103 protein-coding genes, 1 other RNA gene, 1 pseudogene and 1 riboswitch (1 of these 106 running past the window's edge) are annotated in these 112,012 nt (G+C 69.1%); of the genes and pseudogenes, 45 read left to right on the top strand and 60 right to left on the bottom strand.

What is annotated here, in order from left to right:
* The 5 genes from J2X65_RS19180 to J2X65_RS19200 form a co-directional block, all read left to right on the top strand.
* Nucleotides 1–283: the 3' portion of a GCG_CRPN prefix-to-repeats domain-containing protein gene (locus J2X65_RS19180; protein ID WP_404977762.1), read on the top strand. The gene continues 53 nt to the left of window position 1, outside the view; 283 of the gene's 336 nt are visible here — the last part of the coding sequence; its start codon lies off the left edge, out of view; it ends in the stop codon at nt 281–283.
* 24 nt (nt 284–307) lie between these two features.
* On the top strand, nt 308–832 hold the full coding sequence (locus J2X65_RS19185) for a Spy/CpxP family protein refolding chaperone (RefSeq protein WP_310204271.1): 525 nt from the start codon (nt 308–310) through the stop codon (nt 830–832).
* A gap of 256 nt (nt 833–1,088) precedes the next feature.
* Entirely contained in the window at nt 1,089–2,291 is a 1,203-nt protein-coding gene (locus J2X65_RS19190; RefSeq protein ID WP_310204274.1) for an aspartate aminotransferase family protein, read from the top strand.
* Nucleotides 2,288–3,229, top strand: coding sequence for an ornithine carbamoyltransferase (gene argF / locus J2X65_RS19195; RefSeq protein WP_310204277.1), 942 nt, complete (start codon nt 2,288–2,290; stop codon nt 3,227–3,229). Before J2X65_RS19190 ends, argF begins: the two co-directional genes overlap by 4 nt.
* Before the next feature lie 111 nt (nt 3,230–3,340).
* On the top strand, nt 3,341–4,393 hold the full coding sequence (locus J2X65_RS19200; protein ID WP_310204279.1) for an Hsp33 family molecular chaperone: 1,053 nt from the start codon (nt 3,341–3,343) through the stop codon (nt 4,391–4,393).
* A gap of 439 nt (nt 4,394–4,832) precedes the next feature.
* Here J2X65_RS19200 and argE read toward each other — a convergent pair whose 3' ends face one another.
* The 4 genes from argE to J2X65_RS19220 all read right to left on the bottom strand — a co-directional run bounded on the left by argE (nt 4,833) and on the right by J2X65_RS19220 (nt 9,545).
* Nucleotides 4,833–5,996 (bottom strand): acetylornithine deacetylase, encoded by a 1,164-nt coding sequence (gene argE, locus J2X65_RS19205; protein WP_310204282.1) that lies wholly within the window; start codon nt 5,994–5,996, stop codon nt 4,833–4,835.
* 128 nt (nt 5,997–6,124) lie between these two features.
* A complete protein-coding gene (locus tag J2X65_RS19210; RefSeq protein WP_310204285.1) occupies nt 6,125–7,576 on the bottom strand; it encodes a TrkH family potassium uptake protein in 1,452 nt (483 codons plus the stop codon).
* A gap of 103 nt (nt 7,577–7,679) precedes the next feature.
* Nucleotides 7,680–8,072 carry a Co2+/Mg2+ efflux protein ApaG gene (gene apaG / locus J2X65_RS19215; RefSeq protein WP_310204289.1) on the bottom strand — a complete coding sequence of 131 codons (393 nt, stop codon included), beginning with the start codon at nt 8,070–8,072 and terminating at the stop codon, nt 7,680–7,682.
* Between the two features lie 255 nt (nt 8,073–8,327).
* Nucleotides 8,328–9,545, bottom strand: a complete 1,218-nt coding sequence (locus J2X65_RS19220) for an O-succinylhomoserine sulfhydrylase (protein WP_310204293.1) — start codon at nt 9,543–9,545, stop codon at nt 8,328–8,330.
* A 48-nt stretch (nt 9,546–9,593) separates the two neighbouring features.
* A riboswitch (SAM riboswitch) is annotated at nt 9,594–9,675 on the bottom strand.
* Between the two features lie 102 nt (nt 9,676–9,777).
* On the opposite strand from J2X65_RS19220, the gene J2X65_RS19225 reads away from it, so the two are divergent.
* Together J2X65_RS19225 and J2X65_RS19230 are read left to right on the top strand one after the other, a co-directional pair.
* Nucleotides 9,778–10,920 (top strand): 2'-deoxycytidine 5'-triphosphate deaminase, encoded by a 1,143-nt coding sequence (locus tag J2X65_RS19225; RefSeq protein ID WP_310204297.1) that lies wholly within the window; start codon nt 9,778–9,780, stop codon nt 10,918–10,920.
* 148 nt (nt 10,921–11,068) lie between these two features.
* Complete coding sequence (locus J2X65_RS19230) at nt 11,069–11,596, top strand: hypothetical protein (RefSeq protein WP_310204300.1); 528 nt, start codon at nt 11,069–11,071, stop codon at nt 11,594–11,596.
* A gap of 33 nt (nt 11,597–11,629) precedes the next feature.
* Here the strand turns inward: J2X65_RS19230 and nudC are convergent, their stop codons facing one another.
* Both nudC and J2X65_RS19240 read right to left on the bottom strand, forming a co-directional pair.
* The gene (gene nudC, locus J2X65_RS19235) at nt 11,630–12,592 is read right to left on the bottom strand and encodes an NAD(+) diphosphatase (RefSeq protein ID WP_310204303.1); all 963 of its coding nucleotides are present in this window, start codon (nt 12,590–12,592) and stop codon (nt 11,630–11,632) included.
* Nucleotides 12,589–13,041 carry an HIT family protein gene (locus tag J2X65_RS19240; RefSeq protein ID WP_310204307.1) on the bottom strand — a complete coding sequence of 151 codons (453 nt, stop codon included), beginning with the start codon at nt 13,039–13,041 and terminating at the stop codon, nt 12,589–12,591. Before J2X65_RS19240 ends, nudC begins: the two co-directional genes overlap by 4 nt.
* Nucleotides 13,042–13,361: 320 nt before the next feature.
* Here J2X65_RS19240 and pip point away from each other — a divergent pair, with 320 nt between their 5' ends.
* Entirely contained in the window at nt 13,362–14,318 is a 957-nt protein-coding gene (pip, locus tag J2X65_RS19245) for a prolyl aminopeptidase (RefSeq protein WP_310204599.1), read from the top strand.
* 147 nt (nt 14,319–14,465) lie between these two features.
* Here pip and J2X65_RS19250 read toward each other — a convergent pair whose 3' ends face one another.
* Complete coding sequence (locus J2X65_RS19250; protein ID WP_310204310.1) at nt 14,466–14,804, bottom strand: hypothetical protein; 339 nt, start codon at nt 14,802–14,804, stop codon at nt 14,466–14,468.
* Nucleotides 14,805–15,020: 216 nt separating this feature from the next.
* Between J2X65_RS19250 and ffs the strand changes: the two genes are divergently transcribed.
* From ffs to J2X65_RS19270, 4 genes are all read left to right on the top strand, one after another.
* Nucleotides 15,021–15,116, top strand: an RNA gene (ffs, locus tag J2X65_RS19255) — signal recognition particle sRNA small type.
* An 81-nt stretch (nt 15,117–15,197) separates the two neighbouring features.
* The gene (locus tag J2X65_RS19260) at nt 15,198–15,347 is read left to right on the top strand and encodes a hypothetical protein (RefSeq protein WP_310204312.1); all 150 of its coding nucleotides are present in this window, start codon (nt 15,198–15,200) and stop codon (nt 15,345–15,347) included.
* 156 nt (nt 15,348–15,503) lie between these two features.
* Entirely contained in the window at nt 15,504–17,459 is a 1,956-nt protein-coding gene (locus tag J2X65_RS19265; RefSeq protein ID WP_404977757.1) for a DNA polymerase III subunit gamma/tau, read from the top strand.
* Between the two features lie 15 nt (nt 17,460–17,474).
* On the top strand, nt 17,475–17,795 hold the full coding sequence (locus tag J2X65_RS19270) for a YbaB/EbfC family nucleoid-associated protein (protein WP_310204315.1): 321 nt from the start codon (nt 17,475–17,477) through the stop codon (nt 17,793–17,795).
* Here the strand turns inward: J2X65_RS19270 and J2X65_RS19275 are convergent.
* From J2X65_RS19275 to ccoN, 11 genes are all read right to left on the bottom strand, one after another.
* Nucleotides 17,792–18,445 (bottom strand): helix-turn-helix domain-containing protein, encoded by a 654-nt coding sequence (locus J2X65_RS19275; protein WP_310204318.1) that lies wholly within the window; start codon nt 18,443–18,445, stop codon nt 17,792–17,794. The genes J2X65_RS19270 and J2X65_RS19275 overlap by 4 nt on opposite strands.
* Nucleotides 18,445–21,858 (bottom strand): acyl-[ACP]--phospholipid O-acyltransferase, encoded by a 3,414-nt coding sequence (locus tag J2X65_RS19280; protein ID WP_310204321.1) that lies wholly within the window; start codon nt 21,856–21,858, stop codon nt 18,445–18,447. Before J2X65_RS19280 ends, J2X65_RS19275 begins: the two co-directional genes overlap by 1 nt.
* 81 nt (nt 21,859–21,939) lie before the next feature.
* Nucleotides 21,940–23,082, bottom strand: a complete 1,143-nt coding sequence (locus J2X65_RS19285; protein WP_310204606.1) for a hypothetical protein — start codon at nt 23,080–23,082, stop codon at nt 21,940–21,942.
* Nucleotides 23,083–23,092: 10 nt separating this feature from the next.
* Entirely contained in the window at nt 23,093–23,245 is a 153-nt protein-coding gene (ccoS, locus tag J2X65_RS19290; protein ID WP_310204323.1) for a cbb3-type cytochrome oxidase assembly protein CcoS, read from the bottom strand.
* Nucleotides 23,242–25,506 carry a heavy metal translocating P-type ATPase gene (locus tag J2X65_RS19295; RefSeq protein ID WP_404977758.1) on the bottom strand — a complete coding sequence of 755 codons (2,265 nt, stop codon included), beginning with the start codon at nt 25,504–25,506 and terminating at the stop codon, nt 23,242–23,244. Before J2X65_RS19295 ends, ccoS begins: the two co-directional genes overlap by 4 nt.
* A 4-nt stretch (nt 25,507–25,510) precedes the next feature.
* On the bottom strand, nt 25,511–26,014 hold the full coding sequence (locus J2X65_RS19300; protein ID WP_310204326.1) for a FixH family protein: 504 nt from the start codon (nt 26,012–26,014) through the stop codon (nt 25,511–25,513).
* Between the two features lie 3 nt (nt 26,015–26,017).
* Nucleotides 26,018–27,475 carry a cytochrome c oxidase accessory protein CcoG gene (gene ccoG / locus J2X65_RS19305; RefSeq protein ID WP_310204329.1) on the bottom strand — a complete coding sequence of 486 codons (1,458 nt, stop codon included), beginning with the start codon at nt 27,473–27,475 and terminating at the stop codon, nt 26,018–26,020.
* A gap of 147 nt (nt 27,476–27,622) precedes the next feature.
* Entirely contained in the window at nt 27,623–28,501 is an 879-nt protein-coding gene (gene ccoP, locus J2X65_RS19310; RefSeq protein WP_310204333.1) for a cytochrome-c oxidase, cbb3-type subunit III, read from the bottom strand.
* Between the two features lie 2 nt (nt 28,502–28,503).
* On the bottom strand, nt 28,504–28,659 hold the full coding sequence (locus J2X65_RS19315; RefSeq protein WP_213365058.1) for a cbb3-type cytochrome c oxidase subunit 3: 156 nt from the start codon (nt 28,657–28,659) through the stop codon (nt 28,504–28,506).
* A 10-nt stretch (nt 28,660–28,669) separates the two neighbouring features.
* Nucleotides 28,670–29,440, bottom strand: coding sequence for a cytochrome-c oxidase, cbb3-type subunit II (gene ccoO / locus J2X65_RS19320; protein WP_310204338.1), 771 nt, complete (start codon nt 29,438–29,440; stop codon nt 28,670–28,672).
* Nucleotides 29,441–29,453: 13 nt separating this feature from the next.
* Complete coding sequence (gene ccoN, locus J2X65_RS19325) at nt 29,454–31,166, bottom strand: cytochrome-c oxidase, cbb3-type subunit I (protein WP_310204341.1); 1,713 nt, start codon at nt 31,164–31,166, stop codon at nt 29,454–29,456.
* A 278-nt stretch (nt 31,167–31,444) separates the two neighbouring features.
* Here ccoN and J2X65_RS19330 point away from each other — a divergent pair, with 278 nt between their 5' ends.
* The 4 genes from J2X65_RS19330 (at nt 31,445) to cysG (ending at nt 34,851) form a co-directional block, all read left to right on the top strand.
* Complete coding sequence (locus tag J2X65_RS19330; RefSeq protein ID WP_310204344.1) at nt 31,445–31,735, top strand: hypothetical protein; 291 nt, start codon at nt 31,445–31,447, stop codon at nt 31,733–31,735.
* 63 nt (nt 31,736–31,798) lie between these two features.
* Nucleotides 31,799–32,452, top strand: coding sequence for a peptide-methionine (S)-S-oxide reductase MsrA (gene msrA / locus J2X65_RS19335; RefSeq protein WP_310204614.1), 654 nt, complete (start codon nt 31,799–31,801; stop codon nt 32,450–32,452).
* 264 nt (nt 32,453–32,716) lie between these two features.
* On the top strand, nt 32,717–33,214 hold the full coding sequence (locus tag J2X65_RS19340; RefSeq protein ID WP_310204347.1) for a TIGR00645 family protein: 498 nt from the start codon (nt 32,717–32,719) through the stop codon (nt 33,212–33,214).
* Nucleotides 33,215–33,333: 119 nt separating this feature from the next.
* Entirely contained in the window at nt 33,334–34,851 is a 1,518-nt protein-coding gene (cysG, locus tag J2X65_RS19345; RefSeq protein ID WP_310204351.1) for a siroheme synthase CysG, read from the top strand.
* 106 nt (nt 34,852–34,957) lie between these two features.
* Here the strand turns inward: cysG and hisG are convergent, their stop codons facing one another.
* From hisG to J2X65_RS19375, 6 genes are all read right to left on the bottom strand, one after another.
* Nucleotides 34,958–35,929: an ATP phosphoribosyltransferase gene (gene hisG, locus J2X65_RS19350; protein WP_310204355.1), complete on the bottom strand. Its 972-nt coding sequence runs from the start codon at nt 35,927–35,929 to the stop codon at nt 34,958–34,960.
* Nucleotides 35,926–37,044 (bottom strand): ATP phosphoribosyltransferase regulatory subunit, encoded by a 1,119-nt coding sequence (locus J2X65_RS19355; protein WP_310204358.1) that lies wholly within the window; start codon nt 37,042–37,044, stop codon nt 35,926–35,928. Before J2X65_RS19355 ends, hisG begins: the two co-directional genes overlap by 4 nt.
* Before the next feature lie 824 nt (nt 37,045–37,868).
* Complete coding sequence (hisS, locus tag J2X65_RS19360; RefSeq protein WP_310204362.1) at nt 37,869–39,464, bottom strand: histidine--tRNA ligase; 1,596 nt, start codon at nt 39,462–39,464, stop codon at nt 37,869–37,871.
* Between the two features lie 261 nt (nt 39,465–39,725).
* Nucleotides 39,726–40,526, bottom strand: coding sequence for a phosphonoacetaldehyde hydrolase (gene phnX / locus J2X65_RS19365; protein ID WP_310204367.1), 801 nt, complete (start codon nt 40,524–40,526; stop codon nt 39,726–39,728).
* A 37-nt stretch (nt 40,527–40,563) separates the two neighbouring features.
* The gene (locus J2X65_RS19370) at nt 40,564–41,685 is read right to left on the bottom strand and encodes a TIGR03364 family FAD-dependent oxidoreductase (RefSeq protein ID WP_310204370.1); all 1,122 of its coding nucleotides are present in this window, start codon (nt 41,683–41,685) and stop codon (nt 40,564–40,566) included.
* 93 nt (nt 41,686–41,778) lie between these two features.
* Nucleotides 41,779–43,773 (bottom strand): hypothetical protein, encoded by a 1,995-nt coding sequence (locus J2X65_RS19375; protein WP_310204373.1) that lies wholly within the window; start codon nt 43,771–43,773, stop codon nt 41,779–41,781.
* Nucleotides 43,774–44,021: 248 nt separating this feature from the next.
* Here J2X65_RS19375 and J2X65_RS19380 point away from each other — a divergent pair, with 248 nt between their 5' ends.
* From J2X65_RS19380 to J2X65_RS19390, 3 genes are all read left to right on the top strand, one after another.
* On the top strand, nt 44,022–45,371 hold the full coding sequence (locus J2X65_RS19380) for an aspartate aminotransferase family protein (protein ID WP_310204376.1): 1,350 nt from the start codon (nt 44,022–44,024) through the stop codon (nt 45,369–45,371).
* Between the two features lie 133 nt (nt 45,372–45,504).
* Nucleotides 45,505–48,045 (top strand): ATP-dependent helicase HrpB, encoded by a 2,541-nt coding sequence (gene hrpB / locus J2X65_RS19385; RefSeq protein WP_310204378.1) that lies wholly within the window; start codon nt 45,505–45,507, stop codon nt 48,043–48,045.
* 234 nt (nt 48,046–48,279) lie between these two features.
* On the top strand, nt 48,280–48,468 hold the full coding sequence (locus tag J2X65_RS19390) for a hypothetical protein (RefSeq protein ID WP_310204381.1): 189 nt from the start codon (nt 48,280–48,282) through the stop codon (nt 48,466–48,468).
* A gap of 92 nt (nt 48,469–48,560) precedes the next feature.
* Here J2X65_RS19390 and J2X65_RS19395 read toward each other — a convergent pair whose 3' ends face one another.
* The gene (locus tag J2X65_RS19395; protein WP_310204384.1) at nt 48,561–49,880 is read right to left on the bottom strand and encodes a hemolysin family protein; all 1,320 of its coding nucleotides are present in this window, start codon (nt 49,878–49,880) and stop codon (nt 48,561–48,563) included.
* A gap of 156 nt (nt 49,881–50,036) precedes the next feature.
* On the opposite strand from J2X65_RS19395, the gene aroC reads away from it, so the two are divergent.
* From aroC to J2X65_RS19410, 3 genes are all read left to right on the top strand, one after another.
* The gene (gene aroC / locus J2X65_RS19400; protein ID WP_310204388.1) at nt 50,037–51,161 is read left to right on the top strand and encodes a chorismate synthase; all 1,125 of its coding nucleotides are present in this window, start codon (nt 50,037–50,039) and stop codon (nt 51,159–51,161) included.
* A 98-nt stretch (nt 51,162–51,259) separates the two neighbouring features.
* Nucleotides 51,260–52,567, top strand: a complete 1,308-nt coding sequence (gene ribB, locus J2X65_RS19405) for a 3,4-dihydroxy-2-butanone-4-phosphate synthase (RefSeq protein ID WP_310204392.1) — start codon at nt 51,260–51,262, stop codon at nt 52,565–52,567.
* Between the two features lie 200 nt (nt 52,568–52,767).
* The gene (locus J2X65_RS19410) at nt 52,768–53,601 is read left to right on the top strand and encodes a DUF1194 domain-containing protein (protein WP_310204395.1); all 834 of its coding nucleotides are present in this window, start codon (nt 52,768–52,770) and stop codon (nt 53,599–53,601) included.
* Between the two features lie 112 nt (nt 53,602–53,713).
* Here J2X65_RS19410 and J2X65_RS19415 read toward each other — a convergent pair whose 3' ends face one another.
* From J2X65_RS19415 to dxs, 3 genes are read right to left on the bottom strand one after another with little or no spacing between them, the layout of a single operon-like run.
* Nucleotides 53,714–54,997, bottom strand: a complete 1,284-nt coding sequence (locus tag J2X65_RS19415; RefSeq protein WP_310204397.1) for a class I SAM-dependent RNA methyltransferase — start codon at nt 54,995–54,997, stop codon at nt 53,714–53,716.
* A 2-nt stretch (nt 54,998–54,999) separates the two neighbouring features.
* Complete coding sequence (locus tag J2X65_RS19420) at nt 55,000–55,785, bottom strand: TlyA family RNA methyltransferase (RefSeq protein WP_310204400.1); 786 nt, start codon at nt 55,783–55,785, stop codon at nt 55,000–55,002.
* Nucleotides 55,786–55,802: 17 nt separating this feature from the next.
* Nucleotides 55,803–57,743 carry a 1-deoxy-D-xylulose-5-phosphate synthase gene (gene dxs / locus J2X65_RS19425; RefSeq protein ID WP_310204403.1) on the bottom strand — a complete coding sequence of 647 codons (1,941 nt, stop codon included), beginning with the start codon at nt 57,741–57,743 and terminating at the stop codon, nt 55,803–55,805.
* Nucleotides 57,744–58,085: 342 nt separating this feature from the next.
* Here dxs and J2X65_RS19430 point away from each other — a divergent pair, with 342 nt between their 5' ends.
* From J2X65_RS19430 to J2X65_RS19440, 3 genes are read left to right on the top strand one after another with little or no spacing between them, the layout of a single operon-like run.
* Nucleotides 58,086–59,447: an alpha/beta hydrolase gene (locus J2X65_RS19430; RefSeq protein ID WP_310204406.1), complete on the top strand. Its 1,362-nt coding sequence runs from the start codon at nt 58,086–58,088 to the stop codon at nt 59,445–59,447.
* Nucleotides 59,444–60,031 (top strand): protein-S-isoprenylcysteine O-methyltransferase, encoded by a 588-nt coding sequence (locus J2X65_RS19435; RefSeq protein WP_310204409.1) that lies wholly within the window; start codon nt 59,444–59,446, stop codon nt 60,029–60,031. The genes J2X65_RS19430 and J2X65_RS19435 overlap by 4 nt, the downstream gene beginning before the upstream one ends.
* Nucleotides 60,032–60,043: 12 nt before the next feature.
* Entirely contained in the window at nt 60,044–60,295 is a 252-nt protein-coding gene (locus J2X65_RS19440) for a DUF1272 domain-containing protein (RefSeq protein WP_310204411.1), read from the top strand.
* On the opposite strand, the gene J2X65_RS19445 is transcribed toward J2X65_RS19440, so the two are convergent.
* The 3 genes from J2X65_RS19445 to J2X65_RS19455 are packed head-to-tail and all read right to left on the bottom strand — an operon-like array spanning nt 60,261 to nt 62,013.
* Nucleotides 60,261–60,743, bottom strand: coding sequence for a DUF1284 domain-containing protein (locus tag J2X65_RS19445; RefSeq protein ID WP_310204414.1), 483 nt, complete (start codon nt 60,741–60,743; stop codon nt 60,261–60,263). The two genes, J2X65_RS19440 and J2X65_RS19445, sit on opposite strands and share 35 nt — an antisense overlap.
* 36 nt (nt 60,744–60,779) lie before the next feature.
* Entirely contained in the window at nt 60,780–61,025 is a 246-nt protein-coding gene (locus J2X65_RS19450; RefSeq protein ID WP_310204418.1) for an exodeoxyribonuclease VII small subunit, read from the bottom strand.
* A 58-nt stretch (nt 61,026–61,083) separates the two neighbouring features.
* Nucleotides 61,084–62,013 (bottom strand): histone deacetylase family protein, encoded by a 930-nt coding sequence (locus tag J2X65_RS19455; protein WP_310204421.1) that lies wholly within the window; start codon nt 62,011–62,013, stop codon nt 61,084–61,086.
* 259 nt (nt 62,014–62,272) lie between these two features.
* On the opposite strand from J2X65_RS19455, the gene J2X65_RS19460 reads away from it, so the two are divergent.
* Together J2X65_RS19460 and J2X65_RS19465 are read left to right on the top strand one after the other, a co-directional pair.
* The gene (locus J2X65_RS19460; RefSeq protein WP_404977759.1) at nt 62,273–63,262 is read left to right on the top strand and encodes an L-threonylcarbamoyladenylate synthase; all 990 of its coding nucleotides are present in this window, start codon (nt 62,273–62,275) and stop codon (nt 63,260–63,262) included.
* A 125-nt stretch (nt 63,263–63,387) separates the two neighbouring features.
* Complete coding sequence (locus J2X65_RS19465; protein ID WP_310204425.1) at nt 63,388–64,761, top strand: cell wall hydrolase; 1,374 nt, start codon at nt 63,388–63,390, stop codon at nt 64,759–64,761.
* A 674-nt stretch (nt 64,762–65,435) separates the two neighbouring features.
* Here the strand turns inward: J2X65_RS19465 and J2X65_RS19470 are convergent.
* From J2X65_RS19470 to smc, 6 genes are all read right to left on the bottom strand, one after another.
* Nucleotides 65,436–65,918: an ATP F0F1 synthase subunit B gene (locus tag J2X65_RS19470; RefSeq protein WP_310204428.1), complete on the bottom strand. Its 483-nt coding sequence runs from the start codon at nt 65,916–65,918 to the stop codon at nt 65,436–65,438.
* 6 nt (nt 65,919–65,924) lie between these two features.
* The gene (locus J2X65_RS19475; RefSeq protein ID WP_310204619.1) at nt 65,925–66,512 is read right to left on the bottom strand and encodes a F0F1 ATP synthase subunit B; all 588 of its coding nucleotides are present in this window, start codon (nt 66,510–66,512) and stop codon (nt 65,925–65,927) included.
* 110 nt (nt 66,513–66,622) lie between these two features.
* Complete coding sequence (locus tag J2X65_RS19480) at nt 66,623–66,850, bottom strand: F0F1 ATP synthase subunit C (protein ID WP_213365088.1); 228 nt, start codon at nt 66,848–66,850, stop codon at nt 66,623–66,625.
* Nucleotides 66,851–66,916: 66 nt separating this feature from the next.
* Complete coding sequence (locus tag J2X65_RS19485; protein ID WP_310204431.1) at nt 66,917–67,675, bottom strand: F0F1 ATP synthase subunit A; 759 nt, start codon at nt 67,673–67,675, stop codon at nt 66,917–66,919.
* 290 nt (nt 67,676–67,965) lie between these two features.
* On the bottom strand, nt 67,966–68,346 hold the full coding sequence (locus J2X65_RS19490; protein WP_310204435.1) for an AtpZ/AtpI family protein: 381 nt from the start codon (nt 68,344–68,346) through the stop codon (nt 67,966–67,968).
* 272 nt (nt 68,347–68,618) lie between these two features.
* Entirely contained in the window at nt 68,619–72,119 is a 3,501-nt protein-coding gene (gene smc / locus J2X65_RS19495; protein WP_310204438.1) for a chromosome segregation protein SMC, read from the bottom strand.
* 299 nt (nt 72,120–72,418) lie between these two features.
* Between smc and J2X65_RS19500 the strand changes: the two genes are divergently transcribed.
* The 5 genes and pseudogenes from J2X65_RS19500 to J2X65_RS19520 all read left to right on the top strand — a co-directional run bounded on the left by J2X65_RS19500 (nt 72,419) and on the right by J2X65_RS19520 (nt 77,216).
* Entirely contained in the window at nt 72,419–72,970 is a 552-nt protein-coding gene (locus J2X65_RS19500) for an Lrp/AsnC family transcriptional regulator (RefSeq protein ID WP_310204441.1), read from the top strand.
* Nucleotides 72,971–73,128: 158 nt separating this feature from the next.
* Complete coding sequence (locus tag J2X65_RS19505) at nt 73,129–74,082, top strand: DMT family transporter (RefSeq protein WP_310204444.1); 954 nt, start codon at nt 73,129–73,131, stop codon at nt 74,080–74,082.
* 56 nt (nt 74,083–74,138) lie between these two features.
* Complete coding sequence (locus J2X65_RS19510; RefSeq protein ID WP_310204447.1) at nt 74,139–74,804, top strand: isoprenylcysteine carboxylmethyltransferase family protein; 666 nt, start codon at nt 74,139–74,141, stop codon at nt 74,802–74,804.
* Nucleotides 74,805–75,251: 447 nt separating this feature from the next.
* Nucleotides 75,252–76,445: a site-specific DNA-methyltransferase gene (locus J2X65_RS19515; RefSeq protein ID WP_310204450.1), complete on the top strand. Its 1,194-nt coding sequence runs from the start codon at nt 75,252–75,254 to the stop codon at nt 76,443–76,445.
* A 166-nt stretch (nt 76,446–76,611) separates the two neighbouring features.
* Nucleotides 76,612–77,216 (top strand): annotated as a pseudogene (locus tag J2X65_RS19520) (glutathione S-transferase family protein).
* Between the two features lie 173 nt (nt 77,217–77,389).
* Here the strand turns inward: J2X65_RS19520 and J2X65_RS19525 are convergent.
* Entirely contained in the window at nt 77,390–77,566 is a 177-nt protein-coding gene (locus J2X65_RS19525; RefSeq protein ID WP_404977760.1) for a CsbD family protein, read from the bottom strand.
* A gap of 99 nt (nt 77,567–77,665) precedes the next feature.
* Entirely contained in the window at nt 77,666–78,784 is a 1,119-nt protein-coding gene (gene mutY / locus J2X65_RS19530) for an A/G-specific adenine glycosylase (protein ID WP_310204458.1), read from the bottom strand.
* A gap of 153 nt (nt 78,785–78,937) precedes the next feature.
* Here mutY and J2X65_RS19535 point away from each other — a divergent pair, with 153 nt between their 5' ends.
* Nucleotides 78,938–79,429, top strand: a complete 492-nt coding sequence (locus J2X65_RS19535; RefSeq protein ID WP_310204462.1) for a DciA family protein — start codon at nt 78,938–78,940, stop codon at nt 79,427–79,429.
* A gap of 142 nt (nt 79,430–79,571) precedes the next feature.
* Nucleotides 79,572–80,258 carry a DsbA family protein gene (locus J2X65_RS19540; RefSeq protein WP_310204465.1) on the top strand — a complete coding sequence of 229 codons (687 nt, stop codon included), beginning with the start codon at nt 79,572–79,574 and terminating at the stop codon, nt 80,256–80,258.
* A 1,064-nt stretch (nt 80,259–81,322) separates the two neighbouring features.
* Here J2X65_RS19540 and J2X65_RS19545 read toward each other — a convergent pair.
* Together J2X65_RS19545 and J2X65_RS19550 are read right to left on the bottom strand one after the other, a co-directional pair.
* Nucleotides 81,323–81,847 carry a VOC family protein gene (locus J2X65_RS19545; RefSeq protein WP_310204468.1) on the bottom strand — a complete coding sequence of 175 codons (525 nt, stop codon included), beginning with the start codon at nt 81,845–81,847 and terminating at the stop codon, nt 81,323–81,325.
* Between the two features lie 372 nt (nt 81,848–82,219).
* Entirely contained in the window at nt 82,220–83,497 is a 1,278-nt protein-coding gene (locus tag J2X65_RS19550) for a PA0069 family radical SAM protein (protein WP_310204471.1), read from the bottom strand.
* A 187-nt stretch (nt 83,498–83,684) separates the two neighbouring features.
* Here J2X65_RS19550 and J2X65_RS19555 point away from each other — a divergent pair, with 187 nt between their 5' ends.
* Complete coding sequence (locus J2X65_RS19555; protein ID WP_310204473.1) at nt 83,685–84,275, top strand: glycosyl transferase; 591 nt, start codon at nt 83,685–83,687, stop codon at nt 84,273–84,275.
* A 27-nt stretch (nt 84,276–84,302) separates the two neighbouring features.
* Here J2X65_RS19555 and moaB read toward each other — a convergent pair whose 3' ends face one another.
* From moaB to J2X65_RS19575, 4 genes are all read right to left on the bottom strand, one after another.
* On the bottom strand, nt 84,303–84,866 hold the full coding sequence (gene moaB / locus J2X65_RS19560) for a molybdenum cofactor biosynthesis protein B (RefSeq protein ID WP_310204476.1): 564 nt from the start codon (nt 84,864–84,866) through the stop codon (nt 84,303–84,305).
* Nucleotides 84,867–84,971: 105 nt separating this feature from the next.
* The gene (locus J2X65_RS19565) at nt 84,972–85,868 is read right to left on the bottom strand and encodes a neutral zinc metallopeptidase (protein ID WP_310204479.1); all 897 of its coding nucleotides are present in this window, start codon (nt 85,866–85,868) and stop codon (nt 84,972–84,974) included.
* 190 nt (nt 85,869–86,058) lie between these two features.
* A complete protein-coding gene (locus J2X65_RS19570; protein ID WP_310204482.1) occupies nt 86,059–86,709 on the bottom strand; it encodes an alpha/beta hydrolase in 651 nt (216 codons plus the stop codon).
* Between the two features lie 70 nt (nt 86,710–86,779).
* Nucleotides 86,780–87,724: a ring-cleaving dioxygenase gene (locus J2X65_RS19575; protein WP_310204485.1), complete on the bottom strand. Its 945-nt coding sequence runs from the start codon at nt 87,722–87,724 to the stop codon at nt 86,780–86,782.
* A gap of 159 nt (nt 87,725–87,883) precedes the next feature.
* Between J2X65_RS19575 and J2X65_RS19580 the strand changes: the two genes are divergently transcribed.
* The gene (locus J2X65_RS19580) at nt 87,884–88,846 is read left to right on the top strand and encodes a LysR family transcriptional regulator (RefSeq protein ID WP_310204487.1); all 963 of its coding nucleotides are present in this window, start codon (nt 87,884–87,886) and stop codon (nt 88,844–88,846) included.
* A gap of 109 nt (nt 88,847–88,955) precedes the next feature.
* On the opposite strand, the gene J2X65_RS19585 is transcribed toward J2X65_RS19580, so the two are convergent.
* Entirely contained in the window at nt 88,956–89,405 is a 450-nt protein-coding gene (locus tag J2X65_RS19585) for a MarR family transcriptional regulator (RefSeq protein ID WP_310204490.1), read from the bottom strand.
* A gap of 210 nt (nt 89,406–89,615) precedes the next feature.
* Between J2X65_RS19585 and J2X65_RS19590 the strand changes: the two genes are divergently transcribed.
* Both J2X65_RS19590 and J2X65_RS19595 read left to right on the top strand, forming a co-directional pair.
* Nucleotides 89,616–90,635 (top strand): sugar-binding transcriptional regulator, encoded by a 1,020-nt coding sequence (locus J2X65_RS19590; protein ID WP_310204493.1) that lies wholly within the window; start codon nt 89,616–89,618, stop codon nt 90,633–90,635.
* A 96-nt stretch (nt 90,636–90,731) separates the two neighbouring features.
* A complete protein-coding gene (locus J2X65_RS19595; protein ID WP_310204495.1) occupies nt 90,732–92,066 on the top strand; it encodes a homoserine dehydrogenase in 1,335 nt (444 codons plus the stop codon).
* A gap of 383 nt (nt 92,067–92,449) precedes the next feature.
* On the opposite strand, the gene J2X65_RS19600 is transcribed toward J2X65_RS19595, so the two are convergent.
* The 3 genes from J2X65_RS19600 to J2X65_RS19610 all read right to left on the bottom strand — a co-directional run bounded on the left by J2X65_RS19600 (nt 92,450) and on the right by J2X65_RS19610 (nt 94,896).
* On the bottom strand, nt 92,450–93,037 hold the full coding sequence (locus J2X65_RS19600; protein ID WP_310204498.1) for a hypothetical protein: 588 nt from the start codon (nt 93,035–93,037) through the stop codon (nt 92,450–92,452).
* Nucleotides 93,038–93,137: 100 nt separating this feature from the next.
* Entirely contained in the window at nt 93,138–94,571 is a 1,434-nt protein-coding gene (gndA, locus tag J2X65_RS19605; protein WP_310204501.1) for an NADP-dependent phosphogluconate dehydrogenase, read from the bottom strand.
* A 37-nt stretch (nt 94,572–94,608) separates the two neighbouring features.
* Nucleotides 94,609–94,896 carry a hypothetical protein gene (locus J2X65_RS19610; protein ID WP_310204504.1) on the bottom strand — a complete coding sequence of 96 codons (288 nt, stop codon included), beginning with the start codon at nt 94,894–94,896 and terminating at the stop codon, nt 94,609–94,611.
* Between the two features lie 611 nt (nt 94,897–95,507).
* Between J2X65_RS19610 and J2X65_RS19615 the strand changes: the two genes are divergently transcribed.
* Nucleotides 95,508–95,717 (top strand): hypothetical protein, encoded by a 210-nt coding sequence (locus J2X65_RS19615; protein ID WP_310204507.1) that lies wholly within the window; start codon nt 95,508–95,510, stop codon nt 95,715–95,717.
* Nucleotides 95,718–95,765: 48 nt separating this feature from the next.
* Here the strand turns inward: J2X65_RS19615 and J2X65_RS19620 are convergent, their stop codons facing one another.
* Nucleotides 95,766–96,428 carry an exopolysaccharide biosynthesis protein gene (locus tag J2X65_RS19620; protein ID WP_310204510.1) on the bottom strand — a complete coding sequence of 221 codons (663 nt, stop codon included), beginning with the start codon at nt 96,426–96,428 and terminating at the stop codon, nt 95,766–95,768.
* A 430-nt stretch (nt 96,429–96,858) separates the two neighbouring features.
* Here J2X65_RS19620 and J2X65_RS19625 point away from each other — a divergent pair, with 430 nt between their 5' ends.
* Nucleotides 96,859–98,322, top strand: coding sequence for a sensor domain-containing diguanylate cyclase (locus tag J2X65_RS19625; protein ID WP_310204513.1), 1,464 nt, complete (start codon nt 96,859–96,861; stop codon nt 98,320–98,322).
* Between the two features lie 38 nt (nt 98,323–98,360).
* Here the strand turns inward: J2X65_RS19625 and J2X65_RS19630 are convergent, their stop codons facing one another.
* Nucleotides 98,361–98,777, bottom strand: coding sequence for a VOC family protein (locus J2X65_RS19630; RefSeq protein WP_310204516.1), 417 nt, complete (start codon nt 98,775–98,777; stop codon nt 98,361–98,363).
* 183 nt (nt 98,778–98,960) lie between these two features.
* On the opposite strand from J2X65_RS19630, the gene J2X65_RS19635 reads away from it, so the two are divergent.
* Nucleotides 98,961–99,734 carry a ferredoxin--NADP reductase gene (locus J2X65_RS19635; RefSeq protein ID WP_310204518.1) on the top strand — a complete coding sequence of 258 codons (774 nt, stop codon included), beginning with the start codon at nt 98,961–98,963 and terminating at the stop codon, nt 99,732–99,734.
* Between the two features lie 73 nt (nt 99,735–99,807).
* Here J2X65_RS19635 and J2X65_RS19640 read toward each other — a convergent pair whose 3' ends face one another.
* A complete protein-coding gene (locus tag J2X65_RS19640; RefSeq protein ID WP_213365118.1) occupies nt 99,808–100,113 on the bottom strand; it encodes a hypothetical protein in 306 nt (101 codons plus the stop codon).
* Nucleotides 100,114–100,304: 191 nt separating this feature from the next.
* Here J2X65_RS19640 and J2X65_RS19645 point away from each other — a divergent pair, with 191 nt between their 5' ends.
* Nucleotides 100,305–100,802, top strand: a complete 498-nt coding sequence (locus tag J2X65_RS19645) for an N-acetyltransferase family protein (RefSeq protein WP_310204523.1) — start codon at nt 100,305–100,307, stop codon at nt 100,800–100,802.
* Nucleotides 100,803–100,928: 126 nt separating this feature from the next.
* Here J2X65_RS19645 and ahcY read toward each other — a convergent pair whose 3' ends face one another.
* The 7 genes from ahcY to J2X65_RS19680 all read right to left on the bottom strand — a co-directional run bounded on the left by ahcY (nt 100,929) and on the right by J2X65_RS19680 (nt 107,205).
* Nucleotides 100,929–102,335: an adenosylhomocysteinase gene (gene ahcY, locus J2X65_RS19650; RefSeq protein ID WP_310204526.1), complete on the bottom strand. Its 1,407-nt coding sequence runs from the start codon at nt 102,333–102,335 to the stop codon at nt 100,929–100,931.
* A 497-nt stretch (nt 102,336–102,832) separates the two neighbouring features.
* Nucleotides 102,833–103,126 (bottom strand): HPr family phosphocarrier protein, encoded by a 294-nt coding sequence (locus tag J2X65_RS19655; protein ID WP_310204528.1) that lies wholly within the window; start codon nt 103,124–103,126, stop codon nt 102,833–102,835.
* Nucleotides 103,123–103,524: a PTS sugar transporter subunit IIA gene (locus tag J2X65_RS19660; RefSeq protein ID WP_310204531.1), complete on the bottom strand. Its 402-nt coding sequence runs from the start codon at nt 103,522–103,524 to the stop codon at nt 103,123–103,125. The genes J2X65_RS19655 and J2X65_RS19660 overlap by 4 nt, the downstream gene beginning before the upstream one ends.
* Before the next feature lie 278 nt (nt 103,525–103,802).
* Nucleotides 103,803–104,288 (bottom strand): HPr kinase/phosphatase C-terminal domain-containing protein, encoded by a 486-nt coding sequence (locus J2X65_RS19665; RefSeq protein WP_310204533.1) that lies wholly within the window; start codon nt 104,286–104,288, stop codon nt 103,803–103,805.
* Nucleotides 104,289–104,298: 10 nt separating this feature from the next.
* Nucleotides 104,299–106,212 carry a stimulus-sensing domain-containing protein gene (locus J2X65_RS19670; protein WP_404977761.1) on the bottom strand — a complete coding sequence of 638 codons (1,914 nt, stop codon included), beginning with the start codon at nt 106,210–106,212 and terminating at the stop codon, nt 104,299–104,301.
* Between the two features lie 7 nt (nt 106,213–106,219).
* On the bottom strand, nt 106,220–106,918 hold the full coding sequence (locus J2X65_RS19675) for a response regulator transcription factor (protein WP_310204536.1): 699 nt from the start codon (nt 106,916–106,918) through the stop codon (nt 106,220–106,222).
* A complete protein-coding gene (locus tag J2X65_RS19680) occupies nt 106,876–107,205 on the bottom strand; it encodes a hypothetical protein (RefSeq protein ID WP_310204539.1) in 330 nt (109 codons plus the stop codon). Before J2X65_RS19680 ends, J2X65_RS19675 begins: the two co-directional genes overlap by 43 nt.
* Here J2X65_RS19680 and J2X65_RS19685 point away from each other — a divergent pair.
* The 3 genes from J2X65_RS19685 to J2X65_RS19695 all read left to right on the top strand — a co-directional run bounded on the left by J2X65_RS19685 (nt 107,195) and on the right by J2X65_RS19695 (nt 110,299).
* On the top strand, nt 107,195–108,010 hold the full coding sequence (locus J2X65_RS19685; protein ID WP_310204542.1) for a DUF2470 domain-containing protein: 816 nt from the start codon (nt 107,195–107,197) through the stop codon (nt 108,008–108,010). The two genes, J2X65_RS19680 and J2X65_RS19685, sit on opposite strands and share 11 nt — an antisense overlap.
* Nucleotides 108,011–108,151: 141 nt before the next feature.
* Nucleotides 108,152–109,687, top strand: a complete 1,536-nt coding sequence (locus J2X65_RS19690) for a phosphoenolpyruvate carboxykinase (ATP) (protein ID WP_310204544.1) — start codon at nt 108,152–108,154, stop codon at nt 109,685–109,687.
* A 93-nt stretch (nt 109,688–109,780) separates the two neighbouring features.
* The gene (locus J2X65_RS19695) at nt 109,781–110,299 is read left to right on the top strand and encodes a DUF3016 domain-containing protein (RefSeq protein WP_310204546.1); all 519 of its coding nucleotides are present in this window, start codon (nt 109,781–109,783) and stop codon (nt 110,297–110,299) included.
* A 65-nt stretch (nt 110,300–110,364) separates the two neighbouring features.
* Here J2X65_RS19695 and J2X65_RS19700 read toward each other — a convergent pair whose 3' ends face one another.
* The gene (locus tag J2X65_RS19700) at nt 110,365–111,792 is read right to left on the bottom strand and encodes a sodium:proton antiporter (RefSeq protein ID WP_310204549.1); all 1,428 of its coding nucleotides are present in this window, start codon (nt 111,790–111,792) and stop codon (nt 110,365–110,367) included.
* Nucleotides 111,793–112,012 lie beyond the last annotated feature (220 nt).

Here is a 112,012-nt window from a genome sequence, read left to right on the forward strand (position 1 = left end):
CCTGCCGGCCTCGGCCGCTCCGATCGCCGCGACGCTGTCGACGCCGGACGCGCTGGTCACCAAGGTCGCCCAGGGCTGCGGCCCCGGCGCCTGGCGCGGGCCCTGGGGCGGCTGCCGCGACACGCCCTATACCGGCCCGCTGCCCGGCGGCGGCTATGCCGTGCCGCCCGGCGCCCCGGTCTATTACGGCAATGGCTGCCCGCCCGGCTGGTGGCGCGGGCCGTGGGGCCACTGCCGCGACACCCCCTATCACGGGCGCCTGCCCGATGGCGGCTGGCAGTGAACCCGGCCTGAGCGGAGACCTATCATGACACATATCCTTGCCCGCCTTTCCGCCCTCGCCCCGATGGCCGCGCTCGCCGTGATGCTCGCCGCACCGGCCATGGCCCAGACCACGCCGCCGGCCGCACCGCCCGCGGACGCGCCGCCGCCGGTGGTCGATCTCTACACACCGGAGGACGCCCAGGCGGTGCTCGACGCCCGCCTCATCGCGCTGAAGACGGTGATCGGCCTCACCCCCGACCAGACCAAGCTCTGGGACCCGGTGGAGGCCGCCATCCGCCAAGCGGCGAAGAACGCCGCCGGCCGTGCCGCCGATCGCGCCAAGGCCGAGCCGGCGACCGACTTCCTCATCGTGCTGGAGCGTCTCGCCGACGCCGAGGCGGCACGGGCGCAGGACCTCAAGACGGTGATCGCCGCCGCCAAGCCGCTGGTCGCCTCGCTGACCCCGGAGCAGAAGCGCCGCATCCCCGGCTTCCTTGGCATGACCGACCGCGCCGGCCAGCCGCAGCCGACTTTGGAGCTGTGGATCTTCGAGGACGAGCAGGAGTGAGCCTGCCCGCCTGATGGCTGCAGGCGGATTTGTCTGCAGGCGGATCGCACCGGCCGGCGGCGCGCCCTGCCGCCGGCCATTTGTTGTCGGCCATTTGTTGTCGGCCATTTGTTGTCGGTCTGTCATGTTGACTGGCCATGTTGACCCCCGGCGGCGTTCCTTTAAAATCCGCCGCATCGGGTGCCGCCCCCGCAAGGGCGGCACGTTTCGTTTTGGGCCCAGGCTTTCAGAGCCGTCATCAATAGAGGAGGGGCAGGTGATCGACCCCATCCTGCCGACCTATAATCGCGTCGACCTGGTTTTCGAGCGGGGCGAAGGCGCCTGGCTGTTCACCAAGGACGGGCAGCGATATCTCGACTTCACCGCCGGCATCGCGGTGAACGTCCTCGGCCACGCGCATCCGCATCTCGTCGCGGCGCTGACCGAGCAGGCCGGCAAAGTGTGGCACCTGTCCAACGTGTTCCGCATCGAGGGCGCGGAGACGCTCGCGCGCCGCCTCGTCGAGGCGACCTTCGCCGACACCATGTTCTTCACCAATTCCGGCGCGGAAGCGCTGGAATGCGCGATCAAGATGGCGCGCAAATACCACTACGCCAACGGCGCGCCGGAGCGCAGCCGCATCGTCACCTTCGAGGGCGCCTTCCACGGCCGCACGCTGGCGACCATCGCCGCCGGCGGCAACGCCAAATATCTGGAAGGCTTCGGCCCGGCGCTGGAAGGCTTCGACCAGGTGCCGTATGGCGACCTCGAGGCGGTGAAGGCGGCCATCGGGCCGGAGACCGGCGCCATCCTCATCGAGCCGGTGCAGGGCGAAGGCGGCGTGCGCTCGGCCTCGTGGCCGTTCCTGCGCGCCCTGCGCGCGCTGTGCGACGAGAAGGGCCTGCTGCTGGTGCTCGACGAGGTGCAGTGCGGTGTCGGCCGCACCGGCAAGTTCTTCGCCCATGAATGGGCCGGCATCACGCCGGACATCATGGCGGTGGCCAAGGGCATCGGCGGCGGCTTCCCGGTCGGCGCCTGCCTCGCCACCGAAGAAGCCGCCAAGGGCATGACGCTCGGCACCCACGGCTCGACCTATGGCGGCAACCCGCTCGCCATGAGCGTCGCCAATGCCGTGCTCGACGTGGTGCTCGCCGACGGCTTCCTCGACAAGGTGCAGGCCACCGCCGCCCGCCTGCGCCAGCGCCTCGCCGAATTGAAGGACCGCCACCCCGCGGTCATCGCCGAGGTGCGCGGCGAGGGCCTGCTTATCGGCCTGCGCACCCTGGTGCCCAATGGCGACCTCATCGCCGCCATGCGGGCCGAGCACATGCTGGCGCCGGCGGCGGCGGAGAACGTCGTGCGCCTGCTGCCGCCCCTGAACATCGGCGAAGCGGAGATCGACGCCGCCTTCGAGAAGCTCGATGCCGCCTGCACGCGCATCGAAGCCTCTCTCACCGCATCCGAGGGAGCCGCGGCATGACGGCCAATGACGCGAAGAACGGCGTGAAGCATTTTCTCGATCTGAACGCCCTGCCCGCCGGCGAACTGCGCGAACTCATGCGCTTCTCGCACGATCTGAAGAAGCGCCGGCAGAAGGTGGCGCTGGAGAAGCCCTTTGCCGGCAAGGTGCTGGCGATGGTGTTCGACCAGCCCTCCACCCGTACCCGCATCTCCTTCGATGTCGCCATGCGCCAGCTCGGCGGCGAGACCATCATGCTCACCGGCGCCGAGATGCAGCTCGGTCGCGGCGAGACCATCGCCGATACCGCCAAGGTGCTGTCGCGCTATGTCGACGCGATCATGATCCGCATCCTCGATCATGCCGCGCTGGAGGAACTCGCCGCCCACGCCACCGTGCCGGTGATCAACGGGCTGACCCGCGACAGCCATCCCTGCCAGATCATGGCGGATGTGATGACTTTCGAGGAGCACCGGGGTTCGATCCAGGGCCGCACGGTCGCCTGGACCGGCGACGCCAACAATGTGCTGACCTCCTGGGTGCACGCGGCGGAGCGCTTCGATTTCGCGCTCAACGTCGCCACCCCGCCGGAGCTCGCCCCGCGCCCGGCGCTGGTCGATTGGGTGAAGCAGACCGGCGCCCGCGTGCGCTTCGGCACCCGCGCCGAGGAAGCGGTCGAGGGCGTCGATTGCGTCGTCACCGACACCTGGGTGTCGATGGGCGATGTGGAGGCCGAACGCCGCCACAACCTGCTCAAGCCCTATCAGGTCAACGGCGCGCTGATGCGGCGCGCGGCCAAGGACGCGCTTTTCATGCACTGCCTGCCGGCCCATCGCGGCGAGGAAGTCACCGACGAGGTGATGGACGGTCCGCAATCGGTGGTGTTCGACGAGGCGGAGAACCGGCTGCACGCGCAGAAGGGCATCCTCGCCTGGTGCCTGGAGGGCGCCTCGGCCTGAGCTCGCCGGGCGCCCCGCGGGGGCGCCCATCGTCCCGGCTCCGGCGGCGCGGGAGGCCGGAACCACCGCCTCTCGCGCAACGCCACCTTCGCACCCATATGGGCGGGCGACATGACACACTCCATCCCCACCCCCGATCCTTCGCAGACCGCCCGCCTCCCGCTCGCCGAGGCGGTGGACGATCAGGTCACCCCTTTCCACGTCGACGGCCTCGACGTGCGCGGGCGCGTGGTGCGCCTCGGCAGCGCGCTCGATGCCGTCATGGCGCACCACACCTATCCGCCGCTGGTCAAGCGTCTGCTCGGCGAGGCGGTGGCGCTCACCGTGCTGCTCGGCTCGACGCTGAAGATCTCCGGCCGCTTCATCCTGCAGACCCGCACCGACGGGCCGGTGGACCTGCTGGTGGTCGATTTCACCGCGCCGCAGGATGTGCGCGCCTATGCGCGTTTCAACGCGGAGCGCCTGCAGGCGATGCAGGCGGCGCTGACGCCCGGCCAGCGGCTCGACAGCGGCGCGCTGCTCGGCGCCGGCCATCTCGCCATGACCATCGACCAGGGGCTGAGCGCCAACCGCTACCAGGGCATCGTGGCGCTGGAAGGCGGCAATCTCGAGGATGCCGCGCATCGTTACTTCGCCCAGTCGGAGCAGATCCCCACCCGTGTGCGGCTCGCGGTGGCCGAGGAGGTGCATCCCGGCGATGCCGCCTCGTCGTGGCGCGCCGGCGGGCTGATGGTGCAGTTCCTGCCGACCGAGGGCGGCCGTATCCGCCCGGTCGACCTGCATCCGGGCGATGCGCCGGAAGGCACCGAGCTTCCGGCGGCGGCGGAGGGCGACGATGCCTGGATGGAAGCGCAGTCGCTGGTCGGCACGCTGGAGGATGTCGAGCTGGTCGATGGCGATCTCTCCGCCGAACGGCTGCTGTTCCGGCTGTTCCACGAGCGCGGCGTGCGGGTGTTCCAGGCGGAAAACGTCGTCGCCAAATGCTCCTGCTCGCGCGAGCGCGTCACCAATGTGCTGGCGAATTTTTCGCGCGAGGAGCGCGAGAGCCTCGTCGAGGACGGCAAGGTGGTGGTGACCTGCGAATTCTGCGGCCGCGCCTATGACTTCAAGGCCGAGGAGATCGTCGGCCCGGAGGAGCCGGAAGCCGCCTCCGACGAGGCGTGAGCGGGCGCCCCCGCCCAAGCGTCATCCCGGACGGCTCACAGGACCGGGCCAGGATCGCGTAGAAGCGACCTGCCCCCTCTCCCCATTGGGGAGAGGGCTGGGGTGAGGGGTCTTCGAGGCTTCCCAATCGCGTCGCCCCTCACCGACCCGCCTCGCGGACCACCTCTCCCCAGCGGGGAGAGGAAAGGCAGGCCCCGAAGGGTCGGGATCACGCAAATCGCGTTTCGCCCTTGCCTTTATGAAGCGTCGTCATCCTGAGGTGCGAGCACAGCGAGTCTCGAAGGATGGGTCTCCGGTTGCGCCCGCATCTGGACGAGCATCCTTTCGAGGCCCGGCTACCGCCGGTGACCTCAGGATGAAATCGGTCGGAACGAGAACAATCACCGGCCAGCCTCTCGGCCAGCCGCGCGTCCCCTGAGGTCTCCCCCCAGCGCCTCGCCTACCCCGCACATTCCGCGATCAGCCCGTCGAGGAACCGCTCGCAGGCGCGCAGCTGCGCCACTTCGATGAATTCGTCCGGCTTGTGCGCCTGGTCGATCGAGCCCGGCCCGCAGATCACCGTCGGCACGCCCTGGGCCTGAAAATGGCCGCCCTCGGTGCCGTAGGAGACGGCGAAGGTGGCGTTCTGCCCGGCGAGCCGCAAGGCCAGCCGTTCCGCCTCCGAGCCCGGTTGCGGGGAGAGCGGCGGCACCCGGTAGGTGAAATGGGTGCTGATCTCCGCCTCCGGCGCGTCGGCCTGCAGCTTCGGCAGCACGATCTGCCGGGCGAAGCGCTCGAAACCGGCGACGAGGCTTTCCTCGTCGAAATCCGGCAGGCCGCGCAGATTCCATTTCACCACGCAGCGGCGCGGCACGATGTTGCCGGCGGTGCCGCCCTCGATGCCCACCACCTGCAAGGTCGAGTTCGGCGGATCGAAGCGTCCCGAGGCGTCGCCGGCCTCGATCAGTTCCACCCGCAGCCGGTCGAGTTCGGCAATAAGTTCGGCGCTGGCGAAGATGGCGTTGGCGCCGAGATGCGGCATGGAGGAATGCGCCTCGCGGCCGGTCACCGTCGTCACATAGCCGGTACCGGATTTGTGCGCGTCCACCACCTTCATCGAGGTCGGCTCGCCGACGATGCAGGCGCGCGGCAGCGGCAGCTCGACGCCCAGCTTGCGCACCGCCGGGATCACCCCGGTGCAGCCCAGTTCCTCGTCATAGGAGATCAGCAGGTGGATCGGCGTCGCCAGCCGCGAAGCCACCATGTCCGGCACCTTGGCGAGGCAGGCGGCGACGAAGCCCTTCATGTCGCAGGCGCCGCGGCCATAGAGCCGGTCGTCCTTCGGCGTCAGGGTGAAGGGATCGGTGCTCCAGGGCTGGCCGTCCACCGGCACCACGTCGGAATGACCGGAGAGGCAGACGCCGCCGACGCCCTCGGGGCCGATGGTGGCGAACAGGCTAGCCTTCTCGCCATCGGCGCTCGGCACCAGCACCGAGGCGACGCCGAAGGCCTCCAGATAGTCGCGCACGAAGCCGATCAGCCGGAGGTTGGAATTGCGGCTCGTGGTGTCGAAGCCCACGAGATAGGCCAGCAATTCCTCGGTGGTGGTACGGCCTGCCAGCATGAACGCTCCCGGATTCCGCGCTTCGTCGATCCACCGAGCATAGACGGTATCATGCGGTCCGCGGCAAGTCCGTTACAGTCCTCCGTTACAGTCCTCCGTTCCGGTCCTCGCCGCGCGCCCAGCCTGGGTCAGCGCCGCCAGAAGCTCGGCAGGAACAGCACCAGCACGGTGAACAATTCGAGGCGCCCGAGCAGCATGCCGAAGGACAGGATCCAGATCACATGGTCCGGCAGGCCGGCGAAATTGGTCGCCGGGCCGATATGCGGGCCGATGCCGGGGCCGACATTGCCGATGGCGGTGATGGCGCCGGAAAGCGCGGTGGCGAGGTCGAGGCCGAACCAGTTCAGCGCGATGGCGATCACCGCGAAACTGGCGAGGTAGAGAAAGCCGAAGGACAGCACCGAGGCGACGACGGCGTCGTCGATCGGCGCGCCGCCATAGCGCACCGGGAACACGCCGCTGGGATAGATGATGCGCTTCAGATGCTGCACCAGCGCCGAGCCGAGAATGGCGATGCGGAAGGTCTTCATGCCGCCGGAGGTCGAGCCGGTGCAGCCGCCGAGAAACAGCAGGATGAAATAGAGCGCGTCGGTGGGCGGCCCCCAATGGGTGAAGTCCACCGCGACGAAGCCGGTGGTCGAGATCAGCGACACCACATTGAACAGCGCCTGGCGCAGCGCGGTCTCGCCTTCGGCGATGCCGCCCCGCACCTGCTCGAACATCGAGATCAGGGTGAACACGGCGACCAGGGCGAGGAAGAGCCGCACCTCGGTATTGGCGAACAGCCGCGAGAAATCGCCGGCCAGCACCCGCACATAGAGCAGGAAGGGCAGCGAGCCGGCGATCATGAACACGATCGCCACATATTCGATGGCGGCGCTGTGGAAAAAGCCGATCGAGGCGTCGTGGGTGGAGAAGCCGCCGGTGGAGATCGTCGCCATGGCATGGGCCACCGCGTCGAAGGCGTCCATGCCGGCGAACGCATAGGCGAGCCCGCACAGCAGCGTCAGCGCGACATAGGTGCCGATAATGCCCTTGGCGAGCTGCGCGGCGCGCGGCAGCACCTTCTCGGATTTGTCGGAGGATTCCGCCCGGAACAGCTGCATGCCGCCGATCTGCAGCATCGGCAGGAACGCCATGGCGAAGACGATGATGCCGATGCCGCCGTACCAGTGCAGGAAGGCGCGCCAGATCAATATGCCCGGCGGGCGGTCGTCGAGATTGGCGATCACCGTCGCCCCGGTGGTGGTGAGCCCCGACATCGCCTCGAAATAGGCGTCGGCGAAGGACAGCCGCGTCTCCGACCACATGAAGGGAATGGCGGCGAACAGCGAGAGCAGCACCCAGCTCAGCGTCGTCAGGATGAAGGCCTGCCGCAGGCCGAGCAGTTCCACCTCGCCGGTACGGCCGGCGAGCCACAGCGACAGGCCGACGAAGACGGTGATCGCCGCGGTGGCGGCATAGATGATGAAGTCACCCTCCCCCGCCATCACGTCGACGAGGGCCGGAATCATCATGGTGGTGCCGAGGACGGCCAGCAGCACGCCGAGCACGGCGGCGATCGGACGGAAATCGATCACGGATGCGAGGACTCGGCTCGTCACGGCGGGTTGCACGCAGCCGAGCATAACCGCTTCCCCGATGCGCCGGAAGCGGCAAGCGTGCCCGGCGGGGCGCCGGCGTTCAGTTGAGCGTGCGGGCGGTGCCCGGCATGTCCAGCGAGAAGCCCGGCACCTCGACGTCGAACGTCTCGCCGCCCTCGTCTACCAGGCCGTAGCTGCCCTCCATCGAGCCGGTAGAGGTCGGCAGCGGCACGCCGCTGGTATATTCGAAATGCGCGCCGGGCGGCAGCACCGGCCGCTCGCCCACCACCCCGGCGCCGCGCACCTCCTGCACCCGCCCCAGCGCATCGGTGATGATCCAGTGGCGGGTCAGAAGTTGCACCGTGGAGGCGCCGAGATTGACGATCTCGATGGTGTAGGCCCAGAAATACTGGCTGCGCGCGAGGTCGGAGCGTTCCGGCGCGAAACGCGGCGTCACCGTCACCTGCACGCCGCGCGTGGTGGCCCTGTACATTCCGCTCTCCTCGAATCCGTCGCCGGGCAGTGAAGGCCGATTGCGCGACAAGGGCAAGGCGGAGAGGGGCCCCACCATACGCCCCCTTTCCTTCCCTCTCCCCGTTGGGGAGAGGTGGCCCGCGAAGCGGGTCGGTGAGGGGAGACGCGATCGGGAAGCTGCGAAGACCCCTCATCCCACCCCTCTCCCCGCCGGGGAGAGGGAGCCGCCCGGCAGCACACCGACGCGCAGGAAACGCGGAGGGACGCCCGCCGCTCACACCGCCTTCAGCGCGCGCTGGATGTCGTCGGCAAGGTCGTCGACATGCTCGAGCCCGACCGACAGCCGCACCATGCCGTCGGAGATGCCCATCTCCGCCCGCGCCTCGGCGTTGAAGCGCTGATGCGTGGTGGTCGCCGGGTGGGTCACCAGGCTCTTGGCATCGCCGAGATTGTTGGAGATGCGCACCACCTTCAGCTGGTTGAGGAAGCGGAAGGCGCCGGCCTTGCCGCCCGCCACCTCGAAGGTCACCAGCGTGCCGCCGCCGCGCATCTGCCGCTTGGCCAGCGCGTATTGCGGATGGTCGGCGCGGTAGGGGTAGATCACCTTGCCGATCTTGCCTTCGCCGGCGAGCCGGTCGGCCAGCGCCGCCGCGCTCGCCTGCGAACGCTCGATGCGCAGCGGCAGCGTCTCCAGTCCCTTCAGCATCACCCAGGCGTTGAACGGCGACACCGATGGGCCGGTCTGGCGCAGGAAGGTCTGCAGATGGTCGGTCAGGAATTGCTGCGAGCACAGGATGACGCCGGCGAGGCAGCGCCCCTGGCCATCAATGTGCTTGGTCGCCGAATAGACCACGATGTCCGCCCCGAGCGCGATCGGGCTCTGCAGCATCGGGGTGGCGAACACGTTGTCGACCACCAGGCTGGCGCTGGCATCATGGGCGATCTTGGCCACCGCGGCGATGTCGACCAGTTCGAGCGTCGGGTTGGTGGGGCTCTCGAGGAAGAACACCTTGGTCACCGGCGTCACCGCCGCCTGCCAGGCGGCAAGGTCGGTGCCGTCGACCAGCGTCGAGGTCACGCCGAAGCGCGGCAGCAATTCCTCGATCACATAGCGGCAGGAGCCGAACAGCGCGCGCGCCGCCACCACATGGTCGCCGGCCTTGAGCTGGCACAGCAGCGACGCCGTCACCGCCGCCATGCCGGAGGCGGTGGCGCGGGCCACTTCCGCGCCTTCCAGCAGGGCGAGGCGGGCCTCGAACATCGCCGTGGTCGGGTTGGAATAGCGGGTATAGATGAAGCCGGGATCGTCGCCCTTGAAGCGGGCTTCCGCCTGTTCGGCGGTGTCGTAGACATAGCCCTGCGTCAGGTAGAGCGCCTCGGAGGTCTCCGCGAAGGGCGAACGCAGGATGCCGCCATGCACCAGGCGGGTATCGGGGCGCAGTTCGGCGATCTCGGCGGGAGTAAGCTTGGGTTCGGAAGAGGAAGCGGTCATTCGGCGACTCCGGTGTCTTGCGTAAGACCGGGGACGCCCACGCGCACACGCCGCGCGGCCCCGACCTCTTTAGCAACCTTGTTTAGCGTGGCGGCAAGCCGGTCGGCTTCAAATGACCACGTGGTGGAGGCAATTAGCGCCGCCGCCCGCTTGGCGTCAAGGGGCGCGTCCGGTAAAGCGAACGCGGGACATTCACCCTTTTGGCGATCACTCAACCGAAGCGAGACGAAGCGTGTCCGAACTGGGTCTGCCCGCAACAGGTGACGGCATTCTGCCGGACAGCGCCATCGCCGCGCTCAGTGCCGCCGGTGCCATCCGCGCCGTGGCGCCCTTCGATGCCGACCAGATCCAGCCGGCGAGCCTCGATCTGCGCCTCGGCGACACCGCCTGGCGCATCCGGGCGAGCTTCCTGCCCGGCGCCGATGCCGATGTCGCCGACCGGCTGAAGCAGCTCGCCCTGCACAAGCTCGATCTCGCCACCGGCGAGGTGCTGGAGACCGGCTGCGTCTATCTGGTCGAGCTGCAGGAAGCCCTCGCCCTGCCGGCCGGCATCGCCGCCTCCACCAATCCGAAGAGCTCCACCGGCCGGCTCGACGTGTTCACCCGCGTCATCGCCGACCGTGCCCGCTCCTTCGACGTCATCCCCGCCGGCTATCAGGGCAAGCTCTATCTGGAGATCAGCCCCCGCACCTTTCCGATCCTCGCGCGCAAGGGTTCGCGGCTGTCGCAGATCCGCTTCCGCCGCGGCGACGCCCGCCTCGGCGAGGCGGAGACCTCGGCGCTCAATGCCGCCGAGCGCCTGGTCGATACCCCGCAGCCGGACGTCGCCGGCGGCGGCATCGCGGTCAGTGTCGACCTGTCGGGCGCCGGCTTCGGCGGGCTGCTCGGCTTCCGGGCCAAGCGCCACACCGGGCTGATCGACATCGACAAGCGCGCCGCCTGCGATGTCGACGATTATTGGGAGCCGCTGGTGACGCGCGGCCGGCGCGAACTGGTGCTCGACCCCGACGCCTTCTACATCCTCGCCTCCAAGGAAGCCGTGCATGTGCCGCCCGGCTTCGCCGCGGAGATGGTGCCGTTCGACCCGCTGGTCGGCGAGTTCCGCGTGCACTACGCCGGCTTCTTCGATCCCGGCTTCGGCCATGCGGCGGCCGGCGGGCAAAACAGTCCGCATCGTGGGGCCCGCGCGGTGCTGGAAGTGCGCTCGCGCGAGGTGCCGTTCATCCTGGAAGACGGCCAGATCGTCGGCCGCCTCGTCTATGAGCGCATGCTGGAGACGCCGCGCTCGCTCTATGGCGAGGGCCTCGGCTCCAACTACCAGGCGCAGGGCCTGAAGCTGTCCAAGCATTTCCGGCCGTGGGTACGGGAAGGCTGACGCGCGAGGGGCGAGCGCCGACCAGACGAAGATCACGGCCGGCAAACCTTTGGATGGCTTCGGCAAAACCGGCGTCTGATGGTGCATGCCGCACTGCAATGAGACGCTCCCGGCGGTCCGAAAGGCGGACCCAAGCAGGAGCAGGATCATGGCCGGAGCCATTCTTTCGCAGTCGTCCTTCACCGCGATCATCGACGCGCCGTTCGAGAAGATCGACATCCCCGCATGGCTCTATGCGCTGCCGACCGCCGAATACAAGCGCTGCTCGCCGGATCACATTGCCTGCGGCGCGACCTTCGCCGATGACGGCACCCGCATGTCGATCAATGTGGAGCGCATCGGCGGCGCGCTCTTGGTGCAGAACTATGTCGAGCACCACGCCGATCCGCACGATCTGAAGCTCGTCTCGATCACCGACGTCTTCGGCGCCCAGGGCCGCACCACCTCGGAAGTGACCTGGGAGCTGTCCGCCCGGCAGCTGGAAGACGGCCGCGTCGAATACCGCAACAGCGTCACCGCCCGCGCCACCGATGCCTTCGACGCGTTCATCAAGGAGCACGGCATCGCCTTCGAGGAGGCCGCCGCCGCTCGCCAGAAGGCGTCGTCGGTGCACAATCAGGGCGAGACGCCACTCTTCGCCAAGAGCATCGAAAAGGCGGCATTGGCCAAGCGTTGACTTGCTAAGGCCGGGCTCTACCGTGCGGCGGGTTCATCCCGCCGGCGGGTCGCGTCCCTCGACGAAGGCGCGAAGCAAATGATGCGCGATCGCCATCGGCGGCGGCGCCACCAGCCCGTCCGGGTGGGTGCGGGTCAGCAGCAGCCGGGCCTCGTCGCGGTGGAACCAGCGCGCGCCCTCCAGCTCGACATCGTCGATGCGGATCTCCCGGCTGGCCGCCTGAAGGTGGAAGCCGATCATCACCGACATCGGGAACGGCCAGGGCTGCGAGCACAGATAGCGCGCCGCCCCGGTGCGGATGCCGGCCTCCTCGAGGGTCTCGCGCCGCGCCGCCTCCTCGAAGGTCTCGCCCGGCTCAACGAAGCCGGCGAGGCACGACCACACGCCCGGCGCGAAGCGGGCGGAGCGGCCGAGCAGGCATTCCTCGCCGTCGATGGTCAGCATGATCACCACCGGGTCGGTACGCGGGAAATGCTGCGCGCCGCAATGCGGGCATTCCCGCCGCCACCCCGCCTCGCCGACGGTGAGCCGGGTGCCGCAATTGGAGCAGAAGCTGCGCCGGGCATGCCAGGCGAGCATCGCCTTGGCGCAGGCGAGCTCGGCGAGCTCCGGCGGCGACACCAGCCCCTGCACGGCGATCGAGCGCAGGTCGGTGAGCAGGAACTCCTCCCGCTCGGCCAGCACCGCTGCCGATGCGGCGTGCAGCGGCAGCACGATGTGCGGCACCTCGCCATCGAGGCCGAGCAGGCAGGCTTCGCCGGTGCGCCCGCCCAGCGCCACCGCCTCGGCGAACGGCATGAGGGCCCGCTGCTCCCCCTCGCCGGCCCTGGCCAGCACCACCGTCTCGCCGGCGATCAGGCAGGCCTGCGCCCGCGGGTCGGCGAGGAATTCCGGCATGCGCGCGCGCCGGTCGCTGGCCCGGTCGAGCCGGAAGGCGCTGTAGCCGAGAGCCGGCCACTCCCCGAGCCCGGCGGCATCGAAATCGCTCACGCTCACGCCAGATCCTCCAGCGCCGCCTTGAGCGGCTCGATCAGGTCCTGCGCCGCGGCCCAGGCATAGGGCACCGGCGCGCCGCGCCCCCAGACCGGGTTCGGCCAGGCGGTGTCGGTCTCGAAGCGGGCGATGACATGGATGTGCAGCTGCCGCACCATATTGCCCAGCGCCGCCACGTTCAGCTTGTCGCAGCCGGTCTGCGTCTTCAGCGCCCGCGCCACCGCGTCGAGCTCGTGCATCACCGAGGCGCGGGTCGCCGGGTCGAGGTCGATCAGCTCGGTGGCGCCGGCAATGCGCGGCACCAGGATCAGCCAGGGGTAGCGGGCGTCGTTCATCAGCAGCAGCGTGCTGCGCCGCAGTTCGGCAACGGGAAAGGTGTCGGCCGCCAGGCGCGCGTCGAGGGCGAAGGGCTCGCGGCCGGCATCGGTGCCGGCGGTTTCCGGTGTCGTCACGTCTCATCTCCCTGCGGGTCGGCTCGTCGGCCACCTATAGCCGAGCCGGGCGGCGGAAGGCAGCGGCAATCGCGCGGCGGCCCGGCGAGCCGGTCCGCCCGCCGACTTTCCGGCTTGATAAGACACGCGGCAGCGGTCTTCATGGCGCCCTCGACAGTGGAGATGCCGATGCCGCTTCGCCCCTTCCCGTTTCTCGCCGCCGCGCTTGCCCCGGCGCGGGCGACGGCACCGGTCTCCTCCTCGGCCGGCCGCCCAGCCCCTCGCCGTCCAGGCGCCTGAGTGACCACCGCGCGCCTGCCCCGTCCTCCATTGCAGATCGCATCATGACCGAGCTCCGCAGCCTCTACCCCGCCATCGAACCCTATGAGACCGGCCGGCTCGATGTCGGCGACGGCCATTCGCTCTATTACGAACGCGTCGGCACGCCGGGCGCCAAGCCGGCGGTGTTCCTGCATGGCGGGCCGGGCGCCGGCATCAGCGAGAGCCACCGCCGGCTGTTCGACCCCGCGCGCTACGACGTGATCCTGTTCGACCAGCGCGGCTGCGGCCGCTCCACCCCATATGCCGCGCTGGAGGCCAACACCACCTGGGACCTCGTCGCCGATATCGAGCGGCTGCGGGAGACATTCGGCCATGAGCAGTGGCTGGTGTTCGGCGGCTCCTGGGGCTCGACGCTGGCGCTCGCCTATGCCGAAACCCACCCGGAGCGGGTCTCGGCGCTGATCCTGCGCGGCATCTACACCATGACCCGCGCCGAGATCGACTGGTATTACCGCTTCGGCGTGTCGGAGATGTTCCCGGACAAATGGGAGCGATTCCTCACCCCCTTGAGGACCGAGGCCGAGCGGGCCGATCCGGTGCGCGCCTATCGCGCTTTGCTCACCGGCGACGACGAGACGAGGAAGCTGGAAGCCGCCAAGGCGTGGACGATCTGGGAGGGCGAAACCATTACCCTGCTGCCCAATCCGGAGCTCACCGCGCCCTATCATGACGGCCATTACGCGCTGGCCTTCGCGCGGGTTGAGAACCACTATTTCTTCCACGATTCCTGGCTGGAGGAAGGCCAGCTGCTGCGCGACGCTCCCAGGCTCGCCGGCATTCCCGGCGTCATCGTGCATGGCCGCTACGACATGCCCTGCCCGGCGAAATATGCCTGGCTGCTACACAAGGCATGGCCGGAAGCCGAGTTCCACCTCATCGAGGGCGCCGGGCACGCCTATATCGAGCCGGGGATACTCGACCGGCTGATCCGGGCGACGGACCGCTTCGCGGGCTGAGCGCAAGAAGTCGGGCTCGCCGCTCGATGGCAGGCGAACGACACGAGTGCCCGCGAGCGGTGCAGGTATCCCATCGATCGGCGAAAACCCGCCGCGGTCTCCCACGGCGGGCTTGTCATTGGAAATGCCAGGTATCGGCGGCCGAGGTCAGATGGTCGGGCAACCCGGCGCATTGGCGAAACGAATACGTTCCGGGCCGCGACGGCTCATGCCTTCGACCGTGATCGAACGATCCGTCACCCGCACCACCTCGGCACCACGCAGGCCCTCCTCGCGGGCTGCGGCCCGCGCCTCCCGCTGGCTACACCCCATGCGGCGCGGGCCGCGGTCGTCATAGCGATAGCGGGGCTCATTGGGCACGGTGCGCACACCGCCGGGGCCGACTTCGATATTGAAGCCTTGCGCCTGGGCGGCGATGGGAGCAACAAGCATCGGCGAACTCGCGAGCAGAACACCGGCAGCGGCAATGGAAAATATCTTGCGCATGATCGTCTCCTCGACAGTGAATTTCGAAGCCATTTCGTGACGATACAATTTCCCTTTTCACCAATGGTTCCGCATTCACCCCATTTTACCTTTGAGTAGGCATTGATTGTGTTTCGTTCCGCCGAACATATCCTGCTGCCGATCCCTCGCGCCTTGACGCATCGCTGGCTCGCTTCCCCCTTGCATCCCCGCTCCATCTGCCCGATATAGGCGGCGGGAGGTTGGCGGTGGACGAGCCACTCGCCAACCGGGTCAGGTCCGGAAGGAAGCAGCCCCAACGAGCCCGTCTCGGGTCGCATGTCAGCCTCCCACCCTTTCCTGTTGCCCGGAGCGCCGGCGATGGCCGAGAATCCGCCCGCCGGCCGGTAGCGTGCCGCACGCGGCGGCGTTGCCGTGGTGCTGCTGACGGCAATGGCGGCGATATCCCGCCTGCCGCATGAAACCTTTTTCGACGGCGTCGTGGTTTCCGGCATCGCGGCGGTCGCGCTTCTCGCCGCCTGGGCGCTGTGGCGGCTGCCACGCCGGCAGTCGATCGGCGGCTGAGCGCCGACGCATCCGCCTGGCCCCGGTGCCTGGCCGCGCTGCGCGACCCCGATGCCTCGCTCCGATGCCTTGCCGCGGCGATTTTTCCCCACCCTTTCGCCCGCCGGTTGCCTCGATGCCATCTCGCGATGCTATGTAGGGACCATGGAAGGGACCATGAGCGCCGACACGCCCGATACTTCCGACGACATGCCGAGCCTGATTGCCGGGACGCCGCCGGCTGCCGCCCGATCGGGAGCGGCGGCGACGCCCTATCGCGTGCTGGCGCGCAAATACCGGCCACAGACCTTTGCCGATCTGATCGGGCAGGAGCCGATGGTGCGCACCCTGCGCAACGCCTTCGCCTCCGGGCGCATCGCGCAGGCCTATATCCTCACTGGCGTGCGCGGGGTGGGCAAGACCACCACCGCCCGCATCCTCGCCCGCGCCCTGAATTACGAGCCGATGGACGCCCCGCCGGGCGGCGGCGTGCCGACGCTCGACATGCCCGCGCTCGGCCGCCATTGCCGCGACATCATCGAATCGCGCCATGTCGACGTGCAGGAGATGGACGCCGCCTCCAATACCGGCATCGGCGACGTGCGCGAGATCATCGAGGCGACCCGCTACCGGCCGGCGCTGGCGCGCTACCGCGTCTTCATCATCGACGAAGTGCACATGCTCTCCAACGCGGCCTTCAACGGCCTGCTGAAGACGCTGGAAGAGCCGCCGGAGCATGTGAAGTTCGTCTTTGCCACCACCGAGATCCGCAAGGTGCCGGTGACCGTGCTCTCGCGCTGCCAGCGCTTCGATCTGCGCCGCATCGACAGTGGCGTGCTGGCGAGCCATCTGCGCGGCATCTGCGCGACGGAGGGCGTCACCATCGATGCCGAGGCGCTCAGCCTTGTCGCCCGCGCGGCCGAGGGCTCGGTGCGCGATTCGCTCTCGCTGCTCGACCAGGCCATCGCGCATGGCAGCGGGACGGTGCATGCCGAGCAGGTGCGCTCGCTGCTGGGCCTCGCCGATCGCGGCCGGATCATCGATCTGTTCGAGGCGCTGATGAGGGGCGACATCGGCAGCGCCCTCGTCGAGCTGCGCGAGCAATACGACACCGGCGCCGACCCGGCGGTGGTGATCGCCGATCTCGCCGAGTTCACCCATCTGGTCACCCGGCTGAAGATCCTGCCGCAGGCCGCCGAGGACGCGGCGCTGGTGGAGGCCGAGCGGGTGCGCGGCCGCGCCCTCGCCGAGGCGCTGTCGATGCGGGTACTGGCCCGCGCCTGGCAGATGCTCACCAAGGGCCTTGCCGAGGTGCAGCAGGCAGCCAAGCCGATGCAGGCGGCGGAGATGGCGCTGGTGCGCCTCGCCTATGCCAGCGACCTGCCGACCCCTGACGAGGCGCTGCGCAAGCTGCGCGATACCGAGGGGGCTCCGGGCGGGGGCGGCGACGTTCCGGCTCCCCGCATGGGCGGTTCCACGCCCGGTCCGCTGGCCCGCACGTCCGGCCCGGCAACCGCCGCGGCGGTGCAATCGGCCGCAATTTCGAAGCAGTTGGCCTCACCGGTCGCCAGCGCCGCGCCATCGGCCGCACCGTACACCGCACCGGCCTCGCATCTGGCGCTCGCCAGCCGCACCGAAACCCCGCGCCCGGTCGAACGGCCGGCGGAAGCGGCGCCGGGCATCCGCATCGAGACCATGGCCGATCTGGTGGCGCTGGCCTCCGCCCGCCGTGACCTTAAGCTCAAGTTTTCATTGGAGAATCACGTCCGGCCCGTCGCCTTCGAGGATGGCAGGCTGGAGATCGCCCTCACCGCCGAGGCCGGCCCCGGCTTGCTCACCGAGCTGCAGAACAAGCTCAGCGACTGGACGGGCCGGCGCTGGCTAGTGGCGATCTCGCGCGAGGAAGGCGAGCAAACCGTTGCGGAGAAAGCGAAATCCGCCCGCGAGACCCTGCTCACCGACGTGCAGGCCAACCCGTTGGTGGAAGCGGTGCTGTCCCGCTTCCCCGGCGCAAAGATCGTGGATGTGCGCACCACGGTCGAGGTCCCGCAAGAGATTGATTATACGAGCGATTCAGACCTGATGGCCGCGCGAGACGACGGCCCGGGCCCGGATGATGAAATCGAATTCTGAGGTAAGGAACCCCGCATGAAAGACCTGCTCGGCATGATGTCCAAGGTGAAGGAAATGCAGGCCCGCATGGAGCAGATGCAGGCCGAGCTCGACGCCATCGAGGTCGAGGGCGCTTCCGGCGGCGGCATGGTGATGGTGCGCATGAGCGCCAAGGGCGCCCTGAAGGGAATCACCATCGATCCCAGCCTGCTCAAGGCGGAAGAGGCTGAAATCCTTGAGGATTTGATCGTCGCCGCTCATGGTGACGCGCGGGTCAAGGGCGAAAGGCTGATCCAGGAGCGCACCCAGGCACTCACCGCCGGACTGCCGATCCCGCCCGGACTGAAGCTGTTCTAGCCAATTGAATTATCGAGGTCTTTTGACCTCTCAGCTCCCCGCGGGGCCGGTGCCCGCAGAAGCCGGAGCACGCCATCGGTGATGGTCGGCGCATGGCGCGACAGCGGGCCGTCAAGCCGGCCATAGAGCGCGAACACCGCCGGCTGCACCAGCGCCCCGAGAGCCATGGCTGCCGCCATTGCCGGCGGCTGTGGCAGCTCGAAGCCGTCATCGACGCTCCCGGCCAGCAGTTCGGCCAGCGCTGCAACGGCGTTGTGCTCGCAATCGTCCGGCACATGGGCGAGATGATCGTGCTGGCTGATAAGGAGATAGGCGAACAGCGCCGGTTCCTCGTCGAACAGTCGGCAGCCGAAGTCGATCACCGCCCGCAGGCGTGACGACAGATCCGTATGTCGCTGAGCCATATCACGAATCGACTGCGCCAAGCTGGCGTAGCGATCAAGAAAGAGTGCGCGTGCCAGTTCTTCCTTGGAGGCGAAATGGCGGTACAGCGCGCCCTCCGACACCCCCACCGCCTCGGCGATTTCCCGCACCGAGGTGCCCGCCACTCCGCGCGCCGCGAACAGCCGAAGCGCGGCTTCCTCGATCCGCGCGCGGGTGCGCGTGCCGTCGCGACCGCGACGGTCGGAGGTGGCGATGGGCGGCACCATCAGGCCTCGCCGCTACGCGGGGCGACACTGCGCGCCGCCACGGCCTCGAGCGCCTTGTTCCGGGCCGCCATGAAATCGACCTTGCCGGAGCCGAGCAGCGGTAGGCTGTCCATCGGCAACACCTCGGCCGGGATCATCAACTCGGTGGTACCAAGCTCGCGTCCATGCGCCTGCAAGGCAGCGCGTGTGAGGTCGGTGGCGGTGGTAAGCAACAGAATACGCTCGCCTTTTCTCGCATCGGGGATGGCGACCGCGACATGTTCGGCATCCGGCCGCAGCGCCGCCACCATCGCATCGACGGCTGCCAGCGAGACCATCTCGCCGGCGACCTTGGCAAAGCGCTTGGCCCGGCCGCGAATGGCGACGAAGCCCTCATCGTCGACGGCGACGATGTCGCCGGTGTCGTACCAGCCGCCCTCCGGCGGCTGCATCTCGCCCGGCGCCTCGGCACGCAGATAGCCGAGCATGATGTTCGGGCCCTTTACGTGAAGCCGGCCGCCATCTTCGATGCCGGTCACGGCTTCGAGACGGTAACTTATGCCCGGCAGGATACGCCCGACGGTGCCCGCCTTATTGAACATCGGCGTATTCACCGCCACCACGGGCGAGCACTCCGTCACGCCGTAGCCCTCGAGGATGCGGTGGCCAAAGCGCTCCATCCAGACCCGCCGGGTCTCCGCCTTCACCGGCTCGGCGCCGGCAACCACGAAGCGCAGCGAACGGAAATCATAGGGATTGGCCGTGCGAGCATAGCCGGAAAGGAAGGTATCGGTGCCGAAGATGGCGGTGGCATTGGTGGCGTAGACCAGCTCGGGGATGATCCGGTAGTGCAGCGGCGAGGGATAGAGATAGGTCTTGGTGCCGGAAACGATGGGCAGTACCAGCCCGCCAAGCAGGCCGAAGGAATGGAACACCGGTAGCACGTTGAAGATGATGTCGGCCGGCGAGAAGTCGATGCGCGCCGCCACCTGCGCCACATTGGCCAGCATGTTGCGATGACTTAGCACCACACCCTTCGGCACACCCTCGGACCCTGATGTGAACAGGATGAAGGCAGGGCCATCCGGGTCCATCTTCACCGGCAGGCGCGCCGGCAGGAAGCCCTTCAGCTTGTCGAACGACGTGATGCCCGCGCGCACGTCCTCCGTCATCACGATCCGCACATGCTTGGCGAGTTCGGCGAGTTCCGGCTCCAGCCGCGCCTTCTCGATGAAGGTCCTGGAGGAGACGACGGTGGTCAGCTTCGCCGTCTTGCAGGCGGAAACGAGATTGGCGGCGCCGGCCGTGTAGTTGAGCATGGCCGGAACACGGCCATGGCGGTGCAGGCCGAGCAGCACCACGGCGATGCCGGCGGCATTCGGCAGCAGCACGCCCACGGTCTCGCCCGGCCCGGTCAGCGCCGCAAGCTTGGCGCCGAGTATCTTGGCGCCGAGGAACAGCTTGCGATAGGTGAGCTGAGTGCCCAGCGGATCCTCGACGATCAGCCGCCCGCGGCCGAGGCGATCTGCCGTCGCCTCCACCGCCTCGTAGAGCGTCGTGCCGGTATGGCTGGTCTCGAACACCAGGTCGCTCATCACGTCGTAGAGGCCGGCGCCGGCCGCGCGACGCCGCTTGCGGCCGAAAAGCTCGGGATCCACTTTCAGGCGGCGCGGCGGCAGGATGGTGACGCGCACTTTGGGAAACCAGCGCTTGCGGGTCTGGTCCGCGGTGAGGCGCGAGAAGGGGGTTTGCTCCAGCCCCTCGATGCGTACGGGGACGATCTGCGCGTCCGACTTGTCGGCGACCAACGCCGAGCCGTCATAGATCTTCATGATCGAGCCGGTCACGGTGATGCGGCCCTCGGGGAAGATCACCAGCGTTTCGCCCTGCTGCACCAGGCGGATGAGGTCGCGGGTGGCCAGCGGCCGGGTCGGGTCGAGCGGGAACGCACGCACCAGCTCGAGGAATGGCTTGACCCACCACTTCTGGGCGATGCCGGCATCGACTGCAAAGATCGGATCATTGTCGAGCAGCGCCATGATCAGCGGCGCGTCGAGGAAGCTCACATGGTTGATCGCCACCACGGTGCGCTGGCCATTGGCGCGTAGATGCTCGGCCCCGGAGACCTCGACGCGGAACAGCACCCGGAAGATGACGCGGATCAGGTCCCGCAGCACATGGCCCTGGAAGGCGCGCCCCACCCCGACCGCGACCAGCAGCGTGGAAATCCCGACCAACGCCATCAGCAGCGGCACGCCGGCGCCGGCGAATTGCAGCAGCGCGACCACGACCGCCGCTGCGGTCATGAAGGCGGCGTTGAGCACATTGTTGGCGGCAATCACCCGGGCCCGCTGGTCCTCCGGCGCCTCACTCTGCACATAGGCGAAGGTCGGCACCACGAAGGCACCTCCCGAGGCCGCGAGCCCGGTGAGCGCCAGGGCGATCCAAGGGCCGGAGGCGGTGGCGAGGAATTCCCGCCAGCCCATCAGCGCCGCCGGGGTCGGCTCCCCGGCGATGCCCCAGGCGATGAGCAGCGCGAAAATGCCGAGCGTGACGCCGGAGAGCGGCACCAGCGCCAGCAATATGTGCCCTTCCGACAGCTTGGCCGCCAGGATGGAGCCGATGGCGACGCCCACGGTGAACAGCATCAGGAACAGGGTGACGACGCTCTGGTCGCCACCGATATTCTCCTGCACCATCGTCGGCAGCAGGGACAGCACAACCGCGCCGATTAGCCAGAACCAGCTAACGATTAGCGCACCCACCCACACCGTGCGGCGGGTTCTGAGTTCCCCGAGCAATTGAACGGTGGCGCGCAGGATGTTGGTGTCGATCCGGAGATCCGGCGCCGCAGCGCCGGTCGGCGGAATGAGGCGGGCGGCGAGCCAAGTGAAAACCGTCACCACGAAAGTGAAGACGGCGACCGACCATTCCCCCGTATGAGTGATGGCTATGGCACCCCCCACGGTGCCGGCAAGGATGGCGATGAAGGTTGCCATCTCGATCAGCGCATTGCCGGAGACCAGTTCCTCCTTGGCGAGGTGATCCGGCAGGATGCCGTATTTCACCGGGCCGAACAGCGCGCTGAGCGCACCCATGAAGAACAGACCGACAAAGAGCAGCGGCAGGGACTGCAGCACGAAGCCGATCACCGCCACGAGGATGATCCAGATCTCGGCGAATTTCAGCCGGCGCGCCACCAGCGCCTTGTCATAGCGGTCGGCCAGCTGGCCGCCGAGCGCGGAAAGCAGGAAGAAGGGCAGGATGAACACGCCGCCGGCGGCGGTGACGAGGGCGCCGCCATGGGTTTCGCCAAGCCCGTAAAGGATTAGCAGAGCGAGGGCGTTCTTCACGAAATTGTCGTTGAAGGCGCTGAAAAACTGGGCCCAGAACAACGGCGCGAAACGCCGTGCCATCATCAGCCGCGTGAACATCAGCGCTCCCTCCATTTTGTTAGTGAACGATCACTTACAAAATGGAAGCCGTTGCGTCAATCGGCGATTGCGCCGCGATTTTCACATCGCGCCGAGGAGGACGCCGGCCAGGGCGCCGAGCAGGATCACGCCGTCATGCACGGCGAGTTGCGCACGCGTGGCTCGGCCACGGGCATGCAAGACCAGCGTCGCGCCGAGGCTGGTCAGCGACCAGCCGGCTCCGACGCCCATGAAGGCCAAGGCGAGGCCGCCGGCTCCCTCGGCAAGGCGGACGGCGGCGAGGCTGCCGAAGGCCAGCGCCAGCCCCGCTAGGGCGAGGCGGCCGGCGCCGATATGCTCGGCCAGCCTGCCGCCCACCAGGGCGGGTGCGTACATCGCAACCACATGCCAGGCGACAAAACCGGTCACTGCTGGGGCACCCACGCCGCAAGCTATGAGACCGAGCGGCGCGCTGGACATGCCGGCGCTCATGGCACCCCAGGCGAGCACGGCGATCAGCGTCGGCCCGGCAATCGCCTGCCAGCCAAGCGCCTTGTGCTGGCCCGCTCCCACGCCATCGTCGGCATGGGCGAAGCGCGCAGCAGGAAGCGATACGGCGAAGAGCAGCACGCCAAGCTGGGCGAGCGTAGCGGCGAGCAGCGTGCCGACAAAGATGAACGGTACGAACAGCGCCTCAACCGCGCCCGCCAGCACGGGACTGATCAATCCCGCCAGCGCTCCGGCGGCAAGCAATCTGCCGACCGCGGCGCCGCGCATGCCCGCTCCGGCACCGAAGGCGGCAGCGTGGCGGTAGAACATGCCGAAGCCTTGTGCCGCTCCAAGCCAGACGCAGCCGACAACCAGCTCGCGGAAGGACGCCGCATGGATGCCGTGGGCGCCGATCAGCCCGCCGGCGACGCCGAGGCTGGCGCCGAGCGCGAACCCGGCCCGGCGACCGAAGGAGCCCAGCAAGAAAGCAGCCGGCACGCTCGCCGCTGCCGCCCCGCAGATGAGTGCCGCCAGCGGCAACGCCGCAAGTCGCGGGTCATCCGCCAGCATCGCCCCGGCGAGCGGCAGCACGCCGATGGTCAGCGCTTGCGCCAGCACCACCAGCGCGAAGCCTGCGGCGAGCCTCGCTTCGCCCGGCACGCGGCGCAGCAGCCGGGCAGCGTCTTCCGGGCAAGCACAGCCGAGCCGTCCGGCACGAATTTCCGCCATGTCGGCGCCGAAGCTCTCCACGCCCATGGTCACGCTCTCATCGCCGCTTCAGGTCGTCATCGCTGAGCACGCGCACCGCGGCACCCTCCAGGTCGTCATATTGACCGGAGCGCAAGGTCCACATGAAGGCTCCCAAGGCGGTGAGCCCGAGGCCCAGCGCCAGGGGCAGGAGATAGATGAGCACGCTCATGCGTTTGCCTCCCTTTCAGCGCTATGCAGCCGGGCGCGTAGGGCGTTCAGCGTGACGATGACCGAGGAGCCGGACATCGCCACCGCCGCCACCAGCGGAGTGACGAAGCCGGCGATGGCCAGCGGCACGGCGAACAGATTGTAGATGACGGCGATGATCAGGTTCTCGCGCATCAATTGTCGCGCGCTGGCCGCCACCGCGATGGCCGCCACCACCGGTGCCAGCCTGTCGCCAAGAAACACCAGGTCCGCCTGAGCCCGCGTGACGTCGGCGGCGGCGATCGGCGACATCGAGACATGAGCGGCGGCAAGTGAGGGGGCGTCGTTGATGCCGTCGCCGACCATCAGCACCCGCCGGCCGCGCGCCGTCAGCCGCTCCAGCGTCGCGATCTTGTCGGCCGGCGTCGCCTCGCCCTGCCATTCCGCGATGCCGAGCACCTCGGCCACCGGCATCACCGCCGCCGGCCGGTCGCCGGAGACGATGACCAGGGATTTGCCCATGACGCGCAGCCGCCGCATGACCTCCACCGCATCCGTTCGCAGCGTCTGGCGGACCACCAACAGTGCCCGCTCCTCGCCCACGCGCAGGGCGACGAGGGAGGCGTCGGCAACCGCGTCCTCCACCGGCAAATCATGGCAGCCGCAGAACTCCGGGCTGCCGAGCCGGGCGAGCACGCCGTCCACTTCCACCTCGACGCCGGAACCGGCGACTTCGCGCGTCTCGGGATAGGGGGTGGCTCCAGGCACTGCGGCGGCCACCGCGCAGGCGAGCGGATGCGTGCTGCCGGCCGCCAGCCGACCGGCGATCTCCAGCTGCGCCGGTGAGAGCACGTCGGCATTGGCCAGGTGCGGCTCGGGGGTGGTGAGCGTGCCGGTCTTGTCGAACACCACCGTGTCGATCTCCGCCAGCCGCTCGAAGGCGTCGCCGGCATTGATCAGCACCCCGGCACGCATCAGCGTGCCGGAGGCGACGACCTGCACCGCCGGCACCGCGAGCGCCAGCGCGCAGGGGCAGGTGATGATCAGCACCGCCACCGCGATCAGCACCGCATGATGCAGCGAAGCTCCGGCAAGGAGCCAGCCGACCAGCGACAGCAGCGCCGTGGCATGCACCATCGGCGCATAGAGCCGGGCGGCACGATCGGCGAGGCGGACATAGCGATTGCGCTCGGTGGATGCCCGTTCCAGCAGTCGCTCCACCTCGACGAGAAAGGTGTCTTCGCCGACTGCCGTGGTGCGCAGATAGAGCACGCCATAATGAATGAGGGCGCCGGCATGCACCGTTGCTCCCGCCGCGGCATCGCGCGGCAGCGTCTCTCCGGTGACCAGGCTCTCATCCACCGCCGCGCGGCCGGAGACCACGAAGCCGTCCACCGGCACCCTCTCGCCGGCGCGTACCAGCAGGAGATCACCCGGCTTCACCGCCGCGGCCGGCACCAGCGTGATGCCGCCGGCGGCATCGAGCCGGTTGGCCGTCTCCGCCTTGAGCGCCGCGAGGTTGGAAGCCTCGATGCGGGTTTTGCGGCGCATGGCATGGTCGAGATAGCGCCCGGTCAACAAGAAGAACAGCAGCATCACAGCCGAGTCGAAATAGGCATGCTCAGCATGGTGCAGCGTCTCGTAGACCGACACACCCAGCGCCAACATGACGCCGAGTGTGATCGGGACATCCATATTGAGCGCACGGTTGCGCAGGGCGCGCAGGGCGCTGTGGAAGAACGGCTGGCCGGCATAGGCACAGGCCGGCAGCGCGATCAGCGCCGAGAGCCAGTGGAACAGATCGCGGGTCTCGGGGTCGATGTCGGAGACGTTGCCCGACCACACCGACACCGACAGCAGCATGATGTTCATCGCGGCGAAGCCGGCCACCGCGAGGCAGCGCAACAGATGACGGGCGATGTTGCGCTCGATCTGCTCCGCCGTGTCGGCCCCGAACGGATAGGCTTTGTAGCCGATGCCGGTGAGCGCGGCGAACACCGCCGCGGGATCGGCGGCGGCACGCCATGCCACTGCGAGACGATGGCTGGTGTAATTCAGCCGCGCCTCGGCAATACCGGGGAGCCCCTCCACCGCATCCTCGATCTCGTCAATGCAAGCGGCGCAATCGATGCCCTCGATAGCGAAGTCCATCGCCATCCGCCCATCCGCTTCCTGGCGCAGATAGAGCGACAGGTCGTGCGCCGGCGCCGTTGCCGAGGATGCGGCCGGCGCCCCGGCCGACAGGTCGAAGACGTCACCGATGCTGGCTTGGCCGGTGGTCATGTCGCTACCTCGTCCATACCCGGTTCTGCGAACGGAACTGCCGCTCACCGTGGCGCGACAGATCGATCATCAGTGCCCACTGGCCGGGAGGCACGGCAGGAGCAGCCCTCCATACGCCTGGGCCGGCCGGTTCCGCGTCGATGACGATATCCAGCCGGCGGTCGGTCGGATGATGCAACACCGCAGCAATGGCGAGATCGGGCAGCGGCTGGTCGGCAGCGTCGCGGGCGCTCGCCTCGAAAACGCCGTCCGCCACATGAGCCGCGACCTGCCAGTGCAGCGCCTCCTGCCGGGCGGCGGCGTCGGCCTCCCGGGCGAAGGCGAGGCCGGCCTTGTAGGAGCTCTCGGTCTCCACTCCACCGAAGCTGGAAAGCGCCGCGCGGACCAGAATGAAATTGGCGAGGAACACCACGCCGAAGAAGCCGACGAAGCAGGCGAGCACCATCCGGCCGGTGAGCGGGCGGCCGGCAGCCGATGCATTCGGCGCGGAGGCAAGCGGATGCATCATGGCTCAGGGTCCCTTGAAATGATCGGCAACCGACACCGTCTCGCCGCCCGCCACGTCGGTGAGATGGAAGACAAGCCCGAGCGATGCGTTCGCCGGCAGCCGGGCTGCGGTGGAAACGAGCACACGGATCTCGTGGGTCTGATCCGGACCGACGGAAACCACCGGATCGCTGCTGGCGGATGCTGCCTCGCCCACCACTTCCAGCCGCGCCTCGGGCACGCCCTCGACGGCGATGGCGAAACGGCGCGGCACCAGCTGCTTGTTGACGAGCCGCAGCGTGTAGCCATTGCGGATCGAGCCATCGGACAATTGCACGAACAGGGGGTTGCGGTCGTGGATCACCGCCAGCCCCTCCGAATCACGGGTCGCCAGCACCACGGCCATCAGACCGCCGATCAGCACGATCAGCGCGGTATAGAGCACCGTGCGAGGGCGCAGGATCCGGTAGATCGGCGCCTCGCCACGCTGGCGGCGTTGCACGTTCATCTCGGTGTCATAGGCGATCAGGCCGGTGGGACGGCCGATCTTGTTCATCACCGTATCGCAAGCGTCGATGCACAGGCCGCACTGCACGCAGGAAAGCTGCAAGCCGTCGCGGATGTCGACCCCGGTCGGACAGGCCGAGACGCATTGGCGGCAATCGACGCAATCGCCACCCGGCAAGCCCTGGAGCTTGAGCGCCTGGGTCTTCTTCAGGGAGCCGCGCGGCTCGCCGCGATCATAGCGGTAGGTGACGTTGAGCGCGTACTCGTCGGTAAGCGCCGCCTGGATGCGCGGCCAAGGGCACATATAGGTACAAACCTGCTCGCGCATGTGGCCGGCGAGCACATAGGTCGTGAAGGTGAGAATGCCGATCCACACATAGGCGACGGCCGGCGCCTCGCCCTTGAGGAGTTGCATCACCAGGGTGGGGGCATCGGCGAAATAGAGCACCCAGGCGCCGCCGGTCCACCAGGCGACCATCAGCCAGAGCACGTGCTTGGAAGCGGCCTCGAAGGCGCGACGGGTGGGCGAGGCGGTCTTCAGTTTCTCGCGGCGCTGGCGCGGATCGCCCTCGACCAGGCGCTCGATGGCCTGAAACAGGTCGGTCCACACCGTCTGCGGGCAGAGATAGCCGCACCAGACACGCCCGGCCACCGCGTTCATCAGGAACAGCACGAGCGCCGCGAGGATCAGCAGGCCGGTGAGATAGTAGATCTCCTGCGGCCAGATTTCGATGAAGAAGAAGTAGAAGCGGCTGTTGGGGAAATCGACCAGCACCGCCTGCGAGGGAGCGCCCGGCCCGCGGTCCCAACGCACGAAGGGCAGCAGGTAGTAGATGCCGAGGGTGACGACGAGCAGCGTCCACTTGATGCGCCGGAAGGTACCGCGCACCGCGATCGGGTAGATCTTGCGCCGCGCCTCGTAAAGCGGAACGTCGTCGAGGGATGATGCGGTGTCGGACGGCGTGGCGGCGTTCATCTCATTCCCCGGCATGCGGAACCATCTGCCGGCACCGCCGCTTCTGTGTACCGGCCACCGCCGCCGCTTTTGATCCGGGCGATGACGGGCGGGAAAATTGCTTATGCGGCGGGATATCGCCGGGACGTCCCGCCGCGTTCGCCGGCGCTACAGGCCGCCACCCAGGGTGTGGACATAGACGGTGAGGGCCTTGAGGGTGCCGTCGTCGAGGCGCCCCTTCCATGCCGGCATGAGCCCGGCCCGGCCATTGCTGATGGTCTGGATGATGGTCGCGCGGTCCGAACCGTAGAGCCAGATCGGGTCGGTGAGGTTCGGCGCGCCCAGTTCCTGGTTGCCCTTGCCCTCGGCGCCGTGGCAGGCGGCGCAATTGGCGGCGAACACTTCCCCACCCTTGGCGAGATCCGCTCCAGGCGCCGGGGCGAGGCCGGCGAGGTGCCGCACATAATCCGCGACGGCACCGATATCCGGGCGTGGCAGCATGCCGTCACGCCCGAAGGCCGGCATGTCGCCGACATGCGCGTCCGCATCGGCGGAGCGGGCGCCGTGCTGGATGGTGGCGTGGATCTGGTCGAGCGTGCCGCCCCACAACCAGTCATCGTCGTTGAGATTCGGGTAGCCCTTGGTGCCGGCCGCGCCCGCCCCGTGGCAGGGCGCGCAATTATCGCCGAAAGCGGCACGGCCCTGCGCGCGGGCAAAGGCGAGCAATTCGGGATTCTGCTCGATCTCCGGCAGGCTGGCCGCCGCCAGCTTGTCGGCAAACGCCGCGCGCTGCCCCCTGAGTTGGGCGAGGTCGCTCTGGATCGCCTCGCGCGACTTCCACCCGAGCAGGCCATAAGTGTAGCCGGTCACCAGCGGCCAGGCCGGGAACAGCACCCAGTAGACCACTGCCCAGGCGATGCAGGCATAGAAGGTCCACAGCCACCAGCGCGGCAGCGGGTTGTTGAGTTCGCGGATGCCATCCCAATCATGGCCGGTGGTGGGGACGCCGCTGACGGCGTCGATGTTTTGGCGATGCATGTCGGCCATGATCAATCCTCGCTCAGAGGCAGGCGCGCGGCTTCCTCGAACTCGTGCCGGCGCCGGGGCGACAGCGCGTAGGCGAGGACGCAGGCGAACAGCGCGACGAAGTAGAGAAGGCCCCAGGTCTGGGCGAATTCGGCGAGAGCGCGATAGGTCTCATTCATGTGCGGTGCCTCACCGGATGTTGGCCTTGTCGTCGTACAGCTTGAAGTCGACCATGGTGCCGAGCGCCTGCAGATAGGCGATCAGCGCATCGGCCTCGGAGACGAAGGCCGGGTTGCCGTCGAAATCGCGGATCTGTGCGCCGGGATAGCGCTGCTGCAGCGCCTCGGCGTCGGCGGCGTCGGTGGTCGCCTGGGTGCGCAGGTCGACCGCGGCGGCGGCGATCATCTCCTCGGTATAGGGAACGCCGTAGAGAGCGTTCACCTTCATGTCCTGCCCGATATCGGCCGCTTCCAACCGGCTCTCGGCGAGGAATGGATAGCCTGGCATGATCGAGCCCGGCACCACCGAGCGCGGATCGGCGAGATGCTGGCGCTGCCACTCGTCGGAATATTTGCCGCCGACGCGGGCGAGGTCCGGCCCGGTGCGCTTGGAGCCCCACTGGAACGGCCGGTCGTACATGCTCTCGGCCGCCAGCGAGTAGTGGCCGTAGCGTTCGACCTCGTCGCGCAGCGGGCGGATCATCTGCGAATGGCAGTTGTAGCAGCCCTCGCGGACATAGATGTTGCGCCCGGCAAGCTCCAGCGGCGTCCAGGGACGCACGCCGGAAACCTTCTCGATGGTGCTCTTCAGGTAGAACAGCGGCACGATCTCGACGAGACCGCCGACCGAGATCACCAGCAGGATGCCGATGATCAGCCAGATCGAGTTCTTCTCCAGGAAGGCATGTTTCTGCCAGAGCGTCGGCGTGTGGGCCGGCTTGGAATTGGTCGCGGTTGCCATGGACGGGCGCTCCTCACTCGGCCGGCACGAGAGCGGCATCGGGGGCAGGGCTGGTGGCGTGGCTGGCGATCGGCTCGACGTCGGGCGAACGCACGGTCATCCACAGGTTGAAGGCCATGATCAGGGCGCCGATCAGGAACAGCACGCCGCCTATGGCGCGGATCACATAGAAGGGGTGCATCGCCTCGACGGTCTCGATGAACGAGTATTCGAGGAAGCCGAGCGAGGTGTAGGCGCGCCACATCAGGCCTTGCAGGATGCCCGCCACCCACATTGCCGAGATGTAGAAGACGATACCCAGCGTCGAGATCCAGAAGTGCCAGTTGACCAGCTTCAGCGAATAGAGCTCGCGCTTGTTCCACAGCCACGGCACCAGGCAGTAGAGCGCACCGAAGGAGATGTAGGCGACCCAGCCCAGCGCGCCGGAATGCACATGGCCGATGGTCCAGTCAGTGTAGTGGCTGAGCGAGTTCACCGCCTTCACCGACATGAGCGGACCCTCGAAGGTCGACATGCCGTAAAAGGCGACCGACACAACCAGCATGCGCAGTACCGGGTCGGTACGCAGCTTGTCCCAGGCACCCGACAGGGTCATGAGGCCGTTGATCATGCCGCCCCAGCTCGGCATCCACAGGATGACCGAGAAGGTCATGCCGAGTGTCTGCGCCCAGTCCGGCAGCGCGGTGTAGTGCAGGTGGTGCGGGCCGGCCCAGATGTAGATGAAGATCAGCGCCCAGAAATGCACGATCGACAGCCGGTAGGAATAGACCGGCCGGTCAGCCCGCTTGGGAATGAAGTAGTACATGATGGCGAGGAAGCCGGCGGTGAGGAAGAAGCCAACCGCGTTGTGGCCGTACCACCACTGCACCATCGCATCCTGCACGCCCGACCAGACGATGTAGGACTTGGGCGAATAGATCGACACCGGCACGCTGGCATTGTTGCCGAGATGCAGCACGGCGATGGTGACGATGAAGGCGAGATAGAACCAGTTCGCCACATAGATGTGCGGCTCCCTGCGGCGCCAGATCGTGCCGAGGAACACCAGCAGATAGGTGACCCACACCACGGTCAGCCACAGATCGGCATACCATTCGGGCTCGGCATATTCCTTGCCCTGGGTGATGCCGAGCAGATAGCCGGTGCCGGCGATGACGATGAAGAAATTGTAGCCGAGCACCACGAACCACGGCGCCAGATAGCCCGCCAGCCGGGCGTGACAGGTGCGCTGCACCACATAGAACGAGGTGCCGATCAGCACATTGCCACCGAAGGCGAAGATCACTGCCGAGGTGTGCAACGGCCGCAGCCGGCCGAAGGCGGTCCAGGGCAGATCGAAATTCAGCGCCGGGAAGGCGAGCTGGAAGGCAATGATCACGCCGACCAGGAAACCGGCGATGCCCCAGACGACCGCCGCCACCGTGGCGAACTTCACCGGGCCGAAATTGTAGTTCGGCCGGCCATCCACCTCGCGCGGGGGCAGTGCCGCCGGCCGCTCCACATGATGGCTGATGATCACGAAGACGGCCGCGAGGCTGGCGAGCACGGTCAGCCAGGCATGAAAGGCATAAGCCGTCGTCTCCGCCCCCGCGGCCACCGTGAGCGAGGCAAGCGCCAGCAGCACGAGGCTCGCCACCAGCCCGCCCTCGCCGAAGGTGAGGCTCTTGCTGATCTGCCGAGGCACCCTGACGGGATCCGGCTCCGCGCCCGTTGGCAATTGACGCATAAAACCCTCCACCTGCCCGGCGGCCGAAGCAGTGCGGGCGTCTCCAAAGTCCGGTCGGACCATCGGGGCAGGTGCGAGGCACAGCCTTGATTCACATCAACTCTAAGGAACATCACGGATCGGCGAGGTGACGCAGGCCGCAGACCTGCCCGTCGGCATCCCGACGAAGGCCATGCGATGAACCGCGGCTCGTCCGTGCTTGCCAGCCCGGCAGCGCTCGCCTAGACCGGATGCGGGATGCGAGGCGCGCCCTGCATCCGGATCGTGAATGAGGGCCCATGATACGGTTTCTGCTGCGCTTTCTCGGCGTGTGGGTGCTCGCCGGCGGCTTCGTGGTGGTGGTGCTGGACGGGGTGCGCTCCATCGCCGCCTCGCGCCTGCTCTACACCCCGTTCGGTGATGCCTGGGCAGCGGCAAGCGCGACGGGTCTCGGGCAGGCGCTGGGCGACACCGACCTGCCGGGCGGAAGCTGGGGAAGCCTGGCCACGCCGCTGCTCGAAGCGCCGCTGGCGGCGGTGCTGGTGGTGCTCGGCATCCTTCTAATCCTGATCGGGCGCAAACGCGCCTGACCCCCCTCGCAATCGCACCACCGAATCACCATATCGGGGCGCGGAAAAGCGAGGGACGTGACCATGTTCTTCTTCAAGAAATCTCTGGAATTGCCGACTCCGTCCGAGGCGCTGCCGGGCCGGGCCGCGCCGCTGCCGACGGCATCGACGCATTTCGTCTCCGGCCGGCCGCTCAAGGGCCCCTATCCCGAGGGGCTGGAGACGGCCATCTTCGCGCTGGGCTGCTTCTGGGGCGCCGAACGCAAGTTCTGGCAGACGCCGGGCGTCTGGGTGACCGCGGTCGGCTATATCAACGGACCGACGCTCAACCCCACCTATGACGAAGTCTGCTCCGGCCGCACCGGCCACACCGAGGCGGTGCTGGTGGTCTACGACCCCAAAATGGTGAGCTACGACGAGCTGCTCAAGGTGTTCTGGGAAGCACACGACCCGACCCAGGGCATGCGGCAGGGCAACGATATCGGCACCCAGTATCGCTCCGGCATCTACACGCTCTCGCCCGAGCAGCAGCGGGCGGCGGAGGCGAGCAAGGCCAGCTATGAGGCGGCGCTGCGGACCGAGGGCTACGATCCCATCACCACCGAGATCGTGCCGGCGCCGGAATTCTACTTCGCCGAAGGCTACCACCAGCAATATCTCGCCAAGAATCCCGGCGGTTATTGCGGCCTCGGCGGCACCGGCGTCTCCTGCCAGATCGGCACCGGCGTCGGCGCCTGAGGCGTCTTTTCCCATCATCCAGCAGGCAATGGCCGGGGACACCCCCGGCCATTTTCGTTTCGGCGATCTGCCCTGCGCGGTCGCTGCCGCCACCGCCTCCGTCGCGCATCGCACCGATGTCGGGACCGGCAACCGATCACGCCTTTCCTCTTGAACCCGCCGCCAGGTCATGCCACCCATCTCGCAGCTGCGAGAGGAACGGCCGCCTGCGGTCGGATCGCGGACAGGCGCGACCAAGACCAGCGTGGCGAGGACAGGCGGGACATGGAAAAACTGATCGAACGCTTCATTTTCGTCAGCCGCTGGATCATGGCGCCGTTCTATATCGGGCTCGTCATCGCGCTGCTGGTGCTGCTGTTCAAATTCGGCGCCGAGCTGTGGCATTTCGTCAGCCATGCCAACGCCTTCGACGAGAACGACACCATCCTCGGCATCCTGGCTCTGATCGACCTCACCTTTACCGGCAGCCTGGTCATCATCGTCATCTTCTCCGGCTATGAGAATTTCGTTTCCAAGATCGACGCCGAGGGCCATGCCGACTGGCCGGAATGGATGACCAAGGTCGATTTTGCCGGGCTGAAGCAGAAGCTGCTCGCCTCCATCGTCGCCATCTCCGCGATCGCGCTGTTGAAGGCCTTCATGAATCTCGACCGGGGCGTCGACGAGAAGCAGCTCACCTGGCTCGTCATCATCCATGTGGTTTTCGTGGTCTCCGGCGTCGTGCTGGCCTGGACCGACAAGCTCTCCGAAAAGAGCCACTGAGACCGGCGCCCTCCCGCCGGTCTGCCGTTCACGGCCGATCGGGCCATGGTATAATGGGCGTTTACCGCGTCGCCGTCCGACAGGGCGGCGCCTTGTGACGTGTCGTCAAGAGATCCGCTATGGCCGCTACACCCGGCGCTCCTCCTTCTCCCCGCCGCCCTGCCGAGCAGAATGGCGGGCGCATGGCGCCGCTTGCCCGGCTGCCGGTTTTCTTCGCGCTGGAAGGTCGCCGGGTGGTGCTGGCCGGTGGCTCGGATGCCGCGGCCTGGAAGGCGGAGCTGATCGCCGCCGCCGGGGCGCAGTTGCATGTCTATGCCGTCGACATCTCGCCCGCCCTCGCATCGCTCGCCATCGAGGCGGGCGAACGCATCACGCTGCATGCGCGCGACTGGACGCCGGAGGACCTTGCCGGCGCCGCTCTCGCCATCGGCGCCATCGAGGACGATGCGGAGGGTGCCCGGTTCGCCGCGGCGGCGCGGGCGGCCGGCGTGCCGGTGAACGTCGTCGACAAGCCGGCCTTCTGCGACTTCGCCTTCGGCGCCATCGTCAACCGTTCGCCGCTGGTGGTCGGAATCTCCACCGACGGCGCGGCGCCGGTGTTCGGCCAGGCGGTGCGGGCCAAGATCGAATCGGTGATTCCGCAGGGCTTCCGGCACTGGGCCGAAGCGGCGCGGAGCTGGCGTCCCTTCGTCACCGCGCTCGGCCTCGGCCACCACGGCCGGCGCCGGTTCTGGGAACGCTTCGCCCGCCACGCGCTGGTAACCCCGGATGCCACCCCGAACGAAACGCTGCGCGACGATCTCCTCGCGCGTGCGCGCGCCGGGCGCGAGGAGGAAGGCCGAGGCTCCATCGCCCTCGTCGGCGCCGGGCCGGGCGACCCCGAACTGCTGACCCTGAAAGCGGTGCGGGTGCTGCAGGCCGCCGACGTGGTGCTCTATGATGACCTGGTGGCGCCGGCAGTGCTCGATCTCGCCCGCCGCGAGGCTAGGAAGACGCTGGTCGGCAAATCCGGCTACAAGCCCTCCTGCAAGCAGGACGACATCAACGCGCTGATGGTGACGCTCGCCCGCCAGGGCAAGCGGGTGGTGCGGCTCAAGGGCGGCGACCCGATGGTGTTCGGCCGTGCCGGCGAGGAAATCACCGCCGCCCGCGCCGCCGGCCTGCCCATCGAGGTGGTGCCGGGCATTACCGCGGCCCAGGGCGCAGCGAGCCGGATGGCGGTGTCGCTGACCCATCGCGACCATGCGCGCCGGCTGCAATTCGTCACCGCCCATGCGCGCGACGGCAAGCTGCCTGTTGATCTCGACTGGACGTCGCTCGCCGACAGGGCGGCGACCACCGTGGTCTACATGCCCCAGCGCACCTGGGGCGAACTCGCCGAGAAGGCCATGGCCGCCGGCCTCGATCCACATACCCCCGCCCTCGCCATCTTCTCCGCCACCCGTCCGGAAGAATTCCGGGTAGCGGCGACCGTCGCGACGCTGAAGGATAAGCTCGATGCGGCCATGGCGGATAAGTTTAGTGGTGTGCCGCCGGGCCCCTGCCTGATCCTGTTCGGCTTCGCCATTGGCGAGGCGGAGGAATTCGCCATCGCGCGGATGGCAGAGGACGACACGGAGCGGGCGGCGCGCGGCTGAACGCTAGAGCGTTTTCGAGCGAAGTGGATTCCACTTCGCAGGAAGAAAACGCGTCAGAACAATAAGCTAGATCATTTCCGGCAAACCGGTGTTCGCCAGAAATGATCTAGCCCAGCCGCGCCGCCAGCCTGGCGTAAAGCGGGTTCTCGGCGGCGAAGACATAGTCCAGCGGACCGACCGAGACGCTCGCCGCGCCCTTCTCGCGCAGGAACACCGCAAGCCCGTGCAGCGTGTCCGGAGGACAGTGCAGCGTCACCATGCCCGACGAGGTCGGCGCGCCGAACGGCGCGACGGCGCGGAAGCGCTCGACCGCCTCCGCCACGATCGCGCTGTCGCAGGCGGAAAACCGCGTCTTCACCTCCCGCATCGTCGCGGCGCGCTTGGCAGCGGTGATGCGATCAAACAGCGCGCGAACGGCGGCCCGTGCCGCCTCCGTCCAGGACGCGTTCAGCGAGGCGACGAGGTTGGCCTCCGAGCGCAGCATCACGCCGTCCTCGATCACCTTCAGCCCGTTGGCGGCGAGCGTGCCGCCCGTGGTGGTGATGTCGACGATCAGCTCCGCCGTGCCGGCGGCCGGCGTGCCCTCGGTGGCCCCGAGGCTTTCGACGATGCGGTAGTCGACAATGCCGTGGCGGGCGAAGAAGCCGCGGGTGAGGTTGAGATATTTCGTCGCCACCCGCATGCGGCGGCCGCGGCTGGCATGGAAATGCGTCGCCACATCGTCGAGATCGCGCATGGTGCGCACGTCGATCCAGGCCTGCGGCACCGCCACCACCACATTGGCGTGGCCGAAGCCGAGCCCCTCGACCAGCAGCACCTTGGAATCCGCATCGGGGATGTTCTCGCGCACCAGATCCTCTCCGGTGACACCGAGATGCACCGCGCCGGCGGCGAGCTGCGCGGCAATCTCGGAGGCCGAGAGAAAGGCGACCTCCACCCCCTCGACGCCGGTAAGCGTGCCGCGATAGTCGCGGGCGCCGCGCGACTGGGCGAGCCCCATGCCGGCGCGGGCGAAGAAGGCCGAGGCGTTCTCCTGCAGGCGGCCCTTGGAGGGGACGGCGACGATAAGCGCGCTCATGAACGGGTCTCCAGCGCATCGAGCCGGCCAAGCCAGACCGCGAAGCCGACCGCCGGCACCGGAGACGGCGCGCCGAGGCGGGCAAGCAGCCCGTCATAGCGGCCGCCGGCGACCAGCGGGGTGTCGCCGCCGTTCTCGTGCAGCTCGAACACCATGCCGGTGTAATAGTCGAGCGGGCGGCCGAAGGCGGCGGCGAAGTGCAGCCGCTCGACCTCGACCCCCTGGGCGGCGAGGAAATTGGTGCGGGTCTCGAAGGCGTCGAGCGGTGCCGACAGGTCGAGCGCGGCATCGTCGGCGAGGCTGCGCAGCGCGCGGGCGGCGGCGTCCGGCTCGCCGGAGATGGCGAGGTAGCGCTCCAGCACCGCGACCTTCTCGACCGGCAGCCCCTCGGCGTCGCCCGAGGCCGCCTGTTCGAGGAAGCGCTCGGCGATCTCCGACACCGAGCGGCCGGCCACCGTCGAGATGCCGGCGATCGAGATGAGATCGGTGACGAGGGCGTGCGCCGCCGCCTTGTCGGAACCGGCCAGCGCCTTCAGCACGCCGGCATGGGCGGCCACCCCGCCGCCGGCGGGACGCTCGCGCAGCATGGCGAGATCGGCACCGAGATCGCCGGAACGGGCGAAGTCCTTCACCAGCCGCCGCCGCCAGCCGGGCGGCAGGTCGAGCGCGTCGAGCAGCGCGGCGAACAGGCCGGCATCGCCGAGGCGGACATTCGGCTCGGTGACGCCCCACAGCGCGGCGGTCTCGAGGCCCAGCGCCAGCAGCTCGGCATCGGCGGCCTCGCGGTCCGGCCGGCCGAAGGATTCGACGCCGGCCTGCAGGAACTCGCCGTTCGGCGCATCCGAGCGGAACACCGGGCCGAGATAGGAGAAATCGCGCGGCTGGGCGGCGCCGCCCTCGATATAGAGCCGGCACACCGGCAAGGTGAGGTCCGGGCGCAGGCAGAGCTCGCTGCCATCCTCCGCCGTGGTGACGAACATGGTGCGGCGCATCGCCTCGCCGGAGAGATCGAGAAAGGCGTCGGCCGGCTGCAGCACCGGCGGATCGACACGCCCATAGCCGGCGCGGGCATAAAGCGCGAGCAGTTCCTCGGCGTGATTGGGGGCGGCGGTCATCGTCTCGTCTCTGGCATGCGCGCCGGGGCGAAAGGACGTCCCTCGGCCGGCATCGGGTCCGCGGCTTCTAGCAAAGCGGGCCGGCCGGGTCCATGCACGGCACGTGACATGGTTTCCGCAGAGGTGCGGCGAACAAGCGCCAAAAGCTCCGCGCCGCGAGCGGCCGGAGGTCTGACGGGCACGGCATCCCGCCGCCGAAGGCGGGGGACGGGTATTCTCCCTTGCGCCCGAAGGGCGCGCGGGACGGGTCTTGCCCGGCGCCGAAGGGCGCGCGGGACGCCTGGCCGGATCGCTCCGGCGGCCGCCTGCACCGAGGTTAGACAGGTGGTGCAAGCCTTTAGTCAACCAACCGAAACCCCGAACCCGGCGTCCCGCACGCGGTGTTTTGTGGCTTGCTCTCCATGGTCCCCGGAGGACTTGGGCCTTGCTATCCTCCGCTGTGCGGTGCGTCGCGCGCGAGCGCGCTTCTCCGCGTGACCGGCGGAACGGCCGGCCGGGAACACAGAGCTTGGGCCGTCCGGCACGCGGTGCGTTATTCCGCGCGCAGGACCACCGCACCCCGCCCGCGCGATCGGCCGCTCCGGTTGCGCCCCTTCATCGAGCGAGGTGCGTCTAGAATAAACCAGCCGGCGGGGATGGCGGATAGATTTGTGATTTCGTTGGTCTGCCAATCGGTTAGGCGAGGCGGGCCACCGCAGAGCTGCGAGCCCCCGGCCGCATGCGCGATCATCGCCGATATCCGGGACGCCGAAAAAGCAAAAGCCCGGTGCGAGACCGGGCTTTCAAAAGCAAGGACGGGACGAGCGCCCGGTCGAGCCCCACCCTCACCCCAGCGCGGCGCCATGCGGGACGCGGTGATGGTCGAGCAGCTCGCGCACCTTGGCCACCAGCTCGGCCTCGGCGCAGGCGAACTGCGCCGGGCGGCTTTCGCGCCATTCCGCATTGTCGGTGATGGCGGCGGCGGCCTTGGCGCCCTCGATCAGGTCCTTGATCTGCACCTGCCCCGCAGCCCGCTCGTCCGAGCCCTGGATGACCACGCAAGGGCTGTTGCGGCGGTCGGCATATTTGAACTGGTTGCCGAGATTCTTCGGGTTGCCGAGATACATCTCGGCGCGGATGCCGGCTTTGCGCAGGGTGGCGACGAGGCCCATGTAATGCGCGGTCTGGTCGCGATCCATGACGACGACCACCACCGGGCCGTAATCGGAGGCCACCTCGGCCGATTTGAGATAGCTCAGGGCCGAGGCGAGGCGCGACACGCCGATGGAGAAGCCGGTGGCCGGCACCGGCTCGGAGCGGAAGCGCCCGACGAGCCCGTCATAGCGCCCGCCGCCACCCACCGAGCCGAAGCGCACGGGACGGCCTTTTTCGTCCTTCACCTCGAAGGTGAGTTCGGCTTCGAAGACGGGGCCGGTGTAGTATTCGAGGCCGCGGACGACGGAGGGGTCGATGCGAATTCGGTCCTCATAGCCGGCGGCATGTACGAGACTCCAGATTTCTTTGAGTTCTTCCACGCCGGCAGAGCCGGTAGCAGTGTCTCCAGCCACATTTTGCAATCGACGCAGGACCCGTTCCGTCACCCGAGCTTCGTCGGTTGGTGGAGCTCTATTTTGATCGGGAGGCCACGCCCCAGGCTCGAGATCATCCGACTCTTCTTCGTCACGCATCCCAAACAGATCAAGGATGCGATTGATTGAACTCTGAGGAAGCCCCGCGCCCTTGGTGAAGTCGCCGCTCTCGTTTAGTGGATTCTCCCAGCGTCCCTCGCCCAATAGATCACTGACACCCTGCATCCCGACCTTGTCGAACTTGTCGATGGCCCGCAGCACGGTCAGCCGGCGGCCGGCATTCTCCTCGCCGCCGAGGCCGATGGCTTCCAGCACGCCATCCAGCACCTTGCGGTTGTTGACCTTGATCACATAGTCGCCGCGCTTGATGCCCAGCGCTTCCAGCGTGTCGGCGGCCATCATGCAGATCTCGGCGTCGGCGGCGACGGTGGGGGCGCCCACCGTGTCGGCGTCGAACTGCATGAACTGGCGGAAGCGGCCGGGGCCGGGCTTCTCGTTGCGAAAAACCCAGCCGGCGCGATAGGAGCGGAACGGCTTGGCGAGGCGGTCGAAATTCTCCGCCACATGGCGGGCGAGCGGCGCGGTGAGGTCGTAGCGCAGGCTCAGCCACTGCTCGTCATCGTCCTGGAAGGAGAACACGCCCTCGTTCGGGCGGTCCTGATCCGGCAGGAACTTGCCGAGCGCATCGGTATATTCGATGAACGGCGTCTCCAGCGCCTCGAAGCCGTAGAGCTCATAGACCTTGCGGATGGTCTCGAGCATGGCGCGGGTGGAGGCGAGCTCGGCCGGGCCGCGATCGGCGAGGCCGCGCGGCATCCTTGCCTTGAGCCTGGTGGGTTTGTCCTTGGCCATGATGGGGCGCCGTCCTTGGGAAATGCGTTCCGGCGCGGTTTAGAGGATGGGGCGCGGCACGGCAATGGCGCGGTGTATGTACTGCGGCGCGTGTCCCACTTCTCAATGGGCAGCATCCGCGGAGCCGTGCTGCTCCCTCTCCCCCTCGGGGAGAGGGGTGGGGTGAGGGGTCTTCGAGGCTTCCCAATGGTGTCGCCCCTCACCGACCCGCTGCGCGGGCCACCTCTCCCCAGTGGGGAGAGGGACAGAAAGAGCCGCGCCTCAGGGCCGCAGTCCCGCCGCGAGGCGGGCTTCTATGGCCTCCAGCACCGGCGGCAGCTCGGCGATGGTGTCGACGACGAAATGCGCGCCGGCGCCGTAGAGCTTGGCCGAGGCACGGGCACGCAGATGCGCGCGCTCGTCGGGAGCGAGCGCGGCCAATTCGTCCTTGGACAGGCCGGCGGCGTTGCCGGACAGGGACAGCCCGACCGTCCACGTCCCCGCCGCGAGCCCCTCGGCGATGCCGGGCTCGGTGTCGTCGATCTTCACGCACTCCCAGGCCGGCCAGACGCCGAGATCGGCAAAGGTGCGGTACATCATCAGCGGCGAGGGCCGGCCGGCGGCGAGGTCGCCGGCGCACACCACATTGTCCGGCCGATAGCCCGCCTCGGCGGCGAGCGGCATCAGCCTCTCCATGATCGGCCGCGTATAGCCGGTGGTGGAACCGATCTTCAGCCCGCGCGCGCGGGCGCCCGCCACCACGTCCAGCAGGCCGGGGATGAGGTCGGCATGGCGCGGGATGACCTCGACATTGAGCGGCTCGAAGATGGCGAGCACGCGGTCGACATCGGCCTCGGTCGGCGCGGTGCCGTAGAGGGCGTGCCAGCGCTGCGACACCGCCGGCGCATAGATCAGCGCGGCCACATGGTCGCGCTTGGGCAGGCCCATCGGCCCGCGCGCCTCCTCGATGGTGAGCGGGATGCCCACCTGCGCGAAGGCTTCGACGAAGGCGCCCATCGGCGCGCGCGAACCGAAATCGACCGCCGTGCCGGCCCAGTCGAGTATGAGTGCCTTCAGCGCCATGCAATGCCCCCCAAGGTGCTGCCCCCGTTGCAAACCGTCAGTCGAAAAGTTCGGCCACCGCCTCCTCGGCAATGGCGAAGCCGGTGGACGCGCCGGTGCCGCTGGTCACCACCACGAGGCGGATCGACGGATCCGGCCGGTCGATGAAGGCGAGCCGGTCGGGCGCCGAGGCATAGGTGCCGGTCCAGCGCTCGAGGATGCGCGCCGGACGGCGGCCGAACACCGCTTCATATTCGTCGAGGATCAGCTCGTCGACCGCTTCGGGCGCGAAGGGATCGGGCGTCGCGGCGTAGTGATGGCTGTCGCCGACCACCAGCGAGCCGTCTGCCGACTGCACCACGATGAGATGCACGCCATTGTCGAGCTGGGCCTGCTGCTCGGCGGCGAGGCGGGCCTTCAGCGGCGCGGCCTCCGGCAGCTCGGCATAGCCGAGATAGCGGCCGAGCGAGAGGTCGCTCATGACCGAGCCCGGCAGCGTGCCCACCGCCGGGTCGGCGACGCGCAGCATGTGCAGCTTGCAGCGGGTGAGGTTGTAGGCCTTGAAGCGCTCGGGCAGCAGGGTGTGGAAATCGTCGCCCGGCGCCACAACGATGCGCGCCGCCTCGATGGTGCCGGTCGCGGTGTGGACGCGGCCGGGCTCGACCCCGGTGACGGCGGTGGAGCGGTGGAAGGCGACGCCCTTCGCCTGCTCCAGCCAGCGGGCGAGCTTGGGGATCGCCTGGCGCGATTCCACCCGCATGTCGTGCGGGCTCCACAGCGCGGCGCTCTGGCGGGCATCGAGCGCCGGCAGCTTCGCCCGGGCCTCGTCACCGGAGAGCAGCGCGCAGCCTTCGCCCATCTCGGTGGCGAGGAAGGCTTCCAGCACCGCCTCCGCCTCCGGCCGGCGCACGCTGACCAGCAGGCCGCGATGCACCACCTCGATGCCGGCCTCAGGCGCGATCTCCGCCCAAATGTCGCGCGAACGCATGGCGCGGCGCCAGCATTGCCCGCGCTGCTGGCCGGTGACGGTGACGAAGCCGAAATTGCGGATGGAGGCGCCGTTGGCCTGGGCGTCGCGGTCGATCACCACCACCTTGAGGCCGCGGCGGATGGCGGCCAGCGCATGGCCGAGGCCGACGACGCCCGCGCCGACGACGGCAAGATCGAAAGCCTGCGACATGAGTGGATTCCGGCGCGAGGAACGACGTCGCCCTGCTTAGCCTGTCGGCGGCACCGACGCCACGCGACGTTTGGCCCGTGACGCAGCGGAACCTCAGGGCGTGGGGGTGCCCGGCGCGGGGGTGCCCAGCCCGAGGGTGGCCAGATCGGCGCCGACCTTACGGGCGACATGGGGGGCGGGGAAGAAGCGCGCCAGCAAGGTGGCGGTATCGGTCTTCCATGCCGGCACCAGCGCCACCAGCCTGTCGATGTCCGCCCGGGCGGTGGGCTCGTCGCCGGCAAGGTGGGTGGCGAGGGCGCGGGCGAGCAGGCCCGGCGCATAGACCTCGCCCATCAGCCGGTCGGCAGCGGCGGCGGCGCCCGCCGCATCGCCGCGCAGATAGGCGGCGAGGACGCGGAAATAATCCACCGCGGGCGGCATGGCCGGCGCCGCCTTGAGCGCACTCGCCAGCATCGCCTCGCCGCGGTCCAGCTCGCCGAAGGTGATCAGCCGGCCGCCATAATCGGCCAGCGTATCGACGTCATAAGGATTGAGCTGCAGCGCGATGTCGCCCTGCGCCAGCGCCGCGCCGCGCTCGCCGCGATAGGAATGCACGTCGAGCGCCACCCGGCGGAAGAAGCCGCTGGTCGGCGACAGCTCGATGGCCTGCTCGGCGCTCGCCAGCGCCCGGTTGAGCGCCGGCGGCGACGGGCGCGGATTGGCGCCGTTGCGGATCTCGTCGAGATAAAGCTCGGCCAGCAGCGCATAGCCGAGCGCGAAGGTGCCGTCGGCCGCCACCGCCTTTTCCAGGCAGGACCGCGCGGCGGCGTGGTCGGCGGGCAGGTAGCTGCGCCAATAATCATAGGCCAGCAGCACGCAGCCATAGGGCCCGGCCTTGCCGGAACCGCCGGACGACATCACCCGGGCGCGGGCGCGGGCCTGGATGACGCCATAAGGCTCGGCCAGCGAGGCCATGATCTCGCGCACCAGCTCGTTCTCGACCGCGATCGGGTCCTCGGAGGGGCGCAGCGCATCGAAGTCGCGCGACCACACGATGGTGCCGTCGCACAGGTCCGACAGCCGCATCAGCAGCGAGATCGCGCCGTCCTCGTGGCTCTCGACGAGGCCGCCCAGCGCGAAGGCCGAATGCGGCGAGGCGCCACCGACGCCGCAATCGAGCCGCGGGCGGGCATCCGGGCTCGCCAGGACGTCGAGCAGATCGAACCGCGCCAGCGCATCGCGGATACGCATTTCCAGCGCCCGCGCCGGGAACTCGCCCCCCGGCGGGCGGGCGGTGGATGCGGCCGGCACCCCCGGCACGGCGGCCGCCGCCGTCAGCGGCGGCGAGCCGGTAATATCGAAAGCCCGCACTTCGACCATGGGGATGCCGAGCCGGTTCGACCGCTCGATCGGCCGCAGCGCGAAGCCGGGGAACAGCGCCCGGAGGCTCGACGTCTCCACCACGTCGACCGCCATCATGATCGCGACGGCAAGCACCAGCAGCAGCACCAGGCCGCCGACCCACCGCCATGGCCGCGTGCCGCCCGCGCGCGACGGCGCAGCCGGGGGCAGGCCCGGCGCCGGCTGCGCGTCCGGCGAACCCCCCGGCACCACGCCCGGCGCCGGCGCTTCCCCCGCCTCGGCGCCCGGCACGCCGACGGCCGGAGCGCCGCCCCGGCGCGGCACGAAGAGCGGCACATAGGAGCCGCGCGGAATCACGATCTCGATGTCGTCATTGGCGCCGGCACCGGCATAGTAGCGCTGCAGCGCCCGACGCAGCCGGGTCGCCTCCACGCGGACGATCGGATCGATCTGCGGATCGAAGGACGGGTCGCGCCCCAGCGCCTCCACCGCGATGGTGTAGCCCTTGATCGCCTCGCGACGTCCATCCAGCGTGGCTTCGACCACGAAGCGAAGAATGGTGGAAAGCTGAGGCGAGGCGCGCAGCTCCTCAGCCTCCAGCACGCGGGCGAGCGCCTCGCGCGCCTGGCTGGCGCTGGCCGCGGCCTCCTCGACCGCCGCCTCGGGCGGCAGGCCAGCGGAACGGACAGCCTGGTCCTCGCCCTCGGGCACATCCGTCGCGGTCGATAGGGACAGGGTGTCGGACACGGAAGTTCCTTTAAACGGGAATCATTCCCTTCATCGATCAACCCCCGGCGGGCGGAATATATGACGTTACGTGACAATGTCACGGGGACAAGTTGATGAACGCCACGCTCCCCCGGGTCAAGCAGGCGGGGGTGGATTTCCCGAGCCGCCAGAAGCGAAGGTGATCACATCATCGAATTTTTTCGTGAGCGGGACCGTGCCTACGCATTATACATGACCAAAATCACGGCCACCCTGCGGAGCGGTTCATGTCCCTCACTTATGATCTAGATGCCGCCAGCCTCGCGGCGCCCAACGACCTCGAAGCCTTCTGGATGGGCTTCACCGCCAACCGCGCCTTCAAGGCGCGCCCGCGCATGGTCGCCCGCGCCAAGGACATGCACTACTACACCCCGGAGGGGCGGCCGATCCTCGACGGCTCCGCCGGGCTGTGGTGCACCAATGCCGGCCATAACCGGGATTCCATCGTCGCCGCCATCCAGAAGCAGGCGGCGGAGATGGACTTCGCCCCCACCTTCCAGTTCGGCCACCCGCTGGCCTTCAAGGCGGCCTCGCGCATCGCCGAGCTGGCGCCGGGCGACCTCGACCACGTGTTCTTCTGCAATTCGGGCTCGGAAGCCGGCGACACCGCCCTGAAGATCGCCCTCGCCTTCCATGCCGTCACCGGCAAGGGCACCCGCACAAGGCTGATCGGCCGCGAGCGCGGCTATCACGGCGTCGGCTTCGGCGGCATCACGGTGGGCGGCATCTCGCCGAACCGCCGCTTCTTCGGCGGCCTGCTGCCGGGCGCCGACCACCTGCCGCACACCTATGACCGCGAGAAGCAGGCCTTCTCCAAGGGCGAGCCGGAATGGGGCGCCGAGCGCGCCGACGCGCTGGAGGGCATCGTCGCCCTGCACGACGCCCAGACCATCGCCGCCGTCATCGTCGAGCCGATGGCCGGTTCCACCGGCGGCCTGCCGGCGCCGAAGGGCTATCTCAAGCGGCTGCGCGAGATCTGCGACAAATACGGCATCCTCCTGATCTTCGACGAGGTCATCACCGGCTTCGGCCGCCTCGGCTTCCCCTTCGCCGCCGAGCGCTACGGCGTGGTGCCGGACATGATCACCTTCGCCAAGGGCGTGACCTCCGGCGCGGTGCCGATGGGCGGCGTGATCGTGCGCAAGCACATCTACGACACCTTCATGAACGGCCCCGAGCATGTCATCGAGCTGTTCCACGGCTACACCTATTCCGGCCATCCGCTGGCCTGCGCCGCCTCGCTGGCGACGCTCGACCTCTATCGCGACGAGGCGCTGTTCGAACGCGCCCGCGCCATGGAGCCGACCTTCGCCGACGCCGTGATGAGCCTGAAGGGCAAGCCCGGCGTGCTCGATATCCGCACCGTCGGCCTGGTCGCCGCCTTCGACATGGCGCCGAGCGCCGAGGGGCCGGGCAAGCGCGGCTATCAGGCGATGGAAACCGCCTTCCACGACGAAGGCCTGATGTTCCGCGCCACCGGCGACACCATCGCGGTGAGCCCGCCGCTGATCATCAACGAGGCGCAGATCGGCGAGCTGGTCGAGAAGATCGGCCGGACCATCGACGCGGTGATGTGAGCCGGCGGGCCCTTGCGCCCGTCCGCGACGCGACCGGGCCCCCGACCGCCGATGCGGCCGGGGGCCTTTGCTTTTCAGCCCCGCGGCGCCGGCGGGATGACAGCCGGCGCGGCCGGCTCTATGGCATGCGCCCATGAGCCGCCCGACCGACGCCCTCCCCATCGACGATGCCCTGCCGCAGCTCACCGCGGCGCTGGCCGCGGGAACGCGCGCCGTGCTGGTGGCGCCGCCTGGCGCCGGCAAGACCACGCGGGTGCCGCTGGCGCTGCGCGACGAGCCCTGGGTGGCGGGCCGCAAGCTGCTGGTGCTGGAGCCGCGCCGGCTCGCCGCCCGCGCCGCCGCCGAGCGCATGGCCGCCACGCTGGGCGAACAGGCCGGGCAGACCGTCGGCTACCGCGCCCGCTTCGGCTCGAAGATCGGCCGGGCGACCCGGATCGAGGTGATCACCGAGGGCATCTTCACCCGCATGATGCTGGACGATCCGGAGCTTTCCGGCGTCGCGGCGGTGCTGTTCGACGAGTTCCACGAGCGCTCGCTCGATGCCGATCTCGGCCTGGCGCTGGCGCTCGACGCGCAAGGCGCGCTGCGGGAGGACCTGCGGATCCTCGTCATGTCGGCGACGCTCGACGGCGCGCGGGTGGCGCGGCTGCTGGGCGAGGGGCGGCAGGAGGCGGCGCCCGTCATCGAGAGCCTCGGCCGGGCGTTTCCCGTCGAGACACGCTATCTCGGGCGCGATCCGCGCAGCCCCATCGAGCGGCAGATGGCCGAGGCGGTGCGGCGGGCGCTGGCGCAGGAGCCGGGCTCGGTGCTGGCCTTCCTGCCCGGCGCGGCGGAGATCCGCCGCACCGAGACCTTGCTGCGCGAGGCGATCGACGATCCAGCGGTGGACATCGCCCCGCTCTACGGCGCGCTCGACGCCCGGGTGCAGGATCGCGCCCTCTCGCCGGCGCCGGCGGGCACCCGCAAGGTGGTGCTGGCCACCTCGATCGCCGAGACCAGCCTGACCATCGAGGGCGTGCGGATCGTCGTCGATTCCGGCCTCGCCCGCGTGCCGCGCTATGAGCCCGGCGTCGGCATGACCCGGCTGGAGACGGTGCGGGTCTCGCGCGCGAGCGCCGACCAGCGTCGCGGCCGCGCCGGGCGGACCGAGCCCGGCGTCGCCATCCGGCTGTGGAACGAGGCGGAGACCGCCAGCCTGCCGGCCTATGCCACGCCGGAAATCCTCGCCGCCGACCTCGCCGGCTTCGTGCTGGACCTGGCGCTGTGGGGGGTGAGCGATCCATCCGCCCTCGCCTTTCTCGACCCGCCGCCGCCGGCGGCACTCGCCGAGGCGCGCGCCCTGCTGGTCGCGCTCGGCGCCCTGGATGCCGGCGGGCAGGTCACCGCGCACGGACGGGCGATGGCGCGACTGCCGCTGGCGCCGCGGCTGTCGCGGCTGGTGCTGGAGGGCGCGCGGCGCGGCGGCGGCGAGCGGGCGGCCCGCATCGCCGCCGTGCTGTCCGAACGCGGGCTCGGGGGCAACGACATCGACCTCGCGCACCGGCTCGACGGGCTCGCCGCCGACCGCTCGCGGCGCGGCGAGGAGGCGCGGCGGATGGCCGCACGCTGGGCGCAGGAAGCGGACGGGACGGCCGGCGGCAAGGCAGGCGACAAGGCCGGCGACAAGGCCGGCGACAAGGCCGGCGACAGGGCGGCCGGGGGGCCGGCGCCTTCAGCCGCCGCTCTGCTCGCGCATGGCTTTCCCGACCGCCTCGCCCGCGCCCGCGGCGACGGGCGGCGCTTCGTATTGGCCAATGGGCGCGGCGGGTCGATCGACCCGGCCGCCGCGCTCGCCGGCGCCCGCTTCCTCGCAGTGGCCGAGATGAGCGGCAGCGCCGAGGAGGCCCGCATCCTGCTCGCCGCCGAGATCGACGAGGCCGAGATCGAGGCCGAGTTCGGCGACGCGATCACCGAGGCCGACGAGACGACGTTCGACGCCGCCGCCGGCGCCTTGCGGGCGCGAAAAGTGCGGCGGCTCGGGGCGCTGGTGCTGTCGGAAAAGCCGGCGCGGCTGGTGCGCGGCGAGGCGACGGCGCGGGCGCTCGCCCGCGCGGCGGCGGCGCGTGGCATCGAACGGCTGCCATGGTCGGCCGGCCAGCGGCAATGGCTCGACCGGGTGCGCTTCCTCCATGCCGCCGCGCCGGAGATCTGGCCGGACCTGTCCGACGCCGCGCTGGCGGCAAGCGTCGAGGGCTGGCTGGCGCCGCTGCTCACCGAGGCGACCAGCCTCGCGGCCATCGATGCCGACCTGCTCGGCCGCGCCCTGCCGGGGCTGCTCGACTGGGAACTGGCGCGCCGGCTCGACGCCGAGGCGCCCACCCATTTCGAGGCGCCGACCGGATCAAAGCTGCCGGTCGACTATGCCGCCGAGGGCGGACCGACCATCTCGGTGCGGGTGCAGGAACTGTTCGGGCTCGGCACCCACCCCGCGCTCGCCGGCGGGCGGGTGCCGCTGGTGCTCGCCCTGCTCTCCCCGGCGCACCGGCCGATCCAGGTGACGCGCGACCTGCCGTCGTTCTGGGCCGGCTCCTGGCGCGACGTGCGCGCCGAGATGCGCGGGCGCTACCCGCGCCATCCCTGGCCGGAGGACCCGGCACGCGCGGAGGCAACGCGGCGGGCCAAGCCACGCGGCTGACCGGCGGCAACGCCGCCCGGTGCCGCCCGTCCGCTCACGCTGCCGCGAGCGAGTGAACGCAAAGCATTAACCACGCAACCGCGCGATTTCCCCCTGACGACCCGCCTTAAGGAGCGGTCAACATCTGCGGCGCCAAGGTGCTCCCACAATAAAATCTGTCCCAAGGCAGATATCGGTGAGTTGAGCGCAAGCAGAGAGACGGCAATGAGAGAGGCAGCGGTGAGAGAGCCGGCGATGCGGGAAATGCCCCATCGCCGGCGCGCGACGGTGGCTCGTCGCCCACAGGGCACCGGGCTCGAATACGGCCTGATCGCCGCCGCGCTGGCGGTGGCGATCGTCACGGTGGTGGCGGGCCTCGGCGCCCGCTACAGCGAGCGGGCATCGACTGCCACCAGCTCCCCAATCGTGCAGACCCTACGCTGAGGAACCGGTGACGACGCAAAGGTGACGGCGGCCGCCGGGGTCCCGATCCGCCGGCAGGCCGGCAGCGGCACGGGCGGCGGCCAGTGGCCCGGTCAGGTCCCCAGCGGTGCGCGGCGGCGGGGGGTGACGGCGCGCGAGACCAGCAGCTTGTCGATGCGCCTGCCGTCCATGTCCACCACCTCGAAGCGCCAGCCCTTGGCGGTGAAGGCCACGCCCTCCTGCGGGATCGCCTTCAATTCGTGCAGGGCATAGCCCGCCGCGGTGTGGAAGCCGGAATCCTGCGGGATGCTGATGCCGAGCAGATCGGCCAGCTCGTCGGTCGGCGTGGCGCCGGCCACCAGATAGGAGCCATCCTCGCGCTCGACCGCGTGCGGCCCGGAGATGCCGGCCTCGTCGACCATCACCGTACCGGCGATGGCGTCGAGCAGATCGGCCGGGGTGAGGATGCCGACCATGGTGCCATATTCGTTCACCACCAGCGCCAGCGGCGATTCGGCATGGCGCAGCTGCTTCATGGCATCGAGCGCACCGGCGGTTTCCACCAGCACCGCTCCCTGCTTGACCAGCTGGCGCGGGTCCGGCGTCACCCCCTGGAGATAGGCCTCCAGCAGATCGCGGATATCGATGACGCCGACCGGCTCGTCCGGCGAGCCCTCGCAAGCCGGCATGCGGGTGTGGCGGGTCTCCCGGATGGTCTGGCGCACCACCTCCGGATCATCGTTCAGGTCGATCCAGTCGATGTCGTGGCGCGGCGTCATCACCGCCCGCACCGGGCGGTCGGCGAGGCGCATCACGCCGGCGATCATCCGCCGCTCCTCGGGATCGATGACGCCGGCGGTCTCCGCCTCGGCGACGATGGCGCGGATCTCCTCGTCGGTGACGTTGTTGCCGCCGCCGCCGGCGCGATCGCCGATCAGCCGCAGCACCACCCGCGACGACAGGTCCAGCAGCCAGACCGCCGGCGCGGCGACGCGGGACAGCAGCACCATCGCCGGCGCGACCGTGCTGGCCAGCGTTTCCGGGTTCTGCAGCGCCAGCCGCTTCGGGATCAACTCGCCGATGATCAGCGAAATATAGGTGATGGCGGCGACGACGAGGGTGTAGCCGAGGCCCTCGGCGAAATTGGGCGGCACGCCCTGGGCCTCCAGCCAGCCGCCGAGCGATTCGCCCAGCGTGGCACCGGAGAAGGCACCGGCCAGAATGCCGATCAGCGTGATGCCGATCTGCACGGTCGAGAGGAAGCGGCCGGGATCGGCAGCAAGCTGGAGGGCGGCACGGGCACCGGTGGAGCCCTGTTCGGCGCGTGAGCGCAGCCGGGCCGGACGGGACGACACGACCGAAAGCTCGGCCATGGCGAGGACGCCGTTCAACAGGACGAGAAGAACGACGACGGCGATTTCAAATAAGGGCATCGGTTCCAGATGGGGGACAAGCCACGCCTACCCTATAGCACAAAGCCGGCGAATTGCGATGCGGTGGCATACATGGCGTGCAAGCCGAGGTTTGACGGACACCGGCATGGCGCCTAGAAGCCCTTGCGGATGCTCTTTTCAGCGTGATTTCCGGCGATGTCCTTCAATACTTTCGGCCAGTCCTTCCGGGTGACCACCTTCGGCGAAAGCCACGGGCCCGCCATTGGCGGCGTCATCGACGGCTGCCCGCCCGGCCTCGCCTTCACGCTGGAGGACATCCAGGCGGCGCTGGACAAGCGCCGTCCGGGCCAATCGCGCTTCACCACCCAGCGGCGCGAGCCCGACCAGGTAAAGGTGCTCTCCGGCACGCTGGAAGGCGAAGGCGGGGTTTTGACCACCACCGGCACGCCGGTCGCCTTCCTGATCGAGAATGTCGACCAGCGTTCCAAGGATTATTCGGCGATCTCCGAGAGCTACCGGCCCGGCCATGCCGACTATGCCTATGACGTGAAATACGGCCTGCGCGACCATCGCGGCGGCGGACGCTCCTCGGCGCGGGAGACCGCCGTGCGCGTCGCCGCCGGCGCGCTGGCCATGAAGGTGCTGACGCAGGTGCTTCCCGGCGTCAGCGTGCGCGGGGCGCTGGTGCAGATGGGCGAGATCGTCATCGACCGCGCCCGCTGGGCGTGGGACGAGATCGACAACAACCCGTTCTTCTGCCCGGATGCCGAGGCGGCGGCGAGGATGGCTGATTATCTCGACGGCATCCGCAAATCCGGCTCCTCGGTGGGCGCGGTGATCGAGGTGGTGGCCGAGGGCGTGCCGCCGGGGCTCGGCGCGCCGATCTACGGCAAGCTCGACGCCGATCTGGCGGCGGCCTTCATGAGCATCAACGCGGTGAAGGGCGTCGAGATCGGCGAGGGCTTCGCGGCCGCGGCGCTCACCGGCGAGGACAATGCCGACGAGATGCGCATGGGCAATGACGGGCGGCCGATATTCCTCGCCAACCATGCCGGCGGCATCCTCGGCGGCATCTCCACCGGCCAGCCGGTGGTGGCACGCTTCGCGGTGAAGCCGACCTCCTCCATCCTCACGCCGCGCCGGACGGTGACCCGGTTCGGCGAGGATGCGGAAATCCTCACCAAGGGCCGGCACGATCCCTGTGTCGGCATCCGCGCGGTGCCGGTGGGCGAGGCGATGATGGCCTGCGTGCTGGCCGACCATGTGCTGCGGGCGCGGGCGCAGGTGGCAAACCCGCCGGCCTGGCCGTTTCCCCGCTGAGACGGCGCCGACGCACGGGCATTCACGCAATTTCAGTGTCGCTGAAAGCGCAATGAGATTTCATTGCGAGTGAAGAATCGCGCGCCTATAGTCCCTGCATGAAACTGGCGGACTGGCTCAGAGCGACCGGAACCCCCCGCAGCGCGTTCGCGCGCGCCTGCGGCCTGTCGCCGGCCAGCATCACCGCCCTGTGCAAGGACGACCCGGCCTGGGTCTCGCGGGAGGCGGCGGCGCGCATCGCCGCGGCGACGGGCGGCGCGGTGACGCCGAACGACTTCCTCGGGCTCGACATCAGCGAGGTGAAGACGATGACCGACAATCTCCAGGCCCGCGTCCAGGCGGCCATCGAGGCGTTCGCGCGCGGCGACATGCTGGTGGTGACCGACGACGACGACCGCGAGAACGAAGGCGACATCATCCTCGCCGCCGTCCACGCCACCCCGGAAAAGCTGGCCTTCATCGTCCGCCACACCTCGGGCATCGTCTGCACGCCGATCACCGCCGAGCATGCCCGCAAGCTGCGGCTCAACCCGATGGTGACCGACAACGACGCGCCGCACTCCACCGCCTTCACCATCTCGGTCGACTACAAGCACGGCACCACCACCGGCATCTCGGCCGAGGACCGCACCGCCACCGTGCGCGGCCTCGCCAACCCCAATGCCGGCGCCGCCGATTTCGTGCGGCCGGGCCACATCTTCCCGCTGATCGCCCGCGAAGGCGGGGTGCTGATGCGCTCCGGCCATACCGAGGCGGCGGTCGACCTGTGCAAGCTGGCCGGCGTCGAGCCGGTCGGCGTCATCTGCGAGCTGGTCAATGACGACGGCACGGTGATGCGCGGGCCGCAGGTGGCCGACTTCGCCACCGCCCACACGCTCACCCGCGTCTCGGTGGCCGATCTCATCGCCTATCGCCAGTCGCGCGAGAAGCTGGTGACCCGCGCCGCCGAGTTCACCGCCCCGACGCTGGTCGGCGACATGCTCGGCATCTCCTATGTCACGCCCTTCGAGCCGGTGAACCATCTCGCCCTCGTCTATGGCAAGATCGGCGACGGACGCGACGTGCTGGTGCGCCTGCACCGTGCCGACCCGATCGGCGACGTGTTCACCGGCGGCAAGGCGATCCAGACCTCGCTGGAGCGCATCAAGGCCGAGGGCCGCGGCGTGCTGGTCTATCTGCGCGACGGCACCGCCGGCGTGCCGGCCACCGCCGTCGGGCAGGACGAAGGTAAGACCGAATCGACGCGGCTGCGCGACGAGGCCTGGCGCGAGGTCGGGCTGGGAGCGCAGATCCTGAAGGATCTGGGCATCACCTCGATTCGGCTCCTCGCCTCGCGCACCCGCACCTATGTCGGCGTCGCCGGCTTCGGCATCGAGATCGTCGGCACCGAGGTACTGGACGCCTGACGGTATCGGAAAGCCGCCATCCTGCATTCCGGTAAGGCCCGCTCACGCGAACGGCATCGCATGAGCGCGTCTGCCCGCAATTTCGGCTTCTGGCACCGCCGGGCGCGTGTCACCATGCCGTCATTCGGGTCGCGGATCGTCGCCCTCTCGTCCGAGACCTCTCGTGCCGTCGTCGCAGTACCTCTCGGACGGAGGTCGCAATGCCGCGTGTGCGTGTGGTTCTGCCGGTTGTCGCCGCGTTCCTGGCGGTGCTGGCAGCGGGACTGGGGATCGCTTCGCCGGCCGCGGCGGACGACATCGTCGATGTCGAACTGGTGCTGGCGGTCGACGTTTCCTATTCGATGGACCTCGATGAGCTGGCGCTGCAGCGCGACGGCTATGTCGGCGCAGTGACCTCGCCGGAATTCCTCAACGCGCTCAAGCTCGGGCCCAACGGCAAGGTGGCGCTCGCCTATGTGGAATGGGCCGGCGTCGAGGACCAGAAGCTGGTGGTCGACTGGACCGAGGTCGGCAATGAGGAAGAGGCGCGCGCCTTCGCCGCCGCCATCCGCAACGCGCCGCTGCGCCGGGTCTACCGCACCTCGATTTCCGGCGCGATGAACTTCAGCGCCGAGCTGATCCGCAACAACCGCTTCAAGGGGCTGAAGCGGGTGATCGACATTTCCGGCGACGGCACCAACAATCAGGGACCGCTGGTCGACGCCACCCGCGACGAGGTGGTGAAGCAGGGCATCACCATCAACGGCCTGCCGCTGATGATGAAGGAGCCGGCGGGCTCGATGCTCGATATCGGCCAGCTCGACGTCTATTACGAGGACTGCGTGATCGGCGGACCGGGCGCCTTCGTGGTGCCGGTGCGCGGCATGCATGAATTCGCCACCGCCATCAAGACCAAGCTGGTGCTGGAGATCGCCGGGCTGCGGCTGCCGCCGCCGCGCATCGGCCCGGTGCCGGAAGTGCACCCGGCGGCCGGCGAAAAACGCGTCTCCTGCTCGATCGGCGAGCGCATGTGGATGGAACGCTGGGGGAACTGAGGGGCACCTTCGGAAAAGAGCCGACGGCGCCTCGCTCCATCTCTCGCCGTCACGCCAGGCACCGGACGAGGCCGCCCGGGTTGTGGGCAAGGTGCAGGGTCTTCCGGCCCCTTCAGCGCCGGAACACCCCGACCAGCTCGACATGGGCGGAATAGCGGAACTGGTCGACCGGCGTGACACGCTCCAGCCGGTAGCCGCCCTCGATCAGCAGCGCCGCATCGCGGGCAAAGGTGACCGGATCACAGGACACGCCCACCACCAGCGGCACCTTGCTCGCCGCCAGCTGCGCCGACTGCGCTTCCGCCCCCTGGCGCGGCGGATCGAACACCACCGCGTCGAAGGTCTTAAGCTCCAGCGGCAGGAGCGGCCGGCGGAACAGGTCGCGCGCCTCGCCCGTCACCGGCTTGAGGCCGGACACGCCGCGCACCGCCTTGCTCAAGGCCTCGACGGCCGGCGCCGAGGATTCGAAGGCGGCGACCCGGGCGCGCTCGGCAAGACGCAGGCCGAAGGTGCCGACGCCGGCGAACAGGTCGGCGACATGGCGGGCGCCCTTCGTCGCCTCCGCCACCCGTGCCGCCAGCGTCGCCTCGCCGGCGGCGGTCGCCTGCAAGAACGAGCCCGGCGGCAGCGGCACGCGGGCGCGGCCCATGGTGAGCAGCGGTGGCTCGCGCTGCAGGACGAGTTCGCCGTGGCGGGTCAGCCGGGCGAGCTTATGCGTCTCCGCCAGCGCGGCAAGCGCGGCGATGCTGCGCGGCTTCAGCGGCCCCGAGCCGCGCACATCGACATCGAGGCCGGTTTCCGTGGCGGTGACCTGGATATCCAGCGGCTTGGCCACCGGCGCCAGCGCCTGTGCCAGCGCCCAGGCGGCCGGCAGCGCCCCGGCAAGCGCGGGCGCGAGGATCGGGCAGGCATCGATGGCGACCACCGCATGGCTTCGCCAGCCGGCAAAGCCGACGGCCAGCGTGTCCAGCCCCTTGGGAGAGGAGCCGCCGGTGCCGCGGGCGTGGAAGGTGGCGCGGCGGCGGCCCTCGCCATGGGCATCGACCAGCGGGGCGACCTCGGTCTCGATGCCGACGCGGGCCAGCGCCTCGATGACGAGCCCGCGCTTCCACGCCTGATACGGCTCGGCCTGCCAGTGCTGGAAGGCGCAGCCGCCGCAGACGCCGACATGGCGGCAGAACGGCTCGATGCGCTCCGGGCTCGCCTCGACGATGGAGATGAGGCGGGCGCGCTCACCCTGGCGCTCCACCTCGACCCGCTCGCCCGCCAGCGCCAGCGGCACGAAGACCGGGCCGTCGGGCGTATCGGCTATGCCGTCGCCGCGATGGCCGAGGCGATCGATGCGCAGCGTGGCGAGGCCGTGGGGAGACGCGCCGTGCGGGGATGGGGCGGACATGCTCAACTTTCGCTCAGGACCACGTCGATCAGCGGCGCGGCGGTGCGGGCGGCGACCAACAGATATTCCTCATTGCCGTCGCCGCCGAGAATGGGCGAGGCCAGACGATGGGTCACCAGCCAGCCGAGCTCGCCGAGCCGGGCGACCACACGATCGACGGCGGTCAGGCGGGCCGCGCGGTCGCGCACGATGCCGCCCTTGGACAGATGCTCGCGACCGACCTCGAATTGCGGCTTCACCAGCGCGACGAGGCTGGCATTCGGGGCGGCGTGGGAGAGTGCGGCGGGCAGCACCTGCTCCAGCGCGATGAAGCTGACATCGATGGTGACGATCTCCGCCGGCGGCACCTCGCCGGGCGCCAGACGGCGGATATCCGTGCCTTCCAGCGACACCAGGCGGGGATGGACGCGCAGCTTCTCGGCGAGCTGGTCGCGGCCGACATCCACCGCATGGACGCGGGCGGCGCCGCGCGCCAGCAGCACCTGCGAGAAGCCGCCGGTGGAGGCGCCGACATCCAGCGCCTCCAAGCCGGTGACATCGAGACCGGCGGCATCGAGCGCGGCTTCCAGCTTCAGCCCGGCACGGGAGACCCATTCATAGGCTTCGCGCGCCTCGATGACGGCATCGGCGGCGATGGTCTCGGCAGGTTTGGCGAGCACCTTGCCATCGGCGGTGACGAGGCCTGCCTCGATCGCCGCCTGGGCGCGGGCACGGCTGTCGAACAGGCCGCGCTCGACCAGCACCCGGTCAGCGCGCTGGCGTTTTGGAGCCGGTGTGGCGTCCGCCATCGGGGTCTCTCCGCCGCTCAGCCCCGCAGCAGGGCGGAAGGCCCGTCCTCGGCACGCCCCAGCGCGCCGAACACGCCGCGCACGATGCCCTCGGCATCGAGCCCGGCCTCGCGCAGCTGGGCGGCCGGCGTGTCGTGGTCGATGAAGCGGTCCGGCAGCTGCAGGGTGCGGATCTTCAGCCCGCGCTCGAGCGCACCCGCCTCGGCGAGCAGGGTCAGCACATGCGAACCGAAGCCGCCGACCGCCCCCTCCTCCACCGTCACCAGCACCTCGTGCTCGCGCGCCAGGCGCAATATGAGGTCGCGGTCGAGCGGCTTGGCGAAGCGGGCATCGGCGACGGTGGTGGACAGGCCGAACGCCGCCAGCTGGTCGGCGGCGGCGAGACAGGGGGCGAGACGGGTGCCCAGCGACAGCAGCGCCACCTTGGACCCCTCGCGCACGATGCGGCCGCGGCCGATCTCCAGCGGCACGCCGCGCTCGGGACGCTCGACGCCGACGCCCTCGCCGCGCGGATAGCGGAAGGCGATTGGGCCCTCGTCATAGGCGGCAGCCGTCGCCACCATGTGGACGAGTTCGGCCTCATCGGCCGCCGCCATCACCACCACGCCCGGCAGGCAGGCGAGCATCGGCACGTCGAAGGCGCCGACATGGGTGGCGCCATCGGCCCCGACCAGGCCGGCGCGGTCGATGGCGAAGCGCACCGGCAGCCGCTGGATGGCGACATCGTGCACCAGCTGGTCATAGGCGCGTTGCAGGAAGGTGGAATAGATGGCGCAGAAAGGCTTGTAGCCCTCGGTGGCCAGGCCGGCGGCGAAGGTCACCGCGTGCTGCTCGGCGATGCCGACATCGAAGCTGCGCGTGGGGAAGGCCTGCTCGAACAGGTCGAGCCCTGTGCCGGCCGGCATGGCGGCGGTAACGGCGACGATGCGGTCGTCGCGCCGGGCCTCGTCGATCAGGCTGTCGGCGAAGACGCGGGTATAGGAGGGCGCGTTGGAGGCCGCCTTGGTCTGCGCGCCGGTAGCGACATCGAAGCGCTGCACGCCGTGATATTTGTCGGCCGACGCCTCGGCGGGCGGATAGCCCTTGCCCTTCTGGGTGACGACATGCACCAGCACCGGGCCGGTGTCGGCGTCGCGGACGTTGCGCAGGACCGGGAGCAGATGGTCGAGATTGTGGCCGTCTATCGGCCCGACATAATAGAAGCCGAGCTCCTCGAACAGCGTGCCGCCGGTCCAGAAGCCGCGGGCGAACTCCTCCGCCCGGGCCGCCTGGCGCTCGAAGAACTTCGGCAGGTTGCCGGCGAGTTGCTTGGCGGTTTCGCGCAGGGAGCGGTAGGTGCGCCCGGAGAGCAGGCGGGCGAGATAGGCCGACATGGCGCCCACCGGCGGGGCGATCGACATGTCGTTGTCGTTGAGGATAACGATGAGGCGGCTGTCCATCGCCCCGGCATTGTTCATCGCCTCATAGGCCATGCCGGCCGACATGGCGCCGTCGCCGATGACGCAGACCACGTTGCGCCGCGGCTGCGCCGGGTTCTTCTCGCCCTCCAGATCCCGCGCCACCGCCATGCCGAGCCCGGCGGAGATCGAGGTCGAGGAATGGCCGGCGCCGAACGGGTCGTAGGCGCTCTCGGTCCGGTTGGTGAAGCCGGACAGGCCGCCGCCCTGGCGCAGCGTGCGGATCTGCTCGCGCCGGCCGGTCAGGATCTTGTGCGGGTAGCATTGGTGCCCGACATCCCAGATCAGCCGGTCGCTCGGGGTATCGAAAACGTGATGCAGGGCGACGGTGAGCTCGACCACGCCGAGGCCGGCGCCGAGATGGCCGCCGGTGACGGAGACGGCGGAGATCGTCTCCTCCCTGAGCTCGGCGGCGAGCTGGGGCAGCTGCTCGTCCGTCAGCCGGCGCAACTCGGCCGGCTCCCGGATGGCGTCGAGAAGCGGCGTGGAGGGACGGGTCAAGAACTACCTCGGTGCTTCACGTCCGGCCGCGCGGGGCGCTCCACCGCCCGCCGGACGAAGTTCTAGGGCATACACGCTGCGGCGCAGGCGTGCAACGCGCGCCACCGGCTACCGTCAGGTTGCGGGAGACGCGCCGGCGCCGGTCCCGGCCCGCCCGGCCGCCTAAAGGACAGGTGGCATGCACCGGGCGAAAATCAACCCTCGCCGCCGACGGCCTGCCCGCGACCCCGAACCGGCCGGGAGGAAGGAGCGCCGCCGCGCCACAACCAAACCATGTGGAGACCATGCCATCGCGGCATGACGGACATGGAAACGCCCGCCCGCATACATTAGAACCACGCCATGACAGTAGGGGACCCTCCCGACTCGCCCGGCCTCGCGGCGCCGCATCCCACCGATATCGACGGCGGGCGACGGCTGGTGCTGTTTCTGCCCGGCCACGACCCGACCGATATGGATTACCACCACGGCCGCTTCGCCAACCAGGCCGGCCGCTTCGCCGCGCTATGGTCCTGCCGGGCCGAGGTCTCGGCGCTCCGCCACGAGCCGGAGCTGCCGGTGAGCCTGTGGAGCGCCCGCAGCGAGGGGCCGAACTGGCGGCAGGCGACCGATTTCGCCCTGCTGCGCTGGGACGACATCGTGGTGGCGCTCGACCAGCGGCTTGCGGTGACGCGGCTGTGGCGGGGACTGGCGGCGCTGCTGGAATTCGCGCGGAACGGCACCAGCCGCCGCTACTTCAAGGCGACGCTGCGCTACGGCATCTTCTGCCTGTTCCCGGTCGGCATATTGGTGCTGTTCCTGCTCGCCGGGCTGCTGGCCGGGTTGGCCGCCGGCCTGGGCATCGGCTTCCTCCTCCCGCCCGGGCAGGCCGGGCATCCGGCCCTCCTCGTCGGGCTGAGCGTGGGGCTGCTGGTGTTTCTCGGCCTGTTCCACCAGCCGGGGCGGCGCTGGCGGCTGCACCAGGCGCTGGACGACTGGGACCTCGCCCGCGACTATCTGCACGGGCGCTCCCCGGTGATGGACGAACGGCTGGCGCGTTTCGCCGATTATCTGGTGGAGAGGGTGCGCAACGGTGGCTATGACGAGGTGATCCTGGTCGGCCACAGCCTCGGCGCCACGCTAGCCTTGCGGGTGCTGGTGCTGGCCTTTGCGCGCGACCCCGAACTCGGGCGGCGCGGCACCCGGCTCAACCTGCTGACCTGCGGCGCCACGATTCCTAAATTCTCGCTGCATCCGGGCGCCGCCGCCGTGCGCGCCGAGGCCGAGCAGATCGCGCAGCGGCCCGACCTGTTCTGGACCGAGTACCAGGCGCGGCACGACGCCATCAATTTCTACAAATACCACCCGGTGAAGCTGTGCCGGGCGGAATTCGATACCGCGGAATACGGCCAGCCGATCCTGAAGAACGCCAATCTCAAGCAGATGATCTCGCGCGAGAAGCTGCGGGCGCTGCGCTGGCACATCATGCGCCTGCACTACCAGTCGCTGCTGGCGAACGAGATGAAGGCGCCCTACGACTTCTTCATGATCGCCCTCGGCCCGGTGCCCTTCGCCGGGCTCTGCGCCTCGCGCAACGGGCCGATCAGCCTGTTCGCCGATGACGGCTCGGTACTGCCCCCCGGCAGGGCGCCGGACATCGAGACCGCCTCGGATCCCAGGAATCCGGCCAGCCTGCCGCAAGACGCCCAAGAGGACGCCTCATGAACCTGATCATCGCCGCCAAGATCGTCTGGGCCATCGGCGTCATCGGCTGGTATGTCATCCGCATTCCCTTCGAGCAGAAGGTGAAGCGCGAGAAGGTGGTCGACGCCCGCCACAAGGTGCGCGAACTGATCCTGCTGTCCTGCTCGACCTGCGGGCTGGGCATCGTGCCGCTGCTGTGGGCGACCTCCGACCTGTTCGACTTCGCCGACTATCCCTATTCGGTGGTGCAGTTCGGGCTGGGTACGCTGACCTTCGCCTTCTCGCTCTGGCTGTTCCGCCGCACCCACGAGGATCTCGGCAAGAACTGGTCGGTGACGTTGGAGATCAAGGACAGCCACAAGCTGATCACCGGCGGCGTCTACCGCTATGTGCGCCACCCGATGTACTCGGCCTTCTTCCTGTGGGCGCTGGCGCAGCTGATCCTGATCCCCAACTTCATCGCCGGCCCGGCGGGGGTGGTCGGCTTCGGTATCCTCTACCTCTTCCGCGTCGGCCGCGAGGAGGCGATGATGCTCGACACCTTCGGCGACGAGTACCGCGCCTACATGGCCCGCACCGCCCGCATCGTGCCGGGCGTGCTCTGAAGGAGGATCGACGTGCTGGAGCTACGCCCCACCTGCGAGTGCTGCGACCGCGCCCTGCCGCCGGCCTCGCGCGAGGCGATGATCTGCACCTTCGAATGCACCTTCTGCGCCGATTGCGCCCGCGAGGTGCTCGGTGGCGTCTGCCCCAACTGCTCCGGCGAACTGGTGCGCCGGCCGGTGCGGCCGGAAGCGGCGCTGGCCGGCAACCCCGCCTCGACGAAACGGGTGTTCAATCCCGATTGCGCGGCGCGCAAGGCAAGCTGAGGTCGTCCGCCAGGCTGGCCGCACCGCCCGCCCCCGCGAGGCGCACGCGACGGAAGCCGCCGGCGGCGATGTCGTCGCACAGCCGCCTCCATTGGCAGCCGGCGCAGGCGGCCCGGCTGGCGCCGCTGGCGAAGGCGGCGCGCATCGCCACGACGCGGGGCGCCGACAGGTCGACAAGGTCGCCCGGCACGAAGCCCCCGCCGAAAAGACCGGCAAGCGCCGCGCGGGCCTGCGCGTCGCGCCCGGCGACGCTGGCGTTCAGGCAGTGATGGCCGCCGCCGAGCATCGGCGCGCAGACATCGTCCGGCCCCTCGACCAGCCGGGCCGGCTCGCCGGCGTCGAGCCGGGTGACGATCGCATCGTAATTGGCGGTGAAAGCCGGGCTATAGCCCCGGCCGACATAAGTCATCAGGCAGAGCAGATGATGGCCGCGCAACCGGATGCTCATCCGCAAACGCTCATCCGCGCGCCCCGGCCTTCCGGCTCACTCCCCGTCCAGCGGCACGGTGCCGGCCGGCCGGCCATCGGCGCCGAGGGTGATCTTCTCCACCCGCGCCTCGGCGTCCTTCAGCAGCGCGTCGCAGCGGGCCTTCAACGCCTCGCCGCGGGCATAGAGGGTGATGGATTCCTCGAGCGGGACGTTGCCGCCCTCGAGCTTGCCGACGATGGTCTCCAGCTCCGCCAGCGCCTTTTCGAAGCTCAGCGCGCTGACATCCGCAAAATCGGCCATGGCATCCTCCGCTCGGATCGGCGCCCGAATCGTCCGGGCGTCCCGGCTATATAGGCGATCAGCCGCGCATCAAAGTCAGCACGTGCTGCTCGGCCGAGCGCGTCAGGCCGTCCAGATCGTAGCCGCCTTCCAGCACCGAGACGATGCGGCCGGCGCAGTGGCGCTCGGCCACTTCCATCAGCTTCAGCGTCACCCAGCGGTAATCGTCCTCCAGCAGGCAGATATTCGCCAGCGGATCGCGCACATGGGCATCGAAGCCGGCGGAGATGATCAGCAGCTCCGGCCCGAACGCCTCCAGCCGCGGCAGGATGCGGCTGGAGAACGCCTCGCGGAAGCGCTCGCCATTGTCGCCGGCGCGCAGGGGCGCGTTAACGATGTTGTCGCTGGTGCCGCGTTCGCCGACCGAGCCGGTGCCGGGAAACAGCGGCATCTCATGGGTGGAGGCGTACATCACGCTCGGATCCGACCAGAAGATCTCCTGGGTGCCGTTGCCGTGATGCACGTCGAAATCGACGATGGCGACGCGGCCAATGCCGTGCACGCTCTGCGCATGGCGGGCGGCGATGGCGACATTGTTGAAAATGCAGAAGCCCATCGGCGTGCGCGTCTCGGCGTGGTGCCCCGGCGGGCGCATGGAGACGAAGGCGTTCGCCACCTTGCCGGTCACCACCTCGTCCACCGCCCGTACCGAGCCGCCCACTCCGCGCGAGATCGCCTCCTCGGTGCCCGGCGACAGCACGGTGTCGCCGTCGATGCGCACCAGGCCTTCGGTCGGATAGGCCTCGGCCAGCGCATCGACATAGTCGGCCGGGTGCACGCGGATGATGTCCTCGCGGCTCGCCAACGGCGCCGGCTCGCGCACCAGCGTGGCGAACTCCTCCTTCTCGAACAGGCGGTTGAGCACCCGCACGCGGTCGGGACGCTCCGGGTGGCCGGGCGGCGTGGCATGGTTGAGCGAGGCGTCGTGCGAGATCAGCAGCGTGTTCATGGGCATCCTTGGGCACCGTTGGCGGACGGCGGCGTTGTTGGCTTTCTTGAACCGTCCGATGGTGGACGATATGCCAGGCGCGCCCGGCAGGCCAGCGCGGCCGGCCGGCGCCGGCGGCTTTTTTCGCCGCGGCGGGCGCCACCATTCCCTCCCCACTGCCGCCTTCGATCCGACGCGGCCACGCGGCCGGCGCGCGGAACGTGTTCAAATCGCGCCGGACATGCTCTAAGCCGGGGCGACACTTTCCGAGGATGGCTCCGTGACCCTTGTCGCTCCGATCATCGCTACCCGTCTGGTGCCGGCGGACGAGGACGGCATTGCCGAGACGGCGCGGGTGCTGCGCGAGGGCGGCCTCGCGGCCATTCCCACCGAGACCGTCTACGGCCTCGCCTGCGACGCCACCGACGCGCACGCGGTGGCGCGGCTCTATGCCGCCAAGGGGCGGCCGAGCTTCAACCCGCTGATCGCCCATGTGCCGGATGTCGAGGCAGCGCAGAGGATCGGCCGCTTCTCGCCGACGGCGGCGGCGCTCGCCCGCGCCTTCTGGCCGGGACCGCTGACGCTGGTGGTACCGGCCATCGAGGAGGCGACCTCGCCGCTCGCCCGCGCCGGGCTGGCCAGCGTCGCCATCAGGGTGCCGGCGCATCCGGTGGCGCGGGCCGTGCTGCGGGCGGCGGACCGGCCGATCGCGGCGCCGAGCGCCAACCGCTCCGGCCATGTCTCGCCCACCACTGCCGGCCATGTGATGACCGACCTGCTCGGTGCCATCGACCTGGTTCTCGACGCCGGACCGGCGCCGGTGGGCGTGGAATCGACCATCCTCGACTGCACCGGCGAGATGCCGGCGATGCTGCGCCCCGGCGGGCTGGCGCGCGAGGCGATCGAGGCGGTGCTCGGCGCGCCGCTGGCGGTGCCGGAGCGCGTCACCGACGACGAGACCCCGCAGGCGCCGGGCATGCTCGCCTCGCACTACGCGCCCTCGGTGCCGGTGCGGCTGATGGCGGGCGAACTGCACGGCGGCGAGGCGCTGCTCACTTTCGCCGGGCGGGCCCTGCACGGCGCGCCGCCGGTGCGCACCCGCGATCTCAGCCCCGGCGGCGATCTGGTGGAAGCGGCGGCCAATCTCTACGCCTATCTGCGCGAACTCGATGCACCCGGCGTCGCCGGCATCGCGGTGGTCGAGCTGCCGGCGCAGGGGCTCGGCGAGGCCATCGTCGACCGGCTCAGGCGCGCGGCGGCACCGCGTTAACCGCGCAGCAAGGTTAATACGCGACAACCATAACGCCCGGCGCGCGGAGGCTTGCCTGATGCGCGGCCGCCACGCCGGGCGGGGTCAGGGGCCGCCGGGCGGCCATGTTGCGTAGGCGCCGCGTCATGAACTCTTCGCATCGGCCGGTCCGGACATCGCGATGGCGGCTCGTCGGACTGGCGCTTGCCGGCGTGTTCACGCCGTTCCTCGCCAGCGGCATCGGCCATCAGGACATCGCCGCGCTGTTCACCCATAATCCCGAGGTGGTGGCCAAGGCGCGCCTCGATGTGCTGCCCGGCACGTTCCGCACCCTGAAGGCCGCGACCTTCGCCTGGCCGGCGAGCCGCTCGCTGCCGCCCGGCTCGGCGATCCCGGCGCCGCCGCGGCTGCTGCCGCCGCTGGCCAATGATGTCGACCGGTCCGGCAAGGGCGACCGCCTCGCCGGCATCGACCGGTCCACCGAACCCGGCCTGCCGGAAAACCTTGCCAATGCCGGCACGGCGAGCGCCCCGCCCGCCGCCGGCAGCGGAACCGGCTCCGCCCTCGCCGCCGCAACGGCAGGCACCGGCACCGGCGCGCCCCGTGCCGGCGCGCAGCTCGCCGGGATGGGCAGCGATCCCTATGAGGCCGGCGAGGACGTCGCCGATGCCAACGACCTTGCCGCCTATTCCTCCGATGCCGGCGACCCGACCGGCGACCCGACCGAGCTGGAAAACGCCGCCGACGCCGGCGACGACGCCATTGCCGCCGGCATGGGCGAAGGCGGCATGGGCGAAAGCGGCATGGGCGAAAGCGGGCTCGCCGGCCCGGCCTATGCCGATCCCTTCGCCGCGACCGACAGGGGACTGATCGGAGCTGCCCAGGGGGCACTGCCGATCTATCGCCAGGCCAGCCTGATCTTCGGGCTGGACGGCGCGCCGGCGCAGCGCTTCCTCGGCGGCGAGGCGAACGACGACGATTCCGGCACCTCGGTCGCCGCCAAGGGCGAGGACGGCGACGAAATCGACGCCATAGACGGCGCCGAGACGCCGACGCTCGGCCGCATGGCCGGCGCCTCCCCCGCCGACCGGCTCGGCCTGGACGGCCGCCGGCGGGCGCGCGCGGAAAAATGCCTCGCCGAGGCGGTGTATTTCGAGAGCCGCGGCGAGCCGGAGCGCGGACAGATCGCGGTGGCGCAGGTGGTGATGAACCGGGTGTTCTCCGGCTATTACCCTGCCGATGTCTGTCGCGCCGTCTACCAGAACGCCCACCGCAAACTGGCCTGCCAGTTCACCTTCGCCTGTGACAATGTCCGTGACGTCGTCACCGAGCCGCAATTGTGGAAGCAGGCGCAGCGCATCGCCGCCGACATGCTGGACGGCCGCCTGTGGGACGCCCGCGTCGGACGGGCGACGCATTATCACGCCCGCTCGGTACGGCCGTTCTGGATCCGCGAGATGCGCAAGCTCGACCGCATCGGCGAGCACACCTTTTACCGGCCGCGCCGCTGGACCAGCTGAGGGCGTGGCATCCCGGCGAGCCGGCGAGGAAGCCCGCGCCAGTTTCGCGCATGTGTGAGCCGGAAGCGGCGAGAGGTACGTCCGCCGTCGCGGCCCGCCAAGGCGTGGAACCACGTGGCCCGCGCCGTGGACGAAAGGAGCTGTTCCTTCACAGCCTGGGGCGCGCGGTGAGCGCGGCCGGACCTCGCCGGCATGCCCCCGCCGGTCCGTGGACCGTGCAGGGCTCAGGCGACCAACCGGCGAGCCGGTGAAAGCCTGCGCGCCGGGCTCTGCAGCCTGCCGCCGTGGCTCCCAGCCTGATCGCCTGGACATAAATCCCGCGATCCTCCGCGAAGCGGCGCGGCGCAGGCGAGAGGGTTTTCCGCGTGACCCGCAGCAGCTTGCCGGAGAAGATCGGGCTCGGGCTGTCCCCTGCCGCGTGTGTTGCGTCCCGCGCCTCACCGCCGCACCCGCTTGCGCGACCGGCCGCTCCGGTGACGCGCCCGGTAGGCGAGCGCGGGAAAATACCGCGGGCGAGAGCAGACCGAGAAATCCGCTGCGGGGCGATGGCAGCGCAGGAGGAGCCGCGCGGGATCGAGAAGCGGAAGCGCTCGGCGCCTCCAATCACAGGCCGGAAAAGCAGAAAGCCCGGCACCAGGCCGGGCTTTCGAAAACGCAATGATCGGGAAATCCGCTCAGTTCAGCCGCGACTTGACCTCGGCGACGGCGGCGTCGAGCAGGCGATCGGCGGTCGCGCCGGTGACATTGGCCGCCAGCACCACCTCGGCCGCCTTCACCGCCGCATCGGCGGCGGCAGCCCGCACATCGGCCAGCGCCTGCGCCTCGGCATTAGCGATCTTCTGCTCCGCCATCTTGGTACGGCGGGTGATGAGATCTTCCAGCTTCGTCTTGGCTTCGGCGGCCAGGCGCTCGGCCTCCGCCTTGGCGGAGGTGATGATCGCCTCGGCCTCGGCTTCCGCCTCATGCTGCTTGCGGCGATATTCCGCCACCAGCTTCTGCGCCTCTTCCTTCAGCCGGCGCGCTTCCTCCAGCTCGGAGCGGATGCGCTCGCCGCGCGAATCGAGCTTGGCGACGATGCCGGAGAAGGCGCCATACTTCGCCAGGATCGCCATGAAGATGACGAAGGCGACCAATACCCAGAAAGTATCGCTACCCATGGCGCGTCAGCTCCCGATGGCCTTGTCGACCGCCGCTTCCACCGCCTGCGGGGCGGGGGCATCACCGGTCAGCTGGTTGACGATGGCGCCGGCCGCGTCGACGGCGATGCCGCGGACATTGGCCATGGCGCTCGTCTTGGTCGCCGCGATCGTGGCCTCGGCGGCAGCGAGCTTGGTCGCCAGCTCGGCCTCGAGCGCCTTGCGGCTGGCATCGGCTTCCGCCGCCAGCTTGTCGCGGGTGCTGCTGGCGATCGAGGTGGCCTTGCCGCGCGCGCCGACCAGCGCCTGCTCATAGGCCTTGGCCGCCGCCTCGCTCTCCGCCTTCAGCTTGCCGGCCTCCTCGATATCGTCGGCGATGCGATCGTGACGCTCTTCGAGGATGTTGGCGATGCGCGGCAGCGCGATCCGGCTCATCAGCAGATAGAGGCCGACGAAAGCGATCGCCAGCCAGATGAGCTGCGAGGGAAACGTCGTTGCGTCGAAGGGCGGGAATCCGGCGCCATGGGCTTCCGCGGGGGGCACGCCGATCTCCACGCCACTATGGGTGCCCGTTCCGGGCGCGGGCGCCTCGGCGGCCCCCCCAGATTGGGCGATGATGAAGGTACCGGCCGGACCGTGGGTCTCGGACATGGTGCGGGCTTCCTCGATCGATAGGGCAAAGCGGGCGCGCCATCAAGGCACGCCCGCTGCCACAAGTCAGGACGTCAGACCACGAACAGCAGGACGAGGGCGACGACGAGCGAGAAGATGCCCAGACCTTCGGCAAGCGCCGCGCCGATGAAGGCGCGGGCGAATTGGCCATCGGCCGCCGACGGGTTGCGCAGGGCGCCCGAGAGGAAGTTGCCGAAGATGTTACCGACGCCGATACCGGCGAGGCCCATGCCGAGGCAGGCGAGACCAGCGCCGAGGAACTTGGCGGCATCCGCTTCCATGATCTTCTCCTATTGAATTCGCAAGATTGAGTTGAAGGGTATGAAGGTGTCCCGCGAGCGCGCCGATCAGTGGCCCGGATGCAGCGCGTCGTTGAGATAGATGCAGGTCAGCACCGCAAAGACGTAGGCCTGCAGGAAAGCGACCAGGAATTCGAGCGCGGTGAGCGCGACGACCATGGCAAGGGGCAGCACCGCGCCGAGGAAGCCGGCAAAGCCACCCGCGGTCATCATCACGATGAAGCCGGCGAACACCTTCATGGCGATGTGGCCGGCGAGCATGTTGGCGAACAGACGCAGCGACAGGCTGATCGGGCGCGACAGGAAGGAGATGACCTCGATCACCACCATGAACGGCAGCAGGAAGGCCGGCACGCCCGAGGGCACGAAGAGGTGCAGGAAATGCGTGCCGTGGCGGACGAAGCCGTAAATGATCACGGTGCCGATCACCACCAGCGCCAGCGCGGCGGTGACGATGAGATGGCTGGTGACCGTGAAGGCATAGGGGATCATGCCGACGAAATTGGCGACCAGCACGAACATGAACAGCGAGAAGACGAGGGGGAAGAACTTCATCCCCTCATTGCCGGTCGTGGTGCGTACCGTGGAGGCGACGAACTCGTAGGAGAGCTCGGCCAGCGACTGCAGCCGCCCGGGCACCAGCGTGCGCCCGCGGGTGGCATAGGTCAGGAAGAAGAAGATGACGGCAACGATGCCGAACATGAAGGCGGCGGAATTGGTGAAACCGAGATGGACGCCGCCCGGCGCCCCCAGATCCACGATATTGAAGATCTGGAACTGGTGGATCGGATCGATCTCGACTGCCATCGCCGGTCGCTGCCCTCGTCCCGCGCCGCCTCACGATGAAGCGCGCGCCCTGCCTGACCGCACCGCCCGGACGGGCGGCACGCATGAATTGACCGATCCGAAGCGATGCCGGCGACCACAGCCGCCCCAACCCTCCAGGCGCCGCCCAGGGCGGCGACTTCGTCACCTTTGCGCCACCTTCCGGCAGCAGGCTAGACCCGCACGCCATGCCATGGCGGGATCCCGGCCCGGGCACCGCGCTGCGGCGCCCGTTCATTCACGCGCCGCCGAAGGGCGACGAAACCAAAATCCTACACGCCGCCTTTCGGCGGCTTGTTGCGGCCGAACTCGCCGGCCGCCCGCATCATGTTCACCACGCTGGCGCCGAAGCCGAGCAGCAGGAACACGATCATCCCCCACGGCGCGATGCCGAAGAGATAGTCGATGCCCCAGCCAAGGCCGGCACCGACCAGAACCCCGGACACGAACTCCGCACCCAGCCGGAAGGCAAGCGCCATGCCGGATGCCGTGGAGGTCGGGTCCGCCTTCGGAGCCGCCCCCTCCGCCCTGCGCTCGGCCTGCACCCGCTGGAGTGCCGAACCGAGACCGCGAAGCCGGCCGGAGAGCTCGGAATCGGAGGGATCCGGCTTGCCCGCGCCGCCCTGGCCGTCCGTTTTTTCCCGGTCGTCCATGATCCGTGCCCAGCCTTGACCGGAGAAGGTTTCCCTACCCCCGAAACCGGGCGCACCATAGTGTTCGCTCCAAGGGGTGTCAAGGAGCCGTTCACATCTTTTAAGTCATTGAAAAGGATGGATAAAATTCAGAAAGGGACGCCTTGTCGCAGGTGTTTTGCACGCCTGTCCGCACCAAGGGAAGCTGTCGGCTGTGTTTTTGGCATGCCAGAGACTCGGGTTTTGGCATGCCAGACTTCGTCGCCGGCGCCGCGGCTGTCGCTTGCGCTGCGTCAACCGGCCTCGCGAAAACTCTCCGCCGTAGCGAGGTCGACCGAGACCAGTCGGGAAATGCCGCGCTCGGCCATGGTGACGCCGAACAGCCGGTTCATCCGGCTCATGGTGATCGGATTGTGGGTGATGGTGACGAATCGGGTCTGGGTGAGGCGCCGCATCTCGTCGAGCAGGTTGCAGAAGCGCTCGACATTGGCATCGTCCAGCGGCGCATCCACCTCGTCGAGCACGCAGATCGGCGACGGGTTGGTGAGGAACACCGCGAAGATGAGCGCCATGGCGGTCAGCGCCTGTTCGCCGCCCGACAGCAGCGACAGCGATTGCGGCTTCTTGCCCGGCGGCTTGGCGACGATATCGAGGCCCGCCTCCAGCGGATCTTCCGAATCGGTGAGAATCAGCTGCGCCTCGCCGCCGCCGAACAGCGTGCCGAACAGCTGGCGGAAATGCCCGTCCACCACCGCGAAGGAGGCGTTGAGCCGCTCGCGCGCCTCGCGGTTGAGGCCGGCTATGCCCTGGCGCAGCCGCTTGATCGCCTCGGTGAGGTCGTCGCGCTCGGCGGCGAGCCCCTGCTGCTGCGTCTCGACCTCGGCGAGTTCCTCCTCGGCGCGCAGATTGACCGCGCCGAGCCGTTCGCGCTCGCGCTTCAGCCGGTCCAGCTCGGCCTCCACCGCCTGCGGGTCGGGCAGGGCTTCCGGCGAATCGGCCGCGATGCCGGCGATCTGCCGGGCGCTCTCCGGCGGCCCGTCCAGCGTATCGGCGATCTCGCGGATGAGGTCCTCGCGGCGCTGGCGCGCGCCCTCCAGCCGCGTCTCGGCGCGGGCCGAGGCTTCGCGCGCCGTGGCGAGGGCATCGAGCGCCGCCCGGGCCTCCTGCTCGGCCTGACGGCCGGCGGCCTCGGCGGCGGCGAGGACATCGGACGCCTCGCGGCGCGCGGCCTCGGCGCGCGCGATGGCCGAGAGCAAGTCGCGGCGGCGGGCGGCGAAGACGGCGGGCGCCGCGTCGAGCTCGGCGCGCTCGATGGCGGCTTCCTCGCGGCGCTCCTCGATGGCGGCGACCCGCTCGCCGGTCCCGGCGGCACGGGCCTTCCACGATTCCCGGTCATGAGCGAGGATGCCGAGCCGGCGCTGGCGCTGGTCGCGCTCGCGGATCAGGCCCTCGGCGACGGAGCGGGCCTCGGCCAGCTCCGCACGATGCTGGGCGACGGCAAGGCGTGCTTCGGCCAGCCGCGCCTCCGCCGCGCCGGAGGGCGGCAGCGACGCCAGAGCCTCCCGCGCTGCCTCCAGCGCGATGGCGCGGTGCTCGCGCTCGGCCTCGGCACGCTCCAGATTGGCATCGAGCGCCGCCTTGCGGGCCGCCCGCTCGGCACCCGCCCGTTCGGCGCGGGCATAGTCCTCGCGCGCAGTCTCCATGGCACGCAGCGCCGCGCGGCGGGCCTCGCGGGCGTGCCCCTCCCTCGAGCCGGCGGCGCGCAGCGCCTGCTCGGCGGCGGTGAGCGCGGCGCGATGGGTGGCGACTTCGGCGCGGGCGGCGGCGAGCTGGGCGGCGAGATCGGCCAGCCGGTTGCGCTCGGCGAGCCGGCGCGCGGCCGCCGTGGGGGCATCGGCGGCGGCGGCGAAGCCGTCCCAGCGCCACAGATCGCCTTCGCGGGAGACGAGACGCTGGCCGGGCGCGAGACGGGCGAGAAGGCCCGGCCCATCCGCCCGCGCGACCACGCCGATCTGCGCCAGCCGGCGCGCCAGCACCGCCGGCGCCTCGACATGATCGGCAAGCGGCACCACGCCCGGCGGCAGCGCCGGATCGAGGGGGCGGGGCGGCGCCAATGGCAGTTCGCCCTGCCCGGTCGGCGACCACCGCACCGGCGCCTCGCCGGCCGCGGCGAAATCGACGGCCGGCGCATCGAGGTCATCGCCGAGCGCGGCGCCGAGCGCCGCCTCATAGCCGCGCGCCACCGTGATCTGGTCGAGCACCGGCGGGAAGCGCTTGGGGGTGCCGATATCGAGCAGCTTCATCAGCGTGCGCTGCTCGGTGTCGAGCCGCTGCGCCGTACGCTCGGCCTCGGCAAGCGGGCGGCGGGCATGGTCCAGCGCGGCGCGCGCCTCGACATGCACCGCCTCCACCTCGTTGGCCAGCGCCTCGGCCTCGGCGAAGGCTTCCTGCGCCGCCTCGGCGGCGGCGCGGCGCTCCTCCAGCCGGTCGGCGCCGGCGGTGGCCGCGAGGCCGCGGGCCTGCTCGGCAAGCTGTGCCAGCTCGCGGTCGAGCCGGGCGAGGCGATCGGTCTCCTCGCGCAACGCCCGCTCGGCAGCGGCACGGCGGGCGGCGCCCTCGGCACTGGCGGCGGTGGCCTCGCTGAAGGCGGCCTCGGCAATGGCGAGCGCCTCCTCGGCGATCACCCGCGCCTCCTGCGCGGCTTCCAGCATCTCGACCGATCCGGCTTCGACCTCGCCGAGTGCCGCGGCCTCCTCGGCAAGCCGCGCCAGCATGCCCTCGGCATCCGCCGCCAGCGCCGCCTCGCGCTGCAGGTCGCCGGCCAGCTGGGCGAGCCGGCGGTCGAGCTCGGCGAGGCGGGCACTGGCGCGCGCCTCCTCGCCATCGAGTTCGCCGCGCGCCAAGGTAAGGCGTTGCAGGGCGGCGGCGGCGGCGGCATCCGCCTCGCGCAGCGCCGGCAGGCCATGCGCGGCGACGGCGGCGGCGCGGGCGGCCTCGCCCTGCGCCAGCGTGGCGGCGGCAACCTCGCGCACCGCGAGGTCGAGGGTGCGGCTGGCCTCGGCAAGGGTAGCGGCGGCCTCCGACCAGCGCAGCCACAGCAACGCCGCTTCCGCCTTGCGGATGTCGCCGGAGACGGCGCGGTAGCGGCTGGCCTGCCGCGACTGGCGGCGCAGCGCCTCGAGCTGGGTGCCGATCTGGCCGATGACGTCTTCCAACCGGGCGAGGTTCGCTTCGGCGGCGCGCAGCCGCATCTCGGCCTCGTGGCGGCGCGCGTGCAGGCCGGCGACGCCGGCGGCCTCCTCGAGGATGCGGCGGCGGGCCGTGGGCTTGGAGCCGACGATCTCGCCGATCTGCCCCTGCCGCACCATGGAAGGCGAGCGCGAACCGGAGGAGGCATCGGCGAACAGGATCTGCACGTCGCGGGCGCGCACCTCGCGGCCGTTGACGCGGTAGGAGGAACCGGCCTCGCGCTCGATGCGCCGCGACACTTCCAGCCGGTCGGCATCGTTGAAGATCGCCGGCGCGGTGCGGTCCTCGTTCTCGATGACCAGCATCACCTCGGCGGTGTTGCGCGCCGGACGGGTGGTGGTGCCGCCGAAGATGACGTCGTCCATCCCCTCGGCGCGCATCGCCTTGTAGGAATTCTCGCCCATCACCCAGCGCAGCGCCTCGACGAGATTCGACTTGCCGCAGCCGTTCGGGCCCACGACGCCGGTGAGGCCGGGCTCGATGAGCAGCTCGGTCGGCTCGACGAAGGTCTTGAAGCCGAGAAGGCGCAGCCGGGTGAATTTCATGCCCTCAGGGTGCGGCCGGCGAGACACAAGTTCAAGTGGCGGCGGGGGCTCGATCCACGACATGTTGGGGATCATGCCGGGTTGCGGCCTCAAACAGGCGGATCCGGCGCGTGCTCGGAAGGTGCCGGAATACTTTGAACCATGCACCCGGGCCGGCGGCGCCCGCGTGGCCCCGCCGCCGACGTGCGTGAAATGTCAGCCCTCCTGACCGAAAGGCCAATTGCCCCGAGGCGGGTTCTGCCAGCAAACTCGCTTCCAGCAGCCGATCCTGTCGCATTCCCTTGCCATGGAGACAGAGCATGCGCCTTCCCGTGGTCGATACCTTCGATATGCGCATCCTCCGGGAATTGCAGCAGGACGGGCGGCTGACCAATGCCGAACTCTCCGAGCGCATCGGCCTGTCGCCCTCGCCCTGCCTGCGGCGCACGCGGCGCCTGGAGGAAGAAGGCCTGATCGCCGGCTACCAGGCCCGGCTCGACGCCTCCCGGCTCGGCCTTGGCGTGCTCGCCTTCATCCAGGTGCATCTGGAACGCCAGGTGGAGGAGGCGGCGCGGGATTTCGAGGCGGCGGTGCTGAACCGGCCGGAAGTGATCGCCTGCTACAGCGTCACCGGCGACAGCGACTATCTGCTGCATGTGGTCTGCGAGGATCTCGACGGCTTCGCCCACTTCGCCCATGACGTGCTGATGGGGTTGCCGGGGGTGCGCGGCGTACGCTCCTCGCTGGCGCTGAAACGGGTGAAGGAGAGCGGCACCCTGCCGCTCGGCCATCTTCGCCCCGCCCCTGCCACCGCGGATTCGCTTGCCGAAAAGATGGGCAGCGACAGCCGTGAGGCAAAAACGCGACGCTGACGGCAGAATCTGCCGCGCCTCCCGCCTTCCCCACCCGCAGAACGCAAGGACATGCCGGGCATAGGTCAATTACACTGACCTATATCGGCGCTGCGCGGCCAACCGCCCCAGCCCGGAGCTTTGCGGCATCGGCGTTTTCAAGGTGAGGAGGCAGCGTCATGGCATTCGTGGCAGACACCCTGAATCCCCTGCGTTCCGGCGCCGCGCGGCGCGGCACGCCGATGGCGCCGGCGACGCTGGCGGCGCTTGCCCTCACCGGCGCGGCGCTGCTGTGGTCCGGCAATTTCCTTGCCGGCCGCATGGCCGCCGACATCCTGCCGCCCGCCACCTTCTCCGCCGCGCGCTGGGCGTTCGCGCTGCTGCTGCTGCTACCCTTCACCTTCCGCGAGATCCGCGCCAATGCCGGCGCGCTGAGGCGCCGCTGGCCGCTGTGGATGGCGGCCGGCGTGCTCAACATCGCAGTCTTCACCGTGCTGATCTATGCCGGCCTCGCCCATACCAGCCTGGTCAACGGCTCGATCATCGGCTCGGCGGCACCGATCCTGGTCGGCCTGCTCGGCTGGCTGATGCTGCGCGAGCGCACCACCGCACGGGCGCGGCTGGCGCTGGGCGTCTCCACCCTCGGCGTCGCGCTGATCGTCACCCGCGGCGACATCCGCAACCTCACCGGCCTCGCGCTCAATCCCGGCGATCTCGTGCTGTTCGGCGGCATCAGCGCCTTCGCGCTCTATGCGGTGCTGCTGAAGCGCTTTCCCGGCGGGCTGTCCGCCGCCGCCGCGCTGGCGGTATCGATCCCCTTCGGCCTCGCCGCGCTGGCACCCTTCGCCGCCATCGAGATGGCGCAAGGCGGCCTCGGCACCGCCCATGCCGGCGAGGCGGCGCTGCTCATCGCCTATACCGCGATCTTTCCCACCATCGGCTTCGTGCTGTGGGCGCGCGGCGTCGCGGTGCTGGGCCCGACCCGCGCCGGCCAGTTCCTGCAGCTGATGCCGGTATTCGGCGCGGGGCTGGCGGTCGGCCTGCTCGGCGAGAGCCTGCATATCTATCACCTCGCCGGGCTTGCCCTGGTCGCCGCCGGCCTCGCGCTGCGCGACAAGCGGGTAGCGGCCTGAAATTCGCCGCAAGCTGAGTTTAGTGGCCGGCTACGCTTCCCAGGGTAACAGCCGCCATGAACGATCTCCCCTCGCCTGCCACCCAGGCGGAACCTCCCAAGCCGAGCATCGATCTTGGCGCCGTGCAGAGCCTGCGCAAGCTGGCGCTGTTTGTGATCGGCGCGCTGGCGGTGATCGTGCTGCTCACCGGCCACTCGGTGTGGCCCGACACGGTCGAGGCCGGGCTGCACGAGAACATCGAGACGGTGGGCCTCGCCCTGCTCTTCCTGGCGATCGCCGGCCGCACCTGGTGCTCGCTCTATATCAGCGGCCGCAAGAAGTCGGAGGTGGTGGCGCTCGGCCCCTATTCGATCAGCCGCAACCCGCTCTACGTGTTCTCCTTCATCGGCGCCGCCGGCGCCGGTGCCCAGTTCGGCAGCGTCACCGCTGCCTTGGCCGCCGCGCTGCTCACATGGGTGGTGTTCTCCATCGTGGTGCGCAAGGAAGAACGCTTCCTCACCGAGCGCTTCGGCGAGACCTATCTCGCCTACAAGGCGCGGGTGCCCCGCTTCTGGCCGAATTTCCGTCTGTGGCGCAACGTCGACACGCTGGAGATCCGCCCGCGCATGGTGGTGCAGACCTTTATCGACGCCTGCGTGTTCCTCGCCGCCATTCCGCTCGCCGAGGGCATCGAGATGGCGCAGGCCGCCGGCTGGCTGCCGGTGCTGTGGCTGGTGCCCTAGCCGCCGCCGAGACCTAGCCGCCACCGAGACCTAGCCGCTGTCAAGACCCTGGGGCGGGCGTAGCCGCGCCAGACCTTACCGGCCGGACGATCAAGGCCGGGCGCCAGCAGGGCAAAAGCGCAGCCGATGGCGACATCGACGCGGCAGCGCCGGCCCGCCCGTATCGCGCGTGACGGCGAGAATGCCGGTGATCATGGCATAGATCCGCCAGACATCGACGCAACGGTCGGCGCGACGGTGATCGGCGCCATCACCGGCGGGCGACGCGAATCGGGCGGGCGGGCGGCAAGGCCTTCGGCGTGCCGAGGCAAGGTGGTTGCGCCCCCATGGCCTCCACTTGCGTCAAATCCAATCGGAACCCTTTACCCGCTCTTTACCGTGAACAGCGGACATTGTGGACGCGTGCTGTTGCGTTCCAGTCTGCGTTCAAGCGTCGGGTGCCGTTCCATGAAAGTCGTGCCGAAGGTCGAGGCCGTCGAGGCCCTCTCCCGCCTCGCCTCCCGCTCCGCTCCCCGCGCCCCGCGGGTGGCGACACCCGACGCCCTCCCGCTCGACACCATCCTGCGCGGCGATTGCGTCGCGGAACTGTCGCGGCTGCCGGCGCAGTCGGTAGACCTCGTCTTCGCCGATCCGCCGTACAATCTTCAGCTCCAGGGCGAGCTGAGGCGCCCGGACGAGAGCCGGGTCGACGCCGTCGACGACGCCTGGGACCAGTTCGAGAGCTTCCAGGCCTATGACGCCTTCACCCGCGCCTGGCTGCTGGCGGTGCGCCGGGTGCTGAAGCCCAACGGCTCGCTATGGGTGATCGGCTCCTATCACAACATCTTCCGCGTCGGCACGATGCTGCAGGATCTCGATTTCTGGATCCTCAACGACATCGTCTGGCGCAAGACCAACCCGATGCCGAATTTCCGCGGCCGTCGCTTCACCAATGCGCATGAGACGCTGATCTGGGCGGCGCGGGAGCCGAACGCCAAGGGCTACACCTTCAATTACGAGGCGATGAAGGCGGCCAACGAGGACGTGCAGATGCGCTCGGACTGGCTGTTCCCGATCTGCTCCGGCGGCGAGCGGCTGAAGGACGAGGACGGCCGGAAGCTGCACCCGACCCAGAAGCCGGAAGCGCTGATCGCCCGTATCCTGCTGGCCGCCTCCAAGCCCGGCGACGTGGTGCTCGACCCGTTCCTGGGCTCCGGCACCACCGCGGCGGTGGCCAAGAAGCTGCGCCGCCACTTCATCGGCATCGAACGCGACCGCAGCTACGCCGAGGCGGCGCAGGCGCGGGTCGATGCGACGCTGCCGCTTCCCGAGGCCGCGCTCGCCCCCGCCCCGTCGGCGCGTGAAGCCCCCCGCATCGCCTTCGCCTCGCTGGTGGAGCGCGGGCTGGTGACGCCCGGCACGCTGCTCACCGATGCGCGGGCGCAGGTGAAGGCGCTGGTGCGCGCCGATGGCACGCTGTCGCTGGAGACCGCGCCCGGCCTCGGCACCGTCGGCTCCATCCACCGCGCCGGTGCGGTGGCGCAGGGCGCCGGCGCCTGCAATGGCTGGACCTACTGGCACATCGAGACCGGCGAGGGGCTGGTGCCGATCGACCGGCTGCGCGCCGTGGTGCGCTCGGAAATGGCGATGGCCGCCGAATAGGCCGCCGAATAGGCCGTCGAGGGCGTCACCGCCCCAGACACTGGCGCAAGACAGCCGGCGCAGGCGGATTGCCGAGCCGGAGCGGCCGCGGGTAAAGTCCGCGCGCCGGCTCGCTTCGCGGCCCGCGAGCGGCTGCACCGGCGCGCGGCCGCGCGATGAAGGCGACATGATCACGCTCTACGAACAGCCGGATTCCGGCAATTGCTACAAGGTGCGGCTGGTGGCGGCGCATACTGGCCGGCCGCTGAAGCGGGTGACGGTGTCCTCGCGCGACGGCTCGACTCGCACGCCGGAATTCCTCGCCCGCAATCCCATCGGCAAGGTGCCGGCGGTGGAGCTGGAGGACGGCCGCTTCCTCGCCGAATCCGACGCCATCCTGCTGCATCTGGCCGAGGGCACGCCGCTGATCCGGCCGACGCCTATGACCGCGCCAAGGCCTATGAATGGCTGTTCTTCGAGCAGTACAGCCACGAGCCGGCCATCGCTGTGCGCCGGGCGCTGTTCATCTATGAGGAGCGCCGGGCGCTGGCGACGCCGGAACGGCTCGCCCAGCTGCTCGAGGCCGGCAATAAGGCGCTCGCGGTGATGGAGGCGCGGCTGGCGACCCATGACTGGCTGGCCGGGGACCGCTTCAGCGTCGCCGACATCGCGCTCTATGCCTACACCCATACGGCGGAGCAAGGCGGCTACGATCTCGGTCGCTTTCCCGGCATCCAGGCATGGCTCGCCCGCGTCGCCGCGCTGCCCGGCCATGTCGGGCTGCTGGACTGACGCCACGCCGCGCCGGCGCCGACCACCGGCCAGATGGAGCGCAGGTCGGGCCATCGCCTGCCCCAAGAGCCGGCCCGGAAGGTCCGGCCCGCGGAATGCCCCTCCAGAGCTTGGCACTCAAAGGAAAAGGCCGCTCATGGCGGCCTTTTCCTCACTCGCGGGGTATCTCCGGCTTAGTGATGGCCGGCCTTCTTTGCCGCGTCCTTCGCCTTGCCCATGGCTTTCTGGGCTTCGCCCTTCATCTCCTGGCCCTTGCCTTCGGCCTCGAGCTTCTTCGAGCCTGCCATCTTGCCGGCGGCCTGTTTGACATGGCCCATCGCCTCGTTGGCGTGGCCCTTGCCCTTGTCCATCGCGCTACCCATGGTCATGGTCTCCTGACTGCCCGCAACCCGTGCGAGCCGAGCCTATAACGCGCGGCAGGCGACAAGGGTCCATCGGGCAGGCGAGAATCAGTCGATATACCGCAATACCTTGACCATCACGCTGGGAAAGGCCTCCGCGCCGAAGCCCGCCGGCACCACCCACCGATGACCGGCGGGAGCGGGCGTCGTCGCCGGCAGGCGCGCCCGCCAGACCGCCAGTTCCAGCGCGAAATGGCTAAACACATGGCCGACCGTGGCATTGAGCGCCTGCCACTGCGCCTCCAAAGGCGCATGCGCGGCGGGGTTGGCCGGGTCGGCCTGCTCCCATGGCGTCGAGGGCACCTCGCTCATGCCGCCGAGCAGGCCCTTTTCCGGCCGGGTGCGCACCAGCACCGCCCCATCCGCCCGCAGCGCGAGGAAGGCGACGCCGCGCCGCGTCGGCCGCGCCGCCTTGGCGGCCTTGACCGGATAGGCCTCGGGAGTGCCCTGCGCCTGCGCGACGCAGTCCGCTCGCCAGGGACAGAGGATGCAGGCCGGCTTGCGCGGCGTGCACACGGTGGCACCGAGATCCATCATCGCCTGTGCGAAATCGCCGAAGCGGGCGTCGGGCAGCAGCGTCTCGGCCAGCGCGCGCAGCTGCTTCCGCGCCTTGGGCAGCGCTTCCTCGACGGCGAACAGGCGGGCGACGACCCGCTCCCAATTGCCGTCCACCGGCGCCGCCCGGCGTTCATGGGCTATGGAGGCAATGGCGGCAGCGGTATAGGGGCCGATGCCCGGCAGGGCGAGCAGGCCGGCTTCGGTATCGGGAAAGGCGCCGCCATGCGCATCGGCAACCGCCTTCGCGCAGGCGTGAAGGTTGCGGGCACGGGCGTAGTAGCCGAGCCCGGCCCAGGCGGAGAGTACCTCCTCCAGCCTCGCCCGCGCCAGTGCCTCGACCGAAGGCCAGCGGGCGAGAAAGGCGGCGTAATAGGGTTGCACCGTCACCACGGTGGTCTGCTGCAGCATGATCTCCGACAGGAACACCTTGTAGGAATGCTGCCGGGTGCCGGCTGGCGCCCGCCAGGGCAATTCGCGGCGATGCCGGTCATACCAGGCCAGCAGGGCGCGGGGATCGGGCCGGGAGGCGGACGATCCGGAGGTCGACGGTCCGGCCGGTGCCGGCTTTGTCGCCGGGCGAACGGATGCTAGGCTCGCGCGTGCGGGCATGGAACGGTGTGCCGGCTCCCTTGTCTGTGCGGCCCAAGGTGGGCGCACGCATCGCCGCCGGCAAGACCGCTTCCGCCGCCGCCCACAATCAATCCGGCTCCGCCGGGCCTACTCCGCCATCCGGCTCCTTCGAGCCCATCCTCGCCGAAAGCCATGCCGCCGCGTTCCCATCCCAAGCCGCTCGCCGACCTCATCGACGCGACCATCGCGGCGAGCTGCAAGCAGCGCGGCCTCGCCTCGGTGGAGATCGTCACCCGCTGGGCCGACATCATCGGCGACGACCTCGCGCGGCGGGCGCAGCCGATCAGGCTCGCCTGGCCCTCGCGTCCGGAGAGCCAAGAGCCCGGCGTGCTGCATGTGCGGGTGGAGGGCGGCTATGCCATCGAACTGCAGCACCTGGCGCCGGTGGTGATCGAGCGGGTGAACCGCTATTTCGGCTGGCGCTGCATCGGCCGGCTCAGCCTCAGGCAGGGGCCGGTGCCTTCGCCCGCCCGCCCGAGACGGCCGCGCGAGGAGCCCGGCGCGGAGGAGTGCGCCCGCGCCGGCGCCCGCATCGGGCGTTTCGGCACGTTCGAGGATCCGGCGCTCGGCGCGGCGCTCGCCCGGCTCGGCGCGCTGGTGGCGCGCGAGCGCGCCCGCCGCTGACGAGCAAGGAAAACACGGGAAAGCTTCACGCAGCAGTGACCAAAGGCGGGGCTGCCGTACCGTTGCCATGATCGCAGGCTCGCTGTAGGCGCATGGAATTGTTCGGGCGGCCGCATCGGCCGCCTCCGATCTGGAGAGACAAATGATCGACCGCCGCCGCTTCCTCGAAGGCACCGGCACCGTCCTTCTCACCGCGGCGGCGCTGCTCGCGCTTTCCGGCCCGCGCGGCCTCGGCCTCGGCGAGCTCGGTTTCGTCGGCCAGGCCGACGCCCAGACGGTCGATGCCGCCAAGCTGCTCCAGCCCGGCCCGCTGCCCGACCAGTGGCTGGGCAAGGAAGACGCGCCGGTGACCATCGTCGAATATGCCTCGATGACCTGCGGCCATTGCGCGCATTTCCACGCCACCACCTGGCCGGTGCTGAAGGAAAAGTACATCGACACCGGCAAGGTGCGGTTCGTGCTGCGCGAGTTCCCGCTCGACATCGTCGCCAAGGCCGCCTTCATGCTGGCGCGCTGCTCCGGCGAGGGCAAATATTACCCGATGGTCGACACGCTGTTCGACAACCAGAAGAACTGGGCGTTCACCAACAACCCGGCGCAGGCCCTGCTCGCCATCGCCAAGCAGAGCGGCATGACCGAGCAGCAGTTCAACGCCTGCCTTTCGGATGCCAAGCTGGCCGGCGAGATCGACCAGTCCGCCAAGCGCGGCGCCGATGATTTCAACGTCGATTCAACCCCGACCTTCTTCATCAACGGCAAGAAGGTGCCGGGCGCCATCAGCCCCGAGGAACTCGACAAGGAACTGGCGCCGCTCATCGGCTCCAACTGAGGCGAGGCGGCGCGCACCGCGCGTCGCTTTCCCGCTTCCGGCAGGCGGCAGACCATCGCCCTGCCCCAGCCCGGCCGGCATCGCGTGCGCAATCTCACCGCCTTTGCTCCGCCGCACCTTTCAACGCGCGGCGCTGGTTCGGGCCGGACACCCGGCGGCGCGCGGCGCCCGCCGCGCACCGCACCGCGACGATGGCCCCACCTGCTCGGTGCGGATGGCCGGCCGGCATCTTCCATGCAGGGCTTCCGCCTCGAGCCCCGGCAGCGGCGGCCCGGCATAGCGGCACATGGGCGCCCCGATGGCGTCGCATCGCGGTGCCGGCATTCTCGGGTGAGGGTCTCGGCTCCAAACGATGGAGAATGCCGGCTCGGTCCCACCAGGCGGCGGCTGATCCGCTCTGCCTGATTTCCAGCCGGCTGGACTCCGCGCTCGGGAGTTCAGCATCAAGCCGTGAGCCCACCATTCCCGGTGCGCGAAGCAAAGGTCGATCCCGCCGCGCCGCCCGCATGACCAGCCGGCTCATTCGCTTGAGAGCCCGATTGAAGCCTCGGCAGCGACGATCCGAGACGGGGTGAGGCGCGCCCCACGGCCTTGCACTTGCGGCCAATCGGCCTTTTCCGGCGAGGCTCTGTCCCCCAGACCGCCGACGGCGCGGGCGGTATCGCGGTTCGGCGTTGATCCTGCCGCCACGAGGGTCCCTCCAAACCATGGCGACGGAGGCTCCCATGCCCTACGGGGGGCGTATCTCCTTCGCCCACCTCATCGCCGCGCCGACATCGCACCGCGACCGGCCGAGGCCGGCCGCCATCGCCCGCAGCGGCCGCGCTCCCCACGCCGACGTCACGGGTTGGGACGGTGCCGGCCGCAGCGTATCGGCACGCAAGGGACGCCGATCCGTGTCCGCTGCCGATCCGGCGGCAGCTGCGCCGCCGGCCACCCTCATCAGATGCGGCCATCGAGATGACGGCCGGAAGCACCAACCCGTCTCCCAGACATGGCCGGCCGGACGGAGCCTCGGACAAGGGGGTGCCGACAGGTCGGCACCGGTCGATCTGCCGGCGCCGTCAGTCCGGCAATATCACCCGGCCTTCGGCGTCGAGCGGGAAGCCGGGATTATGGGCGATCTCCCATGGATAGCCGTCGGGATCGGCGACATATCCGGAATAGCCGCCCCAGAACGTCTCCTGCGCCGGGCGCAGCGGCCGGCCGCCGGCCGCCATCGCGCGGGCCAGCGTCGCGTCGACCTCCTCGCGGCTCGACCGGTTGCAGGCGAGCGCGATGCCGCCAAAGCTGCCGGGACGGCCGGGGATCACCCCGGCATCGGCGGCGAGTTCGTGGCGCGGATACAACGCCAGCACCACGCCTCCCGCGCCGGGCTGTCGCCGTCCATCCGCCTGGAAGAAGACCACCCCCGTCGTCGCGCGATCCCGCCGCACCATGCCGAGCGCCGCATAGAACGCCGCCGACACGGCGAGATCCGAAACACCCAGCGTCACCAATGAGAGGGAGAGCGGCGACCGGCTCGCCTCGACCTCCGCCACCGCTCCGCGCCTCGCGGCCGCGGCCCGATCCATCCTACCCATAGACATCTTCCCCTCCCTTTCGTTCCGCCGCCGCGCCATCTGCCACCCTGCCGCTGTTCCGCCCCTCCAGCGCGGAGAAGACGGCAAGGCGGCATCGTCGTCATGCCAGTTGTCATGTCCGCCACCGGCAGCGAGACCGCTCCGGGCAACGTCGATCCCAAGCAAGACTGCGCCCCGCCATGTCAGCCGATGGCAGCATGCCAGCCCTTCCGCTCCGGCGACTGGCCTGCCGGTAGGTTGCGACGGCCGCCGCCCCGGCAAGGCCGATATCCTCCGTCCGGCCCGGTCGCGACGTGGTCCGCGCCGTGGTCGCGCCATGGTCCGGCCGCCGCGCCGCGGCAGCGACGACCGACTGCGTTCGCCGCGGCAGGCGCGGCGTCATCCCGTCTCGCCGAAGAGCGACAATTGCTCCCCCTTCTGCGGCCGGCGGCGGAAGTGCCGCGTGGTGAGCCGCACGCTGCGCCGGTTCAATTCCAGGCGCTGGGTGGCGAGCTCGAAGCGGCGCGCCACCGTCCAGGCATAGGGGCCGGAGCCGGTCATGCGCTGGCCGAAGGCGGCGTCATATTCCTTGCCGCCATGCAGTTCCTTCACCAGCGACAGCACGTGGCGGTAGCGATCGGGAAAATTCGCCAGCAGCCATTCCTTGAACAGGTCGCGGATTTCCAGCGGCAGGCGCAGCATCACATAGCCGGCCTCCCCGGCCCCGGCGGCGACGGCGGCGTCAAGGATGCGCTCGATCTCGGCATCGTTGACCGCCGGAATCACCGGCGCCACCAGCACCGCCGTCGGCACCCCCGCCTCGGAGAGCCGGCGGATCGCCTCGATGCGCCGCTGCGGTGTGGCCGCGCGCGGCTCCATCACCCGCGCCAGCTTGTGGTCGAGCGAGGTGATCGAAAGTGCCACCTTGACCAGCCCCCGCTCGGCCATCGGCGCGAGAATGTCGAGGTCGCGCAGGACCAGCGCCGATTTGGTGACGATGCCGACCGGATGGCCGAAATCGCTCAGCACCTCCAGAATGCGCCGCGTCAGCCGCCATTCCTTCTCGATCGGCTGGTAGCTGTCGGTGTTGATGCCGAGCGCGATGGTGCGCGGCTCATAGCCCGGCTTGGACAATTCCTTGGCCAGCAGTTCCGGCGCATCCGGCTTGGCGAACAGCTTTGTCTCGAAATCGAGACCGGCGGAATAGCCCTGATAGGCGTGGGTCGGCCGCGCGAAGCAATAGACGCAGCCATGCTCGCAGCCGCGATAGGGATTGATCGAGCGATCGAAGCCGACATCGGGAGAATCGTTGCGGGTGATGATGGTGCGCGCGCGTTCCACCGTCACCGTGGTCTTGAAGACGGGCAGATCATCGAGGCTCTGCCAGCCATCGTCGAAAGCCTCGCGCGCATGCGGCTCGAAACGGCCGGCGGCATTGGAGAGCGCGCCACGGCCGCGCCGCCGCTCGGCCTCCACCGCCGGGATGGCGCCTGCGCCCTCGGCCGGCAGATCGAGATCGGCGACGGCGGCGGGATCGCGCGCCGCGGCCGCCTCTTCCGCCACACGACGGGCGCGGCGCTCCTCCGCCAGCCGCCCGAGATGCTTGGCGGGGGGCCGGACGGGCGGCGGCCGCAGGGCGGCAGCGGGATCGGCAGAGGGGGCGATGCGGCGTTCCATGGCGCCAAGCTAGCGCAACCATGAGAACATATCAAGAACATATCAGAATTCGCCTGGCATCCCGCTTCACCTGTCCAGCCTTGTGTTATAGGCAACCCAAGGATTTGCGGGGGCTGCCGCCAAGGCCGCTCGGGGATTTGCGACAGTCGCCGGCAGGTTCGGCGCAAGACGGGGATGGACGGGCCGCGTGATCTCGGTGGTGATTCCGACACGCGAGTCGGGCAATTTGCTAATACCCACTCTGGCGGCGCTGGTTCCCGGCGCGGCGGCGGGGCTGGTGCGCGAGGTGCTGCTGGTCGACGGCGCGGCCGGATCTTCCGGCGAGATCGCCGAGGTCGCCGATGCGGCCGGCTGCGAATATCTCGCCGGCCCGTCCGATCGGGGCGAGCGGCTGCGGCTGGGGGCACAGGCGGCGCGGGGGCCGTGGCTGATGTTCCTCGAACCCGCCGGGCTGCTGCAGGAAGGCTGGACGCGCGAGGTCCGCAGCTTCATCGACCAGGCGGAGCGCACCGGCGGCGCCGAGAAACGCGCCGCGAGTTTCCGCCCCGCCCTCGATGGCTTCGGCCTCGGCACCCGGTTCAAGGAAACGGCAACCGTCCTGTGGCAGGTCACCACCGGCCGCGCCCGGCCGGAACAGGGGCTGCTGATCCACCAGCGGCTCTATCAGCGGCTCGGCGGCCATGAGGGCGGCGAGCGGGCGCCGCAGCGGCTGGTCGGGCGCATCGGCCGCGGCCGCATGGTGCTGCTGCGCTCGCACATGCTGCTGCCGGCGGCATGATCCCGCCGGCCCGCATCGGCCGGCCGTTCAGCTTTTCGCCTTGTCGCGCTTCAGGTGCTCGTCGAGCCGGGGCAGTATCTCGACGAAATTGCACGGCCGGTGGCGAATATCGAGCTGCTTGGCCAGGATCTCGTCCCAGCCGTCGCGGCAAGCCCCCGGCGAACCGGGCAGGCAGAAGATGTAGGTGGCGTTGGCCACGCCCGCCGTCGCCCGGCTCTGCAGCGTCGAGGTGCCGATCTTGGCGAACGACACCATGTGGAACACGGTGGAGAAGCCCTCCATGCGCTTCTCGAATAGCGGCTCCACCGCCTCCGGCGTCACGTCGCGGCCGGTGAAGCCGGTGCCGCCGGTGGTGATGACGACGTCGATGCCGGCATCGGCGATCCAGCCGCCGACGCGGGCGCGGATCGCCTCGACATCATCCGGCACGATGGCGCGGTCGGCGAGGCGGTGGCCGGCGGCCTCGATGCGCGCCGCCAGCGTATCGCCGGAGCGGTCATCGGCGCGGGTGCGGGTGTCGGAGACGGTCAGCACCGCGATGGCCAGCGGCACGAAGGGACGCTCGGCGGCGGGGGTCTGCGGAAGCGACATGGGCAACGGCCTCGAAAACGTGCGGAAGCCGCATATGTGGTCGCCGCCGGCGTGTTGCGAGACCCCGGCGGGCGCCGGCCGAGCGGCGGCTCCGCCGCCTAGTCCTCATATATTGCCGCTGCCGAAGGTGTTGCACTGCTGCAGCGAGCCCGATTGCAACCCGCGCTTGAACCAGCTCACCCGCTGCGCCGAGGTGCCGTGGGTGAAGCTGTCCGGCACCGCATAGCCCTGCGACTGCTTCTGCAGACGATCGTCGCCGATCGCCGAGGCGGCATTCAGCGCCTCCTCGATATCGCCGTCCTCGAGGATCTTGAAGCGCTGGTCGGCATGATTGGCCCACACCCCGGCGAGGCAGTCGGCCATCAGCTCGACGCGCACGGAAAGCTGGTTGGCCTCGGCGCGCGACGCCTGGCGCTGGCGCTCCTGCACCTTGGCGAGCAGGCCGATCTGGTTCTCGACATGGTGGCCGACCTCGTGGGCGATGACATAGGCGGCGGCGAAGTCGCCGGAGGCGCGGAAGCGGGTCTTCATCTCCTGGAAGAAGGAAAGGTCGAGATAGACCTTCTGGTCGTTGGGGCAATAGAACGGCCCCATCGCCGACTGCGCCGTGCCGCAGGCCGAGCGGGTGACGCCGGAAAACAGCACCATGCCGGGGTCGCGATAGGTCTTGCCCTGCTGTTTGAAGATCTCGGTCCAGACGTCCTCGGTCTGGGCGAGCACGGCGCTCGCGAACTGGCCGAGCTGGTCGTCCGGCGCGCGGCGCGGCGCGCTCTGCGTCTGTTGCTGCTGGGACTGGCCGTTGCCGCCGCCCATCAGGATCTCGGCGCCGCCGATCAGCACCGCGGGGTTGATGCCGGTGGCCCAGGCGATGAGGCCGACGATGATCAGCCCGCCAATGCCGAGCCCGCCGCGCCCGCCGGGCAAGCGGCCGCCGCCGAAACCGCCGCCCTGGCCTCGCCGGTCCTCGACATTGTCGCTGCGCCGGAAATCTTCCCACCGCATGGTCGCCTCCTGAACCTGTCACCCGCCGGCCGTCACGATCCGAAGCCGGACCATAGTAGGGGGAGCGGCGCCGATCCAGCCGCACCTGTCCGGCAATGCGCAGGACCGCCGCCGGTTCCATGGTGCCGCGGCGGTCCTGTTCATGCATGGCGACAGCCGGCCCCGCCCGCGGGAGGCGGGAAGGCCGGACTCACCCGACCGGCGTGCCGAGGCCGGCAAGGAACCGGTGCGTCAGGCTGAGGTCCGGCGAGGACAGGCCGTGGCCGGTCGGCAGCACCTGATGCGTCACCTCGGCGCCGGCGCCCGTCAGCGTCGCCGCGAGGCGGGCGGCGTTCTCCGCCGGCACGATCGGGTCCATGTCGCCGGAGAGCAGCAATACCGGCGTGCCGGAGATCGCCGCCTGCGGCGGGTTGCGGAACGGTGCCATCGCCCGCAGCAATACCGCGCCGGCCAGCACTTCCGGGCGCAGCAGCAGCATCGCCGCGGCGATGTTGGCGCCGTTTGAGAAGCCCAGCGCCACCGGCGCCGGAACTCCTTCCCGCGCGCGGATCGCCGCGACGAAATCGGCAAGCTCGTGGGTGCGCGCGATGAGATCGTCTTCGTCGAACACCCCCTCGGCGAAGCGGCGGAAGAAGCGGTTCGCGCCGCCCTCCGCCACCTTGCCGCGCGGCGAGATCAGCGCCGAACCCGGCGCCACGCGCTCGCCGAGGCCGAGCAGGTCCTCCTCATTGCCGCCGGTGCCGTGCAGCAGCAGCACCGGCGGCCGGCCGGGCACGGCGGCCGGCACATAGCGGTGGACAAAGCTCGGGGCGGGCGCGGCCAAACGAGTGGCAGCGGTCATGTCGGCCTCCTGTCATGTGATCGGGAAAGGCCGCCCCGCCTCCGGCGAGGAGGCAGGGCGGAAGGATGCGTCAGGCGACGTCCGGCAGCACCGCCTCGATATTGGCGCGGCGGCTTTCCAGGAAGTCCGGCAGCTTGAGCGCCTCGCCGAGGGTCGCGACCGGCTCGTCGGCGGCGAAGCCGGGAATGTCGGTGGCGATCTCGAACAGCACGTGGCCGGGCTCGCGGAAGTAGACGGACCGGAAGTAGTTGCGGTCCTTCTGCTCGGTGGTGCGGATGCCGTGGTTCTCCTGCAGCTTCTTCACCATCGCGAACTCCGCCGCGTCGTCGGCGGCGCGGAAAGCGATGTGGTGCACCGAGCCGCCACCCATGCGGGCGGGCAGGAAGCCGCCGGCCTCATGGATGTCGACGATGCCGCCGATATCCGTGCCTTCGGCCTGGAAGCGCACCAGCGAGCCCTCGCGGCCGATCTCCTTGAAGCCGAGCACGTCGGTCAGGATGGCGCCGGTCGGCGCCGCGTCGGCAAGCAGCAGGTTCACCGAGTGGAAACCGCGAATGGCATGCTCGGCGGGAACATCGGTGCCGATCCAGGCCCCCTCGTTCTCGATGCCGGGCACCCCGACGAGCGCCAGGCGCATGCCATGCGGATCCTTGAACGCCAGCACGGTCTGGCCGAAGCGCTTCACCGGCGCCTGATAGGCGATGCCCTTGTCGACGAAGCGATGCGTCCAGTAGCCGATCGAGGCCTCCGGCACCCGGAACGCGGTTTCCTGCGTCTCGCCGATGCCGAGCCGGCCGGGCGCCACATGGTCCCACGGGAAGAAGGTGAGGATGGTGCCGGGCGTGCCGGTCTCGTCGCCATAATAGAAGTGATAGGTGCCGGGATCGTCGAAATTGACGGTCTTCTTCACCAGCCGCAGCCCGAGGGTACGGGTGTAGAACTCGACATTGCGGCGCGCATTGCCGGCGATCGCGGTGACGTGGTGGATGCCGTTGCGGATCAGGGTGTCGGTCATGGTCTTGCCCTCTCTGGAGCGCCGGGTCGTTTGCAGTGGCGCCCTCTCGTGGATCTACAAATATGCCCGGAACTCCGGCTTGCCATGTCATTTCAATTGCATTGACGCAATCTACCCTGTGCTGATATGTAAAGGCCCCTGCAATGAGGGGCACCCGCCATGGCCGATCCGTTCAAGAATCTCGCCTGGGATGATTTCCGCCTGATCAAGGCGGTGGCGGATGCCAAGGGCCTGCCGGCGGCTGCGGCGCAGATCGGCGTCAACCATTCCACCGTGTTCCGGCGGCTGAAGCAGATCGAGGAGGCGCTCGGCGCCACGCTGTTCGAGCGCCACCGCACCGGCTACGCGCTCACCCCCGCCGGCGAGGAGTTGGTGGCGCTGGCGCAGCGGCTCGACGACGAGATCACCTCCACCGGCCGCCGCATCGCCGGGCGCGAGCCGGCGCCCTGCGGCGAGTTGCGCATCACCACGCCGGATTCGCTGCTGATCCACCTCCTGATCCCGATGATGGCGGATTTCCGCCGCCGCTACCCGCAGGTGCAGCTCGACATCGTCCTGTCGAACCAGGCGCTGAACCTGTCGCGGCGCGATGCCGACGTCGCCATCCGCGCCACCGACAACCCGCCGGAGAACCTGGTCGGCCGCCGCCTCGCCCGCATCGCCTGGGCGCTGTATGGCCGCGCCGAGGACTTTCCCGATCCGGCGGCGGTGGACGAGGCCAGCCTGACCAAATGCAACTGGGTGGCGCTGGGCGAGACCATGGGGGCGCTGAAGGCGGTGAAATATGCGCTGAAGAACGTGCCGCCGGAAAATCTCGGCTACCGGGTCAACACCGTGCTGGGTCTTGCCGAGGCGGTGGAGGCGGGGCTCGGCATCGGCCACATTCCCTGCATGATCGGCGACGCCAGGCCCTCGCTGGTGCGGCTCACCCCGCCGGTGCCGGATTTCGCCGCCGATCTGTGGCTGCTGACCCACCCGGACCTGCGCCATGCGCCGCGGGTGCGGGCGTTTCTGGACTTCCTCGCCGAGCAGATCGGCAAGCATCGCCGCTTCATCGAGGGCGGCGGCCTCTCGCTGGACGCCGCACCGCCCGCGGCCAGCGAATCTGCGGCGGCGGAATAGCGAGCCCCGGCCCGGACGCCGGCAAGGATGGCCTGGTGCGACGGCATGCCGGCATAAGCTGAGGACAGTCCGCCGTCCCGGCTTTTCGTCGTCTCAGCTCTTCGTCGTCTCAGCTTTTCGTCTTGGCGAGCAGCGTGTCGCGCAGGGCGGCCAGTTCGCCGGTCAGCCGCTCCACCGCTTGGCGGTCGCGGGCGAGGCAGATGCCCATCTCCTTCGGCACCGCCAGCGCCTCGGCCTTCAGCCCCCGGCCCTTATCGGTGAGGAAGATGCGCACCTGCCGCTCGTCCTGCGCGTCGCGCACCCGGCGCACCAGGCCGGCGGTCTCCAGCCGCTTCAGGAGCGGAGTGAGCGTATTGGTCTCCAGCAGCACCTTGTCGCCGATCTGCCCGACGGTGAGCCCGTCCTGCGCCCACAGCGTCACCATGGCGAGATATTGCGGATAGGTGAGGCCGAGGCGGTCGAGCAGCGGCTTGTAGACGCGATTGAACGCATGGTTCGCCGAATAAACGGCGAAACACAGGAAATCGTCCAGCTTCAGCTTGTCCGAGGTGTCGTGCATCAGGCGGGACTCTGCCCGTGATTGAGGGCCACCTCAAGCGGGATTTCGCTTATCCGCCAGCTCGCGCGGCCAGGTCGCGCGGCGGATCGCCGGCGAACGGCGCCGGTTTTTCCGCCCGGCGGAAATTTCACCCGCCCAGCGGGCGGCATTTGAAGAGAGAGGGCCTCTCCTCTATAGCATCGGGGGAGAATGATGGAGAAACGGGGTTAGATGTCCGAAGGCGCTGCGAAAGCGAATCCCGCCACCGCTGCCGCGGATGCCTATTCCGGCCTCAGCGCCACCGGCCGGCGCTCGGCGCGCCTGCGGCTGCGCGCCGCCTGGATGTACTATGTCGAGGGCATGACGCAGAGCGCCATCGCCGAGGCGCTCGATATCGGCCGCGTCACCGTGGTGCGGCTGCTCGCCGACGCCCGCAGCCTCAACGAGGTGAAGATATCGCTGTCGCGCGAGATCGCCGAATTGCCGCGGCTGGAGATGGGCCTGCAGAAGGCGTTCGGCCTCAAGGAGGCGATCGTCGCGCCGGTATCCGGCCCGGAAGCCGATGCCACCCACGCCATCGGCGCCGCCACCGGCCAGTTCATTTCCGAGTTGATCGCCTCCGACATGACCATCGGTTTCGGCTGGGGCCGCACGCTGATGCGGGCGCTCGGCTTCATCGACGAGAAGTCGGTGAGCAACCTGTCGGTGGTGTCGCTGCTCGGCGGCATCACCAAGGCCAAGCAGTACAACCCGTCCGAATTCGCCTGGCAGCTGTCGCGGCTGTTCCAGGCCGACTGCCACCTCATCGCCGCCCCTGCCATCGTCGACAGCGTGGAGACCAAGCGGGCGCTTATCGAGCGCTGCGGCCTCTCCAACGTCTATAACCGCGCCCGCGAGATGGACGCGGTGGTGCTGAGCGTCGGCGAGATGGAGGAGACCAGCACCTCGCTGCGATTCGGCTTCTTCTCGCCGGCGGACTGGGAAACGCTGGTGGCGGCCGGGGCGGTGGGCGACATCGCCTACAACTTCATCGACATTCAAGGGCGCCCGGTCGACCACCCGATCAATACGCGGGTGATGTCGATCCCGCTGGAGACGCTGTGCGCGACGCCGCAGCGCATCCTCACCTCCGGCGGGCCGGGCAAGACCGAGGCGATCCTCGGCGCGCTGCGGCTGCTGCGGCCCACCGTGTTCATCACCGACGAGGCGACGGCGGCGCGTGTCCTGACCGCTGCGGGCGCGCAATTCTGAGCCCCAAAGTCACATCCGCATTTGACACGGAACAAATGTCGGGTAACCGAAGGGCGCTGATGTGCGGTTCACGGCCGCGCTGCCCGGGAGTTTGCCATGCACGTCGATAACAGGATCGCGCGGTCGGGTCTCGCCGCCGAACTGGATAGGTGGACGCAGGCGCATGGCCCGGTCACCATCGGCTTGGCCGGCGCCGGGCAGATGGGCACCGACCTCGTGGTGCAGGTGGCGCTGATGCCGGGCGTGCGCATCGGCGCGATCTCGGAGATCGACGGCCAGGCCGCCATCGATGCGGCGCTGATGGCCGGCCATGCGCGCAGCGACCTTGTCGCCACCTCGAACCCCGCCGCCGTCGACCGCGCCATCGAGGCCGGCCAGATCGCCATCACCGACGATTTCCGCGCCTTCTGCGCCGCCGGCCGCATCGATGTCGTGATCGACGCCACCGGCAATCCGAATGTCGGTACCGAGGTGGCGCTCGATGCCATGCGCCACGGCAAGCATGTGGTGATGCTGAATGTCGAGGCCGACATCACCATCGGCCGCTGGCTGAAGCAGGAAGCCCGCAAGGCCGGGGTGGTGCTCACCGGCGCGGCCGGCGACGAGCCGGCCGCCACCATCGAGTTGATCGGCTTCGCCCAGTCGCTCGGCTTCGAGATCGTCGCCGCCGGCAAGGGCAAGAACAACCCGCTGAAATTCGACGCCACGCCCGACGAGTTCGAGGCGGAGGCACGCGCGAGAAACATGAACCCGCGCATGCTGGTGGAGTTCGTCGACGGCTCCAAGACCATGGTGGAGATGACCGCGCTCGCCAACGCCACCGGCCTGGTGCCGGACGTGCCGGGCATGCACGGCCCGACGGCGACGCGCGAGGAACTGGCGCAGGTTCTCTGCACCAAGGAGGATGGCGGCATCCTCGGCCGTTCGGGCGTGGTGGACTATTCCATCGGCAAGGGCGTGGCGCCCGGCGTGTTCTGCGTGGTGAAGCCGCGCCATCCGCGGGTGATCGAGCGCATGGCCGACCTCAAGGTGGGGCCCGGCCCGTGCTTCGCGCTCGTGCGGCCCTATCACCTCACCAGCCTGGAGGTGCCGCTGTCGGCGGTGCGCGCGGTGCTGCACGGCCGGCCGGACATGGAGGTGCTCGACCATCCGGTGGCGGAATGCACGGCGGTGGCCAAGCGCGACCTCAAGCCGGGGCAGTTGCTGGGCAAGATCGGCGAATATGATTATCGCGGCTTCGCCATGGAGTGGCGGGCCGCACGCGATGGGTTCGCGCTGCCGCTCGGCCTCGCCGAGAAGGCGCGGGTGCTGCGGCCGATCCGCGCCGGCGAGCGGCTCACTTACGAGAACTGCGCGCCCGACGAGGCGCTGGTGGTCACCCAGATGCGCCGCCGCCTCGACCAGTCCGACGCGCAATATCTGGCGGCGTGAGGGGGGCGGAAGTCCAAAAGAGGTTCAGATGGCTAGTCTGAATTTACATTGGATTTTTGATTTAAATTTGGTTGACCGCCCCAGGAAATTGCGCCGACCTCAACAGAAGAAACATCGGCATATATCAGATGCTCAAAGTCGGATTGTGAAGGAACGTGACGCTCCGAGATCATCTTCATGAGAGCGTTACGAAGAATGACCCAACTTTCCAGCATCACATCACGATTCACTTCTTTAGTTGTATGAGACGCCAAAGAACGGGCGTCATATAGCTTCAAAACTCGTTTGTAAGTAGCTAGACGCTCAGGCCCACGCGGCTCAAGGTAGGCGGCTATATTAGCGGCGACTCTGTGCCGCAATTCTCCTGACGAAGGCGAAAAAAGCTACTCAAGGGCAGCCCAAATGGTCAGCATGGATTGAGAGGCCCGCATACGAACCCGGCAGGAATCCCAAGCCAGTAGGGCAGCAAGAAATTGAGGATTTGTCTGGACCAGCTCAGTTAATGGGTGCCAAGTGTCTTTCAGCCAGTTGAGTTCGTCGAGTGATAATTCCTCCGGTCGATCATTGCCTTTTAGAAAATTGTGACTTTGAATTTCTAATGGAGTGATCGTTGGCTCCACTTTGCTTTGAGCCGCTTCCGAAAATGGCATGTCAATTGTGACTGGAGCAGCGAGATATGGGGTAAACCCCAATCGAGCCAGAGCAACGATTAAAGTAGCGGTTTCCGTAATATTAAAACCGCCTCGCTGGTAGCCATCCCCGATACGTAGTTCGATCGTGATGTCAAAAGAAAAACCTCCCTTTGCGGCTCGCCAAGGCGCTGGATGGGGTTTCCCTTGCTCTGCGGGTGAAAATGCCATCACACAAGGAGACATCAGGTGGGCGTAGGTCCGGCGCATTTCGACACCGTGACCGAAATCGAGCCGTTCAACTGGAAGCTCACCACCCGAGATACCGACATAATGCATCATTGCATTCATCGTCTCCGCCCATAGCGAGAATAATTTTGTAGGCAAATGGGAGGGTACCCTCCCATTTGCCTACTTAACAGGACGAGATCGCCCCCACCCCTCACGCCTTCACTTCGCTACCGTCCTGCGCCCAGCGGGTGTGGAACTTGCCCGGCTTGTCGAGCCTTCCATAAGTGTGGGCGCCGAAATAGTCGCGCAGGCCCTGCAAGAGGTTCGCCGGCCCGCGCGCCCGGCGCAGCCCGTCATAATAGGCCAGCGCCGAGGAGAAGGCCGGGGTCGGCACGCCCGCCGCCACCGCCTCGCCCACCACCTGCCGCCATTTCGGCTCGGCGGCCAGCACAGCCTCGCGGAAATACGGCTCGAACAGCAGGCTCGATACCGGCGCCCCGTCGCCATAGGCCTCGCGGATGCGGTTGAGGAAGCGGGCGCGGATGATGCAGCCGCCGCGCCAGATGGTGGCGAGGTCGCCCAGCTTGAGGTTCCACCCATAGTCGTCGGAAGCCACCTGAAGCTGCTGGAAGCCCTGGGCATAGGCGACGATCTTCGAGGCATAAAGCCCGGCGCGGATCACCTCGATGGCTTCAGCGGTGGCCGGGGTCACCGGCGCCTTGGCGTGGGTGAGCAGCTTCTCCGCCTCGATGCGCTGGCCGCGCCGGCTCGACAGCACGCGGGCGAACACCGCCTCGGTGATGGCGGTGAGCGGCACGCCGAGATCGAGCGCCGACTTGGAGGTCCACAGGCCGGTGCCCTTCTGCTCCGCCTCGTCGGTGATGACGTCGACCAGCGGCGTGCCGGTGGCGGCATCGGTCTTCTTCAGCACCTCGGCGGTGATCTCGATCAGGTAGGAATCGAGCTCGCCCTTGTTCCACTCGGCGAAGATCTCGCCGATGGCCGGGGCGTCCAGACCGTGCAGGGTCTTCAACAGGTCATAGGCCTCGGCGATCAGCTGCATGTCGGCATATTCGATGCCATTATGCACCATCTTCACATAATGGCCGGCGCCGTCGGGGCCGATATGGGTGCAGCACGGCTCGCCGTCGACCTGCGCCGCCATGCGGGTGAACATCGGCGCGACGCGCTCATAGGCCTCGACCTCGCCGCCCGGCATCATCGAGGGGCCGACCAGCGCGCCCTCCTCGCCACCGGACACCCCCATGCCGACGAAGCGCAGGCCCTTGTCCTTGAGGTAGGCATTGCGGCGCGCGGTGTCAGTGAACAGCGAGTTGCCGCCGTCGATGATGATGTCGCCGGGATCGAGATGCGGCAGCAGCTCCTCGATCACCGCGTCGACCGGCGCGCCGGCCTTCACCATGATCAGGATCGGCCGCGGCCTGGCGATGGCGGCGACGAAGTCGGCGATGCCGCGCGCCGGCACGAAGGTACCCTCATGGCCATGTTCGGCGATGAGTTCGTCGGTCCGCTCGTGGTTGCGGTTGGCCACCGCCACGGTGAAGCCTTTGCCGGCGGCGTTGCGGGCGAGATTCGCGCCCATGGTGGCGAGGCCGTAGACGCCGATATCCGCGAGCTTGGTCATGAAGCTACCGTTCTGCTGTCAGGAAAGGAACAAGGTTTCAGGCGCGGCCGACGGTGGCGAAATGCGCGTCGGCCAGACGCGCCTCCGCTTCGGCCAGCGCATTGGCGAGCTCGCGCACCTGCTCGGGGCGCAGCACGATCTGCAAGGCGGGAACCGGCTCGCCCGGCTTGGGCGGCGCGCCGATCTCCAGGCGCAGGCCCACCGACTCGCCATTCATCAGCGCGGTGGTGAAGGCCTGCAGCGGCCACATCTTCAGCCGCCCCTGGTCGTCCTTGTCCCAGCTGGCGAAGGCGGCGATGGGGGAAAGCGCGGGGGCGTCGCTCATGTGAGGTCTCCTTGGGGGCTTTTGGGGCGGGGCTGACGCAGGGGGCAGCCGGCCGGGCCATGGTTGCCAGACGACTACCATCAAACACGCCGCTTGTGACCCGCGCAGGCCGCAGGGCTTTGCCCCGGCGATGCAGGGCAGGCCGTTGCGCGATCACACGCTCGTGCGGGGGCGGGAGGTCCTGTCATGCGGAATTTCATATCGCCAAGGATCATATCGTGTGCGATACATATTGCCAACACCGGATCGGAGCGGCGCTGCCGGCCCGATCGCCCCCATGAGGAGCACGCATCATGCTGAACGCCACGATCATCTCCGTCTTCGCCGCCTTCATCGCGCTGGCGACCTTCTCGGCCGGCTACATCGCCCGCGACGACAAGCCGGCCCGCCGGCCGGTGCGCTGCGACGCCTGATACCGGCTGATCTTCCCGCCGGGGGCTGCCCCCTCCCCGGCGGGTCGCGGGCGGGCGCGGATCGTTCCTCCATCCGCGTCCGCCCTTCCTCTTCAGCCGGCCGCCGGCCGGTGCGATGGTAAGTGGAGGATGGCGTTAACCAATTGCCGGCAAGGTTCGGGAAACGCGAAAGCGTGATTCGCCCAGACGAGTGCCGTGATGAGTAATGTGATTCCCTTTCCCGCCCGGGTACCGCACGCCGATCCCGAGCCGGAGATCGATCTGATGACTGCCGTCGACGTGGCGATTCGCGACCTGCGCGATCTCGCCCAGCGGCTGCGCGGCGACTCCGTCGGCCAGGAACAGGCCGAGGAGTGCCTGGAAATGCTGGCGCGGGCGCTGGCCAATGCGCAGGCGGTCGCCGGCTGAGCCGTCACCGGCGAAGCGGCGGGGACGCGCAGGCCGCGCGCCAGCCGCTCAACCGAGGAAGCTCTTCAAAAGGTAGAGCCCGGCGCTCACGAAGCCCCAGACCACGCCGGAGACCACGCCGAGCGAGGCGAATGCCACGGTCATGCCGGCGAGCACCCAGATGCCGTCGCGCTCCAATATGCCGAGCGCGAGGATGCAGATCGCCAGCGCCGGCAGCATGTTGCCGAGCGGGATCGGCAGCACCAGCACCACTGCCAGCACCAGGCACATGATGCCAATGACATATTCCGCCGGCGGATGCGCCAGCGCGCCGAAGCGCGGCCGCAGCAAATTCTCCGCCTTGGCGAGCCATGGCACCGCCTTGCCAACGAAGGCGGCGAAGTCGCGGCGGGAGATGGAGCGGCGGGAGATCAACGGCGGCAACCAGGGATTGCGGCCGAGCGCCAGCTGGGCGGTGAGGAAGATCAGCGGCGCGCCGAGAATGGTGGAGGTACCGGGCGGGGTGGGCAGCACGTTGGGCAGCGCGAAGACCAGCATCAGCGGCCCGAAGGCGCGCTCCTGCATCGCCGCCAGCAGGTCGCCGATGGCGATGCGCTCGCGCGTCTCGTCGGACGCGATGCCCGTGAGAACATCGGAGAGACGCGTGGCCTCGTTGTCGAGATCGGCCGTGCCGTCGGCGGTGGCGCCACCCGTCGATTTATCGCCCTGCACGACCTGAACCGCTCCTCTCGCCCGCATCCGCCGGCAGCGGGTGCCGCCGGCGCCCCCACAGATAGGCAGTGAATGTGACAATGACCAGAAGCTGAGTCAGGATCATGTCCAGCTGAACAGGAATGCCCCGACCGCCAGCAGCAGAATCAGGATGGCGGCAATCCAGTGCCGGGTGGTGAAGTCATGCATCGTCATCGCGGTACCTCATTTTTTGCCGGCCACCCGATATGATACCTCGACAATCGCCGAAGCATCGAAGATGTTTCGAAATTGTCGCCTTTATCGTCGCGCGGTGTTCGTACGGACCACAAACGTGGTAGATGCTCGCCTTGGTGTCGCGCAACCTGACATGATGCCGCCGGCGGCACGCCGTCGGGACGGACGCCGTTGAAATTGGCGCGACGAGGCCGGACAGACGAGTGACGTGCGGATGCTGCATCAGCCAACTCTCCCGCAGGACGCCGGCTCCGGGCTCGACGACAGCCAGATGTTCGAGCTGGCGCCGATCCCGATGTGGCTGGAGGATTTCAGCGAGGTCAAGGCGCTGTTCGACGCCTGGCGCCGCGACGGCGTCACCTCGCTGCGCGACCATCTCCATGCGGATGAGCGCCGGATCGCGGCCTGCGCCGAGCGCATCCGGGTGCTGAAGGTCAACCAGGCGACGCTCAACCTGTTCGAGGCCGACAGCCCGGCGCATCTGGTGGCCAATCTCGACAAGGTGTTCCGCGGCGACATGCTGCGCACCCATATCGAGGAATTGTCGCAGCTATGGGACGGCAAGACCCAGTTCGCCAGCCACACCACCAATTATACGCTCGGCGGCCGCCGGCTCGACGTGCAGCTGAAGGGCCAGGTGCTGCCCGGCCACGAGGAGCGGCTCGACCGCGTGCTGCTGTCGACCGAGGACGTGACCGAGCGGGAGACCGCCCGCCGCGCCACCGGCAAGGCGGAGGAATATGCCCGCGGCCTGTTCGAGCATTCGCCGGTGTCGCTGTGGGTGGAGGATTTCTCCACCATTAAGCAGCTGATCGACGATCTGCGCCGCCGCGGCATCGAGGATCTGCGGGTGTTCACCGACGTGCATCCCGACTTCGTGCAGCGCTGCATCAGCGAGGTGCGGGTGATCGACGTGAACCAGCACACGCTCGACATGTTCCAAGCGGCGGACAAGAAGTCGCTGATGGCCAACATGGACAAGGTGTTCGGCGAGAACTCGCAGCGGCACTTCCGCGAGCAGCTCATCGACCTTTGGAACGGCAAGCTGTTCCACCGGCGCGAGGTGGTGAACTACTCGCTGGCCGGCGACGAGATCCACGTCCACCTGCAATTCTCGGTGCTGCCCGGCCATGAGCGCGACTGGTCGCTGGTGCAGGTGGCGCTCACCGACATCACCGCCCGCAAGAAGGCCGAGGCCTATCTCGAATATCTCGGCAATCACGACGTGCTGACCAAGCTGTACAACCGGTCCTTCTATGTCGACGAGCTGAACCGGCTGGAGCGGCGCGGCCCGTATCCCGTCACCATCGTGATGATCGACCTCGACGACCTGAAGCTGGTCAACGACCAGCTCGGCCACGCCGCCGGCGACGCGCTGCTGCGCCGGGCGGGCGAGGTGCTGGGCAAGGCGATCGACAAGCCCAATGTCGCGGCGCGCATCGGCGGCGACGAGTTCGCGGTGCTGCTGCCGGGCATCGATGCCGAGGGCGGCGCGGCGGTGATGGCGGCGATCGCCGAGCTGATCACGGTCAACAACCAGTTCTATTCGGCGCAGGCGCTCAGCGTCTCCATGGGCATGGCGACCAGCGAAATTGGCGAGCGGCTGGAGGCGGTGGTGCGGCGCGCCGATCTGCAGATGTATGAGAACAAGCGCAGCCAGGAGCCGTCGCGCGGCTGACGGCCCGTCTCACCCCGCCCATCTCACCCCCGCCCGTCTCATCCCGCCACCAGCGCTTCCAGCCCGCCGGCATGGACGAAGCACAGCTTGTTGCCCTCCGGGTCGCGGCCATAGGCACCGTAATAATCGGGGTTGTACTGCGCGCGCAGTCCCGGCGCGCCCTCATCCGTACCGCCATTGGCCACCAGCGCCCGCCAGGCGGCATCCACCGCCGCCGGCGAGGGCGCGGCAAAGCTCACCTGCGTCCCGTTGCCCCAGGTCGCCGGCAGGCCATTGAACGGCAGCTGGACGAAGAATTGCGGCCAGCGCCGCCCCGGCATCACCCACATGGAGCCGGGCGGCCCGCCATCGTCGGCGAGGTCGAGCCGCACCAGGCCGAGCGGCGCCAGCACCGCGTCGTAGAAGGCCGTCAGGCGCGGCAGGTCGCGCGCGCCGAGAATGATGTGGGTGAACATGCCGCCTCCTGGTCGCCGGCGCCGATCGCGGCACCCATCGAGACCGCAGATCCGGCCTGCGCAAGGCGCAGCACGGAAATGTCACGGACTTCTCGACAGCGGCGGCGATGCGCAGTAAACCCCGCCGCACAGAATTACATGGCTTCCAGCTTGTTTGGAAGTTTTCACAAGAACGGTTCGTAAATGAGCAACCTGCATCACGAGCGCGTCCTGTCGGTGCACCACTGGACCGACAACCTGTTCACCTTCACCACCACGCGCGACCCGGCGCTGCGTTTCAAGAACGGCCAGTTCGTGATGATCGGCCTGCCGGTGAACGGCAAGCCGCTGCTGCGCGCCTATTCCATCGCCAGCGCCAATTACGAGGAGACGCTGGAGTTCTTCTCGATCAAGGTGCCGAACGGCCCGCTCACCTCGCGGCTGAAGGACCTGAAGATCGGCGACGAGGTGATCGTCGGCCGCAAGCCGACCGGCACGCTGCTGGTGGACTATCTGGTGCCCGGCCGCCGGCTTTATCTCCTGTCCACCGGCACCGGCCTCGCGCCGTTCATGAGCCTGATCAAGGACCCGGAGACCTACGAGAATTACGAGAAGGTGATCCTGGTGCATGGCGTGCGCACGGTGGCCGAGCTCGCCTATCAGGACTTCATCGAGAAGGAGCTGCCGGACAACGAGTATTTCGGCGAGCTGGTGCGCGAAAAGCTGGTCTATTACCCGACGGTGACGCGCGAGCCCTATCGCAACCAGGGCCGCATCACCGACCTGATCACTTCCGGCAAGCTGTTCGAGGAGCTCGGCCTGCCGCCGCTCGACAAGGAGGACGACCGCGTCATGCTGTGCGGCAGCCCGCAGCTGCTCGACGACATGCGCGTCATCCTCAAGGATCGCGGTTTCGAGGAGGGTTCGACGACCGAGCCCGGCGATTTCGTGATCGAGAAGGCTTTTGTCGAGAAGTAAGTGCCTTGATCAGCAGCTCGATGAGCTGCATTCCGGCACGAACCAGCGCTCCGACCATTCCCATTCCGGTCCCTCAGCGCAACCGGCCGGGATCGCGATTAATGTCGCGGTCCCGCGCGGCTTCCTCGGGCGAGAGTACACGATACTCGGCGTCGATCACCGTGGTATCGGCGGCGGAGCGGCGCGGCTTGACGCCGAACAGCTTGTAGGCCAGGCCGGCGATCAGCAGCACCGGCGCCACGACGAGGAACACGCTTGCCGCCACCAGCGCCAGAGCCGTGCCGACCGCCAGCGCCACGGCGACGACGATCGCCACCTGCCACCAGCTCACCCGCCGCACGCTGAACCGCATCTGGCCGAACGGATCGTTCGCGTTCATTCCTGTCCCTTCCCTGGCTCACGGTCGCCCCGTGCCCCGGTGATATGGGATGAAACCGCGGCGGTTCCAGACGAGTGCGCGCGAATTTCGCCCCGGCGCGACATTGCGCGCCGGGGCGAAGCCGCGATAGACCGTCGGTGGTGGCGCCGTGCCCGGCCGCCGGAGCGGGCGCCGGAAGTGAAGGAACCTTCATGCTGCTTCGCCATGCGGAGGAGCGCGACCTCGTCGGCATCCTCGACATCTATAATCGCGCCGTCCTCACCTCGACCGCCATCTGGAACGACACCCTCGTCGACCTCGCCAATCGCCGCGCCTGGCTCGCGGACCGCATCTCCAAGCGCTATCCGGTGATGGTGGCGGTGGACGAGCAAGAGGACGACGCCGTGCTCGGCTATGCGAGCTTCGGCGACTTTCGGCCCTTCGACGGCTACCGCATCAGCGTCGAGCACTCGGTCTATGTGGCGGAGGAGACGCGCGGACGGGGAATCGGCGGCCGGCTGGTGGAGGCGCTGTTCGAGCCGGCACGCGCGCTCGGCAAGAAGGTGATGATCGGCGGCATCACCGCCGGCAACACCGCCTCCATCGCCCTGCACCGCAAGCTCGGCTTCGAGGAAAGCGGCTATATGCGCGGCATCGGCATCAAGTTCGGCCAGCGGCTCGATCTGGTGCTGATGCAGAAGGAACTGTGAGGGCGGGCCGCCGTCCTCTCTCGGCCCAGGTGGGCGCCTGCCATCTGCGCCTGCGACGGGCCACCCGGCAAAAAAGAAAAGCCGGGGACGAGCCCCGGCCTTCGCATCATCCGTCGGAGCCTCCGCTCAATAGCGGTAGTGATCGGCCTTGAACGGGCCGTCGACCGTCACGCCGATATAGTCGGCCTGCTCGGGAGAGAGCTTGGTGAGCTTCACGCCGAGCTTTGCGAGGTGCAGCGCCGCCACCTTCTCGTCGAGCACCTTCGGCAGGGTGTAGACCTTCTTGTCGTACTTGCCGGGATTGGCCCACAGGTCGATCTGCGCCAGCGTCTGGTTGGAGAAGGACGACGACATCACGAAGGACGGGTGCCCCATCGCATTGCCGAGATTCACCAGCCGGCCCTCGGAGAGCAGGATGATGCGGTTGCCGGAGGGAAACTCGATCTCGTCCACCTGCGGCTTGATGTTGGTCCATTTGAAGTTGCGCAGGCCGGCGACCTGGATCTCGTTGTCGAAATGGCCGATGTTGCAGACGATCGCCCGGTCCTTCATCTGCCGCATGTGGTCGACGGTGATGATGTCCTTGTTGCCGGTGCAGGTGACATAGATGTCGGCGCGGGAGAAGGCGTCCTCGATGGTCGCCACCTCATAGCCTTCCATCGAGGCCTGCAGCGCGCAGATCGGGTCGACCTCGGAGACGATGACGCGGGCGCCGGCCTGGCGCAGCGAGGCAGCCGAGCCCTTGCCGACATCGCCGAAACCGGCGACGAAGGCCACTTTTCCGGCCAGCATCACGTCGGTGCCGCGGCGGATGGCGTCCACCAGCGACTCGCGGCAGCCATAGAGGTTGTCGAACTTCGACTTGGTGACGCTGTCGTTCACGTTGATCGCCGGGAACAGCAGCTTGCCCTGCTCCGCGAGCTTGTAGAGGCGGTGCACGCCGGTGGTGGTCTCCTCGGAGACGCCCTTGATCGCGCCGGCGACCTTGGCGAACCAGCCCTTCGGCTTCTCGGTCAGCAGGCGCTTGATCAGCGCGAAGAAGATCTCCTCCTCCTCCGAGCCGGGCGTGTCCAGGAAGCCGGTGTCGCCCTGCTCGGCGCGCAGGCCGTAATGGACGAGCATGGTGGCGTCGCCGCCATCGTCGAGGATCAGGTTGGGGACGCCGCCATCGTGCCAGTCGAACAGGCGGGCGGTGAAGTCCCAGTACTCGGTCAGCGTCTCGCCCTTATAGGCGAAGACCGGGATGCCGGCCTGGGCGATGGCGGCGGCGGCGTGGTCCTGCGTCGAGAAGATGTTGCACGACACCCAGCGCACCTCGGCGCCGAGCGCGACCAGCGTCTCGATCAGCACGGCGGTCTGGATGGTCATGTGCAGCGAGCCGGCGATGCGCGCGCCCTTGAGCGGCTGCGCCGGGCCGTATTCGGCGCGGATGGCCATCAGGCCGGGCATTTCGGTCTCGGCGAGGTCGATCTCCTTGCGGCCGAAGCCGGCGAGGCCGATATCCTTGACGATGTAGTCGCTGGCGGAGGCCATGGTCGGGTTCCTTGTGCCTGAAGGGTCGCCATCGCCTCCTGTCACCGGCAGGAGGCGAAGCGGCCCCGGTCCGATGGATCGAAGCTCGGCGGGGTTGATAGCAGCCTCGGCCGAAGGTTTCAATAACGATATAAAGATGTCTTTATATCAATGAGGCCGGCCAAGCCTACTATCAAGAATTGCATCGCTATTCGACCTCCACTCAGGCGGAGCCTTGTCCCGATGGGGACGTGCCGGAGCGTGCGCAGGGTGGATCGTGCCTGTCCTGCCGAGCGGAGCGTCGGCGTCCGCCAGAGGGCGACGCCGGCCCGGAGCGTGCCCGCAACCGGCGGCAGCGTGGTGTTGAGCCCGGTGACGCCACCGGCCGGCAATCCGGGAAATGTCGCCACCATCCCGCCCGCAAGGGTGGGCCGGCCCGAACCCCGGCGCCGGCAAACGCGGTCAGGCTTCGCCGCCGCAATCGCCCGGCGTGTTCGTCACCATCCCGATGAACCGGTCTACTCGCCCTCGCCGAAGCGATCGCCCACCAGCGCCGACAGCGCTTCCAGCACCGCTTCCGCCTCCCGGCCTTCCGTCTCCACCAGGATGGAGGTGCCGGGGGCGGCGGCGAGCATCATCAGCCCCATGATCGAGGTGCCGCTCACCGTCTCGCCGCAGCGCGTCACCCGCACCGCGGCGTCGAAGCGCTCGACCGTCTGCACGAATTTGGCCGAGGCACGCGCATGCAGGCCACGCTTGTTCAGGATGGGAAGCTCGCGCCGCAGCGCCGCGGAAGTGCCGGCCGTGCTCATTTCCCCGCGAGAACCCGACTGGCGATGTTGATGTATTTCCGCCCGGCTTCCTGCGCCTGGGCGACCGCGACATCCATCGGCACCTCGGCGCGCACGGTGGCGAGTTTCACCAGCATCGGCAGGTTGATGCCGGCGACCACCTCGATGTCGGGCTCGGTCATCACCGAAATGGCGAGGTTGGACGGCGTGCCGCCGAACATGTCGGTGAGGATCACCACGCCATGGCCGGAATTCACCGCCTTCACCGACGCGACAATGTCGAGGCGGCGCTGCTCTATGTCGTCGTCGGGGCCGATGGTGACGGCCTCGATCTGGGACTGCGGCCCCATCACATGTTCCAACGCGGCACGGAACTCGCTGGCGAGGCGTCCGTGGGTGACGAGTACAAGCCCTATCATTCTGCTCCGCCGTGCGGCTGGCCGGCACGAACCCCAGCGCGTCCTTCAGACATCGCCCAAGGCTTCCGAGGCAAGCGGGTTTTTCCCCGCTCCCGTGGGGGAAACATCATCGTTGCGCTGCACACAAATGGCAAGTACGCCGCGCGAAAGCCCTGGGGATGATCATGCCGCCTCCAGCATGGCGCCCCACATCGGCTAAGCCACGGATAACACGGCCGTTTCAGCGGGCCAGCCTGCGCATTCCCGGCAAGGCGCCGGCAATTTCCGTGGAATATGCTTTAAGTTTCCTGAAGTCCGGATTCGGTCGAGAGCATCGCCAGCACCTGATGCACCGCGTCGCCACGGTCATAGACCGGCAGGCGGACCAGCGGGACGCCGCCGAGCACGATGCGGCAATCCTCCCGCCGCGGGAGGCGGGCGCCGTGGGGGCTGGCGAGGTCGACCACCAGCGCCACCTCCGCTTCCTCGACATACGGCACCCGGCGCAGGCCGGCGCCGCACACCTCGAGGAGGCCGGCCAGCACCGGCACCGGGGCGGCGATCAGCCGCTCGCCGCGCCGCTCCAGCACCAGGCGGTCGTCGCCGACCAGCACGGTCTCGGGGATCAGGCCGGTCCGCCCGGCAAGGATCAGGGCGAAGGCGAGATGCGACTTGCCGGCGCCGGAGGGACCGCGGATCAGCACCGCCGCCTCGCCCACCCGCACGCAGGAAGCGTGGTGGGTGGAACTGAAATGCGCCCCGGCGATGCGTTCGTCTTCCCCCATGCTCATGTCCTCAGGTGCACGGCAGCCGCACGATGAAGCGCGCCCCGCCGCTTTCGCCCTTCCTGGTCGTCCGGCGACGCTTGCGCGGCGCCCCGTCGGCGGCGGGCTCCGGTTCCGGCGGCGGCGGCGGTGCCGGCGGGCGGTTCTCGGCCCAGATGCGCCCGCCATGCGCCTCGACGATCTGCTTGGAGATCGACAGGCCGAGGCCGGAATTCTGCCCGAAGCCCTGCTCCTCCGGCCGGTCGGTGTAGAAGCGCTCGAAGATCCGGCCGAGCGCGTGTTCGGGAATGCCCGGCCCGTCATCGTCGATGACGATCTCCACCCCGCCCTTCACCTTGTGGCAGCTCACCCGCACCTCCCCGCCCTTGGGCGAGAAGGAGCGGGCATTGTCGATGAGGTTGTTGATCACCTGGCCGAGGCGGGAATCGTGCCCCTGCACCACGAAGGGCACCGGCTTGCCACCCTCGCTCTCGGGGATGAAGGCAAGCTTCACCTTCACATTGTCGCCGCGCACCACGTCGTTCTGCACGCCGCAGACGGTGCCGAGCAGGCGGCGCAGGTCCACCGGCTCGGCTTCCTGCCGCTGCAGTTCGGCATCGAGGCGCGAGGCGTCGGAAATGTCGGTGATCAGCCGGTCGAGCCGCTTCACATCGTGCTGGATCACTTCCATCAGCCGCCCGCGCGAGGCCTCGGTCTTGGCGAGCGGCAGCGTCTCGACCGCCGAGCGCAGCGAGGTCAGCGGGTTCTTCAATTCGTGCGAGACGTCGGCGGCGAAGCTCTCGATCGCCTCGATGCGCGAATAGAGCGCGTCCGTCATGTCGCGCAGCGCCCCGGAGAGATGGCCGATCTCGTCCGAGCGGCTGGTGAAATCGGGAATCTCGACGCGCTGGCGGGTGCGGCGGCGCACCCGCTCGGCGGCATCGGCAAGGCGGCGCACCGGCCCGGCAATGGTGCCGGCGAGCAGGAACGACAGCACCACCATCACCACCATGGCGACGAGGAACACCCGCACGATGACGAGGCGCTCGGCGGCCACCGCCTCGTCGATCTCGCCGCCCTGGGTGGAGAGCAGCAGCGCGCCGAGAATGGCGCGGAAACGCTGGATCGGCACCGCCACCGAGACGATGATCTGCCCGCGCTCATTGACCTGCACCGCGCTGGCCTTCTGCCCGAGCAGAGCGCCCACCACCTGAGGGTAGCCCTTGCCATTGTTGGGGCCGAGCTCGCGATAGAGCGGCAGGTCGCCGCGCTCGAACCACATCTTCATGCTGTTCCAGCCATGCTCCATCCAGTTCGGCGGACGGGCGGTCGGCTCGGGCAGTTCGAAGCGCAGGATCTCGCCGCGCGAATAGAGCGAACGCGAATCGAGCAGCAGGATGCCGTCGCGGTCATAGATGCGGGCGCGGGTGCCGGTCGGCTCGACGAGGCGCTTCAGCACCGGGGCGACGCGCTCGGGATTGATGGGGAATTCCAGCGGCGCGAAGCCCTCCTCGCCCGGCCCGTAGCTCTCGCCGGCCTGCAGTTCCAGCAGTCGCTCGGGATCGATGGTGATGGCGTTGGTCTCGACCTGCGCCGAGGCGGCGATGGCGCCGGCGATGATCTCGCCCTGCACCAGGAGGCTCTGCACGCGCGCGTCGATCAGCCCGGCGCGGAACTCCGACAGATAGAGGATGCCGGCCACCAGCGCGCCCATGCCGGCGAGGTTGAGCAGCACGATGCGGCGGGTGAGGCTCGACGAACTCTTCTGCTCGACGAAATGCCGGAGCCGCCGCAGCCCCGCCAGCAGGCGCACGCCGAGCGCGCGCGCCAGCCCGCGCGGCCGGCGCGGCGTCGCTCCAGCCGCGGCCTCGGCCGCCGCGACGCCGCCCTGCTCCTCGGGCTCGTCCTCCGGCGGCAGGTTCCGGGTCAGCTCCGGGTCGAGCAAGGGCCGCCTACTCCTTGAAGCGATAGCCGACGCCGTAAAGGGTCTCGATCATCTCGAAACTGTCGTCCGTCACCTTGAACTTCTTGCGCAGCCGCTTGATGTGGCTGTCGATGGTGCGGTCGTCGACATAGACCTGGTCGTCATAGGCGGCGTCCATCAGCGCGTTGCGGCTCTTCACCACGCCGGGGCGGGTGGCGAGCGCCTGCAGGATGAGGAACTCGGTGACGGTCAGCGTCACGTTCTCGCCCTTCCATGTGCAGGTGTGGCGCTCGGGGTCCATGCGCAAAAGGCCGCGTTCCAGCACCTTGGCGCTGTCGACCTCGCGCGGGGCGGTGCCGTCCTTGGGCGCGACGCGGCGCAGCACCGCCTTGACGCGCTCGACCAGCAGGCGCTGCGAGAACGGCTTCTTGATGAAGTCGTCGGCGCCCATCTTCAGGCCGAACAGCTCGTCGATCTCGTCGTCCTTGGAGGTGAGGAAGATCACCGGCATGTCGCTCTTCTGGCGCAGGCGGCGCAGCAGCTCCATGCCGTCCATGCGCGGCATCTTGATGTCGAAGATGGCGAGGTCCGGCGGGTTGCTCTTGAAGCCGTCCAGCGCGGTGGCTCCGTCCGTATAGGTCTGGATGCGGTAACCTTCGGATTCGAGGGCGATCGAGACGGAAGTCAGGATGTTGCGGTCGTCGTCGACGAGAGCGATGGTCGGCATCTACATGTTCCTGTTCGGCGGCGGATGTCGCAACCGGCGGTGAACCGTGCCGGCGTGGCCAGAATGTGACACGCAAGCAGACTCAGATAGAAATAGCGCGTTTCGAGGCGGTTAGCCAATGCATCGCCCGCCGACAGGTGGGGATGACGCCGCCGGCGGCCGATGGCGAGCCGGCCGAGCGCCGGCGCGCCGCCGCCGCCATAGGCCGCACTTGACGCTGCGGCCGGGCTTCGCCACTGAGACGGCGGCCGGGACAGCCAAGCGGGAGACCATCCCATGAACGACATGAACGCCTCCGGTTTCGACGCCGCCGCCTCGGTGAAGCGCCTGCTGCGCGAGACCCGCACCGGCGCGCTCGCCAGTCTCGATCGCGACGGCTGGCCCTATGCCTCGCTGGTGCAGCTGGCCACCCTGCATGACGGGTCGCCGATATTGCTGCTGTCGCAGCTCGCCCGCCACACCCGCAACATCGCCGGCGACCGCCGCGTCAGCCTTCTCATCGACGAACGCCGCGAGGGCGACGAGCTCCAGGGCGCGCGCGCCAGCCTCAAGGGGCATATCTTCCGCGTCGAGGGCGAGGCGGACATCGCCACCGCGCGGCGCCGCTTCCTGGCCCGCCACGCCGATTCGGCCGGCTTCGCGGATTTCGCCGACTTCGCCTTTTACCGGATCGAGCCGGAGAGCGCGCATCTGGTCGCCGGCTTCGGCCGCATCGCCGAGGTGCCGGCCGCCGATTTCCTCACCAGCCTCGCCGGCGCCGAGGAAGCACTGGCGAGCGAGGAAGGCGCCATCGCCCACATGAACGCCGACCATGCCGATGCCATCGGCCTCTATGCCACCGCCCTCCTCGGCGCGGCGCCGGGCGCGTGGCGCATGACCGGCATCGATCCCGAGGGCTGCGACCTGATGTCCGACCACGCGGCGCGCCGCCTGCCCTTCGACCGGCGCATGGCCAGCGCCCATGACGTCCACCGCATCCTGGTCGAGCTGGCGGTCAAGGCCCGCGAGATTGCCGGCGTGCCGGCGCCGCGCCGCGACAGGGGCGAGGCCGGGCAGGATGACGGGCACGACCACCGGCACGACCGTCACTGACGTCGAAACTGTATCCCGCTAGGGCCGGGTCGCCACGCCGACGACCCGGTTTCGCCACGGTTTCGACCCTGTATGACAGACAAATGGCCCGAGTGCTCCGTCAGTTTCCCGCCTCGGCGGGTATACGAGAAGGAGTATCACATGCTGGAAACCGGCATGCGCAACCCGGAAAACGCCGCCGCTGCGGCGGGTCTTTCCGGTTCGGGCAAGGTGTTTTGGAACCTTGCCGGCCCCACCCTTTATGAGCGCGCCATCGCGCGCGGCGAGGCGCGGCTTTCCGCCACCGGCGCGCTGGTGGTGGAGAGCGGCACCGCGGCCGGCGCGGCGTCGCTGCCGCGTCATCTGGTCGGCGAAGCGGGCGAAACCGACGCCGCCCCGGAAGGTCGCCTCTTTCTCCACCGCGATTCGTTCGAGCGGCTGAAGCAGGAGATGCTGGCCCATGCCGCCAGCCGGACCCTGTTCGCGCAGGATCTCCATGTCGCGACCGCCTCCGGCCAATTCCGCCGGCTGCGCGTCTTCACCGAGCATGCCTGGCAGGCGCTTGCCATCCGCAACCTGATGCCGCCGCCGGGGCGCGAGGCGATCGAGGCCTTCGTGCCGGACATCACCCTGTTCAGCCTGCCGCATTTCCGGCCGGATGCCGGTCGGCACGGCATGGCCGGTCCGGGCATGGTGGCGGAGGATGCCGGCGCCGGGCTGCTGCTCCTCGGCGGCACGCTCGATATCGGCCATATCGAGCAGGCGCTAGTCGCCCATCTCGACGACCTGCTGGCCGGCAGCGGTACGCTGACGTTGCACGGCGCCGCCACCCTCGACGCCGAGAACGGCCCGGTGCTGTTCCTCGGGCCCCCAGACAGCGGCAAGAGCGCACTCGCCGGCGCCTTTGCCGCCGATCCGCGCTTCACCCTGATCGTCGATGGCCCGCTCGGCTGGAATCGCGACGGTGTATTCGGGCTGTTCGCCGGCCGCCGCCGGCGGGTGCACGAGCTCGACGCCAGGGGCGGCTTCGGCACGGTGCTGGAAAACGTGCCGCTGGACGCCGACAGCCGCGAGCCGGACCTCGCCGCCGCCGAAGCCGCCCGCGCCGTGCTGCCCGGCACCACCTTCGGCCGCGCCGGTATGCCGCACACGCTGATCCTCGCCAGCTGTGACGGCTTCGGCGTGCTGCCGCCCATTGCCCGGCTCACCCCCGAGCAGGCCGTCTATCACCTGCTGTCCGGCTACACCGCTCCGGCGAATGACGGTGAGGCGCCGCAGCCGCGTTTCGCGTCCGGCCATCGCTCGCCGGCCGGAGCGCATCTGCTGCGCGAACTCATTGCCGGCGGCGATATCCAGTGCTGGCTGGTCAATACCGGCTGGAACGGCGATCAGGCCGGGCACGGGACGCGCATCCTGCCGGAAGCGACGCACCGGCTGGTCGCCGCCGCGCTGGACGGCTCGCTGGCGGCAGGCGAATTCCGCGCCGATCCACATTTCGGCTTCGAGGTGCCGGTCGAGGTGGAGGGCGTCGATGCCAGCCTGCTCGACCCCACCGAAGCGTGGCCCGACCATCGCGATCATGCGGTGGCGGCGAAGCGGCTGGTCGATATGTTCGCGGAGAACTTCGCGCGCTTCGAGGCGGAGGTCGATCCCGAGGTCCGCGAGGCGCAGCCGCGCATGGCCATCGCCGCCGAATGATGGCAGGCTGTCCCCAGCCCGCCCCGCTGTCCGCCGGCACGCCAGAGCATGGCGCGCCGTGAACCGGCCGGGGACGCGGCCGGAGGACAGCCGATGCGCTCATGCCGCCTTACCGCCCTGGGGTTGCTGGCGGCGCTGGTCGCCGCCGGCCCGGCGATCGCCGGCCCCCCGCTATCGCCGCCCGCGGCGGCGCGGGTGAATTTCATCGCGCCGCAAAGCTATGTCGACGGCAATCTCGAATGGTCGAGCGTCGACCAGCGCCTCACCTTCGAGGGGCTGACGCGCATCTTCTCGTCCGAGGCCCGCCGCGCCCTGCCGCCCGGCACGACCATCGAGATCGACATCCTCGCCCTCGACCTCGCCGGCAAGATCAATCCCCTCGTCTCGCGCACCGGCGAGTTGCGGGTGATGCGGGAAGACACCTGGCCCTCGCTCACCCTGCGCTACCGGCTGGTCCGCGACGGCCGGACCACGGCGCGCGGCGAGCAGACCCTGCGCGCGATGAACTATCTGGTGAACCCGCGCGCCGCCCGTTCCGGCGAGCCGCTGCGCTATGAGCGGGCGATGATCGCCGAGTGGTTCCGCACCCGCTTCGGTTCCTCCGCCTCCTGACGATCGACGCCGCCCTCGGCTGCGCCCGTGCCTCTCTCCTACGGGGAGAGAGGTGGGGCCGCCGTTCAGCGGAAATACAGGAAGGTCAGCAGCGCGAAGCAGGGCAGCAGGAAAATGCCCGACCACACCATGTAGCCGAAGAAGCTCGGCATCTTCACCCCGCGGCTCCTGGCGATGGCCAGCACCATGAAATTCGGCGCGTTGCCGATATAGGTCAGCGCGCCCATGAACACCGCGCCGGCCGAGATCGCCTCCAGCGTCACCGCATGGGTGGTCATCAGCGCCTGCGCGTCGCCGCCGGCGAGGTTGAAGAACACCAGATAGGTCGGCGCATTGTCGAGGAAGCCGGAGAGCAGGCCGGTCATCCAGAAATAGCCGGCATTCACCGGCGCGCCATTCGCATCCGTCACGAGCGCCACCAGCGGCGCGAGCGCGCCGTTCGAGCCCGCCTTCAGGATGGCGATCACCGGGATGATGGTGAGGAAGATCGCCGCGAACAGTTTCGCCACCTCGCGGATCGGCTCCCAGTCGAAGCCGTTGCGCTCGCGGATGAAGGCCGGGGTGATGCGGATCGACACCGCCGCCAGCCCGAGCAGGACGAGGTCGCGCGCCACCGAGGGCAGCGGCACGGCGGTGCCGGCGACGTGGAACTCGATGTCCGGCTTCCACAGCGCGCTCATCAGGATGGCGGCGATGACGCCGGCCAGCAGCGGCAGGTTGGCGAGGCCGCGCAGGCCGATGCGTTCGGTGGCGGGGGTCGGGTCGAGCTTGGGCGGCCGGCCCTCCTCGCGGGCATAGAACCAGCGGTCGAGCAGGTGATAGGCGGCGAGCAGCAGCACCACCACCACCACGGTGTCGTGGAACAGGTGGCTGGTGGTCCAGAAGAAGTCGACCCCCTTGAGGAAGCCGAGGAACAGCGGCGGGTCGCCGAGCGGGGTCAGCGAGCCGCCGATATTCGACACCAGGAAGATGAAGAACACCACGGTGTGGACGTTGTGCCGCCGGCCGTCATTGGCGCGCAGCAGCGGGCGGATCAGCACCATGGAGGCGCCGGTGGTGCCGATCAGGCTGGCCAGCACCGTGCCGATCGCCAGCAGCGCGGTGTTCACGCCGGGGCTGCCCTGCAGATTGCCGGTGACGAGGATGCCGCCGGAAATGGTGAACAGCGTGAACAGGAGGATGATGAACGGGATATATTCCAGCAGCGCCGCGTGCGTCACCTCGTAGACGGTGACGCCGGTGCCGAGCAGCGCCATGAAGGGCACCAGCACCGCCAGTCCCCAGAACAGCGCCACCTTGCCGTAATGGTGGTGCCAGAAATGCCCGGCGACCAGCGGCAGGATGGCGATGGAGAGCAGCATGCCGGCGAAGGGAATGCCCCAGGCCAGCGACAGGCTGGCCCCGTCAAGGCCGGCGCCCTCGGCGGCGACGGCCGGGCCGGCCGTGACCAGGGCGAGCAGCAGCGCCGTCACCGGCCCCAACAGCTTCGTCATCGCGTTCCCCCTCCCGCTGGAATCGGCTTCTGGATCGGCATGGCCAGGCTGGCATCCCGGTTAGCAACACCTCCCTGCGCTGTCGAGGACATCCGGGCAGCGACCCCGCCGATTTGACCTTACGTCAAGCGCAGCCACGCCCGGCCGGGCGGCGGCGGCGGGCGGAAGCCGGCATGGCGAAAAGCTTGCGCGACGACGCGCCCCCGGCCTAATCATCGGC

Origin of the sequence: Ancylobacter sp. 3268, assembly GCF_031456575.1 — a bacterium.
Classification (GTDB): domain Bacteria; phylum Pseudomonadota; class Alphaproteobacteria; order Rhizobiales; family Xanthobacteraceae; genus Ancylobacter.

Excerpts from the sequence above, each read along its gene's own strand:
- J2X65_RS19185 (WP_310204271.1), top strand. The coding sequence starts at position 308 with ATGACACATATCCTTGCCCGCCTTTCCGCCCTCGCCCCGATGGCCGCG.
- argF (WP_310204277.1), top strand. The coding sequence starts at position 2,288 with ATGACGGCCAATGACGCGAAGAACGGCGTGAAGCATTTTCTCGATCTG.
- J2X65_RS19200 (WP_310204279.1), top strand. The coding sequence starts at position 3,341 with ATGACACACTCCATCCCCACCCCCGATCCTTCGCAGACCGCCCGCCTC.
- argE (WP_310204282.1), bottom strand. The coding sequence starts at position 5,996 with ATGCTGGCAGGCCGTACCACCACCGAGGAATTGCTGGCCTATCTCGTG.
- apaG (WP_310204289.1), bottom strand. The coding sequence starts at position 8,072 with ATGTACAGGGCCACCACGCGCGGCGTGCAGGTGACGGTGACGCCGCGT.
- J2X65_RS19220 (WP_310204293.1), bottom strand. The coding sequence starts at position 9,545 with ATGACCGCTTCCTCTTCCGAACCCAAGCTTACTCCCGCCGAGATCGCC.
- J2X65_RS19230 (WP_310204300.1), top strand. The coding sequence starts at position 11,069 with ATGGCCGGAGCCATTCTTTCGCAGTCGTCCTTCACCGCGATCATCGAC.
- J2X65_RS19250 (WP_310204310.1), bottom strand. The coding sequence starts at position 14,804 with ATGCGCAAGATATTTTCCATTGCCGCTGCCGGTGTTCTGCTCGCGAGT.
- J2X65_RS19265 (WP_404977757.1), top strand. The coding sequence starts at position 15,504 with ATGAGCGCCGACACGCCCGATACTTCCGACGACATGCCGAGCCTGATT.
- J2X65_RS19270 (WP_310204315.1), top strand. The coding sequence starts at position 17,475 with ATGAAAGACCTGCTCGGCATGATGTCCAAGGTGAAGGAAATGCAGGCC.
- J2X65_RS19275 (WP_310204318.1), bottom strand. The coding sequence starts at position 18,445 with ATGGTGCCGCCCATCGCCACCTCCGACCGTCGCGGTCGCGACGGCACG.
- J2X65_RS19280 (WP_310204321.1), bottom strand. The coding sequence starts at position 21,858 with ATGTTCACGCGGCTGATGATGGCACGGCGTTTCGCGCCGTTGTTCTGG.
- J2X65_RS19285 (WP_310204606.1), bottom strand. The coding sequence starts at position 23,082 with ATGGGCGTGGAGAGCTTCGGCGCCGACATGGCGGAAATTCGTGCCGGA.
- ccoS (WP_310204323.1), bottom strand. The coding sequence starts at position 23,245 with ATGAGCGTGCTCATCTATCTCCTGCCCCTGGCGCTGGGCCTCGGGCTC.
- J2X65_RS19295 (WP_404977758.1), bottom strand. The coding sequence starts at position 25,506 with ATGACCACCGGCCAAGCCAGCATCGGTGACGTCTTCGACCTGTCGGCC.
- J2X65_RS19300 (WP_310204326.1), bottom strand. The coding sequence starts at position 26,014 with ATGATGCATCCGCTTGCCTCCGCGCCGAATGCATCGGCTGCCGGCCGC.
- ccoG (WP_310204329.1), bottom strand. The coding sequence starts at position 27,475 with ATGAACGCCGCCACGCCGTCCGACACCGCATCATCCCTCGACGACGTT.
- ccoP (WP_310204333.1), bottom strand. The coding sequence starts at position 28,501 with ATGGCCGACATGCATCGCCAAAACATCGACGCCGTCAGCGGCGTCCCC.
- J2X65_RS19315 (WP_213365058.1), bottom strand. The coding sequence starts at position 28,659 with ATGAATGAGACCTATCGCGCTCTCGCCGAATTCGCCCAGACCTGGGGC.
- ccoO (WP_310204338.1), bottom strand. The coding sequence starts at position 29,440 with ATGGCAACCGCGACCAATTCCAAGCCGGCCCACACGCCGACGCTCTGG.
- ccoN (WP_310204341.1), bottom strand. The coding sequence starts at position 31,166 with ATGCGTCAATTGCCAACGGGCGCGGAGCCGGATCCCGTCAGGGTGCCT.
- J2X65_RS19330 (WP_310204344.1), top strand. The coding sequence starts at position 31,445 with ATGATACGGTTTCTGCTGCGCTTTCTCGGCGTGTGGGTGCTCGCCGGC.
- msrA (WP_310204614.1), top strand. The coding sequence starts at position 31,799 with ATGTTCTTCTTCAAGAAATCTCTGGAATTGCCGACTCCGTCCGAGGCG.
- J2X65_RS19340 (WP_310204347.1), top strand. The coding sequence starts at position 32,717 with ATGGAAAAACTGATCGAACGCTTCATTTTCGTCAGCCGCTGGATCATG.
- cysG (WP_310204351.1), top strand. The coding sequence starts at position 33,334 with ATGGCCGCTACACCCGGCGCTCCTCCTTCTCCCCGCCGCCCTGCCGAG.
- hisG (WP_310204355.1), bottom strand. The coding sequence starts at position 35,929 with ATGAGCGCGCTTATCGTCGCCGTCCCCTCCAAGGGCCGCCTGCAGGAG.
- J2X65_RS19355 (WP_310204358.1), bottom strand. The coding sequence starts at position 37,044 with ATGACCGCCGCCCCCAATCACGCCGAGGAACTGCTCGCGCTTTATGCC.
- hisS (WP_310204362.1), bottom strand. The coding sequence starts at position 39,464 with ATGGCCAAGGACAAACCCACCAGGCTCAAGGCAAGGATGCCGCGCGGC.
- phnX (WP_310204367.1), bottom strand. The coding sequence starts at position 40,526 with ATGGCGCTGAAGGCACTCATACTCGACTGGGCCGGCACGGCGGTCGAT.
- J2X65_RS19370 (WP_310204370.1), bottom strand. The coding sequence starts at position 41,685 with ATGTCGCAGGCTTTCGATCTTGCCGTCGTCGGCGCGGGCGTCGTCGGC.
- J2X65_RS19380 (WP_310204376.1), top strand. The coding sequence starts at position 44,022 with ATGTCCCTCACTTATGATCTAGATGCCGCCAGCCTCGCGGCGCCCAAC.
- hrpB (WP_310204378.1), top strand. The coding sequence starts at position 45,505 with ATGAGCCGCCCGACCGACGCCCTCCCCATCGACGATGCCCTGCCGCAG.
- J2X65_RS19390 (WP_310204381.1), top strand. The coding sequence starts at position 48,280 with ATGCGGGAAATGCCCCATCGCCGGCGCGCGACGGTGGCTCGTCGCCCA.
- J2X65_RS19395 (WP_310204384.1), bottom strand. The coding sequence starts at position 49,880 with ATGCCCTTATTTGAAATCGCCGTCGTCGTTCTTCTCGTCCTGTTGAAC.
- aroC (WP_310204388.1), top strand. The coding sequence starts at position 50,037 with ATGTCCTTCAATACTTTCGGCCAGTCCTTCCGGGTGACCACCTTCGGC.
- ribB (WP_310204392.1), top strand. The coding sequence starts at position 51,260 with ATGAAACTGGCGGACTGGCTCAGAGCGACCGGAACCCCCCGCAGCGCG.
- J2X65_RS19410 (WP_310204395.1), top strand. The coding sequence starts at position 52,768 with ATGCCGCGTGTGCGTGTGGTTCTGCCGGTTGTCGCCGCGTTCCTGGCG.
- J2X65_RS19415 (WP_310204397.1), bottom strand. The coding sequence starts at position 54,997 with ATGTCCGCCCCATCCCCGCACGGCGCGTCTCCCCACGGCCTCGCCACG.
- J2X65_RS19420 (WP_310204400.1), bottom strand. The coding sequence starts at position 55,785 with ATGGCGGACGCCACACCGGCTCCAAAACGCCAGCGCGCTGACCGGGTG.
- J2X65_RS19430 (WP_310204406.1), top strand. The coding sequence starts at position 58,086 with ATGACAGTAGGGGACCCTCCCGACTCGCCCGGCCTCGCGGCGCCGCAT.
- J2X65_RS19435 (WP_310204409.1), top strand. The coding sequence starts at position 59,444 with ATGAACCTGATCATCGCCGCCAAGATCGTCTGGGCCATCGGCGTCATC.
- J2X65_RS19445 (WP_310204414.1), bottom strand. The coding sequence starts at position 60,743 with ATGAGCATCCGGTTGCGCGGCCATCATCTGCTCTGCCTGATGACTTAT.
- J2X65_RS19450 (WP_310204418.1), bottom strand. The coding sequence starts at position 61,025 with ATGGCCGATTTTGCGGATGTCAGCGCGCTGAGCTTCGAAAAGGCGCTG.
- J2X65_RS19455 (WP_310204421.1), bottom strand. The coding sequence starts at position 62,013 with ATGAACACGCTGCTGATCTCGCACGACGCCTCGCTCAACCATGCCACG.
- J2X65_RS19465 (WP_310204425.1), top strand. The coding sequence starts at position 63,388 with ATGAACTCTTCGCATCGGCCGGTCCGGACATCGCGATGGCGGCTCGTC.
- J2X65_RS19470 (WP_310204428.1), bottom strand. The coding sequence starts at position 65,918 with ATGGGTAGCGATACTTTCTGGGTATTGGTCGCCTTCGTCATCTTCATG.
- J2X65_RS19480 (WP_213365088.1), bottom strand. The coding sequence starts at position 66,850 with ATGGAAGCGGATGCCGCCAAGTTCCTCGGCGCTGGTCTCGCCTGCCTC.
- J2X65_RS19485 (WP_310204431.1), bottom strand. The coding sequence starts at position 67,675 with ATGGCAGTCGAGATCGATCCGATCCACCAGTTCCAGATCTTCAATATC.
- J2X65_RS19490 (WP_310204435.1), bottom strand. The coding sequence starts at position 68,346 with ATGGACGACCGGGAAAAAACGGACGGCCAGGGCGGCGCGGGCAAGCCG.
- smc (WP_310204438.1), bottom strand. The coding sequence starts at position 72,119 with ATGAAATTCACCCGGCTGCGCCTTCTCGGCTTCAAGACCTTCGTCGAG.
- J2X65_RS19500 (WP_310204441.1), top strand. The coding sequence starts at position 72,419 with ATGCGCCTTCCCGTGGTCGATACCTTCGATATGCGCATCCTCCGGGAA.
- J2X65_RS19505 (WP_310204444.1), top strand. The coding sequence starts at position 73,129 with ATGGCATTCGTGGCAGACACCCTGAATCCCCTGCGTTCCGGCGCCGCG.
- J2X65_RS19510 (WP_310204447.1), top strand. The coding sequence starts at position 74,139 with ATGAACGATCTCCCCTCGCCTGCCACCCAGGCGGAACCTCCCAAGCCG.
- J2X65_RS19515 (WP_310204450.1), top strand. The coding sequence starts at position 75,252 with ATGAAAGTCGTGCCGAAGGTCGAGGCCGTCGAGGCCCTCTCCCGCCTC.
- J2X65_RS19525 (WP_404977760.1), bottom strand. The coding sequence starts at position 77,566 with ATGGACAAGGGCAAGGGCCACGCCAACGAGGCGATGGGCCATGTCAAA.
- mutY (WP_310204458.1), bottom strand. The coding sequence starts at position 78,784 with ATGCCCGCACGCGCGAGCCTAGCATCCGTTCGCCCGGCGACAAAGCCG.
- J2X65_RS19535 (WP_310204462.1), top strand. The coding sequence starts at position 78,938 with ATGCCGCCGCGTTCCCATCCCAAGCCGCTCGCCGACCTCATCGACGCG.
- J2X65_RS19540 (WP_310204465.1), top strand. The coding sequence starts at position 79,572 with ATGATCGACCGCCGCCGCTTCCTCGAAGGCACCGGCACCGTCCTTCTC.
- J2X65_RS19545 (WP_310204468.1), bottom strand. The coding sequence starts at position 81,847 with ATGTCTATGGGTAGGATGGATCGGGCCGCGGCCGCGAGGCGCGGAGCG.
- J2X65_RS19550 (WP_310204471.1), bottom strand. The coding sequence starts at position 83,497 with ATGGAACGCCGCATCGCCCCCTCTGCCGATCCCGCTGCCGCCCTGCGG.
- moaB (WP_310204476.1), bottom strand. The coding sequence starts at position 84,866 with ATGTCGCTTCCGCAGACCCCCGCCGCCGAGCGTCCCTTCGTGCCGCTG.
- J2X65_RS19565 (WP_310204479.1), bottom strand. The coding sequence starts at position 85,868 with ATGCGGTGGGAAGATTTCCGGCGCAGCGACAATGTCGAGGACCGGCGA.
- J2X65_RS19570 (WP_310204482.1), bottom strand. The coding sequence starts at position 86,709 with ATGACCGCTGCCACTCGTTTGGCCGCGCCCGCCCCGAGCTTTGTCCAC.
- J2X65_RS19575 (WP_310204485.1), bottom strand. The coding sequence starts at position 87,724 with ATGACCGACACCCTGATCCGCAACGGCATCCACCACGTCACCGCGATC.
- J2X65_RS19580 (WP_310204487.1), top strand. The coding sequence starts at position 87,884 with ATGGCCGATCCGTTCAAGAATCTCGCCTGGGATGATTTCCGCCTGATC.
- J2X65_RS19585 (WP_310204490.1), bottom strand. The coding sequence starts at position 89,405 with ATGCACGACACCTCGGACAAGCTGAAGCTGGACGATTTCCTGTGTTTC.
- J2X65_RS19590 (WP_310204493.1), top strand. The coding sequence starts at position 89,616 with ATGTCCGAAGGCGCTGCGAAAGCGAATCCCGCCACCGCTGCCGCGGAT.
- J2X65_RS19595 (WP_310204495.1), top strand. The coding sequence starts at position 90,732 with ATGCACGTCGATAACAGGATCGCGCGGTCGGGTCTCGCCGCCGAACTG.
- J2X65_RS19600 (WP_310204498.1), bottom strand. The coding sequence starts at position 93,037 with ATGATGCATTATGTCGGTATCTCGGGTGGTGAGCTTCCAGTTGAACGG.
- gndA (WP_310204501.1), bottom strand. The coding sequence starts at position 94,571 with ATGACCAAGCTCGCGGATATCGGCGTCTACGGCCTCGCCACCATGGGC.
- J2X65_RS19610 (WP_310204504.1), bottom strand. The coding sequence starts at position 94,896 with ATGAGCGACGCCCCCGCGCTTTCCCCCATCGCCGCCTTCGCCAGCTGG.
- J2X65_RS19615 (WP_310204507.1), top strand. The coding sequence starts at position 95,508 with ATGAGTAATGTGATTCCCTTTCCCGCCCGGGTACCGCACGCCGATCCC.
- J2X65_RS19625 (WP_310204513.1), top strand. The coding sequence starts at position 96,859 with ATGCTGCATCAGCCAACTCTCCCGCAGGACGCCGGCTCCGGGCTCGAC.
- J2X65_RS19630 (WP_310204516.1), bottom strand. The coding sequence starts at position 98,777 with ATGTTCACCCACATCATTCTCGGCGCGCGCGACCTGCCGCGCCTGACG.
- J2X65_RS19635 (WP_310204518.1), top strand. The coding sequence starts at position 98,961 with ATGAGCAACCTGCATCACGAGCGCGTCCTGTCGGTGCACCACTGGACC.
- J2X65_RS19640 (WP_213365118.1), bottom strand. The coding sequence starts at position 100,113 with ATGAACGCGAACGATCCGTTCGGCCAGATGCGGTTCAGCGTGCGGCGG.
- J2X65_RS19645 (WP_310204523.1), top strand. The coding sequence starts at position 100,305 with ATGCTGCTTCGCCATGCGGAGGAGCGCGACCTCGTCGGCATCCTCGAC.
- ahcY (WP_310204526.1), bottom strand. The coding sequence starts at position 102,335 with ATGGCCTCCGCCAGCGACTACATCGTCAAGGATATCGGCCTCGCCGGC.
- J2X65_RS19655 (WP_310204528.1), bottom strand. The coding sequence starts at position 103,126 with ATGAGCACGGCCGGCACTTCCGCGGCGCTGCGGCGCGAGCTTCCCATC.
- J2X65_RS19660 (WP_310204531.1), bottom strand. The coding sequence starts at position 103,524 with ATGATAGGGCTTGTACTCGTCACCCACGGACGCCTCGCCAGCGAGTTC.
- J2X65_RS19665 (WP_310204533.1), bottom strand. The coding sequence starts at position 104,288 with ATGGGGGAAGACGAACGCATCGCCGGGGCGCATTTCAGTTCCACCCAC.
- J2X65_RS19675 (WP_310204536.1), bottom strand. The coding sequence starts at position 106,918 with ATGCCGACCATCGCTCTCGTCGACGACGACCGCAACATCCTGACTTCC.
- J2X65_RS19685 (WP_310204542.1), top strand. The coding sequence starts at position 107,195 with ATGAACGACATGAACGCCTCCGGTTTCGACGCCGCCGCCTCGGTGAAG.
- J2X65_RS19680 (WP_310204539.1), bottom strand. The coding sequence starts at position 107,205 with ATGTCGTTCATGGGATGGTCTCCCGCTTGGCTGTCCCGGCCGCCGTCT.
- J2X65_RS19690 (WP_310204544.1), top strand. The coding sequence starts at position 108,152 with ATGCTGGAAACCGGCATGCGCAACCCGGAAAACGCCGCCGCTGCGGCG.
- J2X65_RS19695 (WP_310204546.1), top strand. The coding sequence starts at position 109,781 with ATGCGCTCATGCCGCCTTACCGCCCTGGGGTTGCTGGCGGCGCTGGTC.
- J2X65_RS19700 (WP_310204549.1), bottom strand. The coding sequence starts at position 111,792 with ATGACGAAGCTGTTGGGGCCGGTGACGGCGCTGCTGCTCGCCCTGGTC.